The 113,753-nt window shown below is 44.3% G+C and carries 98 protein-coding genes and 8 pseudogenes (1 of these 106 cut by a window edge); 40 read left to right on the top strand and 66 right to left on the bottom strand.

Features of this window, described 5'->3' with window-relative positions; genetic code table 11:
• Positions 1-16 precede the first annotated feature (16 nt).
• Positions 17-223 carry a hypothetical protein gene (locus AB4249_RS11480; RefSeq protein ID WP_372103195.1) on the bottom strand — a complete coding sequence of 69 codons (207 nt, stop codon included), beginning with the start codon at positions 221-223 and terminating at the stop codon, positions 17-19.
• Positions 224-255: 32 nt separating this feature from the next.
• Positions 256-426, bottom strand: coding sequence for a hypothetical protein (locus tag AB4249_RS11475; protein WP_181136641.1), 171 nt, complete (start codon positions 424-426; stop codon positions 256-258).
• Positions 427-762: 336 nt separating this feature from the next.
• Here AB4249_RS11475 and AB4249_RS11470 point away from each other — a divergent pair, with 336 nt between their 5' ends.
• From AB4249_RS11470 to AB4249_RS11455, 4 genes are all read left to right on the top strand, one after another.
• Positions 763-1,719: an integron integrase gene (locus AB4249_RS11470; RefSeq protein WP_017067063.1), complete on the top strand. Its 957-nt coding sequence runs from the start codon at positions 763-765 to the stop codon at positions 1,717-1,719.
• Between the two features lie 108 nt (positions 1,720-1,827).
• Positions 1,828-2,727, top strand: a complete 900-nt coding sequence (locus AB4249_RS11465) for a homocysteine S-methyltransferase family protein (protein WP_372103192.1) — start codon at positions 1,828-1,830, stop codon at positions 2,725-2,727.
• A 113-nt stretch (positions 2,728-2,840) separates the two neighbouring features.
• Entirely contained in the window at positions 2,841-3,851 is a 1,011-nt protein-coding gene (locus AB4249_RS11460; RefSeq protein WP_372103190.1) for a Gfo/Idh/MocA family protein, read from the top strand.
• Positions 3,852-3,861: 10 nt separating this feature from the next.
• Positions 3,862-5,382, top strand: a complete 1,521-nt coding sequence (locus AB4249_RS11455; protein WP_372103187.1) for an SgrR family transcriptional regulator — start codon at positions 3,862-3,864, stop codon at positions 5,380-5,382.
• 96 nt (positions 5,383-5,478) lie between these two features.
• Here AB4249_RS11455 and AB4249_RS11450 read toward each other — a convergent pair whose 3' ends face one another.
• The 4 genes from AB4249_RS11450 to AB4249_RS11435 form a co-directional block, all read right to left on the bottom strand.
• Entirely contained in the window at positions 5,479-6,573 is a 1,095-nt protein-coding gene (locus AB4249_RS11450; RefSeq protein WP_372103184.1) for an HDOD domain-containing protein, read from the bottom strand.
• Between the two features lie 231 nt (positions 6,574-6,804).
• On the bottom strand, positions 6,805-7,860 hold the full coding sequence (locus tag AB4249_RS11445; protein WP_372103181.1) for an alcohol dehydrogenase family protein: 1,056 nt from the start codon (positions 7,858-7,860) through the stop codon (positions 6,805-6,807).
• The gene (locus AB4249_RS11440; RefSeq protein ID WP_065583851.1) at positions 7,857-8,375 is read right to left on the bottom strand and encodes a TetR/AcrR family transcriptional regulator; all 519 of its coding nucleotides are present in this window, start codon (positions 8,373-8,375) and stop codon (positions 7,857-7,859) included. The genes AB4249_RS11445 and AB4249_RS11440 overlap by 4 nt, the downstream gene beginning before the upstream one ends.
• Positions 8,376-8,530: 155 nt before the next feature.
• The gene (locus AB4249_RS11435) at positions 8,531-9,664 is read right to left on the bottom strand and encodes a multidrug effflux MFS transporter (protein ID WP_102428900.1); all 1,134 of its coding nucleotides are present in this window, start codon (positions 9,662-9,664) and stop codon (positions 8,531-8,533) included.
• A 97-nt stretch (positions 9,665-9,761) separates the two neighbouring features.
• Between AB4249_RS11435 and AB4249_RS11430 the strand changes: the two genes are divergently transcribed.
• On the top strand, positions 9,762-10,535 hold the full coding sequence (locus AB4249_RS11430) for a helix-turn-helix domain-containing protein (protein ID WP_017065211.1): 774 nt from the start codon (positions 9,762-9,764) through the stop codon (positions 10,533-10,535).
• A gap of 84 nt (positions 10,536-10,619) precedes the next feature.
• Here AB4249_RS11430 and AB4249_RS11425 read toward each other — a convergent pair.
• Positions 10,620-11,378: pseudogene (locus AB4249_RS11425) on the bottom strand (glutathione synthase); the annotation flags it as partial.
• Positions 11,379-11,559: 181 nt separating this feature from the next.
• On the bottom strand, positions 11,560-12,507 hold the full coding sequence (locus tag AB4249_RS11420) for a LysR substrate-binding domain-containing protein (protein ID WP_372103177.1): 948 nt from the start codon (positions 12,505-12,507) through the stop codon (positions 11,560-11,562).
• A gap of 120 nt (positions 12,508-12,627) precedes the next feature.
• Between AB4249_RS11420 and add the strand changes: the two genes are divergently transcribed.
• Together add and AB4249_RS11410 are read left to right on the top strand one after the other, a co-directional pair.
• Positions 12,628-13,626: an adenosine deaminase gene (add, locus tag AB4249_RS11415; protein WP_372103174.1), complete on the top strand. Its 999-nt coding sequence runs from the start codon at positions 12,628-12,630 to the stop codon at positions 13,624-13,626.
• Positions 13,627-13,796: 170 nt separating this feature from the next.
• Complete coding sequence (locus tag AB4249_RS11410) at positions 13,797-14,369, top strand: sugar O-acetyltransferase (RefSeq protein WP_372103171.1); 573 nt, start codon at positions 13,797-13,799, stop codon at positions 14,367-14,369.
• On the opposite strand, the gene AB4249_RS11405 is transcribed toward AB4249_RS11410, so the two are convergent.
• Together AB4249_RS11405 and AB4249_RS11400 are read right to left on the bottom strand one after the other, a co-directional pair.
• The gene (locus AB4249_RS11405) at positions 14,366-14,560 is read right to left on the bottom strand and encodes a hypothetical protein (protein ID WP_017072485.1); all 195 of its coding nucleotides are present in this window, start codon (positions 14,558-14,560) and stop codon (positions 14,366-14,368) included. The genes AB4249_RS11410 and AB4249_RS11405 overlap by 4 nt on opposite strands.
• Before the next feature lie 37 nt (positions 14,561-14,597).
• A pseudogene (locus AB4249_RS11400) lies at positions 14,598-15,220 on the bottom strand (HAD family hydrolase).
• Positions 15,221-15,497: 277 nt separating this feature from the next.
• Between AB4249_RS11400 and AB4249_RS11395 the strand changes: the two are divergent.
• Positions 15,498-16,205: a GntR family transcriptional regulator gene (locus AB4249_RS11395; protein ID WP_372103169.1), complete on the top strand. Its 708-nt coding sequence runs from the start codon at positions 15,498-15,500 to the stop codon at positions 16,203-16,205.
• Positions 16,206-16,426: 221 nt separating this feature from the next.
• Here AB4249_RS11395 and AB4249_RS11390 read toward each other — a convergent pair whose 3' ends face one another.
• Positions 16,427-17,626 (bottom strand): enolase C-terminal domain-like protein, encoded by a 1,200-nt coding sequence (locus tag AB4249_RS11390; RefSeq protein WP_004732372.1) that lies wholly within the window; start codon positions 17,624-17,626, stop codon positions 16,427-16,429.
• Positions 17,627-17,886: 260 nt separating this feature from the next.
• On the opposite strand from AB4249_RS11390, the gene AB4249_RS11385 reads away from it, so the two are divergent.
• The 3 genes from AB4249_RS11385 to AB4249_RS11375 all read left to right on the top strand — a co-directional run bounded on the left by AB4249_RS11385 (position 17,887) and on the right by AB4249_RS11375 (position 21,049).
• A complete protein-coding gene (locus AB4249_RS11385) occupies positions 17,887-19,320 on the top strand; it encodes a PTS transporter subunit EIIC (protein WP_017068132.1) in 1,434 nt (477 codons plus the stop codon).
• A 113-nt stretch (positions 19,321-19,433) separates the two neighbouring features.
• Positions 19,434-20,402, top strand: a complete 969-nt coding sequence (locus AB4249_RS11380; protein ID WP_372103166.1) for a sugar kinase — start codon at positions 19,434-19,436, stop codon at positions 20,400-20,402.
• A 17-nt stretch (positions 20,403-20,419) separates the two neighbouring features.
• The gene (locus AB4249_RS11375) at positions 20,420-21,049 is read left to right on the top strand and encodes a bifunctional 4-hydroxy-2-oxoglutarate aldolase/2-dehydro-3-deoxy-phosphogluconate aldolase (protein WP_372103164.1); all 630 of its coding nucleotides are present in this window, start codon (positions 20,420-20,422) and stop codon (positions 21,047-21,049) included.
• A gap of 97 nt (positions 21,050-21,146) precedes the next feature.
• Here AB4249_RS11375 and AB4249_RS11370 read toward each other — a convergent pair whose 3' ends face one another.
• The 6 genes from AB4249_RS11370 to AB4249_RS11345 all read right to left on the bottom strand — a co-directional run bounded on the left by AB4249_RS11370 (position 21,147) and on the right by AB4249_RS11345 (position 27,384).
• Positions 21,147-22,298 carry a M20 aminoacylase family protein gene (locus AB4249_RS11370; protein WP_017072481.1) on the bottom strand — a complete coding sequence of 384 codons (1,152 nt, stop codon included), beginning with the start codon at positions 22,296-22,298 and terminating at the stop codon, positions 21,147-21,149.
• Between the two features lie 24 nt (positions 22,299-22,322).
• Positions 22,323-23,288 carry a DMT family transporter gene (locus AB4249_RS11365; RefSeq protein ID WP_017068128.1) on the bottom strand — a complete coding sequence of 322 codons (966 nt, stop codon included), beginning with the start codon at positions 23,286-23,288 and terminating at the stop codon, positions 22,323-22,325.
• Positions 23,289-24,284, bottom strand: coding sequence for a DMT family transporter (locus tag AB4249_RS11360; RefSeq protein WP_017068127.1), 996 nt, complete (start codon positions 24,282-24,284; stop codon positions 23,289-23,291). It abuts the gene before it with no gap.
• A gap of 81 nt (positions 24,285-24,365) precedes the next feature.
• Positions 24,366-25,328 (bottom strand): DMT family transporter, encoded by a 963-nt coding sequence (locus tag AB4249_RS11355; protein ID WP_372103159.1) that lies wholly within the window; start codon positions 25,326-25,328, stop codon positions 24,366-24,368.
• A 26-nt stretch (positions 25,329-25,354) separates the two neighbouring features.
• Complete coding sequence (locus AB4249_RS11350) at positions 25,355-26,125, bottom strand: aspartate/glutamate racemase family protein (protein WP_017068125.1); 771 nt, start codon at positions 26,123-26,125, stop codon at positions 25,355-25,357.
• A gap of 95 nt (positions 26,126-26,220) precedes the next feature.
• On the bottom strand, positions 26,221-27,384 hold the full coding sequence (locus AB4249_RS11345; protein ID WP_017068124.1) for a Xaa-Pro peptidase family protein: 1,164 nt from the start codon (positions 27,382-27,384) through the stop codon (positions 26,221-26,223).
• 324 nt (positions 27,385-27,708) lie between these two features.
• Here AB4249_RS11345 and AB4249_RS11340 point away from each other — a divergent pair, with 324 nt between their 5' ends.
• From AB4249_RS11340 to dpaL, 3 genes are all read left to right on the top strand, one after another.
• Positions 27,709-28,386: a transcriptional regulator gene (locus AB4249_RS11340; RefSeq protein ID WP_017068123.1), complete on the top strand. Its 678-nt coding sequence runs from the start codon at positions 27,709-27,711 to the stop codon at positions 28,384-28,386.
• A gap of 22 nt (positions 28,387-28,408) precedes the next feature.
• Positions 28,409-28,792: a RidA family protein gene (locus AB4249_RS11335; protein ID WP_004732389.1), complete on the top strand. Its 384-nt coding sequence runs from the start codon at positions 28,409-28,411 to the stop codon at positions 28,790-28,792.
• Positions 28,793-28,918: 126 nt separating this feature from the next.
• Positions 28,919-30,097, top strand: a complete 1,179-nt coding sequence (dpaL, locus tag AB4249_RS11330; protein WP_004732392.1) for a diaminopropionate ammonia-lyase — start codon at positions 28,919-28,921, stop codon at positions 30,095-30,097.
• Between the two features lie 107 nt (positions 30,098-30,204).
• On the opposite strand, the gene AB4249_RS11325 is transcribed toward dpaL, so the two are convergent.
• Positions 30,205-30,756, bottom strand: a complete 552-nt coding sequence (locus AB4249_RS11325; protein ID WP_004732394.1) for a disulfide bond formation protein B — start codon at positions 30,754-30,756, stop codon at positions 30,205-30,207.
• Between the two features lie 9 nt (positions 30,757-30,765).
• On the bottom strand, positions 30,766-30,921 hold the full coding sequence (locus AB4249_RS11320; protein WP_004732395.1) for a DUF5993 family protein: 156 nt from the start codon (positions 30,919-30,921) through the stop codon (positions 30,766-30,768).
• Positions 30,922-31,218: 297 nt separating this feature from the next.
• Between AB4249_RS11320 and AB4249_RS11315 the strand changes: the two genes are divergently transcribed.
• The gene (locus tag AB4249_RS11315) at positions 31,219-33,462 is read left to right on the top strand and encodes a hypothetical protein (protein ID WP_372103156.1); all 2,244 of its coding nucleotides are present in this window, start codon (positions 31,219-31,221) and stop codon (positions 33,460-33,462) included.
• Here AB4249_RS11315 and AB4249_RS11310 read toward each other — a convergent pair.
• The 4 genes from AB4249_RS11310 to AB4249_RS11295 form a co-directional block, all read right to left on the bottom strand.
• A complete protein-coding gene (locus tag AB4249_RS11310) occupies positions 33,456-34,511 on the bottom strand; it encodes an AI-2E family transporter (protein ID WP_372103153.1) in 1,056 nt (351 codons plus the stop codon). The genes AB4249_RS11315 and AB4249_RS11310 overlap by 7 nt on opposite strands.
• Before the next feature lie 101 nt (positions 34,512-34,612).
• Positions 34,613-34,825 carry a hypothetical protein gene (locus AB4249_RS11305; RefSeq protein WP_016795981.1) on the bottom strand — a complete coding sequence of 71 codons (213 nt, stop codon included), beginning with the start codon at positions 34,823-34,825 and terminating at the stop codon, positions 34,613-34,615.
• Positions 34,812-35,300 carry a hypothetical protein gene (locus AB4249_RS11300; protein ID WP_017065203.1) on the bottom strand — a complete coding sequence of 163 codons (489 nt, stop codon included), beginning with the start codon at positions 35,298-35,300 and terminating at the stop codon, positions 34,812-34,814. The genes AB4249_RS11305 and AB4249_RS11300 overlap by 14 nt, the downstream gene beginning before the upstream one ends.
• Before the next feature lie 35 nt (positions 35,301-35,335).
• Positions 35,336-35,584, bottom strand: a complete 249-nt coding sequence (locus AB4249_RS11295; RefSeq protein WP_010431939.1) for a hypothetical protein — start codon at positions 35,582-35,584, stop codon at positions 35,336-35,338.
• A gap of 296 nt (positions 35,585-35,880) precedes the next feature.
• On the opposite strand from AB4249_RS11295, the gene AB4249_RS11290 reads away from it, so the two are divergent.
• Entirely contained in the window at positions 35,881-36,309 is a 429-nt protein-coding gene (locus AB4249_RS11290; RefSeq protein WP_372103150.1) for a DUF2383 domain-containing protein, read from the top strand.
• Positions 36,310-36,416: 107 nt separating this feature from the next.
• Positions 36,417-36,827 carry a hypothetical protein gene (locus AB4249_RS11285; RefSeq protein ID WP_010431943.1) on the top strand — a complete coding sequence of 137 codons (411 nt, stop codon included), beginning with the start codon at positions 36,417-36,419 and terminating at the stop codon, positions 36,825-36,827.
• A gap of 188 nt (positions 36,828-37,015) precedes the next feature.
• On the opposite strand, the gene AB4249_RS11280 is transcribed toward AB4249_RS11285, so the two are convergent.
• From AB4249_RS11280 to AB4249_RS11255, 6 genes are all read right to left on the bottom strand, one after another.
• Positions 37,016-37,933: a mechanosensitive ion channel family protein gene (locus AB4249_RS11280; protein ID WP_016797856.1), complete on the bottom strand. Its 918-nt coding sequence runs from the start codon at positions 37,931-37,933 to the stop codon at positions 37,016-37,018.
• A 41-nt stretch (positions 37,934-37,974) separates the two neighbouring features.
• On the bottom strand, positions 37,975-39,588 hold the full coding sequence (locus tag AB4249_RS11275) for a diacylglycerol kinase family protein (RefSeq protein ID WP_372103147.1): 1,614 nt from the start codon (positions 39,586-39,588) through the stop codon (positions 37,975-37,977).
• Between the two features lie 150 nt (positions 39,589-39,738).
• Positions 39,739-40,167 carry a hemerythrin domain-containing protein gene (locus tag AB4249_RS11270; RefSeq protein WP_010431952.1) on the bottom strand — a complete coding sequence of 143 codons (429 nt, stop codon included), beginning with the start codon at positions 40,165-40,167 and terminating at the stop codon, positions 39,739-39,741.
• Positions 40,168-40,237: 70 nt separating this feature from the next.
• Entirely contained in the window at positions 40,238-40,435 is a 198-nt protein-coding gene (locus tag AB4249_RS11265) for a hypothetical protein (RefSeq protein ID WP_010431955.1), read from the bottom strand.
• Positions 40,436-40,443: 8 nt separating this feature from the next.
• Positions 40,444-40,614, bottom strand: a complete 171-nt coding sequence (locus AB4249_RS11260) for a DUF1328 domain-containing protein (protein WP_010431958.1) — start codon at positions 40,612-40,614, stop codon at positions 40,444-40,446.
• Between the two features lie 42 nt (positions 40,615-40,656).
• Positions 40,657-41,202 carry a BON domain-containing protein gene (locus AB4249_RS11255; RefSeq protein WP_017065851.1) on the bottom strand — a complete coding sequence of 182 codons (546 nt, stop codon included), beginning with the start codon at positions 41,200-41,202 and terminating at the stop codon, positions 40,657-40,659.
• A gap of 335 nt (positions 41,203-41,537) precedes the next feature.
• Between AB4249_RS11255 and AB4249_RS11250 the strand changes: the two genes are divergently transcribed.
• Entirely contained in the window at positions 41,538-42,878 is a 1,341-nt protein-coding gene (locus AB4249_RS11250) for a sigma-54-dependent Fis family transcriptional regulator (protein ID WP_010431963.1), read from the top strand.
• A gap of 123 nt (positions 42,879-43,001) precedes the next feature.
• Here AB4249_RS11250 and AB4249_RS11245 read toward each other — a convergent pair whose 3' ends face one another.
• The 5 genes from AB4249_RS11245 to AB4249_RS11225 form a co-directional block, all read right to left on the bottom strand.
• Positions 43,002-44,426, bottom strand: coding sequence for an aspartate kinase (locus AB4249_RS11245; RefSeq protein ID WP_017065849.1), 1,425 nt, complete (start codon positions 44,424-44,426; stop codon positions 43,002-43,004).
• Between the two features lie 78 nt (positions 44,427-44,504).
• On the bottom strand, positions 44,505-44,891 hold the full coding sequence (locus AB4249_RS11240) for an ectoine synthase (protein ID WP_372103144.1): 387 nt from the start codon (positions 44,889-44,891) through the stop codon (positions 44,505-44,507).
• 13 nt (positions 44,892-44,904) lie between these two features.
• On the bottom strand, positions 44,905-46,170 hold the full coding sequence (gene ectB, locus AB4249_RS11235; protein WP_372103142.1) for a diaminobutyrate--2-oxoglutarate transaminase: 1,266 nt from the start codon (positions 46,168-46,170) through the stop codon (positions 44,905-44,907).
• A 35-nt stretch (positions 46,171-46,205) separates the two neighbouring features.
• Positions 46,206-46,739, bottom strand: coding sequence for a diaminobutyrate acetyltransferase (ectA, locus tag AB4249_RS11230; RefSeq protein WP_010431975.1), 534 nt, complete (start codon positions 46,737-46,739; stop codon positions 46,206-46,208).
• Between the two features lie 467 nt (positions 46,740-47,206).
• The gene (locus AB4249_RS11225) at positions 47,207-47,467 is read right to left on the bottom strand and encodes a DUF5062 family protein (protein WP_010431978.1); all 261 of its coding nucleotides are present in this window, start codon (positions 47,465-47,467) and stop codon (positions 47,207-47,209) included.
• Positions 47,468-47,922: 455 nt separating this feature from the next.
• Between AB4249_RS11225 and AB4249_RS11220 the strand changes: the two genes are divergently transcribed.
• The gene (locus tag AB4249_RS11220) at positions 47,923-48,138 is read left to right on the top strand and encodes a hypothetical protein (RefSeq protein ID WP_029235681.1); all 216 of its coding nucleotides are present in this window, start codon (positions 47,923-47,925) and stop codon (positions 48,136-48,138) included.
• A gap of 162 nt (positions 48,139-48,300) precedes the next feature.
• On the opposite strand, the gene AB4249_RS11215 is transcribed toward AB4249_RS11220, so the two are convergent.
• The gene (locus AB4249_RS11215; RefSeq protein ID WP_372103140.1) at positions 48,301-48,957 is read right to left on the bottom strand and encodes a Qnr family pentapeptide repeat protein; all 657 of its coding nucleotides are present in this window, start codon (positions 48,955-48,957) and stop codon (positions 48,301-48,303) included.
• A 319-nt stretch (positions 48,958-49,276) separates the two neighbouring features.
• Between AB4249_RS11215 and AB4249_RS11210 the strand changes: the two genes are divergently transcribed.
• Positions 49,277-49,867 carry a TetR/AcrR family transcriptional regulator gene (locus tag AB4249_RS11210; RefSeq protein ID WP_102458015.1) on the top strand — a complete coding sequence of 197 codons (591 nt, stop codon included), beginning with the start codon at positions 49,277-49,279 and terminating at the stop codon, positions 49,865-49,867.
• A gap of 98 nt (positions 49,868-49,965) precedes the next feature.
• Here the strand turns inward: AB4249_RS11210 and AB4249_RS11205 are convergent.
• The 13 genes and pseudogenes from AB4249_RS11205 to AB4249_RS11145 all read right to left on the bottom strand — a co-directional run bounded on the left by AB4249_RS11205 (position 49,966) and on the right by AB4249_RS11145 (position 64,772).
• Positions 49,966-51,213, bottom strand: a pseudogene (locus AB4249_RS11205) (anaerobic sulfatase maturase).
• A gap of 117 nt (positions 51,214-51,330) precedes the next feature.
• Positions 51,331-52,977 carry a sulfatase-like hydrolase/transferase gene (locus tag AB4249_RS11200; protein WP_372103137.1) on the bottom strand — a complete coding sequence of 549 codons (1,647 nt, stop codon included), beginning with the start codon at positions 52,975-52,977 and terminating at the stop codon, positions 51,331-51,333.
• A gap of 93 nt (positions 52,978-53,070) precedes the next feature.
• Positions 53,071-53,139, bottom strand: a pseudogene (locus AB4249_RS11195) (sel1 repeat family protein); the annotation flags it as partial.
• Positions 53,129-53,470 (bottom strand): annotated as a pseudogene (locus AB4249_RS11190) (hypothetical protein); the annotation flags it as partial. The pseudogenes AB4249_RS11190 and AB4249_RS11195, both read right to left, overlap by 11 nt.
• Before the next feature lie 72 nt (positions 53,471-53,542).
• Positions 53,543-54,870, bottom strand: a pseudogene (locus tag AB4249_RS11185) (aldehyde dehydrogenase family protein).
• 275 nt (positions 54,871-55,145) lie between these two features.
• A complete protein-coding gene (locus tag AB4249_RS11180; protein WP_017061075.1) occupies positions 55,146-55,628 on the bottom strand; it encodes a MarR family winged helix-turn-helix transcriptional regulator in 483 nt (160 codons plus the stop codon).
• 362 nt (positions 55,629-55,990) lie between these two features.
• On the bottom strand, positions 55,991-57,205 hold the full coding sequence (choV, locus tag AB4249_RS11175; protein ID WP_372103134.1) for a choline ABC transporter ATP-binding protein: 1,215 nt from the start codon (positions 57,203-57,205) through the stop codon (positions 55,991-55,993).
• Between the two features lie 2 nt (positions 57,206-57,207).
• Positions 57,208-58,050 carry a choline ABC transporter permease subunit gene (gene choW / locus AB4249_RS11170; protein ID WP_102333552.1) on the bottom strand — a complete coding sequence of 281 codons (843 nt, stop codon included), beginning with the start codon at positions 58,048-58,050 and terminating at the stop codon, positions 57,208-57,210.
• A 107-nt stretch (positions 58,051-58,157) separates the two neighbouring features.
• The gene (locus tag AB4249_RS11165) at positions 58,158-59,129 is read right to left on the bottom strand and encodes a choline ABC transporter substrate-binding protein (protein ID WP_017071877.1); all 972 of its coding nucleotides are present in this window, start codon (positions 59,127-59,129) and stop codon (positions 58,158-58,160) included.
• 146 nt (positions 59,130-59,275) lie between these two features.
• Entirely contained in the window at positions 59,276-61,003 is a 1,728-nt protein-coding gene (gene betA, locus AB4249_RS11160) for a choline dehydrogenase (protein ID WP_372103131.1), read from the bottom strand.
• Positions 61,004-61,075: 72 nt separating this feature from the next.
• On the bottom strand, positions 61,076-62,536 hold the full coding sequence (betB, locus tag AB4249_RS11155; RefSeq protein WP_137001589.1) for a betaine-aldehyde dehydrogenase: 1,461 nt from the start codon (positions 62,534-62,536) through the stop codon (positions 61,076-61,078).
• 105 nt (positions 62,537-62,641) lie between these two features.
• A complete protein-coding gene (gene betI, locus AB4249_RS11150) occupies positions 62,642-63,244 on the bottom strand; it encodes a transcriptional regulator BetI (RefSeq protein WP_048610022.1) in 603 nt (200 codons plus the stop codon).
• Positions 63,245-63,674: 430 nt separating this feature from the next.
• Positions 63,675-64,772, bottom strand: a complete 1,098-nt coding sequence (locus tag AB4249_RS11145) for an alpha/beta hydrolase (protein WP_372103127.1) — start codon at positions 64,770-64,772, stop codon at positions 63,675-63,677.
• A 288-nt stretch (positions 64,773-65,060) separates the two neighbouring features.
• On the opposite strand from AB4249_RS11145, the gene AB4249_RS11140 reads away from it, so the two are divergent.
• The 5 genes from AB4249_RS11140 to AB4249_RS11120 all read left to right on the top strand — a co-directional run bounded on the left by AB4249_RS11140 (position 65,061) and on the right by AB4249_RS11120 (position 72,174).
• Positions 65,061-65,765 carry a response regulator gene (locus AB4249_RS11140; RefSeq protein ID WP_017065179.1) on the top strand — a complete coding sequence of 235 codons (705 nt, stop codon included), beginning with the start codon at positions 65,061-65,063 and terminating at the stop codon, positions 65,763-65,765.
• Between the two features lie 36 nt (positions 65,766-65,801).
• A complete protein-coding gene (locus AB4249_RS11135) occupies positions 65,802-67,121 on the top strand; it encodes a cell wall metabolism sensor histidine kinase WalK (protein ID WP_102333556.1) in 1,320 nt (439 codons plus the stop codon).
• A gap of 135 nt (positions 67,122-67,256) precedes the next feature.
• Positions 67,257-67,532: a hypothetical protein gene (locus tag AB4249_RS11130; RefSeq protein WP_017065177.1), complete on the top strand. Its 276-nt coding sequence runs from the start codon at positions 67,257-67,259 to the stop codon at positions 67,530-67,532.
• 572 nt (positions 67,533-68,104) lie between these two features.
• Positions 68,105-70,474, top strand: a complete 2,370-nt coding sequence (locus AB4249_RS11125) for a M4 family metallopeptidase (protein WP_372103124.1) — start codon at positions 68,105-68,107, stop codon at positions 70,472-70,474.
• Between the two features lie 143 nt (positions 70,475-70,617).
• Positions 70,618-72,174 (top strand): M28 family metallopeptidase, encoded by a 1,557-nt coding sequence (locus AB4249_RS11120; RefSeq protein ID WP_372103120.1) that lies wholly within the window; start codon positions 70,618-70,620, stop codon positions 72,172-72,174.
• Positions 72,175-72,317: 143 nt separating this feature from the next.
• On the opposite strand, the gene lhgO is transcribed toward AB4249_RS11120, so the two are convergent.
• The 4 genes from lhgO to AB4249_RS11100 all read right to left on the bottom strand — a co-directional run bounded on the left by lhgO (position 72,318) and on the right by AB4249_RS11100 (position 78,624).
• A complete protein-coding gene (gene lhgO / locus AB4249_RS11115) occupies positions 72,318-73,532 on the bottom strand; it encodes an L-2-hydroxyglutarate oxidase (protein ID WP_372103117.1) in 1,215 nt (404 codons plus the stop codon).
• 25 nt (positions 73,533-73,557) lie between these two features.
• Complete coding sequence (locus tag AB4249_RS11110) at positions 73,558-75,735, bottom strand: TRAP transporter permease (protein ID WP_372103114.1); 2,178 nt, start codon at positions 75,733-75,735, stop codon at positions 73,558-73,560.
• Between the two features lie 213 nt (positions 75,736-75,948).
• Positions 75,949-76,962, bottom strand: a complete 1,014-nt coding sequence (locus AB4249_RS11105; RefSeq protein WP_016789976.1) for a TAXI family TRAP transporter solute-binding subunit — start codon at positions 76,960-76,962, stop codon at positions 75,949-75,951.
• 321 nt (positions 76,963-77,283) lie between these two features.
• Positions 77,284-78,624 carry a sigma-54-dependent transcriptional regulator gene (locus AB4249_RS11100; protein WP_372103111.1) on the bottom strand — a complete coding sequence of 447 codons (1,341 nt, stop codon included), beginning with the start codon at positions 78,622-78,624 and terminating at the stop codon, positions 77,284-77,286.
• 230 nt (positions 78,625-78,854) lie between these two features.
• Between AB4249_RS11100 and AB4249_RS11095 the strand changes: the two genes are divergently transcribed.
• The gene (locus tag AB4249_RS11095) at positions 78,855-80,918 is read left to right on the top strand and encodes an ATP-binding protein (protein WP_017065171.1); all 2,064 of its coding nucleotides are present in this window, start codon (positions 78,855-78,857) and stop codon (positions 80,916-80,918) included.
• A 120-nt stretch (positions 80,919-81,038) separates the two neighbouring features.
• On the opposite strand, the gene AB4249_RS11090 is transcribed toward AB4249_RS11095, so the two are convergent.
• The 6 genes from AB4249_RS11090 to AB4249_RS11065 form a co-directional block, all read right to left on the bottom strand.
• Positions 81,039-83,489 (bottom strand): family 20 glycosylhydrolase, encoded by a 2,451-nt coding sequence (locus AB4249_RS11090; protein WP_372103108.1) that lies wholly within the window; start codon positions 83,487-83,489, stop codon positions 81,039-81,041.
• Between the two features lie 127 nt (positions 83,490-83,616).
• Positions 83,617-84,246 carry a bifunctional 4-hydroxy-2-oxoglutarate aldolase/2-dehydro-3-deoxy-phosphogluconate aldolase gene (locus tag AB4249_RS11085; RefSeq protein ID WP_017070148.1) on the bottom strand — a complete coding sequence of 210 codons (630 nt, stop codon included), beginning with the start codon at positions 84,244-84,246 and terminating at the stop codon, positions 83,617-83,619.
• A 20-nt stretch (positions 84,247-84,266) separates the two neighbouring features.
• On the bottom strand, positions 84,267-85,214 hold the full coding sequence (locus AB4249_RS11080) for a sugar kinase (protein WP_372103105.1): 948 nt from the start codon (positions 85,212-85,214) through the stop codon (positions 84,267-84,269).
• A gap of 90 nt (positions 85,215-85,304) precedes the next feature.
• Positions 85,305-86,819 carry a sodium:solute symporter family protein gene (locus tag AB4249_RS11075; RefSeq protein WP_372103102.1) on the bottom strand — a complete coding sequence of 505 codons (1,515 nt, stop codon included), beginning with the start codon at positions 86,817-86,819 and terminating at the stop codon, positions 85,305-85,307.
• A gap of 206 nt (positions 86,820-87,025) precedes the next feature.
• Complete coding sequence (locus AB4249_RS11070) at positions 87,026-87,418, bottom strand: RidA family protein (protein WP_017065166.1); 393 nt, start codon at positions 87,416-87,418, stop codon at positions 87,026-87,028.
• Between the two features lie 103 nt (positions 87,419-87,521).
• Positions 87,522-88,955 carry an amidohydrolase family protein gene (locus tag AB4249_RS11065; protein WP_017065165.1) on the bottom strand — a complete coding sequence of 478 codons (1,434 nt, stop codon included), beginning with the start codon at positions 88,953-88,955 and terminating at the stop codon, positions 87,522-87,524.
• 176 nt (positions 88,956-89,131) lie between these two features.
• Between AB4249_RS11065 and AB4249_RS11060 the strand changes: the two genes are divergently transcribed.
• The gene (locus AB4249_RS11060) at positions 89,132-90,406 is read left to right on the top strand and encodes an amino acid deaminase (protein ID WP_017062020.1); all 1,275 of its coding nucleotides are present in this window, start codon (positions 89,132-89,134) and stop codon (positions 90,404-90,406) included.
• A gap of 173 nt (positions 90,407-90,579) precedes the next feature.
• Positions 90,580-91,443 carry a MurR/RpiR family transcriptional regulator gene (locus AB4249_RS11055; RefSeq protein ID WP_017062019.1) on the top strand — a complete coding sequence of 288 codons (864 nt, stop codon included), beginning with the start codon at positions 90,580-90,582 and terminating at the stop codon, positions 91,441-91,443.
• Here the strand turns inward: AB4249_RS11055 and AB4249_RS11050 are convergent.
• Positions 91,440-91,979, bottom strand: a complete 540-nt coding sequence (locus AB4249_RS11050; RefSeq protein ID WP_017065162.1) for a hydrolase — start codon at positions 91,977-91,979, stop codon at positions 91,440-91,442. The two genes, AB4249_RS11055 and AB4249_RS11050, sit on opposite strands and share 4 nt — an antisense overlap.
• 192 nt (positions 91,980-92,171) lie before the next feature.
• Here AB4249_RS11050 and AB4249_RS11045 point away from each other — a divergent pair, with 192 nt between their 5' ends.
• The 6 genes and pseudogenes from AB4249_RS11045 to AB4249_RS11020 all read left to right on the top strand — a co-directional run bounded on the left by AB4249_RS11045 (position 92,172) and on the right by AB4249_RS11020 (position 97,432).
• Entirely contained in the window at positions 92,172-92,756 is a 585-nt protein-coding gene (locus tag AB4249_RS11045) for a porin family protein (RefSeq protein WP_065584469.1), read from the top strand.
• 231 nt (positions 92,757-92,987) lie between these two features.
• On the top strand, positions 92,988-94,610 hold the full coding sequence (locus AB4249_RS11040; RefSeq protein ID WP_372103099.1) for a phosphoethanolamine transferase: 1,623 nt from the start codon (positions 92,988-92,990) through the stop codon (positions 94,608-94,610).
• Positions 94,611-94,936: 326 nt separating this feature from the next.
• A complete protein-coding gene (locus AB4249_RS11035) occupies positions 94,937-95,872 on the top strand; it encodes a CorA family divalent cation transporter (RefSeq protein WP_017062015.1) in 936 nt (311 codons plus the stop codon).
• Complete coding sequence (locus AB4249_RS11030) at positions 95,872-96,447, top strand: mechanosensitive ion channel family protein (protein WP_372103096.1); 576 nt, start codon at positions 95,872-95,874, stop codon at positions 96,445-96,447. Before AB4249_RS11035 ends, AB4249_RS11030 begins: the two co-directional genes overlap by 1 nt.
• An 18-nt stretch (positions 96,448-96,465) precedes the next feature.
• Positions 96,466-96,665: pseudogene (locus tag AB4249_RS11025) on the top strand (AraC family transcriptional regulator); the annotation flags it as partial.
• Positions 96,666-96,799: 134 nt separating this feature from the next.
• The gene (locus AB4249_RS11020; RefSeq protein WP_372103093.1) at positions 96,800-97,432 is read left to right on the top strand and encodes an esterase/lipase family protein; all 633 of its coding nucleotides are present in this window, start codon (positions 96,800-96,802) and stop codon (positions 97,430-97,432) included.
• Between the two features lie 133 nt (positions 97,433-97,565).
• On the opposite strand, the gene AB4249_RS11015 is transcribed toward AB4249_RS11020, so the two are convergent.
• Positions 97,566-98,540, bottom strand: a complete 975-nt coding sequence (locus AB4249_RS11015) for an arginine deiminase-related protein (RefSeq protein ID WP_017061193.1) — start codon at positions 98,538-98,540, stop codon at positions 97,566-97,568.
• A 586-nt stretch (positions 98,541-99,126) separates the two neighbouring features.
• Here AB4249_RS11015 and AB4249_RS11010 point away from each other — a divergent pair.
• Together AB4249_RS11010 and AB4249_RS11005 are read left to right on the top strand one after the other, a co-directional pair.
• Positions 99,127-100,977 (top strand): ABC transporter ATP-binding protein, encoded by a 1,851-nt coding sequence (locus tag AB4249_RS11010; protein ID WP_372103090.1) that lies wholly within the window; start codon positions 99,127-99,129, stop codon positions 100,975-100,977.
• A 286-nt stretch (positions 100,978-101,263) separates the two neighbouring features.
• The gene (locus tag AB4249_RS11005) at positions 101,264-101,968 is read left to right on the top strand and encodes a hypothetical protein (protein ID WP_017065155.1); all 705 of its coding nucleotides are present in this window, start codon (positions 101,264-101,266) and stop codon (positions 101,966-101,968) included.
• Between the two features lie 108 nt (positions 101,969-102,076).
• On the opposite strand, the gene AB4249_RS11000 is transcribed toward AB4249_RS11005, so the two are convergent.
• A complete protein-coding gene (locus tag AB4249_RS11000; RefSeq protein WP_004732526.1) occupies positions 102,077-102,565 on the bottom strand; it encodes an Lrp/AsnC family transcriptional regulator in 489 nt (162 codons plus the stop codon).
• A 278-nt stretch (positions 102,566-102,843) separates the two neighbouring features.
• Between AB4249_RS11000 and AB4249_RS10995 the strand changes: the two genes are divergently transcribed.
• The gene (locus tag AB4249_RS10995) at positions 102,844-103,014 is read left to right on the top strand and encodes a hypothetical protein (RefSeq protein WP_372103088.1); all 171 of its coding nucleotides are present in this window, start codon (positions 102,844-102,846) and stop codon (positions 103,012-103,014) included.
• A 638-nt stretch (positions 103,015-103,652) separates the two neighbouring features.
• On the opposite strand, the gene putP is transcribed toward AB4249_RS10995, so the two are convergent.
• The 4 genes from putP to AB4249_RS10975 form a co-directional block, all read right to left on the bottom strand.
• On the bottom strand, positions 103,653-105,143 hold the full coding sequence (gene putP / locus AB4249_RS10990) for a sodium/proline symporter PutP (RefSeq protein WP_102320958.1): 1,491 nt from the start codon (positions 105,141-105,143) through the stop codon (positions 103,653-103,655).
• A 183-nt stretch (positions 105,144-105,326) separates the two neighbouring features.
• Positions 105,327-106,031, bottom strand: coding sequence for a 1-pyrroline-5-carboxylate dehydrogenase (locus tag AB4249_RS10985; protein WP_017065152.1), 705 nt, complete (start codon positions 106,029-106,031; stop codon positions 105,327-105,329).
• A gap of 11 nt (positions 106,032-106,042) precedes the next feature.
• Positions 106,043-109,180, bottom strand: coding sequence for a bifunctional proline dehydrogenase/L-glutamate gamma-semialdehyde dehydrogenase PutA (gene putA, locus AB4249_RS10980; RefSeq protein WP_017065151.1), 3,138 nt, complete (start codon positions 109,178-109,180; stop codon positions 106,043-106,045).
• A gap of 181 nt (positions 109,181-109,361) precedes the next feature.
• Complete coding sequence (locus AB4249_RS10975) at positions 109,362-110,186, bottom strand: AraC family transcriptional regulator (RefSeq protein ID WP_017065150.1); 825 nt, start codon at positions 110,184-110,186, stop codon at positions 109,362-109,364.
• A gap of 252 nt (positions 110,187-110,438) precedes the next feature.
• Between AB4249_RS10975 and AB4249_RS10970 the strand changes: the two are divergent.
• Positions 110,439-110,615 (top strand): annotated as a pseudogene (locus AB4249_RS10970) (SUMF1/EgtB/PvdO family nonheme iron enzyme); the annotation flags it as partial.
• Between the two features lie 364 nt (positions 110,616-110,979).
• Positions 110,980-111,762 carry a PAS domain-containing protein gene (locus tag AB4249_RS10965; protein WP_372103085.1) on the top strand — a complete coding sequence of 261 codons (783 nt, stop codon included), beginning with the start codon at positions 110,980-110,982 and terminating at the stop codon, positions 111,760-111,762.
• A 102-nt stretch (positions 111,763-111,864) separates the two neighbouring features.
• On the opposite strand, the gene pdxH is transcribed toward AB4249_RS10965, so the two are convergent.
• Complete coding sequence (gene pdxH, locus AB4249_RS10960; RefSeq protein ID WP_372103083.1) at positions 111,865-112,500, bottom strand: pyridoxamine 5'-phosphate oxidase; 636 nt, start codon at positions 112,498-112,500, stop codon at positions 111,865-111,867.
• Positions 112,501-112,667: 167 nt separating this feature from the next.
• Between pdxH and AB4249_RS10955 the strand changes: the two genes are divergently transcribed.
• Positions 112,668-113,753, top strand: partial view of an ATP-binding protein gene (locus AB4249_RS10955; protein ID WP_372103080.1) — the 5' portion only. It continues 822 nt past the right edge of the window; 1,086 of the gene's 1,908 nt are visible here — the first part of the coding sequence; the start codon lies at positions 112,668-112,670; its stop codon lies beyond the right edge, outside the window.

Below are 113,753 nucleotides of genomic sequence, written 5' to 3'. Positions count from 1 at the left end.
ACGCCATAGTCGTTTGTTATGTGCGTACTTTAACGGTGACGTACTTAGAAAGTTTGATACCTTTGCTAATCTCAGTACCGTAGGACTCATTAATGCCTGCAGCTTTAGCTAAAGCTTTACACGATACATTTAGGTTTTTGATTTGTTCAGCATACTGGATGCCAAACAAGTGAATCATTGCTACGGATTCGTTTGCAGGAGCATTCCTGTACATTTTTTCCAATACCGCTCCCAAGTCATTTAATGTCATGGCTATCACTCATCTTTATACTTGTCGTAAGTCTTGCGCTCATTTTTCTCCGCAAGCTTTAAAGCATCTTGAAATTCAGATTCAGCATATTCGTCTTTGATGCGTCCTGATCTAGCTTCCTCTCTGCGCCTAGCTCTTGGTTTGAGTATTGCTTCAACTATCGATAATAACTTCATATAACCTCCTAGCACATAACATTTTAATATTGTGCAAACACGAATCCATCCGCTTAACATATCAAAAAGGTCACTCATAACCAACTGAATGCTATGCATTTAATATAAAAGTGGGTCTAAACAATAAGTGTGAAAACGTGCAAGCACATATTGCCGACTATGTAACGCTCGGCCTCATTATTAACCACCCATAAATCTGCAGTATAATCAATAATTTAAAATAAGCCTCTCGTTAAATTCGTGCTCAATCAGAGTTAAAAACCACTCTTTTTAAAGTCATTAATTATTCAACAAGCAATAAACTGTCTGTATGTACAGATTTTGTGAGGGGAATATATGGCGAGTCAATTCATGCAGGCAATTTGCGAACATATGACGATGCGAGGCTATAGTCGCAAGACAATCAAAGCCTACTGTTACTGGATAAAATACTTCATTCATTTTCATAAGCTTAAACACCCTGAACAGATGCATGCCGCTGAAGTTGTCTCCTTTCTTTCTCATTTAGCTAATCAACAAAAAGTAGCCATCAATACTCAAAAGGTAGCTCTCAATGCTCTAGCCTATTTATACAATCAATTTATTAAGCAACCTCTAGGAGACTTAGGGTTTAGCTATGCGACTCGGTCTCGAAAAATTCCTAGCGTACTCAATCATGCGGAAGCTATCTCGGTGATCAATGAAATAGATCCTAAATATCAACTGTTTTTTCGCTTGTTGTATGGTTCAGGTTTGAGAGTATCGGAATGCCTGAGGCTTCGAGTACAAGATATAGATCTAAAACAAGGGTCTCTCACTGTTCACAATGGGAAAGGAAATAAAGACCGAGTGACAATTTTAAGTTTTTCACTCACTGAAGCTATACAAGACAAAATTTCACAAGTTGCAGTTCTGCTCGCTAAAGATAACTTGAATGGGTTTGGGCCATCTTTGCCTCACCGATTAGGTAAAAAATACCCTAGTGCCTATCGACAACTTGCTTGGATGTACCTATTCCCATCAAAATCCGTCACTCAACACTCTGAGTCGGGGATCGTATGCCGACACCACCTACATGATTCGGTACTCCGAAAAACGCTGAAGAAGGCGACTAACTCTAATAAATTGCGCCACAAGCGAATTAGTTGTCATACTTTCAGGCACAGTTTTGCTACGCAACTTCTAAAGTCAGGCTCCGATATCAGAACGGTTCAAGAGCTACTGGGGCACAGTGATGTTAAGACAACTCAGATTTACACTCACGTTATTGGGCAACACTTTAGTGGCACGACTAGCCCGCTAGACGGCTTATAACGAAACTCCCTCATCGATAGTTGAACCTTGGCTTGATGGCTTCTGTCTGACAAGGTTGTCTGCTATGGTGGCGGCAGAACTTCAGCAATTGTTTAGATAGTATTGAATATGAAAACACTAACCATACTTGATGGCGGCATGGGCCGAGAACTCAAAGAAATTGGCGCGCCATTTTCTCAACCGCTTTGGAGTGCTCAAGCGCTGATTGAAGCACCCGAATTTGTTAGCCAAGCGCATCAAAACTTTGTCGATGCAGGTGCTGAAATCCTAATCACCAATAGCTACGCGTGTGTGCCTTTTCACTTGGGTGCAGAGCTGTTCGAACAACGAGGTTTTGAACTAGCCGCACTGTCTGGTGAGCTGGCTAAAGCAGTTGCTAACAATGCTTCTCACACCGTAAAAGTGGCGGGCGCGATTCCACCGCCATTTGGCAGCTACCGACCAGACTTATTTAAGGTAGAAGAGGCGGCGCCAATCATTCAAACGCTTTACGATGCCCAGGATCCAAACATCGATCTTTGGATAGCGGAAACCATCTGCAGCCTGCAAGAGTTCGAATCCATTCATGCGGTTCTTAAGCAGTCAGATAAGCCGTGTTACTACGCATTCAGTTTGGAAGATACCAAGGGCGATTCTGCCAATATTCGTTCTGGCGAGAGCGTAACAGACGCCATCAAACTTGCCTGCCAATCAAACACGACAGGCATTATGTTTAACTGTTCAGTGCCTGAAGTGATGGATCAAGCCATTATCGATGCCAAGAAAGTGATCGATGAGCTAGGCAGTGATTTAGAAGTTGGTGTCTATGCCAACAATTTTGCGCCTATCAGCAACGAACATGAAGCGAATGATATGTTTCAGGAGATGCGTGAGCTGGATGGCCAAGGTTACTTAACTTACGCTAAACGCTGGCACGCACTGGGCGCGAATATTATCGGTGGCTGTTGTGGCATCGGGCCAAAACACATTAAAGCCCTAACCGATTGGAAACACTCAATACAGAGCTAATCCTGAGCTTCAACTAGAATAAAATAAATAGAGAACAGGTTGAGAAATCTGTTCTCTATTTGTATGTGACGTCTCTGAGTACACTGAGACAAAACAACGATTTGGAGCAACAGATGAGCGACACGCAACGCAAAATAAAATGGGGCATCGCAGGGCTAGGCAATATCGCCAATCGATTCGCAACCGCAGTCACAGAGCACTCTCTGCATGGTGAGCTTGATGCGGTTGCCGCCAGAGATCACTCACGCGCAGCCACGTTCGCCAACAAGTTTGCTTGCGACAAGGCTTATGGTTCTTATGAAGAGATGGCGAATGACCCAAGTGTTGAAGCGGTTTACATCGCTACGGTTCACCCATACCACCAGCCACTCACTGAGTTGTTTCTAAAGAATAAAAAACATGTATTGGTCGAGAAGCCGGCTTTTACCAACCTTGCTGACTGGCTTGAGATGAAAGCTCTCGCGAAGCAAAATGGCGTGATGCTGTTAGAAGCAATGAAAACCGTGGTGTTTCCCGCATATCGTGAGCTCCAATCATTCTTGGTCGATAACAACATTCAGATAGATTCAATCGAAGCCAGCTTTGGTAACCATCATGACTATGAGCCCGATTTGTTTATCTTCAATCCGGATTTGTCAGGCGGAGCAACACTCGATGTTGGGGTCTATGGGCTTTGGTTCTTTTACGATCTGTGCCGAACGCTGGGTGTAAACCCTTCAAAACCTCAGGTAGAGATGTCGTGTCTTTATGAGGGAGCGAATGTTGATACCAATGCATGCTTTACATTCTCTAGTGATATAAGCGGTAAGATATCGGCATCAACAGTGCAAAACCTTCCCCGATCAGCACACTTGAGTGGACCTGAAACCAAAATCACCATTCACGAAAAATGGTGGAATCCGGCCTTTATTGAGATTGAACATCAAGGCAAAAAGTCGACCATTAACTACCGAGTGACAGGGAATGGATTCGAGTTTGAAATCGACCATTTTTCAGATTTGGTGCTTCAAGGCAAAACTGAATCGAATATCCTGAGCTCAGAGATAACCTCTCGAGTTCTCGATACGATGGAAAACGCACTGATTGATTCTGGCTATTCACATTTAACTCAACCTCGTCGTTAGGAAAAGCAAATTGGGCAACCTTAAGCGTAAGCTTGAACTGTATGAAAAGATATTTCAGGCTTTTGGGCCTGGAGTATCACACTGTCAGGTCAACCAACTGGCCACACTGCTGCACGTGAGTGAACGTCACGTTCAGACCTTACTCAAAGCGATGACAGCACAAGGCTGGATTGAGTGGCAAGCTAGCTCAGGCCGCAGCAAGAAGGCACAACTCACGTGTCTGGTTGAACCCATTGAGGCGTGTTACCAATACGCACAAACCCAAGCTGACGCAGGCAACATAGAACAGGTGTTTAGCACCTTGAGCTTCAACGGCCGCAATGCTGGCACTGAGTTGCAAGCCTTTCTAAGCAATACCAATCCGTCGACGCAGAATATCGCGTACATCCCGTTTCACCGAGAGCTCGAGGCTCTTCACCCTCAACGAGTACTTAGACGCACCGAACGCTTCCTAGTGATGCAAGTTTGCCAACGCCTTACCACCGTTCAGCACGGCAAACTCAGCGGCGATCTGGCTTATCATTGGCAGCCTAATCAAGATGCGACACAGTGGCACTTTCAAATTCGTAATGGTGTTCAGTTTCATAACGGAAGAACACTCGAACCTCAAGACATAGCGCGCAACCTTAACTCGCTCTGCCAAAGCAAAATATGGCGTCGTTGTTATCAGCATATTGATGAGGTCTCTATCGCGGCATGCAATGTGGTTGTCGTGAAACTGAATCAACCTGATTGGCATTTACCACGCCTACTTGCCAGAACTGAAGCCTCCGTATTTGATCCCTCATCACCGACTGATAGGCTGATTGGTTCTGGCGCGTTCTCATTAGACATTTTCTCGAGCAAGATGTTGAGATTGAGCCGCAATAACGCGTATTCACAAAGCACGCCGATTCTCAATCGAGTCGAGTTGTGGGTCTATCCAGAATGGGCACAGAGCAAAGCCTGCGCTCAAAATCAGGTGTGCGTGAAACTGCCCGAAAAGACGACCACAGTGCGTTGCGATAACCATGCTTCCCAACCGGATTTCGGCTCAACCTTCTTCAAGATTCAAAGCCCGATGTTGTCGAAAACCGTTCGTGAGTTCACCGTTGAAGACACCTCTGAATGCCAAACCCTTTTCGATCAGTTGTCAGTATCCGGCGACCACAAAACCAGCGTGGAATATGGGCACTACCTAACTCACTACCTAACTACCAAAGACGTCGCGCTGTGCAGTATTATTGATGAGAACGACACCTTCACTTCGTGGTTAAGCTTTTTCACTCGCTTCCCGTTTGAGGAATTAACTTTACCTTCTGAGATGCTAGAGACAATCGAACAAGGCTTAGCCTCAATAACAAACCAGCCCAACTTTGAGTTAGCAATGAATGCACTGTTGGTGCTTCGGCATTGGTTGCATGAATCTGGAGTTGTGGTTGAGCTCAAGCAAGAGGCGTTCAACTTAGAGGTTTCTGAAAAGATACACGGCGCACAAGTGAATGGTTTCGGTTGGTGCGAACTCGACAAGCTGTGGATTAGCCATTTGTAAGCGTATTTCGTAGCTGAATGTATTTCACAACCTAGCCCAACCAAGTTGCAACCAATCATTATGTTCAGTCACAGCGTAGGTCGAATAGGCTAAGGGTTAGCTCACTAGCGATAATTCAGACTCTTTATAGATACGGTTAGCCACTTTGTATGCAGCCGGAGACATCAGTGTCTCTTTGCATCTGCGCTTAAATTGCTCGACTTCAATCGTTTGTTCTTCCAGTAAATAGCACAGCTCACTCAAGTAGTTAGCTTCAAACACAGCTTGACCAAGTGGTGTGCATTCGTATCGGCTCGACTCTTGGTAGCCAATCGCGGTCAACACTGATTCTGGCAGTTCCCAGAACTTAGCAATGGTGTAAGTCAGGCGAATGGAGTAGCTGTTCATCAGGCGCTTCAATGCTAACGAGTTAGGTGGAACAGAAGGATCAACATGCTTGAAGGCTTCTACCATCATCTGGAAAATGATCATCTTGCCTAAGTTGCGAATTAACCCAACAAAATACGCCGCTGCTTGCTCTTCTTGAGATGAAGAGTCTTTCATCAACTCCTTAGAAAACGACGCGGTTTGAACACTGTGATTCCAAATTTTCTCACCGAAGTGACGCCAGTAAATATTGTTCCCCGGCGTGAAGTTCTTCATGTAAGAATTAACCACGCCTTCAATTAGCCCTTGTGAACCCATATTGAGGAAAGCAGTTTTTAAGTCAGTAACTTGTTTTTCACTGCGTTTGTAGAAGGCGCTGTTAGCCAGTTTAATCACATCGGCAGCCATACTCGGCTCGCGCTCAATCACTCTTAACAATGCATCGACATCAAACTCGTCGCTCTGTAATTCTGCCATTAACGTGGTTACAGAGGCTGGCATCACTGGCAGTTCATTAAGCAGGGCTTTTGGAGAGCGAATCAAACGTTCGATCTGACAAGCGACAAAATCACTAAATGGGTCTGACTCCGTGCGAAGGCGAGACTCTCCAAACAAATAATCAAGGAACTCACCATCGTGAAGGCTAAGCGTCTTATCGACGATTAATGATGATGGCTGAGTGGACGACGGCGGAACAAAGATTGAAGACTGAACAGAATCAGTAGCAACGATTTGTTGTTGCTCTTGTTGGGCAGGCTCTGCAGAGGGTTTGTTTTTTGAATAAACAAAAGGTGAGAATAGTGCCTGCAATACCCTTTTAAACATCAATACGGCTCCTAGATGATTATCAAACAGTTCGGGATATATAACGGCGGTGATTATCGCACAGGCAACTCATAAACCATACAGTGATAAATGAATCATTAACCTTTCAGCTGTATAGGATCTGTTACCCAACAATTTGCTCAGCTCCTCGGTATTCACCAGGAACAAAAAGAGCGAGCAAATAAAGCTTGCTCACTCTTCCATCAATCTAAACCGTGAAGCTGACTAAAACTAGCGTTCTGCCACTTCCAACACGATCTTACCAACATGCTTTTTCTTTAAGAACTCATCTTGCGCTTTATGGATATCGGCTAGCGGATAAGACTCTGCAACGATGGCGCCAATCTGCTGTTTCTCGATACGATTAACCAAGTTTTGGAATACTTGCGGTTCTAAAACCGTGCAACCAAAAAAGCTGAGGTCTTTGAGATACAAAGTTCGCACATCAAGCTCAACCATTGCACCACCAATCGCACCAGACACAGCATAACGGCCATGTGGTTTCAGCACTTCAAGAAACTCTGGCCACTTGTCACCAGCAACTAAATCGATCACCACATTCACGCTGCTTTCGCCTAGCGCGTTAACCAAATCTGAATCACGGGCAATCACTTCATCAGCGCCAAGTTCAAGTAACTGTTGGTTCTTGCTTGGGCTAGTGATGGCAATAACATACGCGCCGCGAGCTTTTGCTAGCTGAATAGCCGCAGAGCCCACACCGCCCGATGCACCTGAGATAAGCACGCGATCAGGTTCAGCCACATTGGCACGAGTTAGCATGTTCTCTGCTGTTGAGTAAGAACATGGGAAAGACGCTAGCTCAACATCCGACATGGTGCTGTTCACCGCGTAAGCGTGCTTAGCTGCTACTTTGGTGTATTCAGCGAAACCACCATCGCATTCAGATCCGAAATACCATGGCTGTGGCAGATCTCGTCCATAAACCTCGGTCAAACAAGGCTCAATCAGAACACGCTCACCAATACGGTCAACTGAGACTTCATTGCCGACTTCCACGATAAAACCACACACGTCAGCACCTTGGATACGAGGGAACTTTAGCGCTTCACCCGACCAACTGGCATCGTCTGAATCATCACTTTTTGCATACCAACCGATTCGCGTGTTGATGTCAGTATTATTAACGCCTGCAGCCATGACTTTGATCAGCACTTCATTAGGTTCGATTTGAGGAACCGCGATATCTCCGCGGTAGCCAAGCATTTCTGCCCCGCCGTGCCCCAACATCTCTACGCCTTTCATTGTTTTCGGTAGTTCGAATTTCATCGTGTTTCCTCGAGTAATTTTGTCACCATATTCTGTGCCGATGCCACTGCTTCTTCGCCTAAGACTGGCCACGCGCTTGATACGCCTTCATGAAGTAAAAACAGCGGTGTCGCGAGATCCTCTCGCAGGCTCTGCTTGCCTATTAGCAAACGAACTTGTTCTTTATGCTGTGTAACCGCTTGGCTGATAAGCTCATTATCGGGAAACGCGGCCATCGCATTCATCGACATACACCCATGTGGCGCATACTCTTCTAACCATTGTTGGAGCTTGTTGAAGATATGAGTAACCGATGCGAGCCCCTTTTCAGGCGACGTTTCCAACAAGAAATCTAAGTAGCGTTGGTGTCGATATTCCAAGGCACCAACGATCATCGCTTCTTTTGAAGGGAAATGTTTATACAAGGTTCTTAGGCTTACATCGCACGCCGTTTTCAGCTGTGCAACGCTCGGCTCAGCAAAACCTTGCTGGCTAAATGCCACCTCTAAGCTTGCTGCAATCTGTTCTCTCAACATAGTGCTCTCTCAATACCCGACAAAGGGTAGAATGATTGTTCTACCCACAGAGTAGAACGATCACTCTACCCCTGTCAATATCCAAATTTACAAACCAAGAAATGATAAATTCCGCGCCAAACAGGACACGGAATTTATCAATACAGATGAGAGACTTAGCGTTTAAGCTGGAGTCGACTGCGTATCGTCACCAGAACAGATAACGCGCCACAAAGTACCAACACTACACCTAGATCTTGGAGCATTCCCGCTAAAGCGAGCCCTGAGCCGATCAAGGTGTAATACATCAAACCAAACAGTGCGCCTGCACTTCCTGCTTGAGATTGGTAACGTACCAACGCTCGGCTCAATACATTGGGAATCGCAATGCCAAACGCCATAACCACCAACATCATTGGAAGCAAGAACCAGATCGTGTGTTGTGAAAAATACACACCCACCGCACCTAATGTTTGAAGCCCTGCTGCGATACCAATCAGAGACATTGAAGACACTTGTCTCTTCAACAATGTCTTGTTCACCAAGCTTCCCAACAGAGTCCCGAACCCAAGCACAATGCCGCTGTAGCCAAACTGCTCAACGCTAAATCCAAGTTGAATGAAGGCAAATGAACCCAATTGATAATAGGAAAACAGTGCAATATTGAACGACGCAACCAGCAACGCAGACATCCATATATTGCTATCTTTGATCATGTGAATACTGAGTGACTTTAACTGCAATGGCTGCTTAGATTGTTGCGTTTCAGGCAATGACCATAGGCTATGTGCCAACAACGCTAACACCATAATAAACAAGGCAATAAACACATATTGATGCCCGCCCGCTTGGCTTAGTTGACCGCCAAGAAGCAGCCCGATGATTGGACTAATCGACAGCCCCATCCCCATGTAACCAAACACCTTGGCCAGTTCCGCGCCGCTAAAGGCATCGCGCAACATGGTTTGTGTCACCACCGAGCCCACCGCAAGCCCGAAAGCACCCATGGCTCTGGCTATCATCAACCACGTAAAGCTGTCGGTTTGCATAGCAATAAGTGCTGAACAGGCGAATAACCCCATGCCCAGTAACATGGTTGGTCGACGCCCCCATTTGTCTGCCAATATGCCCCATACCACAACACCGAGCGCAAACGCTGAGAAGTAGATCGAGAGGGTTTGCGCCGCTTGTGCGTAACTCACATCAAAGGATTTCGATATTGAATCCAGAGTCGGGCTATAGATGGTTTCTGCGATTTGAGGGAACATCAGCAATAGCACCATTTGCCATAAAGAAGGTTTTGTTTTCATCATTTTTCCAAGACCAGTGAACTTGACGAGGAGTCTAGGGGAAACTAACCTTGGCTCGTTAACAACATTAAAACCAAAAACAACAAGATTAGGACAAATGGCATTAATCAGCGAAACGATTGAGTTTGATGCAGACAGCTTACCTGCGCCCGTAATAGGGATTGCGGCAGAGCTAGGTCAGCATGATTCAGGAATACATCACCACGTAAAAGGACAGTTGCTGTATGCTCCGCAGGGTTGCATCACCTTGACCTTAGAAAACGCCATTTGCATTTTGCCGCCGACTAAAGCCGTGTGGATCCCGCCTTATACCAAACATCGCGCGCAGATGACCAATGTGGTTGCTTATCGGTCGCTCTATTTTGATAGCAGTATTTACACCTGCCCAGAAGCGATTGAAATTGTGGAAGTGAATGAGCTTTTAAAAGCCCTGATCAATAAGATGGCTTTCTGGGATTGGGATGTTGCCCGCGAGCAAACCACCAATACCGCCAACCTATTCTGGGAAGAGTTTTACAGTGCTAACCAACACTCGTTTATCTTGCCACTACCGACAGATCGCCGCTTTAAAAGCTTTTGCAAACAAGTCCGAACCGCTTCCTTTCTTGCCCCAGCCCTCTCGACATTAGCGAACTCGGTTGGCGCAAGCACCAAAACGATTACTCGATTATTCAAAGCCGAAACAGGCATGACTTACCAAGAGTGGCGACAGCAATGGCGCTTGTTTAAAGCGATTGAACTGCTCTCAGAAAACCGACAAGTCGTTGATGTGGCTCATCTGCTAGAGTTCTCATCCAACAGTGCGTTTATCGCTTTTTTCAAACAGCAAACTGGACAAACCCCGTTGGCCTTTACCAAGTTAGGGGCGTGATTGTTGTTATCCAAACTCTGAAGTTTTACTGAGCTCAGATACAAAAAACCAGAACATGAGTTCTGGTTTTTAATGCCGATTCAACTAATCAATCAACATCAACGAATCGAGAATCCCTTTGCCACTGTGGATTCCACCTTCATTTTCGCTGGCAGGTTTACTGCGGATCAAGTAACCCGCGTAGCCGTCTAGCTCTGTTACTGGTTCACCTTTGAAGTAAACGGTGAACAAACCCACTTCGCTGACTAAGTCTGTCACGAGCGTTTGGTGAGTGTCACGCACTGCAATGGTCGGCACGTCACGTTCATGCGGGTACAAGCGCTGCATCAATGCCCACGCGTCGTACTCTTCTGGTTTAAGCAGGCTCAGTTGTTCGCTGATGTCGTCACCAAAGACACAATGGCCTCCGCCCTCGCCTTGGTTTTTTAGCACCCATTCTTGCTTGTTGGCTTGCGTGTTAAACCATCCAATCGACTCACTAGTTATTGGCTTCATATCGGCCAAGACACTCTTGACCAGTTCGGTTTCTTCTAGCGTTAAGCCCCAGCGGGCGTATTCTGTTGCTGGCATCATGGTCAGCAGCATTTGCATGGTTTTACTGGTCGCTAGTTGCTGGCTGATGGTCGCGTTCATTGCGACATGGTGTTGCTCCATAAACAAGCGAGTCTGACTTAGCGTGTGGCAACAAACTGATTCATTGAGCTCTGGAGCCCAGTAATCTGAATACTGGTAGCCAGCTCTTAGGTACACCACATCGACAGCGCCGACATCTTTCAATAGCAGGCGTTGATTATCGCCCGATGAAAGCTGACAGCTCAATTGTTCAAAGGTGCGACGAACCGTGCATAATTGCCCACTCACAAGCATCTTCAATGACTTGTTGCGGAATCGATGGCATTGGATTCATTTAGATATCTCATTCTTGGCGGGCATTTGGCACCCGTAATAAGACAATGCTCATTCGAAAAAGACGAAATAAATTTAAAAAACTTATTTCGCCGTTTTGATCATCGTAGCTCGCGGTTTACAGCTGAGGTTCTTGGGTCTTATTGACTATGAGGTCGCGAAGCCATTTGTGGCTTGGTTCAGAATCAAAGTAACGGTGCCAAAGCAAAAACAAACCACCGGGAACCAACTCAATAGGAATCGGCTTCATCACCAGTTCGCCACTCTCAATATAGTCACGAACCGAGTTGTACGGATAACACATCAGCAAATCGCTTTGTTTGCACAGCTTTACTGCGCTGGTGATGTCCGACACGTTGGCGGCTTTGTTAATTTGAAGCTGTTTGGCTTGCAAGATTTCCAGTAGCAACCAGTCGCCAACGCCACCGGTCACCAACTGAATATGACGGTATTTAAGGAAGGCTTGCAGATTCCACTCTTCTTGAAGTACTGGGTGATCATTTCGCATCAAGCACACAGAGTAATCTTGCAGCAACTCGACGTGGTTTAGCTCGGCAGGGATATTTTGAATGTGGGTGCTAGCCCTTTCATCGAGCTCAAAAATTCCAATCCCGAAATCGACCTCACGCTTTAGTAAGCGCTTAAAGGTTTCGCTGCTCCAAGTAGTGCTGTTTACCGTAATGTTCGGCGCATCTGCTAGCGCGTTAGGCATAAATTTAGGGTAAATCGCGGTATAAGCGGTTTCAACAAGATCGATATTAAAAGTGCGCTCGCTGTCTTTCGGCTCAAAAATGTCCGGCACGGTTAGCTGTTCAACTTGCAAAAGGATCTGATGAATCTTAGGCGCTAAAGAAGTAGCTTTCGGGGTTGGAAACAGACCTTTGGATTCTCGCTCAAATAGCGGATCATCAAACAAAGCTCTCAGCTTAGTGAGCTGTTTACTTACCGCAGACTGGCTCAAAAAGAGTCGCTCTGCTGTTTTACTCACACTTCGCTCTTCAATAAGAACGTGTAGGCAAAGCAGCAAATTCATGTCGCATTTAAGTAAGCTTTTAACATCTACCATGATATTCCCTAAATTCAGGTTAATGATGATTAATTGTCACTTTAAATCATATCATGGTCTTGGTAAATTTAGCGCATGTGAGTTAACACGCTCAAATAATAATAGAATTAAGGAATACTCATGGATTTTCTAGCACTACCAAAGATTGATTTACACTGCCACCTAGACGGAAGTGTTCGCCCAGATACGATTATTGACCTAGCAAAACAGTACAATATCGAACTACCTGAAGATCGCGACGCGGTTGTTCAATCTCTAACGGTGCCAGAAGATTGCAAAAACCTAGATGAGTATCTGGCTTGTTTCAGCCTGCCGCTACAAGTGATGCAGACTGAAGAAGCAATTGAGCGTATCTCTTTTGAGCTTTACGAAGACGCTGCACTAGAAAACGTTAAGTACCTAGAAGTTCGTTTTGCACCGATTCTTCACGTAAACAAGGGCTTGTCTCTTGATGCGATCATCGCAAGTGCGGTGAAAGGCATGAAACGTGCAGAAGAGAAGTACGACATCAAAGGCAACTACATCATGTCTGTACTGCGTATGTTCCCGAAAGATTCGATCAGAGATGTTATCGACGCTGGTAAACCATACCTTGGTAAAGGTGTAGTTGCGTTTGATATCGCAGGTGGTGAAAAGCCGGGCTTCTGTGTTGAGTTCCCTGAATACACGCAATACGCGATCGAGCAAGGTTACCGTGTGACGGTTCATGCTGGTGAGCAATGGCATGGTCAGAACGTTTACGATGCAGTAACACTGCTTGACGCTGAACGTATCGGCCACGGTGTTCACATCCAAGGTAACGAAGACGCATACAACATCGTTAAAGAGAAGCAAGTTGCGCTTGAAACTTGCCCAACAAGTAACGTTCAAACTAAGTGTATTCACAAATTCAGCGACCACCCAATTGCTGAATTCAAGAAAGACGGCATCGTTGTGACTATCAACACAGACAACCGTACTGTGTCGAACACAACCATGACTAACGAAGTGAAGCGTGTATGTGAAACGTTCGGTCTAACTAAAGAAGACTACGCAGAGATCTACAAATACTCTGTAGAGAGCGCTTTCGCTTCAGATGAAGTGAAGCAGCACCTAATGGGTTTCGTTGAGCAAATCTAATTTGTAGAGCTTGCCTTTGTTAAGTTACGCCTAAGTTAAGTTAAGTTTGGCTAAGTTAAGCAAGGCTCACATAGAGCACAAAACAGGAAGAGAAAGGCTTAGGCTTTTCTCTTTTTTTATGTCCAGTTATCCGTATTCTAGTACCCATGTTGACTAGTGAGGTGCAAGCGATGAAAACGAAAACAGAACTCGAAAAAATGCTGTCCGGCGAGATTTTTGATGGCGCAGACCATGAGATAGACCACATGCGCACTCACGCCAGCAAGGCGCTATCAGACTTGAATCAATGTTCAGACGATACTCAGCTACCAAGTCTTCAGGCTAATCTGTTTGGTAAAGTAGGAAGCAGCGTTGTCCGTCCCCCTTTTCATTGTGAGTTTGGCAAAACCATCGAAATTGGTGACGACACCTTTATCAACATGAACGTGGTGATGCTTGATGGCGCGAATATCAAAATTGGCAACAATGTATTGGTGGGGCCAAGTGCCCAATTTTACACAGCCTCTCACTCACTGGATCACCTCAGTCGTCGTAAGTGGGAGACTTTCTGTCTACCTATTACAGTCGAAGATGATGTTTGGATTGGCGGAAACTCGGTCATCAACCAAGGCGTTACGATTGGCGCACGCTCTGTTATCGCAGCGAACTCAGTGGTTAACAGTGATGTACCACCAGACTGCTTATACGGTGGCACGCCAGCCAAGCTGATTCGGCATTTGAATGCCGAACAAACTCGCGATTAAACAAGAAAGCGCGTATCCAAATCTAAAAAAGAGCGATGTTTCAATAGCATGGCTCTTAATCTAATTATCAGCGTTGTTTTATCGCACGCTTGTTCACCGCGAATTTGAAGCACGACAGCCGCAACTAAAACCAGCGCTGATATAGTCAAAAACAAGAATGCAACGATAGACTTAGGTGGGTATCTTTTCATTTTCTACACCCTCAAATTTAACTCACTCGCCAAGGTGTCAATCTAATAAATTAACGCCAAGCGCCTGCAAGCTGTTTTCACACTGAACGGCATCGGTAAACTGGATAGCAGCCATACCCACAGATCTCGCACCTTCAACGTTATAAGGCATATCATCAATGAAGACGGTTTCTGAAGCTTTAAGCCCATAATTAGATAACAGCACTTGGTAGATTTCAGGTTGTGGCTTAAGCAAACCAAGTTCAGCAGATACTGCCGCACCATCAAACAACGCCCAAAATTGATAAGTATTTTTTAAGTATTCAACAATCTCGACCACGTTGTCGGTAAGTGCATACACACCATACCCAGCACGCTTTACGCGCTCGATAAGGTCGACAGAACCATGCAATAAGATCTGCGTTTTCTTAACGTAATAAAACAGGCGGTCGCACTCTAATGAAGATAAATCGAGCTCTTGTTGGTAGCGAAGTTTGGCTTCATTTTCGGTTAAGAACCCTTTGTTCAAATCCGACCAAATCGCACTTTGGAAAATCGAAAGCGCTCGGGCTTCAGGGTCGGCAATGTTCCCAAACGTTAGTTGAGTAATTTCCAGCGGCGACCAACGCACAATCACATTACCCACATCAAATACGACATTTTGATTTGATTCGAACTCATACCCTACTCCTGAATTAGTCACTTAAAATAGCAACAACACAGACATTAAATGCCGCACGTTAAAGTTCATAATCTTGTTTTACAAAATGAGGACTAGAATCACAAGATGTAATCAAGTCAGCGCAAAAGGTGGTCACTAGTACCCCTAACTAACCCTATTTATCATCACCCACTTAACCTTCTATGTTACAATTATGAGTCATTCAGAGCGTACTGAATCCCTGATTTAGTTCACTATTCTTTAGTCACAGTGAATACACTTTAAAGTTATTGATCTATGAAAAAGTACGAGTTAGTTGTCCAAGATATTGTGAGCAAGATCTGTCAAAACAGTATCAATCATAAGCTTCCCGCGGAAAGAGAACTCTCTGAAATATATGGATTATCTCGTTTCACGATTCGTAAAGCACTAGCCAAGCTAGAGGCTATTGGCATGGTGAAATCTAAGGTGGGGTCTGGTTACTTCGTCAACGCTTCTCTCATTGGTACAGCACTGGTGTACAACTCCATTACTGAAAACAGTTTTGAAGAGATCTCTTATAAAAAGCTCCAGCTAAATAAAGCGCTACCCGATAACCACGAACAGCAGATTTTTTCTTTAGACGACAATGACTACATTTGGAAAATTAGACGTCTTCGATTGATTAACAATAAAGTAGTCCAGATTGAAGAAGCCAAGATCCCTGTCAGTGTCTTCCCAGAGATGAATGCCGAGATCATTGAAAGCTCAATCCAGAAACATGCGCTAGCGAAAGGCCTTCAGATCGATAGCTACTTAACGACCTACCAAGCGATCAATGTTTCTAAAGAAGATGCAGAGCTACTTGGCTGCAAAAAAAATGCAGCAGCGATGAATATCACCAACCGAGGTTTCTTGGCATCGGGTGAACTGTTCATCGTCAGCGATATTATCGATATCAATTACCAATGCACCTACCACACGCCTTTTAACAGTGAGAGCATGAGCTTCCGAGATAAGAAGTAATAATTTATTTAGGTTCCCACCATTTTAGTTAATTTAAATAACTAACCCAGTTAAGTATTTACAATCAAAAACCTATAAGTTAATAACTGTACTCAAATATTTATTAGTTATAATCTTGCTATATAAAAATAACTTATAGACCTTTGATCAATTTAATTGAGTAATTAATACTAGTCAAAAAAATGGCCGCTTTAAGCGGCCATTTTAATTAACTCGATAAGTTATGGAGTGTGAATCGCGCCATCAGGAAGGCGACTTTGAGTCCACTCGTGGGGGCGATACATAACAGGGAACTCGGCTGCAACCTCTCGGTCGATTTCAACACCAATACCTGCGATTTCAGAAGCGTATAAGTAGCCATTAATTGGCTCTGCAGCGTTCGGGAATACCTTGTGTGTATTCTCGTTGTACTCGACATGTTCTTGAATGGCAGCATTGTGTAAATGCACATTCAAATGCGTGTTTACCGCTGCGCCAATTGGCGTCATATCTGGCGGGCAATGCCATGCAATACGAACACCGAAGTTCTGACATAGATGGCCGAGTTTCAGAGCTGGGGTAATACCACCAATCTGTGAAACATGGCAACGAATGAAATCAATGCGGCGGTTAGCAATCAATGATTTCCACTCTTCAGGGTTATTAAATAACTCCCCTAAACCTAATGAAACTGAGCTCTGGCTGCGAATATTATCCAACCATTCCGTTTGATTTGGCGGCAGAATATCTTCAATGAAATACGGCTTATATTGCTCGACTTCCTTCGCAAATTGTATCGCTTGGTTCGGGAATAGGCGCTCATGAACATCATGAAGAATATGGAATTGGTTACCATATTTCTCTCTCAGCGACTTAAACATCGTTAGAGTATTGTCCATGTACTGATCTTGGTCGTAGTACGAACCTTCAGTCGGGTTTTGAGTGGTATGCAAATCCGTTGGAACGCCGCCATAGAAACCAAGCTGACAACGAATGTGCTTGTAGCCTTTGTCTAGGAAAGATTCCACCAGCTCATAAATCCCTTCCATCGTGTCGCTCGTCGCGTGTGTGTATACAGGAATAGCATCACGAGACTTACCACCAAATAACTGGTGTAACGGCATACCCGCCAATTTGGCTTTAATATCCCACAGTGCCATATCAACACCGGAAATTGCATTATTGATAACAGGGCCATTTCGCCAATAAGCGTTGACCATCATCATTTGCCATAAGTCTTCAATATTATTGGCGTTTTTACCAATAAGAATAGGTTTTAAATATTCATCGACCATTGTTTTTACAGCAAGCGGTCTTTGTTGGAATGTCGCACAACCAAACCCTGTCACGCCTTCATTCGTTTCAACTACCACGGTAATGAGGTTGTGTCTGTCTGGTTTAGTAATAATACAATGGATATCAGATATAATAGTTTCTTTCACAATTAAATAACCTAAACTTAAGTCAACTCCTATTATCTAACCGCTTTAAAAACCACATTTCAAGCGCTAATTTTGCGTAAAAATAATTGGTACGTTAAGTGATTTTTTTTGATAACCAAAACATACCAATTGGCCAAAAACGGTGAAAAAATAATTTTTCGGATTTTAAGTGTGATTGAGATCTCTTTCTACTGCGTTGGATTTAAATTGATTGTCGTTATGATTGCTCGAGTTAAATATATTCCAATAACAGGTGTAGTATGCAAATGGTAGAAAAAAGTGATGCCGTTATTAATAACTCGAAGTCATCATCGAAGAAGAAAAATTTCAAAGAAAATATACAGTTATTAATCACTGCACTTGGTGGTGAAGACAATATCGTGAGTATCACGCACTGTATGACAAGGCTGAGATTCAAATTAGCAGACGAGTCGCTGGTAGACGAAGAAGCAATCAAGCAGATCGCAGATGTGAAAGGTGTGGTACTTCAACAAGGCCAAACTCAAGTCATCATCGGTGTTGAGGTCGAGAAGTGGTTCAACGCGCTATCAAACACTCAACAAGCTGACGCTAATCCGGCTGATGAACTAGAGAAAGGCAAGCTGTTCCAAGGCGTGATGCGTATTGTCGCAGGCATCTTTGGTCCGGTTGTACCCGCAATCGCTGGCGCGGGTATGTTGATGGGCCTGTTGTCTGGTCTTATTGCAACCAATGTTATCTCTGAAACCTCAGACACAGTTTATTTCTTCCGCTCGATCTCTGTTGCTGTGTTCTTCTTCTTACCTATGCTGGTTTCTTTCTCTGCCGCTAAGGTATTCAAAGTAAACGAATACATTGCGCTTGCTGTCTCTTCAGCAATGCTAGCGCCTCTGCTTGTTGATAAAGCAACAATGCTAAAAGACGCAGGCGCTGCTCCGGAGCTGACCGTTCTTGGCGTGGTTCCTATTGAGCTGCTCAACTACGGCGGCGCGATTGTTCCTGCGATTCTAGCAATCTGGTTATTGTCTAAAGTGACTCCGTTAGTTGACCGCCTAGTTCCTTCTTCTGCGAAGCCTGTATTTACACCACTGCTTGCCTTTACGGTAACTTCGACCATCACGCTATCATTTGTTGGCCCTGCTGGTATCTGGCTAAGTAATGGCGCAGGTTGGGTGATGAGCTCACTACTGGAAATCTCTCCGACGTTAACAGGCTTTGTGTTTGGTCTAACTCGCCCGATCACCATCGTATTTGGTATCCACCACAGCATGACGCCAATCAGCCTGAACAACTTTGCACTGTATGGTAAGGATCTACTTATGCCAATCATGTGTTTGGGTAACATGGCAATTGCTGGCGCGACAATGGCTATCTGGCACAAGCAACGTAAAACGGTTTCTAAAGAGCAATCTTCAATTACGATGGGCTCAAGTGTTACCGCTATCTTAGGCATCACGGAACCGGCTCTATTTGGTGTACTCACGAAATACACCAAAGCGATGATGACCGCGAGCTTGGCTGCAGGCGTGTTCGGTGCTATCTCGGTAACAATCGATACGCACTTAACAAGCTACATTCTTTCTTCTGTATTCAGCTTGCCAGCTTACCTTGCAGGCGGTACGCAAAACTTCATTCAAGCACTGATGGGCGTGGTGGGTGTATTTGCACTGTCTTTCGTCCTAACGATGTTGTTCGTAAAACTAGACAACAAGTAATCGGCTAGTCTCACTCCCGTAAGATTAGAATCGAAAAAGCATGACCATATCTCATTATGGTCATGCTTTCCTCAATACGAACAAACCCAACCTTTCCTTTCTAAGGCTATATTATGACCCACATCGCAATCATCGGTGAGTGCATGATTGAACTGAATGGGGCTCCATTTGGCGACATGCATCAAAGCTATGGTGGAGACACATTAAACGCGGCAATCTACTTGAACCGCAGCGCTGCGGTTAGCAACCCCATGAACTGCAATAACACTGCGAATCCAGCGATGCGAACTAGCTATGTCTCGGCGCTTGGCTCTGACGCTATCAGCCAAGAGATGCTTAACCGATGGCAAGATGAAGGACTATCAACCGAATTCGTGCTTATTGACGAGCAGCGTTCACCCGGGCTCTATCTCATTCAACTCGACGATGTTGGTGAGCGCACCTTCCTATACTGGCGCAACGATTCGGCGGCTCGCTACATGGTACAGCACCCCGATTTCGATAAGATAGCCAACCAACTTCACGATGTTGATATGGTGTTTCTGAGTGGCATTTCCCTCGCGATACTGCCACTCAGCGATCAGCTAAAGTTGCTCACTATCATTGAAGGCCTGCGTGAACGTGGCGTTACCATCGCCTTTGATAGTAACTACCGACCAAAACTATGGGAATCAGAAAGCGCGACCAAAGAGTGCTATCGACTGGGTTATCAAACCACTGATATCGCCTTGGTTACCTTTGATGATGAACAGCAACTATGGGGCGACCAAACACCTCAAGACACCATCGACCGACTACACAGGCTTGGCGTGCAGACCATCATTGTAAAACTCGGTGCTGAAGGCTGTTTGGTCAGTGAAACTCCAGCCCAAACACCAAGCCTAATTGAAACCACGCCAGTAGAAACCGTAGTTGATAGCACTTCAGCAGGCGATTCATTCAATGGCGGATTCTTGTCTTGCTATCTATCTGGCGGCTCTGTTCAGCAAGCCTGCCGCAAAGGCAATGCACTGGCGAGACTGGTCATTCAACATCACGGCGCAATCATCCCAAAACCCATCACCGACACTCTTTCAAACTGATATTAAGAAGTAAACCCATGTCTACAATTAACGAACAGCTAAAAGCACTTAAAGTTATCCCTGTTATCGCCATTGATAACGCAGAGGATATTATCCCTCTAGGCAAAGTATTGGCTGAGAATGGGCTTCCCGCCGCTGAAATTACGTTCCGTTCAGACGCCGCTGTTAAAGCTATCCGACTGCTTCGCCAAGCACAGCCTGACATGCTGATCGGCGCGGGCACCATCTTGAACCATAAGCAAGCACTCGCAGCAAAAGAAGCGGGCGCAACGTTTGTGGTATCACCGGGCTTTAACCCGAACACAGTTAAAGCATGCCAAGAGATCGGCATCGATATCATTCCAGGTGTGAACAATCCAAGCACCGTTGAAGCGGCATTAGAGATGGGCCTAACAACCTTGAAGTTCTTCCCAGCAGAAGCATCTGGCGGCATCAGCATGGTGAAATCGCTCGTTGGCCCATACGGCGATATTCGACTAATGCCTACAGGCGGCATTACGCCATCAAACATCGATAACTACTTAGCAGTGCCTCAAGTATTAGCCTGCGGTGGTACATGGATGGTCGACAAGAAGCTGGTTGAAAACGGTAAGTGGGACGAGATCGCGCGCCTAACACGCGAGGTTGTTGAGCAGGTGAATCGTTAAGCTAAACAAACCAAGTCAGCCAAATCGTTCACCAATTTGAGAACGCATTGCATACAAATAGAGCGAGAGGTTAACCTCTCGCTCTATTTTCTTCAATTTACTGTGACAATTGTTGCTCTACAAGCGTCTTCCAAAACCCAACACCGTGTTCCAAAATATTATCGTTAAAATCATAGTGCGGGTTATGAAGAGCAGTGCCTCCACACTCACCAACACCATTTCCAACTAACACATAACACCCTTTTACTTCGCGTAACATGAACGAGAAATCCTCACTGATGGTGAAGCGTTCACAAGCTCCATTCACATTATCTTCACCGACAACCGCCTGTGCTGCTTTTACCGCATGAGCAGTCTCTTCCGGAGTATTAATCGTTGATAGAAAGCTGTTGTTGAAGTGGTATTGGTAATCAACATCTGCTGACATGCACTGGCCAGCGACGACACGCTCAATCGCTTTCTCAATCTTGTGCAATGCTTGATCGGTGAAGCTGCGAGTATCACCAGAAATAGTCACTTGCGAAGGAATCACATTGACAGTACCGTTAGTAACAAAGTTAGTCACCGAGATAACAGCCGTCTCATCAATGGCGCTCAAATGACGCGAAACGATGGTTTGCAGTGCAGTGACCACTTGAGCACCAACCACAATCGGATCGGTTCCCATGTGTGGCATCGCCGCGTGGCCGCCCGTCGCTTTGATCACAATTTCAAAACTGCTTTCACTTGCCATGAGCGAGCTTGGACGAGTCACAAATTTACCTTCAGGGATACCCGGTAAGTTATGCATAGCGTAAATTGCATCCATATTCCAACGAGTGAACAGGCCATCAGCGATCATCGCTTTCGCTCCTGTACCTCGCTCTTCATCTGGTTGAAAAATGAAGTATACAGTGCCATCGAAATGCTTCTTGGTTGCCAACTCTTGCGCCGCACCCAGTAGCATCGCGGTATGGCCATCATGTCCACAAGCGTGCATCGCTCCTTCATGCTTTGAAGCGTGACAAAAAGTGTTCTTTTCATGAATACGCAGGGCATCCATGTCCGCACGTAGACCAATCGAGCGATCGCTTGTGCCATTTTTCAGAATTCCAAGCACACCTGTCCCGCCAATACCGCGGTGAACTTCAATGCCGAACTCTTCGAGCTTGTTCGCTACGAATTCAGATGTGATGAACTCTTCAGTACCAAATTCTGGGTACTGATGTAAATGGCGGCGCCATTCTGTAACGTTGGCAATGTTAGTCATGGAAACTCCAATAAATACTTAAAATTAATTTGTTAAAACTGTTTTAGATGTCATCTCGCGGGACTTGTTAGATGCCGCAAACAGCGTCATTGCTACAATAATCAAGCCCACAGCCAGCGCCCTAAAAAGTGTGATGGGTTCTCCAAACACCAAAACAGCGATGAAAAATGCAGACATAGGAATGAGATTTAAAGCCATACTGCTGCCTTCAACACCAACACGCTCTATGCCGTATATGTATGCGATGTAGCCCAGTCCTGATACAAAGCCACCCAACACAATAATGCAGAGTAACGACCAAGAAGGGCGAATTACCAGTAACAGACTTGGTACATCAATGCCTGAAACCAGTAGATAAATGAAAAATCCAACCGCCGCAAAACCAAATTGATAATGCATGGTGCAAGTTGCACCGTATTTTTCTGCAAGCTGAGCTCGCAAATGAGTCACCGATGCAAAGCTCAGCACACTCAATAGACAAATCAGGTGCCCGATATTTACCCCTCTATCTTGAGAAGTAAACGGAGGAGCGAGCACTAACATGGTGACGCCAACCAAAGCAATTCCGCTAGAGACGATTTGCATGCGAGTAAATCGAGCGCCGTAAAAAAGCTGACCTATCGCTAAGATAGCGATGGGAACAAGTCCCTGAATGACGCCATTTTCTGACAGTGAAATATAGTCCAACGAGAGAAACGAAAGAAAGCTAAACAAACCTTGGCCAACAACACCGCACACCAACAACTTGAATAGTTCGCTCCGATTAGCCCAACTAAACGCCAACTTCGGTTTGCTTTGAGTTTTCTTGTGGAGCATTGCTGAGAAAATCAGGACTAAAGATAAGACAAAGAATGCCATCATGTAGCGTAACCACACCAACAATCGCGCATCAATGGTTTGTAATGGCAAGGTAGCTAATGCGCCCTCAGAACCCCATAACAACCCTACGCCAATCGCCGCCATCCAACCTTTAGTCACAGATTTCATCATTTAGCTCGCTTCCGGTGTTGCTTTTTTATTGCTAGGCAATCTTTCCGTAGTCTGCTCTTCTTGTTTCGTTTCGAACTTAGTGAATACGTAAAGTGCTACAACAATCAGTGACACGATAATGGTTTTTCCCAGAGCCATCTGTTCGCCTAGTGTTAGTACCGCCACCAAATAACCAACCAAAGGCATTAGGTTAAGAGCCATTGTCGCTTTCTCTACACCAATACGTTTGAAGGAATAAAGTTGAATCAAGTAGCTACCACCAGAGATACCTGTACCTAAGAAAATAAGCAGAGCAATCAACAATGGGCTAGAGAATATGATGTAGATCTGAGATAAGTCTAACCCCATGGTGATCACAACAATAATGCCCATGACAGCAACTGAAATATATTGGTACAGCATAGAAACGACTGAGCCATATTTATCCGCCAGGCTCGCTCGTAAGTGAGCAGTCCACGCTAGCGCCAGCATTGAACACGTCACGTAAACATAGCCTAGTAGTGGTGTACCACCTTCAATGGAGTTTGTTGGACCAACACTCATCGCATAGATACATACCGCAGAGGCAATAAAAGCACCCCACTGAATCTTGTTCATGCGGAAGTTCATAAACATCATGCCAAAGAAAACCGTCGCGAACGGCTGCATGCCTTGAATAACACCGTTTTCAGTCGCACCAATGTGAGACAGAGAAAGGAAGTTAAACAGTGAAAACACCCCTTGTCCAACGATGCCACAAAGCGCAATGCGACCAATATCTTTGGTATCGATCTTCAATGAAGAACCTAAGTCAGCGCTCAAGCTTTTGCTACGTGATGTAAAAAAGAAAATGATGGAAAGGCCAATTACCGCGGTAACGTAGCGGAAAAATACCAATGTCATCGGGTCAACCGCTATAGAAAGTGGCTTTGATACAACCCCAGTTACGCCCCAGATACAGGCAACAGCAATGGCAGCAGTCCATCCTAAAAATGTGTCTCTGTTTGTTGTGTTCATCTGTCTATCTTCCATAATTTTTGATAACGGCGGTGCAGAACAACGCCTGAATATTCATGATTTACATGTAGAAACTAGTGGTTAATTCGCTTCCGTCGCCGTTTTCAGCTGAGGCACTTTTTTCTTCGCCTTGCCAAACTTCATGAACATCATCATCGAACCAATAACTACGGCTATCGCTAGTAGTCGCATTGGCGTCACCGCTTCACCGAGAGCAAACACAGCCAGGACGAAAGAAGACAGAGGCATCAAGTTAAGTGCCATACCCGTTCCGTCTACGCCAACTCGTGCCATTGCATAGATGTAGATTAGGTAGCTGATACCTGAAATACCCACACCCAGAATTGCAATACAAGCCATACGAAGTGGAGAACTGAAAATACCGAGAGCTGAAGAGAAATCGGCGCCGACAACCAGTAGGTAAAGACCGAAGCCAATTGCCGCAAAAACAAACTGGTGATACATCGTCGCTACTGAACCATATTTCTCAGCAAGCTTGGCACGAGCGTAAGCCATCGTAGAGAAGCTCGCGGCACTACCCAGACAGATCAAGTGACCAATGTTAAACCCGCTGCCTTCAACAGAAGGGTCCATGACCAAAATAGCGACACCAACGAAGGCGCCAACAGCTGCCAAGATTTGTAGTGGTGTAAAACGCTCGCCGTGGCGAAGGAAACCGACACACAAAATGATGATTGGGATAAGGCCTTGGATCACGCCGTTTTCTGAAGCGGTAATGTAATCAAGAGATAGGAACGATAGAAAACTGAAAGCACCTTGACCAATAATGCCGCAACATGCCGCCCAGAAGATGTCGTGTCGGTTTGTCCAATTAAGTTTAAAATCGACTTTTTTCTGTGGTTTACCCATCGCATTGCTGACTTGGATAATCACAAACAGAGTAATGAAAGCGACGGTATAGCGAACCCATACCAAGACTTGTGCGTCCATTACTTCTAAAATAGGTGTCCCTACGATCCACGGAATACCCCAAAGCATGCCAATGAAAATGGCAGCTAACCAACCTTTAGTTGTATTACTCATCTTAAAATTCCTTTATTCATTGGTTGCTATTGATTTAGCAATTGTCCGTAACCTGGACATTGAGCTTTGTTGCCGACTAAGTGCATGCAGTGCCAGAACATCGCAGAGTTGCTGCACACGACTGGGATACCAAATCGATCTTCAATCTCTTGAATGTGGTCAAGAACACGAAGGTTGGTGCAAGACATAAACACCACATCGGCACCAGAGCCCGGCAACATTTTGCTCAACGCTTCCATCATCGATTCCTTTGAAACCGTCGTGATGTCAGTGTCTTTCTCAATGCCAAGTGAACCTAAAACAGGGACTTCAAAGCCAGCGGCAGTCAGTTGTTGATAAAGAGGGAAATTCACTTCTGTTGGGTAGGGGGAAAACACGGCAACTTTCTTTGCACCCAAGTGCTTAAATGCGGCTTGAGCAGCTGTCCATGGGTTGGTTGCGGGAATATCACCGCGATTTTGTGTAAGAAGGTTAGCGACTTTTTCTTCACCGATAATGATAGAAGCTGAAGTGCAACCAAACGCCATGACATCCATGGGTAAACCCGTCGCTATTAGATCGGATGCTTCACTGATACCAACCGCAATTTGGTCGAGCGCTTCTGGAGTCATTTCGCTGCTGTAATAAACACGGGAGCTAAACACTCCTGCTTGTGTGCCCAGTAATTTTGCCCAGTCCATCTCTAAAGAGTGGTCAGTACTTAGTTGCACTAAACCGATATGAACTCGACCAATCCTTGGAGCCTGAACGTGCTGTAATGGGATTTCAAATTGTCGAAACTGTTCTATTGTTTGCATGAGAAACTCGTATTTTTATAGTTTTTATGTGCTGACTCCAGAATCCAGAGTCAGCTTTTGTAGGGTGTTAAATTTGTACGGTGCTAAATTTTTAGCTAAATAATGATCAGTTCTGGTTCAGCTCGTTCGCTCAACCATTCAGCGCCGTCTTCAGTAATCACGATGTTCTCTTCGTGAACCATCGACTTACCCGGTGCGTAAACCATGCCCGGTTCTAGCGTCATCACCATGCCAGGCTTAAGTACTGTGTTGTCGGTAGCGGTGTTAGACGGACGCTCTGTCAGTTCCATACCTAATCCATGACCTAGACGACCAACGTCGTTACCCAATGCACCATTAGCTTCTAGTACTCCCCACATCGCGTTGTAGATGTCAGTCGTGGTTGCGCCCGGTTTCGCTGCCTCGAAGCCTTTCGTGGTCGCTTCGTAAGTAGCGCGGTATGCCGCTTTGGTTTGCTCACTCGCATGACCAAATGCCCAGTTACGGTCGAAATCAGAGAAGTAACCATCGCGTACAGCACCCGTATCGATGATCAACACATCTCCCGGTTCAATAATGCGATCGGTAGGACCCATGATGATGCTGTCATAACCATCAGGTCCTGAGCCTGCGATGATGTAAGGACATTCATCTGCACCTTCTAACAACATATCGATACGGAACTGTTTACAGATTTCACGCTCGGTCATGCCGGCTTTTGCATACCCAGGAATTTTGCTAAAGCCCACATTGGTAATACGACAGATTTCGCGAGTTTTTTCTATTTCAGCTTGTGATTTAATCTGACGAAGCTCATGCATCGCTAATGACACATCAACAAAATCTTTCTTAACCATGGTGGTTAATTTGAGGTAGTTATTTACTGGCATACGCAAGTGAGACTCAATCCCTAATGTCGCGCCAACTCTGCCGTGACGACAAGGTAAAGAGTTCAACGTGCTTGCAACCAAGCTAATGCCGTCATCTTCTGGCCTTGGTGAAGGCCAAGTAATGATGTTCTCAACCCATGTTCCTGCCATACCGCTAGCACCAATCTCAGGAACAATAGCAATAGGTTTACCTTCTGCTGGGATAACAACGAACCATGGTCTAGTTGGGCTGTGCCAAAACTGAGTGTGAAAACCAGTAAAATAGCGAACGTTTGGTTCCGTAGTAAAAATCATCGCGTCTAGCTTCATCTCATGCATAACTTTTTGAGCGCGTGATGTTCTGTTTTCAAACTCAGCTTGTTCAAAGCCTCGGTTTAGGTAGTTAGTCATTGGGGCCTCTAATTATTATTGTTGGGTCAGCAATTACGAACCGACCCTATAGTTCAATTTTGTTTACGTTACGATGAGCATCTTACTGACATTTCAGTTAAATAATGTGACCACAATCTCACAGTTAACTATAGTGACCCAAACGCATCTAAAACCAGAATTTTTGTTGATTTTGATCAATTTTAGGTACTTATTTGTAACTTTAGGCTTGTGCAAGGAGCGAGTGTATAGTTTTATAGTTACAGAAAGTTAATTGGCAACTTGAAATCCATCGAGTAACCAAAGATAATGAAAGGCAATTAAAGTTAACAACAGTGGTCTAAAATGAACGCATCAGCATATAAATCGTTTAACGTAGAATTCACCGACAATGACAGAGAGCATCTCGCACTGAACTTTCGCTTAGCCGAAACTATTGCCGACTTTATTGGTCCGCATTGTGAGGTAGTGATTCACTCATTCGAGAGCTTTGAAAAATCAGTGGTGAAGATCGTGAACGGTCATCACACAGGTCGAGAAGTAGGGTCACCTATCACCGATCTAGGGCTGAAAATGCTGAGTGTGTTTGAGAGCACTGGTGAGGTCACGCCAAAGAGTTACTTCACCACCAGCAAAGATGGGTCACTGCTTAAATCTACGACCTGTGTGCTAGCTGGAGAAAATGGCAAACCGATTGGACTATTCTGTATCAACATGAATTTGTCTCACCCGTTTCCTGAGATCATAAAAACTTTAATGCCGGACATTGCTCATGCCCCTGTGGGTGTGCATGAGAACTTTGGAGCTTCAACAACAGAAGTGATTGAGCAAGCACTTGAGCACGCTATTTTTGAAGTCGACAACGATGAGTCAGTCAACTTGAAAGGTCGAAACAAAGCCATTACCAAGCTATTGCTTGAGAATGGTATTTTCGAATTGAAAGAGGCGACAGCATTCGTATCTGAACGTCTTGGTATAACTCGCCACGCTATCTATAAATATATCCGCGAGTTTAGAGCTTAAAAATCCTATAAAGAGAAATGAAATGAAAACAAAAATCCATACAGATCTAGCACCTGCAGCAATCGGCCCATACTCTCAAGGCATGGCATTCAAAGACCTTATTTTCACTTCTGGTCAGCTGCCTCTTGATGCAAAAACAATGGCGTTTGTTGAAGGTGGCATTAAAGAGCAAGCTCGTATGTCACTAGAAAATTTGAAAGCTGTACTAGAGCAAAGCGGTGGTTCACTGGACACTGTTATTAAGACCACATGTTTCCTATCTGATATGGAAAACTTCGTTGCATTTAACGAGGTGTACACGGAAGTATTTGGTACAGAGAACGCGCCAGCACGCTCTTGTGTTGAAGCCGCTCGTTTGCCAAAAGACGCACTAGTCGAAGTTGAAGCGATCGCTTACATCAAGTAATCACGTATTGCTTTTAGTGACTGCGTATAGCAAAAAATAACTATGTAATGTTATTAACGACAAAGTAAGGTCATTGAACATCGCTTGATGGCCTTTAATTCCTCTGCCTGTATCTAAGTGTGCCCTATGTTAAAACTATCAAAAAATTCATTTTACACTGGACAAGTTTGCGAGCTATTCACTGCATCTCAAGCGCAACAAGCGCGTGAGTTTCACCGTCAGATCGAAGGTTACCAACCAACGCCACTTGTCTCTCTTCCTAATCTTGCTAATCACCTTGGTGTTAAAGCGATCCTAGTAAAAGACGAATCTAAGCGTTTTGGGTTGAATGCATTTAAAGTGCTAGGTGGCTCTTACGCTCTAGGTCGTCAACTGGCAAAACATCTTGGTATCGACATCTCTGAGATCAACCTTAAAACCGTTGCTTCAAAACTGGATAAGCCACTTGTATTTACGACAGCAACAGCGGGTAACCATGGCACTGGTGTCGCGTGGGCGGCTCGTGAAATGGGCCAAAAAGCTGTGGTTTATATGCCAAAAGGCTCGTCTCAAGCCAGTGTTAACCGCATTCAAGGTTTAGGTGCAGAATGCATCGTGACGGAAGTTAACTACGACGACACGGTACGCATGGCAAACCAAACCGCTCAAGATAACGGTTGGATGCTAGTACAAGACACAGCATGGGATGGCTATGAAGAGATCCCAACATGGATCTCTCAAGGTTACATGACCATGGCAGACGAAGCCGTCGAGCAAGTTCAAGAGCAAGAGTTTAGCGCTCCAACTCACGTATTCTTACAAGCTGGTGTAGGTGCAATGGCAGGCGGCATATTAGGCTACCTTGCAGACAAGCTAGGCGCAGATACATTTGAAACCATCATTGCAGAGCCAGCAGCCGCAGATTGTATTTTCCGCTCAGGCGAGAAAGGCGAAATGGTCAACGTAACCGGTGAGTTGAACTCAATCATGGCGGGCCTTGCGTGTGGAGAACCAAACCCAGTGACATGGCCAGTATTGCGTGATTGTAGTAACTACTTTATCTCGGTTGATGACAGTATTTCAGCAAACGGGATGCGTGTTCTAGGTAACCCACTACAAGGTGACAGCCAAATCATCAGCGGTGAGTCAGGTGCGATTACACTAGGTCTTCTTTACCAACTTTGTCGAGAGGGCGCAGACCAAGCAACGCGTGACACTCTAGGCTTAAATGAAGACGCAACCATCATGCTCTTCAGCACGGAAGGCGACACCAACCAAACACGTTACCGCGACATCGTTTGGAATGGATTGCACCACTCTAGCTAATTGCTGACGGTAATAAACTCCACAACACTAACGACAAAGCCACAGCGAACGCTGTGGCTTTTCTTTTGCCAGTTGCTCTTTAATCGCTCTCTCAAAGCACCATTTTTCTAACTCGCACCTTGATTGAGTAACCAATAGCTCACCGGGTTATCCGGACACTGATATGGCCCACACTCCACAAACGTAGCAATAGCATTCAAGGCCACCACCGCGATTGCCAGAAGACACACAATCCGCCCGAAATTACCCATCTTGTATGGTTCATGAGATTCGGTCTTATTGGTCAGCATCAAAATAACCGACACAGCAAGAATCGTCGCCACAAATAGTACAAATGCCCATGTGTAATAGTGCATTCCCAAAATAGGACTGCCGTAGCCTGGAGTTCCGGGAATTACGTGCAAAGAGACTTGTCTTAGCGATGTGGCCACACCATACAAAGCGCCAATCAGAATGACGCCATAGTGACGAGATTGAGGCCCATAAACCACATTCAGCATGAAGCCAAACGCCACCATCACAAAACCAATGCGCTGCAACAAACACAAAGGACAAGGAAGTTCATTTAACACGAACTGCAGAACAAAGCCGATCAATAAAACGGCTGTCATGCCTAACAGGCCAAGCGTATTCAAGAGAGTTAACTGATTTCGATTCATGTTAGCTCCTTACAATAAGATCGAGAGTGGATCAGTCGCATGATGATTGAACCAATACAAACCAAGGATCACTGAGCTAGCGAAAAAGCCATACGCAGCGGTCTTTGTACCAAAAAAAGCACATATCATCGCTACAAGTAATAACAAAAACAGTAAAGACATCATAAGGGGCATCCCCTCCTTATTTATCGAGTTCAGTCATATTGAACATCATAAAACACCCGCACCTACTTCCTTAGTCATTCACCTTAGGTGAACCAATGGATTACGGATTTAAAATCATCAACTTAATAGTTGTTAGTAACCTCCAAACTGTCAAGTTAGAAGCTACATGCTGATATCTATTCGAGCTAACCTCCCGATTTACACCGAACCCCAATACCGTGCTTTGCTACACTGACATAGCGTGAGATGCTTAATTTGGCTGATATTAAATCGCTCCCATTGTGACTAGGAAGCTTGATGAAAAAACACCGTACTCGACTACTATTGGCCCTTCCCTTCACATGCCTTGTGTCTTCAAACACCAGCTTGGCAAGCTATACCATTGTGCTACCAAGCCAACATGAGAATGGGTTCAATTTACATGGCTCCCCCTTATCAGCCAGAGAGGTGATCGATTGGGAGGTCAACAATAGTGACTTAGTGTTTGGGGCTTACGCCGATAAAAATGATAACGAAAGCGTCAGCGCGATTGGTTATATGTACAACCAAAAATTGGATCTGAATTCAGGAGAATTAGAAAACGAAATTAGAAACGCCGCAGAGCGAAATGGCATTGATTACGAAGATTTTTTCCTACACTTTTCAGAAGACACGATTCTGGCAGAGCCTGATACGAGTCACGGCGCCAATACCACTTTAAATCGCAAACCTATGATTATCGGCTATACCGCTGATGAAAAGCACGCGGGCTTTGCTCTTTATCAACCACCACCTTGGGATGCTGATGTGTTTGAATATTTCGACAAAGGTGGCGCTCTCTACGTTTATCACTCTGAAAAATTCAATCACTTAGCATTCGAATTTTCACACTTTGCACAGGGCGGAGAGTTTCAGATTGAGTATCCATCATCGATAAACATTGAGGGCAAAGTCACGGCATGGTCTAACGTCGTTGTAACGGAAGATAACACGAACAACATGACCCGAAACCAAGCCGTAAACTGGCGAGTCCCATCTAACTGGGTAAGAGCAAATACTCACGATGGAAGTGGTCAGAGTTATGGTGGGGGTCAGTATTTTGGTTCTACGTTTATTCGAGATGGCGGGCGTTTATACGTTGTTAGGGTGCGCTGGCAAGGGAACCCAAATGATATCCGCCCTCGCTTAAATCAAGTTCAATTGAAGGACTATTTCCCGAGAATCGTACTCAAAGATCTGCAGACTTCAAAGACAGATTCACAACCACCAAACGAAACCAAGCATTGGCGCAAGATCCGTGGTTTTGACCAATCAGCCGATCTCGACCAAGACAACTATTTATCACCTGTTGAATATAAAAATAGGAACAACAAATTGGCTACGGCTCGATTTCGTTGGGAGTCTCGCGTCATTCCTTTCGGCCGAATGTGGAACCAAAACTCATCATGGTCATTGGCCAACCTTGCTAACCCAGACCTACTGATGTTGATGCGAAACTACTATTCCAAACATTGGGGGCAACAGGGGCTCAATGGCGCCTACAACGACGATACCAACAAACTCCTTGGCAGCAATCAATTTGAGGTTCATTCAGGAGGAACCATTCAAGAGCTTGGTCTTGTCGTAGGGTCTAATGAAGCGGATAAGCAATACAAAACGCAATTCGCAGCCTTTCTCAAACGGTTATCAGCTAACGACGACACTCTTTCAATTGGCCTTAATATTGGAACGGCCAACCTTTATGGCCGAAACGGGCAATCACACTTAATTGACTCAGGAAACCTGTACTTTAGGGAGCACTACTTATTCCCCTCTACAGGCTTTAGTGGTTATGCCGGGTTGTCTAAGTTTTGGGATAACTCAGCGTTAGCTAACACTGATTCAAACGTTATATTCCAAGCCACTACTCGCTATGGGCGCGTTCAATACCTAGGTAACAGCCAAGATAACTGGCAACAAGATCAGTATTCAACCCTCGCTATTTATTACCTCAGTTACCAGCCACAACATAGTTATTTTAACCAATGGAATAGCAGTTATGTGTATGGCAGCGGCAATACTACCGAAGAGAATTTTTGGAAGAGTGGCGTGCCGAAAAACATGGCTTACCGACCGACACAACTGCTCAAGATCGACCTAGGCTTTCCAGCCAACCGGATTCCGAATAAATTAGAGCCCATTCCGTTGATGCTTTCGACCACACACTCAACACCCAGTGACTACACTATTGTCGGCGATTCAACCAAGCATCAAGTTGTGCATGCTGATCTGCCAAACGGCAAGGTTCAGCTGTTACCAACCTATACCTATTTTCTTTATCGATCGGAAACAAACATCGTAGAGAGAGGCCCACAAGAGATGGTGCTCGCGAGAGAGTTTGAGCATGGGCGCGTACTTTATCGAACCGATTTCTATGGTAAAAATCGTGACTTCTATTCGGCACCGAAACTCAGTATTCCATTAAACAAGCCAATGAGGCCCGTCGATACAAATGGCAACATTGGAGACTATGTGAAAGAAGTGACGCTGAGTGGTTATCAAGGCTTACTTCTGCTCTACTGACCTTTATGAGCATTCAACCTTGGATGTCTTAACTGTTCAAAAAATACATTCACACAGACAAGTAATGGGACCCCTACTAGCATTCCCATAGAGCCCCATAGCCAACCCCAAAATACAAGCCATACAAATAAAATCAGCGGATTGAGACTAAACCTTTTCCCCAGTAATGTAGGAGTAACCAATTGGCTTTCTATCAAATTAATCGCCAGGAAGATCGCAGCGACCGTCAATGCGTAGCTAAACGACTCAAACTGTATAAAAGAGACTAAAGCAAAGCACGTAACTGAAACCATCGGGCCAAGATAGGGGATAAAATTCATTAAGCCTGCAAAAGCGCCCCAAAGGAAAGGGTCTTGCAATCCCATCATATAAAAAGCAAAGCCAACAGTGAGTCCTAAGCAAACATTAATGATGGTGATGGCGCCTATGTAACGAGACAAATCCTTTTGAACAACTTTAACCAATTCAACAGCCCTACGCTTATCTGAAAAGCATTCAAAAAGAGATAAGCTTTGAGAATAAATTTTTCGACCGTAATTCATCATGAAATACGCCATAAGAAACGCAACCAACAACTGAGTAACAATGGTTGGTGTTGTCGTAAGCACTGATTCTATAATGGAAAAAGCCGTGTTATTGGTAAGCCCATCATTGGTAACAGTACTACTCATGGAGAACCCGGTGGCGTCAGTTAAGCGACTGTTTTGAGTAACCTCACTCACTTCATTAGATACATTCTCAACCAACATTGGTAATTTTGACCACCATTGCTGAGCGGGCTCACTCAACATATTCAAACTAATCACAACAAAGCCAATAAAACCAATAATTACAGCCATTACGTTAATGACTCGAGGGATACCGAAGCGAGTAAGGTAGTTAACTAGAGGGCTACATAGCAAAGAAATAAAAGCACCAAAGATGATTGGCAACAAAAATGGCTTGGCGATATGTAATGTAAAAATAGACATCATGAGAACAGCAAGGAGCATAAAACTAGTTTGCAACACACTTCGTTGTCTAAGAATACTGTATTTTTTTGATGTCATTTTATTCCTATGAATAGGAGGTTTTGTTTTTTGAGGCTTCGTCAATTTGAATCAGGCACTCGATACCGTCAGCCAACACTAACTTGAATTAAAAATGATGGTTACTTAAGTAAATTAAGTATTAGCGATAGCTGTTTATAACCAAAAACAGACGATTTAAAACGATGAGTTCGATTCAAAATTACAACACCAAGGCCTGTGATGCCAAGAGCATACAAGGGGTACTTGTGAACAAACTCTTTTCCTTTGTGACGAATAAGTCCCATACAAAGTGCAACTTGACGAGCTCTACTTCTCCCCTCAAGTCTTTTCATTTGAATCTGTCTTTGTCGATTCTTGAGTGCTGACATGTAACCCCTCCTTCAATTGCTCTTTCGTACATCCAAAACCTATAAATTGCTTTAAGTAACTAGAACGAAGTACCAAGCATATTAGAATCAAACCGAGTGTGAATATAAACGCGCCGTAACCCGCTAACAGATTCAAAGTGAAGTAGTAGATCACTACTCCAGCACCGACGGCGATACTAAAAAGAAACAGCGGTAACAACGCAACAAAGAGGAGCTGAAACACAAGACGCTTTTTAAATGCATCAACACTATTGCGAAACTCCAATAAGAAAAGCTCTAAGGTCGATTGAGACCATTGCTGGGTATGTGTCTGTAATATAGCTAAGTCTTTCCACAATCCATTTAACTCAGAAGCAGAACGTTTAAGATCATCCACCTTACGATCGCTCGATTTATCATTGGCAGAGTTTACTGGATCATTTTGACTATTTACCTGCATAACGGTGCTCTCTCAATTGCGATGTTGATATATGGCTATTTGATTAACTTCGAGACAGCCCAACCAGCGAGAAACGCACAGCCAACACTCAATAATGGACGCTCTTTAATGATGTTTTCCGCTTTCTCAGACGTGTTCTTCACACTTTCAGAGCTGGCCTCGAGAGTTTCATGGACCGCCTCTTTCACATTTTCGATAACTTCTACTGCGGCCTCTTCAGCTTTTTCATAAGTTTCTTCAATTTGTTGTTTGGCTTCTGAATTTTTAGCGTTTGACTTTGGCATAAGTTTTCTCCTTATTTGATTATCATAAGCCAGAGAATAATATTAATCTCTAGCTACTTTAATAATCAATGCTAGCATCGTGCCAACTTTCACAAGTACCAGAATAATTGAAGATAAGCTCCCATATCATTAATAAATGGCATTAATCAATGTAATAATTTCACTAGAAAACATCTATTAATGTATTTTTTACAAAAACAAAGTAAAACCTTAGACGAAACAAGCTGAATATAGGGTTATTAATTGGCATAAAAAATGCAATAAACCAAATACAGCTTAGAACCAAATGAGGATTCATGAGAAACCAAAGTATATTATCTATTGTTAACCTGATAAAAAGTGGAAATATTATTTACGAAAAAGCGATATCCAACATAAGAAGTGAAAAGATAGCAAAAAATCTTTTTGATATCTACACGGTAAAGAAATGTGCAGAGTTAAAGTTACAATCTTTAACTTACTACTCAAAAATACATCAAGAACAGATACCCGCTAGTTATACGATAAATGCCAGAGAGCGCTGTATTGAAGCGGAAGATACAAAAGGTAAAAACAATCAAGAGCTCTATTTAAAGCACCTAGAAGGTGTCGAGACAAAGATCATTTCCGACATTGAATCACTGCTAGAAACTAACCCTGATTTAGAAGGGAGAAGAAGATTAAAAGTGGTAAAAAATGAAATGGAATCATGTCGAGACCAAATACACAACATGCGTCAGAATTAGTTATTAGCGAATGATGGTTGGAAATCAGAATCAAAGAAAAGGCTTATTTTAATTATTATAAATCAACTGAAATTATAAATACTACTGAGATAAAAAGGAGTAATGATATGTTGTTTAAAAAGGACAATGATCCCCTTGAGGTAATTCACTATAAAGGCATAGAAAAAATACTATGTACATTGAAAGATCACTACTTCTCATGTGTTGACCTAATTGAACAGAAAGCACATGGGAACATTGCAAGAGCTGCAAATCGATTTATAAAAGTTGAACGTTCATTAATAAACGAAGTAAACACCAAGTTCTGCATTAACAATGAAGTTAATGACAATGACATATTGAGTCAGCCCCCTGCGTTAATTGTTAGTTATAACGATATGTACCAGAGTAATTTAAGCCTAATTTCTTACCTCAAAAACACTATTAGAAAGTTTAACAATCAACATATGTCTGCTTTTTTCTCCTATTGGGTTGCGGCGTTGCAAGTTGAAAATGATGAGATAGCAAAGCATTTGTAACAGATATAACCCATCTAAAATAGATACGATTAATTAACTTGAGAAGAGAATCAAAGCCTACAACACAATCATTAAACAGTGGGAATAATCTAGGTTTAATTCTGATCTAATTCTGACATCACTCAAAATAAAAAGCGTCGAGGCATATTGCCTTGACGCTTTTTTACGAGAGGGACCGCTATGTTATTCTAGGAAGCGTCATCGACAGCCCCAGTCATCATTCTAGACAGACTTTTACCACCTTTGGGATCAAAATCAAGTGTTCTAATCGGAAACGGTATTGTCATTCCAGCCTCTGATAATGACTCTTTAACCGCTATAATACCGTCGTGCTTTGCGTCCATATAACCAAAACCTCCTGGGTACTCAATCCAAAACCAAACCAATAAGTTAACGCTACTATCAGAAAAGCTTGAAGCGTAAACCGTCGTATCTTCTTTCCGACTAACATAAGACTTTTGGTTTATCGCTTTGGTTATCACCTCAGCGGCTCTTTTGGGACAGTCTGCGTAGGAAATCCCCACAGGGATCTCGACCCTTCTTCGTCCTTTTCGACTGTAGTTCGTCAAAATATTTCGGAAAACCATCTTATTGGGAATCATGACGTGTTGACCAGAGAACGTTTCAACCAGTGTATTTCGTAAGTTTATTTTGACTATGGTACCCATGACATCGTTGGAACCAACAACATCGCCAATTTTAAAAGGTTTACGAATACTCATTGTAATACCTGAAATGAGGTTCTCAGTCATATCTTGAAAAGCAAAACCGATAGCTAAACCTAGAATACCGGCACCGGCAAGCAACGATGTAACCGTACCTTGGAGCCCAACAAAATCTAACGCGACAAAAAATCCAATAGTAACAATGGTAACCTTAACAATAGAAGCCAGTAAGTTAATGACTTCTTGAGAGTCGACAACTCTATTGCTCAATCTTTTAAACAACTTGCCGCTTATGTTGGCAACAAAGATAAAAATAAGAAACGTAACAAAAGCAACAATCAGGTTAGGGATAAGTTTAATTGCTTCAACTAACCAATGCTCTAACTTACCCTCTATCAGATGCTGAAACTTCTCTAAGTTAAAAGAGAGATTCATTTCCATGGTGTCTCCTTCTTATTCAATATGCGGATTATTCAATACATTCATGGAATACAAACCGTTAAGGCTTGCTTATCAATACTTATCTCCAGTGAATCAGCCAAATACGTCTCTCCATCAATCACGTATGAAATAGGTCGGTCAGAATCAATTTTAACGAGCTGTGCCGAAGCATAAGTAAAGTAACTAGCTTGTTCTTTCGCTCCGAGACTCGATAACAACAGATCAGATAGAGCGATAGCTCGTTTACTAAGTGAATTTGTGTTTTCCAAATAGGTAATATGCAGCTTCCCATCATCCGGCCTAGGAGGCTGTCCCCCTTGAGCAAGCACAGTACTAAAAGGGGAAGAGTTCGCCACGACCAAACTTTGTAGTTTCATACTTTGTGATGGTTGGTCATCGATTGAAATTTGAAAGTGTTGATTATCGTCGGTGATTACTGCATTGAAGAACCCAGTCAAATACGCGAATTGCCCTTTTTCATTTTTTTGTTCTCGATGTGCGTAATCGATCATCTGTTCTTCAAACCCAATACCAAGAAGCAGTAATATTGGTTGTTGATTACAGAACGCCAGATCGATTCTTTTTGAGTTGCCAGATAAAATAGCCTCACACGCTTTTTCAACAGGCGATATTTTCGAGGTCAATCCATAAAGCATATGACATAGAGCGTTCGCGGTACCCAAAGGTATAATCCCGAGTTGTGTATCAGTCTTCCTAACTTGCCTTGCGACTTCACTAACCGTCCCATCGCCACCTGCAACGAGAATATGCGCAGTATTCCGGTCTTTGGCCTGCTTAGCTAATATTTCTGCTGATACTTCTTGGCTAGTAAGAAAAATATCTAAACTGTACTTTCTCGTAAGTTCACGAATAACCTGTTGTTCATTCGCCAACCATTTACCACCACCTGCAACAGGGTTGGCAATAAGGCAAGCTTTATGGCCAAGAGTGAGCAAACCTTTATCACTGATTGCTTGAAGTGTTTTCAGTTGTAGATGGTTCAATTGGGCTGTACTTCGCACGTCGTTAATACTTTTCAAGACCTGCTCTACAGTAAGTGACGGATTTTTTGCTAAAAGATAGGCAGCTACGACAAAGACAGAACGTCCTCGACCGAGAGCACAATGCACAACAACCGATCTAGATTGATTGATTTGGGTATCGATCCAATTTATAGCATGTTTAAGCTTATGCATTTTAGGGACTTTATGATCAAGAACCGGGGTGTTTAAATAGCGAAATTGATCACCGGTCATTGCACTTTCTAAACCAGAAAACTCAGCTGTAACATCTACAATACAATGGATGTTTTGAGATTCTAAGAACGATAAATCTGAAGGGAACAAACGACGAGATACATATAAACCTTTTCCAACCTTCTGTATTGGTTCAACTTTATCTCTTTTAATTGCCCATGCATTGTACAGTCGAACACCTAAGAAGAATGGAATGAAGATCCATCTAATCCACCACACTATTTTCCCATCGCTAGTCTTCCTAAATATTGACGGCATATCGAAGATGTAGGCAACACTAACGATGAACATCGACAAACTACACCAGGCAAAAACACCACGGATTATTAGCTGTGGTATAAGAGCAGAAGCAAAAAAACAAGCTATAGCAAGAAGCATATAATATTTAATAATAAACATGTTACGCCTTAATTTATCCGTGAATTTAAATATATTTATCCGTAAATTTATCTATCTCTAAATTAAATAAAAGAAGGGCTCAAGAATGAGCCCTTAGCTTGATAACAAAGCAGTTTTATACTTATTTAAAGAATTTGATTACTTCGTGATTCAAGCAACCTCTTTTTCATATTTACGAGCTAATGTTTCTTTTTGTTCAGTATCTAAGACTCGACCTGCGGTTTGAAAAAAACGCTGCTCTTCTTCTTCTAAATGATGTTCAACCTTATCTTTTAATGTTTTCATTAAAACAAGCCAAGCTGGTGAAGACATCTCTGTATCATCGAGTTGAGCGAGTATTTTGTCGATTCCATGATGTTCAGCGATTCCATGTCTAGTCATGTCAATGGATTGATCACTCTCGATCAAAGGTGCATAAAAATGGCGCTCTTCTGCAATCGCATGCTTGGTTAACTCATCCTTAAGGTTAACATAGAGTTCTTGCCTAGCTTGTGTGTCTCCCGAAGTTTGGAGTAACGCATCCATCAAAAGTCGTTGCTTTTCATGACTGTCTTTGAGCACATCAAATATATTTTTCATGTCTAATTCCTACTTCATTGGTTTATTTTTATGAGGATTTTGGCATCTCATTGCACTCTAGATGACAGTTCTAGCAATCTTCATCTTTCGCATCTAAATGCTCTTTAATATTTTCACAGCTATCTTCTATTGCGTTTTGAGTATCCTCTACAGCCTCATCTACATTTTCCCCGGCTTGTTCCATCGGACCTTCATCACTACATGCCGCAAGTGCAAATGTAATACCCACAATAGTTAAAAAACGGTAAGCGTTCGATTTGATGTTCATATAAACTCCTAATGTTTGTTTTTATTCAGCAACATAATTACCACTGAAACCAGTAGTGATATTGCAAATATATAAAATATGATCTTTGCTACTGTCGCAGCAGCCCCAGCGATACCACTAAATCCCAATAGGGCGGCAATAATTGCGACAATAAAAAATATTAGCGACCAGCGAATCATCGTTATTCCCCAATTTTTAATAAATTACCAATTGTAGAGAGGTTAAATAATATTTAATTTATCCACCACTCTCTCTACATTCGGGGTATTATTTGCTATAGATAAAGCTAAGTCGTGTTCACTGCTTGATGAAACTGAACCTTTCAAGATAACCACACTGTTTTCGGTTTCAACTTGAATATCGCTACCACTAACATTGGTATTCATTAATAAACGAGTGATTACCAGTGTCTTTATGTGAGCATCAGTCAAAGCTTGTACGGCTGCGGGTGTTTTTTCTTTGTCTTCATCAATCACTGTAAGTTCGTTTTTTACAGACTTAACGTCATCTAGGCTTAGCACTAACTCTTCTGCCAAATCTTTCTCTGTTTCATTTTTAACCGAGCCAGTTAAAGTAACCACTCGATTTTTAACGTAGGTGTTGATGTCAAATGAGTTTAAATTAGTATTCAGTAATAAAGTCGTTTCTGCTTTTCCATCAATCCACGCATCGAAAGTTTCTTTTTCCCACATGCTATTAGCAAAAACAGTTGATGAAGAAGTTGCAATCAAAGTAGCTAATAATATTTTACTTGCAGTATTTCTCATTAATTATCTCCTCTAGTTAACTGACACTTGTACAATTGCAACCAGCATGCCAACTTTTTAACTGACTGAAAATAAAGGATTTACACTTTAATTTTGAAAATTTACCATTGGTAAAATAATCGGAGGTGTATTAATTACACGAGTATTTTGTAAAAATTATCATCAATGGAGATCCTAGAATAATTAATATCAATACTGTTAATTAGCCACTTCTACTATCAGTAATATTGTAACTACATTTAAAAGGTGGCGTATAGTAAATGATAGATTCGTATTTGAAGGACATTATGTTATTATCAAGGTCGTTTTCTGTCGTACAAAAAGAGAGTTAAATCATGTCATTACCGACACTTTTTATAGAGTTAAAAGATGAATTATTGCGGTCTAAAATAAACTCTCTAGATGAATTATCAAGCTTTGAAATAATTCAAAGTACTATGGATGTTCATTGGATTGACAAGCTACAACAACTGCAACCAGATACTGCTATTGTTGAAGTCTCTCGATTTACTAACGATGATTTTAAGTCCTTATCGAGTGCAACAGGGTTGGACGAAATGGACTTGATTATTATCAGTACAGGTACGCCAAACAAAAATTTAGACATGATGATGAACCATGGCGCAATCTTCCATTATAGAAAGCCCGTCGACATGCAAATATTGGAAGATACCCTTGCAGACTTCAGTCAATACTTCCTCCAGAAGCAGGAAGAAGGGCGTAAAGTGTCCACCAGCGATTTAGACCAGTTCGGTATGTTAGTCGGTTCTTCTAAGCCCATGCATAAGCTGTATCGAACTTTAAGAAGAGTCGCGAAGACTGACACCAATGTTTTGATTGTCGGCGAAAGTGGGGCAGGTAAAGAATTAGTCGCACAAACGATTCACCTTGCCAGTGATCGTAAAAACCAACCTTTTATTGCGATCAACTGCGGTGCTATCAGCCCTGAGTTAGTTGATAGTGAATTATTTGGTCATGAAAAAGGCGCTTTTACAGGGGCGAATCGCACACACCAAGGGGTGTTTAGGCAAGCAGAAGGTGGCACATTGTTTCTCGACGAAATCACCGAAATGCCACTTGAACACCAGGTCAAATTACTACGAGTTTTAGAAACAGGTGAATATCGCCCTGTAGGCAGTAATGCAACGAGTATCGCTAATACTCGAGTCATTGCAGCGACAAACCGAGATCCACAAGTCGCTATTGAAGAACAGTTTTTGAGAGAGGATCTCTATTTCAGGTTGGCTCACTTCCCCATACATGTCCCTCCATTGCGTGAAAGAGGCGACGACATCGTCGGCTTAGCAAAACATTTTATTGCTCATCGCAACGCAAATGAAACCACTGCGAAGACCATTTTCACATCAGCGCTTCAAAAAATATCAGCCCATGCATGGCCAGGGAATGTCAGGGAATTAAAACACTGTATTGAAAGAGCTTTTATATTGGCAGATGAGACGATTAAAGATGAACACCTAATTTTTGATACTCCTCCTTTAGAAACAGGGACTACCGTTGAGGATATGGTTCCGGCGGGTGTTTCTCTTGAGAAGATTGAGAAAGCGGCGATTATCAATACGCTCGAAGAAAATGAAGGCAACAAAAAGGAAACAGCACAAGACTTGGGAATCAGCATCAAAACGCTTTATAACAAGCTCGATAAGTATCAAGAGTAGTAATACTCATATCTGATGTTGCTGTGTGATCAAAATAGATACAGGCGATCGTTAATTTGCAGTTGATGTTTTGCTTTTCCATGAAAATTTAACAGTGGAGGGTGAGCCCTCCACTGTTAAATTTTATGCTGCATTCACCGATGTCTCGGTTCTTTTATCTTGGTCAAAGAATTCTTCATGCAACGCGCAAATCGCTTGTTGATACTTGTCATCACTCACAACAAATTGCACATTTACGTTTCTCATAGACGAATGTAATGCAATAGGCGTAACACTATGGTTCATCAAAGCCAATACACCATTAGCGAGCGTTTTATTGGTATCAATTTGAGAACCGATCGCTGAGATTATAGCGACCATTCGACCTGAAATAGATGCCTGAGGGTAACGTTTCTCAGCCTTATAAGACACCTTGTTTAAACTCTCGGTGCTACCACCTAGATAATAGGTAATAGAATTGGCGTTCATCTCTTTACCAATAAGGTTCACTCTAGCATCTGCGATAATCTCCATTAACTCATAACTAACATTGTCCGCCTTACCGACCATTCCCTGGTCAAAAACATGTAACGCATATACCTTCTGTTTTCCGGCAATGATCTCAATGTGATTCGTGTCTGGTCGGTAATCAGAAGAAATCAGTGTTCCCTCATGTTCTGGCTCGAAGGTGTTTTTGATTTGCAGTTCTATGCCACTTTCTCGTAACCCAGCAGCCGCATTAGAGTGAATAGCTTCCATACCAAGGTTAGCCAGTTGATCGGCAACATCATAATTAGTTGCCCCAATCGGTTTAACCGAACCTACACCAACGACTTTTGGGTCAGCCGAACTAAAGTGATACTCCTTATGGATGATCGCCAATGATGCCTCAGTAATAGTAGCGATACGACTAAACGTCATCTCACTGTAACCACGATCATAAGTATGCATCAAACCTTCTTTGCAATACGCATAACCAGTTACTATGGGAAGCTCCTCAGTAACATCAATGTCAGAGAAAGCCTCTCTAATCGTATCGTCCAAACTTTGAGGGGTTTTGTTGTCCCAACCAGAAAGGTCAACAAAGGTCGAATTTATACCAATGTTTTTTAATTTAAGAGCCGTGTTGTATGCACTATGTGACTCTCCAATTGAAGAAAGAAACTCTCTAATCTGTGGTAAATAATGTCTCAGTGAAAACTGTCCGTATTGACACGTTTCAAGAATGTTAGTGATACAGTTTTTAGCTTCTGAAATACGAGACCGGATGAACTTATCAGCTCTCATACGATTCATTGGATCCGCAAAAATATGCTCATTGGTCAATAGCATGCGGCGTTCAATATAAGATAGAGCATCCTTCCACGAATCGTCACGCATCGCTATCAATTGATAGATACCAGGCTTACCTGTTTTTTTACATTCCAACAATGCATCCGTCATACCGCTGTATGCGGACACAACAAAGATTCGGTTATACGGATTTTGAGGGCGGAGAATAATATTGTCGAGCACAGCATCAAATGCTGTCATTGATGTACCGCCGATTTTTTCTACGGTAAATGTCATAAAAGACCTTTTGTTCTTGAAGAGATTAAAGACGAAATAATAGGGAGCGGGGTGAGATATCACCCCTGAAGATATGGGTTAATCAACGAGTGGATAAACGCCGTTTTCATCGTGTACTTCAGCGCCAGTAATTGGTGGGTTAAACACACAAGCCATTGTCATTTCTTTGTTTTTATATGCGCGTAAATAATGCTCATCATTCTTATCTAGGATGTACAACGTACCGGGTTTGATTGAGTAAGTTTTACCACCAACGACTTCAATCTCCCCTTCACCACTCATACAAAACACAGACTCCAAGTGGTTTTGGTAATGGATATGTGTTTCTGTCGCTTCGTAAATTGTTGTGATATGAAAAGAAAATCCCATATTGTCATCTTTCAATAACATGCGAGTGCTTTCCCAGTTATCCGATACAATACGTCTTTCACTATTACGACATTCATCAAGTGTTCTAACAATCATTTTACTCTCCCTATTACGATGCTTTCTTGAAATGCTTGGTTGCTACCACTTCAACTGAGTCTTCGAAAATAGTTAAACCTTGCATCAATTCCGATTCTGAAATGGTTAATGGACAAAAGAACTTCAAGATTTCATCGTTTGGACCTGCGGTCTCAATTACCATGCCCTTGTCAAAACACACTTTTGCAATCTCATCAGCTGTGTTCCCATCTTTACATTCAATGCCAATCATCATTCCGCGTCCCTTGCGTTGAACAAATAGCTCAGGGAAACGCTTGAGATTGCGTTGAATGACATCATCGACCATGCTTGAGCTACGTTGAATATGATTTTCAAAATCATCATTTGACCAATACATTTCTAACGCTTTCGCAGCAGTAATGAACGCATGGTTGTTACCACGGAAGGTGCCGTTGTGTTCTCCCGGCTCCCACTTGTCTAGTTCAGGTTTTAATAAAACCACAGCCATCGGTAAGCCATAACCACTTATCGACTTAGATAGCGTAACGATATCTGGTTTTATACCTGAAGGTTCAAAGCTAAAAAACGTTCCTGTTCGACCACAACCGGCTTGAATATCATCCACAATAAGTAGGATATCGTGGGCTTTACAGATTTTGCTTAACTTCTGTAGCCACTCATTTGAAGCGACATTTAACCCACCTTCACCCTGAACCGTTTCCAATAAAACGGCAGCAGGTTTATCCATACCAGCGGAATTATCGGTTAACATCTTTTCAAATAATTTTAAACCATCGATTCCAGCGTAACCTTCAAATGGCAAACGCGTAACGTTGTTGAGATTTGAGCCCGCACCTTGCCTGTGGTGTTGGTTGCCTGTAGCAGCCAATGCACCCGCCGTACAACCATGAAAACCATTGGTAAATGCAACAATACTGCTTCGACTTTTTACTTTTTTCGCCAACTTAATCGCTGCCTCAACCGCATTTGTTCCTGTCGGGCCGGTAAATTGAACTTTGTAATCTAATGCTCGAGGTTCCAAAATAAAGCGACTAAGAGCTTCTAGGAATTCAGCTTTGGCTTCTGAATGCATATCCAAGCCATGTGTAATTCCATCCATTTCAATATACTCAAGTAAAGCTTGCTTAAGTATTGGATTGTTATGACCGTAATTGAGAGATCCTGCTCCAGCAAGAAAATCGAGGTAACGATCACCTTGTTTTGTTTCAAGCCAGCAGCCTTTTGATTTAGCAAAAGTGACTGGAAAACTATTCGAGTATGAACGTACGTTAGATTCCTGCTTTTTAAAAATATCCATGATAAGGCCGTTATTTGATTCCTATAAGTTAATGATTATTTAAGGGGTATTCGATACAAATACTCAGTATCGTGCAGCCCTTTAAAATGAACATTTTCATCTAAGAAAGTGGTCACTTTTCCAGTGCTACTATTTTTTGCGTCTAGCTTTTTAAAGAGTGCCCAAGACGCTTGATTTGACTTAGTAATGGTTGTTTCAATAGCTTCTATACTCTTCAGCCACTCTCGACGAAGTAAGCTGTTCAACATCTTGTAAGCTAAAGAGTGACCTCTAAATCGAGGGGCAACTGCAACTTGCCAAATAAAGAGAACATTAGGCTCACTCGGTTTTTGATAACTCGAGATAAAGCCCGCAAGCTCACCTTTGTTCTCAACCAAAATACAAGTTTTACTAAAGTGAGTGGATTGCAAAAAATTGCAATATGACGAGTTGGTGTCTAGTGGCGGACATTCTGAAATCAGTCGATAAATGTCGTTGCCATCTGAAGCTTTGGGCTCGCGAAAACTCCATTCTTCACTCGTTTTTTCTATCACTTCTGGACACAACACCCAAGGCGCTGATGTAATCATACCGAGAAATTCCTTTGAACTCTAATTAAATTCCTTTTTATTATGAGCATTTACCCCCTACTAAGATCAACATCTTAACTTTAAAAAAACAAAAATTAGTGATCTGTATCACATTTAATAGCGGTCAGCATGAATTAAATAATACTTTGAGTTCTAATGTATTTGATCGGTGGAGATCTTAAGAAAATGTCTTTAACCGAATAAGCGTCAAAAGAAGGTTAGAGTCATTAGTAAATTATGTGCTCAGATTGCCAATCAAGCGGCATAAATCACCAACACTCTCAGTGTTGAACATTCTATCGAGTAGATAACAACGCTTCGAATGGCAGTGACTCGCTATCCACTATTAAAATATCGGCCTCAAAAACAAAAAAACCTAGCGAGAGCTCGCTAGGTTTCTTATCTAACATATCGATGAATAATGAACTCAGAGGAAACGAGTCCAGAAATATCAGCTTGGAAAAGGTTTACTTCAAGGGATCATTGTCAGGCAATGCTTTATGTATCCATAGCGCCAGACGCTTTTTAATGTTTGCCCCATCAAGCTTACTTTCTGGTAACGGCGTGATCTGATTTACTTCAACAAGAAACAAGTACACCGCTTTGACCTTTATTGGTTGAGATGAATGTGGCAAATCAAAACCTTGCAATTTAGCCATTTTAAAACCGACCTCAACTGCTTTTTTCACTAGTTTATCTTCATTAATGATCTTCGCGGTTTTCGACATATCATCTCCATCATCTTTATCGAACGAGTACTGAGTACTGAGTATATCAAACCGAACAACTCACAAGATTACCTCGCTCTCAATTTGAGGAGTCGCTTTGATAAATAACATAAAGCGAATAACAGGCTCTAGAATAACTCTAATTCGATTGATAGTTACGATATCAATGGCTATACGCAACCGATCTCTTAATAAAACACTCAATAAGTGAGATCTTAAGTCAAGAAACAAAAAGTTGAATAATATTTGACTTAGCATTCCAAAGAATACGGAATATTATGATGTTCATTTTGAAAGTTAAAATTCAATAAAAGATCAATAAACTGCTGTTATTTAACTGGTTTAATACTAATTCGACTTAGATCATATTTACAACCAATTGTAACCAATTGTTATTTACAAAATACTCACTAAGAAAATAGAATAAAACCACTAATTTTATACTGGTGTTGAAAATGCGTTACCTCTGGGCTTCATTCTGTCATAAAAATCCAATTCCGGGTCGAATTGTTCATATCCTTGTTATGTTGATAGCGCTAGCTTCTATCACCATTCCATTGATTTCAAAAGACGCCACAACCATCTTAACTTCACTGTGTGCTGCTCTAGTCTGTTTCGTCGTTTTTGTCTTCTTTGCGCTCGCCGACAAAATGCGCTCAGGCATGCATTAATCAACCAATCAGTTCTCTATCACCAAGCATTCTCTTTTTAAAAATTCATTATAAAATGCTGGTTACCAAATACGGAAAAGCCCAAAGTTATTAGCTTTGGGCTTTTCTTCTATAGCGAATTCTTACATATTCCAAATAGCCTGTAGTTAGAAATTACAGCTATCAATCAGGCATCACCACAATACCCATGCTTTCAAGCAGTTGTTCTTGTTGCCAAGCGACAATTTTAATCCCCGATGTGTCTACCTTGCGAGGATCTAACCCTTCTAGTTCTGCATTACACAAATTCGCCCCTTGCATACTGAATTGCCCCCATACATCTTCCGAGAACACACCTCGGCTGAGATCAGACTCTTTCAATGACGCGCCGCCAAGGTAAGTGCCTATCCAACGGTTCTCAAACAGTTCGCACTTCTCTAAACAAGCCTGTTCAAAATTAGCGTAAGACAGGTTGCAACCCGTGATGTATGCCGAGCAAAAATACATGCGATTGCTCACCTGATTGGCAAAGTTAGCGCGAGTAAAGTTCGCCCCTTTCAGGTCGCATTCACGTAGCTCAATCCCATAGCAATTCGCATTACTAAAATTCGCCATCGCCAACTGGCAATTCTGGAAGCTTGCATCTCGTAAGTCGGCAACATCAAAGTGGCATCCCTCAATATCGCCTTGTTCAATAAACTTACAGTTAATAAACGTTGCGTCACGTAAGTTCGAACGTCTGAAATCACAACGGATAAACGTACAGGCTGTAAATGTAAGCTCTGATAAGTCTTGCTGAGCAAAATTGTGGTGATGATAAGTGCTGTTATTGGTGTCCATTTAGCCCCCTAAAGAAATTAATCTAAGACTATCATTGCGATCTCAAGAAAACACCAAATTAAAAACCAACAAAAACAGCAACTTAAAACACCCCAATTTAGCCATTTTAAGGCACCAAACAAGCCCTATAAGGTTGTTATTTTCGTTTTATAGCATGCGCTTATCTTGAAAAAAGTTTTATCGCTTAGAAGTGTAAGCAAGAGAAAAATCAATTTGACGAAACGAGTCAATTATTGACCGCGTCCTAACGCGCTAGACTGGACGGTTGGTATGTTGCTCGTTACACTATTCCTCATTCTCAGCATAAAGAGTAAGAACAATGAAAGACATGCGACAAGCTATGCTCGATGCAGGATTTAGCCTTATTAATGAACACGGGTTTGCTGGTGTTGGCCTGATGAAGATCATCAACCAAGCGGAAGGCACGAAGGGTTCTTTTTACCACTACTTTAAATCCAAAGAGCACTTTGGTGAGATCCTTCTTACTAACTACTTTGATGAGCATCTCGCTAAGCTGGATGACTTTTTAAGTGATGAATCGCTTTCTCGTCGTGACCGCGTTAAAGCCTATTTCGAGTTTTGGTGTGCGTCGAAACTGACTGAAGACTTCAATATCCAATGTCTTGTCGTAAAACTGGCGGGAGAAGTATCTGGGTCTGCAAACCCGTTGCAATCGACCATGGCAGAAGGCGCAGAAAAGATAATCCTGCGTATGGCAAAGCTGTTTGAAGAAGGCAATGAGGCCGGTGATTTCACTATCGCAGAGCCCGAATCGCTATCTCGAACGCTTTATGGTTTATGGCTTGGCTCAACGCTCATGGCCGCCATGCAGCGTAACCGTTCGATTCTAAACAATGCCATGGAAGAGACTCTTCTCGCCATGAGCCCAGCCCAAGAATCGGCTGACTAGATACCCGTTACCAAATACCAAATACCAAGAGGCTCGCACAATTTAGCGAGCCTTCTATCTAACTTAAATCTTGATTGAATCCATTCACGCCTACTCCATTACCCCAGACGAGACGCAATATTATTGGCTTTGAATAAGTCCTTAATAACAGGGTCGATATGCTTGAAGAAGCTCAGCCAACCTTCACAGAGATAATTTAACCCCGCCTCACCATCTCGGCTTGTGATGATACGGTTTTTGGGGCATTCGCCATGACATGCAAATTTAAACTCACAGGCTTGGCATTGTTTCGGCAGAGACTTCTGTTTGGCGAACCCAAAACGCTGCTGCTTTGGCGAGAAGGCTAAAGTTGAAAGTGCTTGTTCCTGAATATTACCCAGCTGAAATTCAGGAAAGACATAATGGTCACATGAATACACATCGCCATTGGGCTCAACCGCTAACCCTTTTCCGCAAATCTCACTCAATGTACACATAGTGCTTTCTTTCCCCATCTACACACCAAAGAAGTTTTCAAAATAAGGCACGAGCACCTGACCAAAATCATGTTGGTACCATTCATCAAAAATCGTAGAGAGAAACTCTCCCCATTGTGCTGATTCAACACTCCACGGCTCTAGATCGCCTGAAACAGGAATGATCGCCTTCTGGTTGGTGAGCCATTTGTTGTTAGTATGAGCAGCACGCTTATCGACCACAGGAATAAACTGCAATTGCTTCGAACCCACTTCATCACGCAGAAAGCGATAGACCTCTAATGGATATTTTCCTGTCACATCATTCACGCAGCTTAGGGTCGCGAACTCGACGTTATGCAGCTTCAAGTAGCGAATGCCACGCATTGTTTGAGAAAAAGTGCCTTTGCCTGCACGGTTGGTCCGGTAGTGATTGTGTAAGTGCTCTGGGCCGTCAATGCTCACACCAATGATAAAGTCATTCTTTTTGAAGAACTCACACCACGTATCATTCAGTAACGTGCCGTTGGTTTGAAGGTCATTGCTAATCTTGCTGTAGCTAGGACAATATTTTTTCTGCAGCTCGACGACTTTTTGAAAGTACTCAATCCCCAACAAGGTAGGCTCTCCACCGTGCCAAGAAAAGATAATTTCAGGCGTATTCTGCCCTTCTATGTACTGCTTGATATAACGATCTAACAGAACTTCATCCATCGTATATTGAGAGCCTTTTGGGTATTCAAGCAGCTGCTGTTTTTCTAAGTAATAACAGTAGGTGCAACTGATATTACACACCGCCCCAATCGGTTTTGCTAGCGCTTGAAGCTTGCTGTGTGCTTTGCCATTGAACTGCGGAACTGAACTCAAATTTGATAGCGATAATGTCGTCATGAAAAGTGCCTCGATGTAAAGTTATTGTATTAGCCAAAACAATTCGTAATTCCTTTACACGGTGTTCATCGGCCAACCAAGCTTAATGGCATTAGGTTGGCCGAGTGTTTTTTTCCTCTATTTCACGTTTTCAAACGGGTTCCACGTTTCGTCAACTGGGACGATATTTTGCGCTTTTTCGTATTCTTGATATTCAGCGACCATTTCAAGGAACAGATCTGGCATTTCATTTATCAAGTCATGTTGCTCTGCAGGATCTTTCTTGGTGTTGTATAGGTGCCACTCACTGTCACCGCCCATTCCCGTAGAAATTCGGATGATCTTGTAATCACCTTTAAGCAAAATCCCGCTACCAAACAATTCAAATGGAATCGCATTGTTGGCACTGTGCACGTCTGCCGTTTCCCCTTTGAAGTAAGGCAACAAGCTCACACCACTCATCGGCGCCACTTCTCGACCTTGATATTCGGTTCCTGGATGATCGACCTCTGCAATCTCAAGAATCGTGGCTGCAATGTCCTTCACTTGGGATAAGTCGTCTGTCTGAGTTCCCGGTTGCAACGCATCTTCACCGGCTAAAAGCGCTTTGGCTGGCTTAACGATAAATGGCACACGGAGACCGCCCTCTGCTGTGTAAGCTTTGTACCAAGATACGCCACCGGTTGAAGCGCTTGCCCACTCAGGGCCAAGTGACACACTGGAGTTCGCCTTACCCAAATTTTCAGTCGAATTATCGAAATGATGAGCAGTCCACGTTCGGATCAAATCACTGATATTTTCACCGGTAATATCCGCCGCTTCTGGGCCGTTATCCGCTAGATACATGATGTAGGTATTATCGTATTCCCCGATTTCTTTCAGATAATCGACTATCTGACCGACTTGTTGGTCCTGCATCTCCATCATGCCCATTGCGACAGCCATTTTCTTGCCGTACCACTTTTGTTCTTTCTCAGAGAGCGAGTCCCAACCATGTTCAACGTAGTAATCGACTTTATCTTGATAGGCAGACTCAGGCGCTTGCAGTGGCAGGTGAATACCGGTGAATGGGACGTAAGCGAAGAAAGGCTTGCCGTCGTCTTTTTTGCTGTCGATCATCTTGATGATCTCGTTGGTGTAAACTTGGTCTGAGTATTCGCCTTTGTATTTATCCTCAACCACTTCACCGTTGCGGTAAGTTGGCTCAACTTCAACACCGGGAATATCGCCTTTTTGCAGCGCATCCGCTGTCGCAGCGTTTTTGGCTCGGAACATCATATCTCGGTTAAAGTGATTCGAACCGCCCGCTAAAATACCATAACTCTCACCAAAACCTCGATCATCAGGTAGGAAGCCATCCTCGTGCCCCAAATGCCATTTACCAGAGAGGTAAGTGTTATAGCCGCTCTCTTCAAGCAACGTGGCGACCGTAACACCTTTCTTAGTGAGGTAACCTTCATAACCCTGCTTACCAATAGCGCCCGGATAGACGGCATAATCAAAGGTGCCTAGCCCAACCTCGTGACTGTTTGCTCCGGTTAGCATCATAGAGCGCGTTACCGATGAGGTTGGTGACGCGTGAAAGTTAGTAAACTTAACCCCCTCTTCAGCCAGCGCCATTAGGTTTGGGGTATCCGCTTCTGAGCCATAAGGCTGTGTATCAGCAAAGCCCACATCATCGCCAACAATAACAACAATATTCGGTTTTTCTGATTCAGCCGCAAGAGCAGCACTGCTTGCCGCAGCCATTGCAGTGAAGACTAACGATTTCTTGAATGTCTGCATAAGACGTTCTCCAATTTCTGTGATTAACTTGTTTCAGTAATTAACTTTTCTGCGAGTAACTTTTTCTGTGAGTAACCTGAGTTAAGATTTGAATTAATGCGCGGCTTGCGACATCCAATGTAATAAGTCGAGCGCAGGGTCATACTCTTGAGCTCCAGCCATAGAACCACTCATAATCGTTGATACACACGTTATATAAGAAGATGCCCACAAACATCGACTTCTCAAATGCGCTGTAAATCATGGTTGAGGTACGCAGCGATTTGTACTTCGCCGAGAACATCAACAACACACCAATACAGCCAACCATCACACCCCAGTGTTGATAAGTACCGAGCAAGTACTCTTTGTTTTCCATCATGGTATCGTTGTATGAGAACAGCGTCTGCATACTCCAATCAGGTGCGAGGAAAGTGGAAAAAGCCGTCGCCGTTAAGAAACCGGTAACCATCAAATACGATTTGATCATACGTTCAAAAAAACGTTCCAACATAAAAGTAACCTCTTAAAATAATTTCGTGAAAATAACTTTTTGGAAAATAGACAGTGTCATACCAACAATGATTTACTGGCCAAGCATGCCCATCACTGCTGTTTTTAATTCGTTGTCTTCTTTTGAAAACAGATGCTTAACTCGATGATCTAAACCCGTTTCCAAGACTGTTTTGGCGTGGGAGAAAGTAAGGAAACCTTCTTTGCCGTGATAGTTGCCCTGACCTGATTCACCAATGCCACCAAACGGCGCGTCATCAACCGCTAAATGAAAAACACAGTCATTGATACACATGCCACCGGAGTGAACTTGGTGCTTAACCTGAGCCTGTAAGCTCAAATCAAAGCTCATTAGGTAGAGTGCTAACGGCCTTGGTTTGCTATTGATGACTTGAAACGCCTCTTCGACATTGCGATACGTAATCAAGGGTAATAATGGGCCGAAAATCTCTTCGTTCATCATCTTGGATGACAGGCTTGGTTCAACGATCAAATGTGTCACCAAGCGATGAGTATCTAGGTACATCGCTTCGTCATGGCAAGCCACGATTCGTGTCCCTGCTTGCTGTTCTTCATTCAACAAGCCGACAATACGATCGCATTGACGAGGATTGATTAGGGACGTCAAACTCTCGGAATAGACCCCTTCATCGAACAGCAATTGGTACTGTTTTTTATACTCTTGAATGAAAGATTCAACTTTCCCTTCGGGTAGCAATACATAGTCAGGAGCCACACACACCTGCCCGTTATTGAGGCTCTTACCATAAATGATTCGCTCAACCGCGATATCAATTGGCGACCCACTTGGGTTGACCCCGTAAACAGAAGATGATCAAACGGCAACGCCGAAAATGCGGCTGCGATTTCTACCTCACCTTCAACCAAGCACACCTCATCGGATTGAAAGACTTCCGCCAATAGCGCTCTTAATACTTGGTTCGTCGCTGGGGTAAATTCACTCATCTTGATCATGGCGCGATTGCCCGCTGCCAACGCCGAAATAAGCGGGCCGACGGATAACATGATCGGGAAGTTCCACGGAGCAATAATCCCGACAACACCTTTGGGTTGATAAACCACTTCAACACGAGAGGTTGAAAGCAAAGGGCCGGAATGACGAATCGAAGAAGTCGACCAATGAGGTAAACACTCAATGCTGTGATCAATATTTCCGATACAAGGTAATATGTCGGCCATCAAAGTGTCTTGTCGACTGCGGTGACCATAGTCCTCACTCACGGCTACACACAAACGATCTGTGTAATCGATTAGCGCAGATTTAAGTGCGAGCAGATGCTCAATTCTCTCCGATATCGCTGGCATCGGTTTCTGTGCAAAAGCTCCCTGCATGCTGTTCAACGTCATGGTCATTTGTGTTGGCGTCAATTCGTGTTTCATACATCACCTTGTGGTTAAGATGAGCACACAATAATACACAACAGACCGGTCGGTCTAGTGTTTTATTGTCAGAGAATCGTCAATGGAGTTTTGATGACAATCCAATGAGGCGGCTACAAACGGGGCAAAAAGTCAGGGGAATTTAAAATAAGAAGGCGTAACTAACACGCAGGGCAAATAGAGATTTTAAATGGCAGGATCAAAAATGGCCGCTTAGTGCGACCATTTGACAATTATTTAAGTTGTTGTTCTAAATAAACAATTTATAAATAAGGTTAGCTCTTGGCTACGTTTGCAATGCCTTCAAGTTGAAGTACTGGAGCGGCGTCGATGTCTTCTGCGTTCATCATTGATGATACTCGCTGCATTGAAGAAAGCAGTAAGCTTTGCTCCCACGGCTCTAGGTTTTGGAATTTTTTAACGAAGTTATCTTGCAGCGGTGGTGGCGCATTGTTTAGCAACTCTTGACCTTTTTCAGTCAGGTTTGCGTGTACTTTGCGGCGATCTGACGAGCTGCGAACACGTTGTACATAGCCGTTCAGTTCCAAGCGATCGATGATCGTGGTTGTGGTGGCTTGGCTTACATTGGTGTGATTAGACAATTCTTTGATCGTCACATTACCCATTTCTTGGATTGCTCTCATTAAGATTAATTGAGGGCCAGTCAAACCATACTCTTTACTCAGCTTTTTCGAGTGTAAATCGATAGCGCGAATAATTTGGCGAATAGCGACCAGGATTTCGTCATGTTTGTCCAAGATGCAGACCTTTGTACTAATATACTGTGAATGGTTTTACAGCGTCGAAGCGATGAAATGTCTCGAGTGATTACGTCACGCGCGCTCGAATTACACTGTAAATTGATAAATTACTTCATTGATTTTTCCGCATTGTACTGATGTTCATACTATTCTCAATCTTTTCTATACCACTAAACTTGCGTGGTACGGCACTTTTGCTTAATGAAGGGGGAATGAAAGCTTCAATGAAGACAAAAATAATGAACCAGAGAATATAAACTCAAAGAATAATATATTTTAATAATCATAGAGGTAGAGAGATTTAACCCTCTCCACCTAATAAAAAACCAGCCCTAATCGCCAAGCTGGAAAATGAAATTTTACGCAGCGGTATTCATCTGAAAGTTACCAGTAAGCGCATTATAAAATTCACTGTTATCCAAAATACCGACCAGTTTATTGTCTTCCACCAGCAAAATCGGGTGATTACTTAGCTGTTTCAGTTTAATCGCATCGCGCATGCCAATCTCTGGACTTGCCACTACAACACTCGACGCGCTGATTGCCGTTAAATCGTCGGATTCGCTCCACTCAACAAGCGCCAAAGTAGATTCACCTTTCACTGATAAAGCACCTTCACTCTGTTCAATCCAGAGATCTTTAGAATCGCAGATCTTCCAGCTTTCATTCTCTTGCGTCAGTGAATCAAGAGGCTGCATTAAAGAGCGACCTTTTAGCACATTCAATGGATTAGTGTGAGCAACGAAGTCTTTTACGTATTCGGTTTTTGGCGTCAGTACGATCTCTTCAGGCTTACCGTGTTGAATCAGTTTGCCTGACTCCATGATCGCAATGTTATTACCAATCTTCAGTGCTTCATCTAGGTCATGACTCACGAACAAAATCGTTTTGTTAAGCTTGTTTTGCAATAAAATTAGCTCATCTTGCAACTGCGCACGAATCAGCGGATCAAGCGCTGAAAACGGTTCATCCATAAGAAGAATGTCGGTATCCATCGCAAAGGCACGCGCTAGACCAACACGTTGCTGCATACCGCCAGAAAGCTCATGCGGATACTTGGTTTCCCACTCTGCCAAACCCACCATTTCAAGTTGTTCACGCGCTTTAGCACGACGAACATCTTTGGCTACGCCTTGCATTTCTAGACCAAACGCCACGTTATCTAACACGTTTAACCAAGGCATTAGGGCAAATTTTTGGAACACCATAGAAACGCGGTGAGTACGAAGATGACGCAAGGTCGCTTCGTCGCACTGTTCACCTAAATCAACCTGCTTGTCTCCATCTTTGATCGCCAATGAGCCACGGCTGATCTCATTCAGGCCGTTAACTGCGCGAAGCAAAGATGATTTACCAGAACCAGACAACCCCATCAGCACACAAATCTCGCCTTCTTCAACGGTCAGCGACACATTATCTACGCCAACCACTTGGCCAGTCTCATCAATGATCTCTTGGCGAGTTTTACCTTGGTCGAGTAGCTCAAGCGCTTGTTTCGATTTATTACCAAACACAACATCGAGATTCTTAATGGTAATCGCGTCCATTGTCTTTTTTCCCTGAGAGTTAGACATGATTAAGCTTCCTTCTGGTTTGGTGTTTTGCACAAGCGATCAAGAATGATAGCGACTAATACAATCGCCAACCCGGCTTCAAAACCTTGTGAGATGTTCACTGTGTTCAATGCACGAACAACAGGTTTACCAAGTCCGTCAGCTCCGACAAGGGCGGCGATAACCACCATCGAAAGCGACAACATAATACATTGAGTTACACCCGCCATGATGCTTGGTAGAGCCGCCGGTAATTCGACCTTCATCAGCAATTTCATGCGGCTTGCACCAAACGCTTTACCCGCTTCAATCAACTCTTCAGGCACTTTGGTTACACCTAAGTAGGTCAAACGAATTGGCGCGGCAATGGCAAATATGATGGTCGAGATTAAGCCAGGAACGATGCCCAAGCCGAATAAAACCAAAGTCGGAATCAGATACACAAACGTTGGAACCGTCTGCATTAAATCAAGAATGGGTCTAAGCACCGTATACAACCAAGGGCGATGCGCGGCCATAATGCCAACTGGTACGCCAATTAATACGGAAATCGTTGTCGCTGCAAACACGAGGACAAAGGTTTCCAGCATTTCTTGCCAGTAGCCAAGGTTTAAAATAGTCAGCAAAGCTGCAACCACGAAAATCACAAGCGAGGGTTTACGGTGTAAATACCATGCAATCGCCGCGGTCATCACGATTGGTAAAGCCGGTGGCATCCACTTAAATACATCGACTAAAAACATAATGACGGTTTCTAGAAAAATCGAAATAGCGTCAAAGAGTCCTGCTGCATTGATTGTTAGCCAATCAACACCCGCTTCCATCCATTGACCAACAGGGATTTTGTTTTCCGTAATAAAATTCACAATATTGCCTTTTATTATGGGTGGGCTACTTCAAACCAATAGACAATTGGCAAGCCCACCTTTTTTATTTATAGAGCTTTGATAAATAGAACGATAGGTAGGTAAAACTAAGCTTTAACTTGTTTTAGGTATTCAGTAACCGCTTGAGTCGCTGATTCACCTTTATGCGTTTTTACGTTGTCTAACCAAGCTTCAACTTGTTGAGGGTTATTGTTCAACCATTGTTGAGCCGCTTTTTCTGGCTTCACTTTTTGGTTAAGAATCTCTTCCATCAACTGGTTTTCCATCTCTAGTGTGAACTCTAGGTTTTGCAGAAGTTGACCGACGTTTGCACATTCAGACAGGTAGTTTGAACGAACATTGGTGTAAACATTCGCGCCGCCGTAGTTAGGGCCGAAGAAGTCGTCACCACCTGATAGGTATTCCATCTCAACATTGCTGTTCATTGGGTGCGGCGCCCAACCTAGATAAACGATCCACTGGCTACGACGAGCAGCGCGAGATACTTGCGACACCATGCCCGCTTCGCTTGATTCCACTAGGCTGAAATCTTTCAAGCCAAACGCGTCTGAATCAATCATTGATTGTATTAGGCGGTTACCGTCGTTACCCGGTTCGATGCCGTAGATGCGGTCTTTAAATTTGTCGGCATGTTTTGCTAGGTCTGCGAAGCTTTTTACGCCAGAGTCATACACGTATTTTGGCACAGCTAGCGTGTATTTTGCGCCTTCAAGGTTGGCACGCACGGTCTCAACCGTGCCCGCTTCACGGTACTTAGCAATATCGCCTTCCATGGTTGGCATCCAGTTACCTAGGAATACATCAATATCGCCGTTCGCCATTGAAGAGTAAGTCACCGGTACTGAAAGTAGGTCGGTTTTGGTTTTGTAACCAAGGCCTTTTAATAGTTCAGAAGTAACGGCGGTTGTTGCGGTAATGTCAGTCCAGCCTACATCAGCGAAGCGAACGTTTTCACATTGCTGTGGTTCAATAGAAGCGTTAGCACCAAATGCAAATGAACTGATGGCTAGTGCTGTTAACGTTTTCGTGGTCATGTTCTGAATATTTAGAGTCGTCATAATGGTTCCTTTTTATCTTTCCTTTTTCTGCTCGATATCAACACCGATAGAGAGCAGTTCTTCTGACTTTTGACTAATTTTTGTTGTTACTTTTTGCTTTTTCTATTTTTGAACTACTTTCTATTTTTTAAACTAATAACAGAGGCTTACGCTTCTCTTACTGGTTTATTTATTCTTTGCTTCTCTTGCCACTCAGGTGCAATCCACACTGGAACGTCCTGCGCTTTGAGCATTGGCTTACCCAAAATCAAATCGGAAGCACGCTCGGCAACCATAATGGTCGGGGCGTTCAAATTACCGTTTGGAATGATTGGGAAAACCGATGAGTCGACAACACGTAAATTATCGACACCGCGAACGCGACACTCTTCATCAAGCACTGCCATTGGATCATCATCTGAACCCATTTTGCAGCCACAAGAAGGGTGATATGCACTTTCAACGTTCTGCTTAACCCATTCATCAATTGCTTCATCGGAAGTAATATTTAGACCCGGCTGAATCTCTTTTCCTCGATACACATCCATCGCAGGTTGAGACAAAATCTCACGCGTCAGACGAATACAATCGCGCCAATCTTGGCGATCTTGTTCAGTCGAGATGTAGTTGAAAATGATCTCTGGCTTGGCATGCGGATCAGCAGAAGTGATCGCAACCGTACCGCGACTCTCTGGCTTGTTAGGCCCAACGTGTACTTGGAAACCGTGACCATCAAAGGCCGCTTGTCCGTCGTAACGCATCGCTGCTGGCAGGAAGTGATATTGAATGTTTGGCCACTTCAATCCTTTGCGAGAACGAATGAACGCGCACGATTCAAAGTGGTTAGTGGCACCAAGGCCTTTACGAGTCAAAATCCATTCTGCACCAATCATGCCTTTGCTGACTAAACCAAGCTTGCTGTTGAGCGTGATGGGTTCGTTGCAGTGATATTGGAAGTACACTTCTAGGTGATCTTGAAGGTTTTCACCTACGCCATTCAGCTCGTGTTTAAGCTCAACGCCTGCCTTTTCAAGCACGGCTTTCGGGCCGATACCAGAAAGCTGCAGCAGTTGAACAGAACCGATAGAACCCGCAGAAGAGATCACTTCTTTGTTCGCCACAGCCACCTGGGTATTGCCTGACTTTTCAAACTCGACACCGACGGCTTCCAAGCCCGATTGACCTTTTGATGACTGGTCTTTTACGTCGAGTGCTTCAAGTAAGAAACGACGCGCCACAATGCCTTTCTTTAAGGTTAGGTTTGAACGCTTCAATGCTCGACGTAGATAAGCGTTAGAGGTTGAGGCTCTAACACCCTTGTCTACCGTCATATGCATAGTGCCGAAGCCTTCTTGCTGGTAGCCGTTGTAGTCGTTGGTTTCTGGGTAACCGGCGTCTTTACCTGCATCGATAAACGCTTGGTAAAGCGGGTTGAGTTCCATATCGTTACCGTTACAAGTGCCGACAGGGCCATTGTCGCCACGGTATTCATCACCGCCTTTATTCCATGATTCAGCGCGGCGGAAATAAGGCAAGCATGCTTGGTAGTTCCAACCCGCTGCGCCCTCTTCTTCCCATTGGTCAAAATCACACGCGTGGCCACGTACATAAACCATGCCGTTGATCGATGAACTGCCGCCTAACACCTTGCCACGTGGGCAGTGCAGTTCGCGTCCATCAAGGCCCGGTTCTTTCTCTGTTTCAAATTGCCAAGCGTACTTTTCAGTATTCATTGGGTAAGAAAGCGCGGTTGGCATTTGGATAAAAATACTCTTGTCCGTACCACCAGCTTCCAGTAATAAAACGCTATGTTCACCGCTTTCCGTTAGCCTATCCGCTAACACACAGCCGGCCGAACCCGCGCCGACGATAATATAATCGTAGCGTTGTTCCATGTTTTGATTTCCCTGAGATAAGTCAGTGGGGCTAGCTCTGTTAAGCTAACCCATAAAATTGAGTGTTACGCGTTAGGCATAAGGGCTGGCGTAGTCGCCAAGTTCAATAAGAATGCTCTTAGTCTGCGTATAGTGAAGTAGGGTTTCTGGTCCATTTTCACGGCCAATACCTGAAAGCTTGTAACCACCAACAGGCATTTCTGCAGGAGAGTCCCCCCACGTATTAACCCAACAAATACCCGCCTGCATTTGGTGAATAACACGGTGCGCACGAGAAAGGTTTTGCGTGAACACACCAGCCGCAAGGCCGTATTTGGTGTCGTTTGCACGGCGAATCACATCGTCTTCGTCCGAAAACTTCAACACTGACATCACAGGGCCGAAGATCTCTTGTTGAACGTGAGGCATGTTGTCTTCGCAATCCACAAACACGGTTGGGATAACAAAATTACCGTTTTCGAGGCCGTTGTCTGTCACTTGATAGCCGCCCGTCAGCAGGGTTGCGCCCGACTGTTTAGCTAGCTCAATGGCTTCAAGGACTTTTGAAAGGTGTTCTTTAGAAATCAACGCGCCGATCTGAGTCTCCATGTCCATTGGGTTACCAATGATGAGCTTTTCAGTGCGTGTTTTAAGTTGGTCGATGAAATCGTTGTAGATATTTTCATGAACGTAAACGCGAGTACCGTTAGTACACACTTCGCCTTGGGTGTAGAAGTTAGCCACCATCGAAGCTGAAACTGCATCATCCAATTTCGCATCATCAAACACGATCATCGGTGACTTGCCGCCAAGTTCCATGGTGACTGATTTCAGCGTCTTAGCGCTGTCTGCCATTACCGCTTTACCGGTACCGGTTTCGCCCGTGAACGATACTTTCGCGATATCTGGGTGCGCCGTTAGCATCTGACCAACACGGTAATCGCCCTGAACCACGTTGAACACGCCATCAGGAAGACCAGCTTCGGTAAATATCTCAGCAAGCTTGAGCGCCGTTAGCGGCGTTTCTTCTGAAGGCTTGAAAATCATCGCGTTACCCGCAGCTAATGCCGGAGCCGATTTCCACATCGCGATTTGGATAGGGTAGTTCCACGCACCAATGCCCGCACAGATGCCTAGCGGTTCGCGGCGTGTGTAGAAAAATTGAGATTCACTCAGCGGCTGTTGGTCGCCTTGTAGCGTTGGAGCCAAGCCAGCAAAGTATTCAATAACATCAGCGCCAGACGCCACGTCCACTTCAATTGCTTCTTGCAGCGGCTTGCCCGTATCAACAACCTCAAGGTTTGCAAGGTCATCATTTCGAGCTCTAAGTATTTCCACTGCCTTCAACAGAATGCGGCTGCGTTCCACAGCGGTCATTGCAGACCATACCGCAAACCCGCGTTTCGCAGATTCAATAGCACTGTCGACATCTGCTGAAGATGCTTGGCCTAAGGTCGCGATAGGTTCACCGTTGGCAGGGTTAATGCTATCAAAGGTTTCACCAGAGGTTGCTTTAACCGCTGCGCCATCGATGTATAACGAGTTCATTTCCATTTGAGATTCTGACTTAATTATTGTTATTAGACTCTACTGGTCTAGTTTGAATTTTGGGTGTAAGTATTGGTCGTTCTAGTGCTGTTCTAGTTCTAACACTGCGTTCTATTTGGTACTGCACGAGTAGAACGTCAGTTGTTTATCTAGATAATCATTGATGATGGCACGCGCCTTTTGAGCATCGATACCATCTGGGTTTAGTGTGCCTCTCAGCCACAAACCATCAATCAGAGACGCAATCCCGTGAGCAACGAGATCCGCTTGTTCATGATTCAAAATACCTTTCAACTCAAGACGTAAGTGTGAAATCAAACGTTTTTCATTCACACGTTGCAGTCTTTTCAGCTGCTCGTCATGCATTGAATATGACCAAAATGCCAACCACGCCTTCGCGACCTTATTTTCTGCTTGGTAACCTTCGAAGTTACCATCGATGATCGCGTTGATTCTCTGTTGGTGAGCATCAACAGGAAGCGCTTTTAGTGAAGTCGTGATGGTATTAGATAGTTGGCGAAGGATTTCACGCATGGTCTCTTCGAGCAGCCCATGCTTTCCACCAAAATAGTGATTAATAATGCCAGTGGAGACTCCCGCTTCTTTGCTGATCAACGCAATACTCGCGGCATGCAAACCCACTCGATCAATCACCGTCATGGTGGCTTGAACAAGCTGTGGTTTACGTATATCAGGCATCCCAACCTTCGGCATTTCTCAGTCCTTTTATTTTATATTGAACGTTCAGTTAAATATAAAATGACAGAAATTTAGTTAGGGTTCAAATGATTATTTAAAGCAAGCTCGTAACAATACAGCATTCAAAACAACAAAAATCATTATAAAACAATAAATTAAATATCATTTAGAGCACTAATGAAAACAATTAAAGATTTGAGGTGTGATAGTTATTGGTCAAATGTTTTTGCTTAGAAAGTTCAAGAATCAATCAGTGAGAGTCCTTGTAGAAACTTTTTGGGGAGGGAGTGGAAAGGAAGTATCAAGGAATTTTCATACTGAAATTTAAGACAAGGAAATCCACAATCAACACAGGTAACGAATCAAAAAATGAACAAAAAAGGTTGGCGACAACAGCGTCATCACCAACCTTCTCAGTCGTTTCTAATGTTATTGCAAGCCTAAGCTACTCAATGCGTGTGATGAAACCGTATTTATCTGACTCAGCCCTAGTCACCCAGTGTTCGCCAGAAGCCGGAGCAGAATCCAACGTGAAGATATAGAAGTCGATTCCTTTGTCTCCCATTACCTTTTTAAAGTAGGTCGCTTGCTTGCGATGGCTTTCGTTCGTGTATGGGAAGTCTTTGGCTGTTTTATCATCCTCAGCCCAACTGTGCACACCAACCTGCTTATTAAGCTCAATGGCTTTAGTGGTATCTGCTCGTTGCAAAACTCGTGGGTTACCCGCAGCGAAAAGATCCGTGCCGCCAGAGAACACCGACCCCGTAGGCGTTACGATCGTCGTCATGTTGTTACTGTGGATCATGCGACCGGTGTACATATTGATATCATCGTCGGCACTTCCACCAATATGGTTGGTAAACTTCAACGTCATCTCACTGCCTTGATACAATTTCACGATATCAAAAAGCTGAGAATAGGTTGATGCGCCTAGAGTGGAAGTAATGCGATCAACAGCGCCAGTCTCGTTGAGCACATCACGGTAAAAAGCGTTGAAAGCAAACGAGGTGGTTATCGTTACCTTGTTCCCACTTTTAGTGTTACTCAGAATGGTAGACCCAAGGCTAGTCACGTATTGAACCAGTTCATTGTGATACTCAAGCTCGACGGGCTTATGAGTATTCGTCGTCGTGTTAATTAACGTGGTGTCATTGCCGATTGAGCGTTGAGCCGCACCACAATCAAACACGTCCAAACCCTTGCTCTCTGTGTAGATACCGCAGCTATCAAATCCTGCATCAGGGAGGTACAGATCCACACTTTGACCTAAACTATCCGCAAGCCTAACCACTTTTTGCTTATCACTAATATCTTCCGCAAACAGAACGATTTCATACTGCACACCGTTGTAATCAAGTTTTATGGATTCTTGGACCTCTTGTCGCTCTTTATACAACTCACCCAGTTTCGCTGATGAAAATACGTAATCAGCTTGAGGTTTTACTTGCGCTTTGTTGGCAGCTTTACCTGAGTTAGAGCTTGAGTTACAACCCGCTAGCAGAATCAAAGGTAACGCCAGTAATGCATTTCTATAGTCGTTCATACAGTTATTCCCAAAATGTTTGATGAGAAAATTCTATTGTTTAGCGCTGAATTTATCTGTCGTGGAAATGTATGAGAATGTCGAGCCTATTTGAACGATGTTTTTTATTTTCCTATAAATGCCAATTCATCATTGAACTAACTTATAAAGTGTTTAATCATTCGCTTTAGGTATTTGGCGAAGCATCTGAACTTATATGCAATAGCGTATAATCGTAATGGTTCATCACGACGAAGACTCGCTCACCTAATCTCAATAAGTGAAACGCACGACAAGGCTGATAATGGAATGACAAAACCTAAAATGATCATCGTGGAAGACGATTTGAAACTTCAGAAAATGTTGCAGGACTACTTCGTCGCGCAAGATTTTGATGTCACGGTGTTGGACGATGGCAGTGATGCCGCACACACCATCCTCACGGAGCAACCTGACATCGTACTGCTGGATTTGATGCTTCCTGTAACTGATGGACTTACAATCTGCCGACAGACGCGTACGCACTATAAAGGTAAAATCTTGATGCTCACTGCTAGCGATGACGACTTTGACCACGTCGCTGGTTTAGAGACAGGGGCTGATGACTATGTCACCAAGCCAATCAAACCAAGAGTTCTGCTGGCCAGAGTTCGTTCGCTATTACGCCGCCAAGACACCAATACCGCTTCAGTCGATGACTCAGACACCCTTCAGTTCGATCAACTCGTTCTGAAAAACACTTATAAGAAGTGTGAACTTTATGGTGCGGTTTTATCACTCACTGACAGCGAGTTTGACCTACTTTGGTTATTGGCAAGCAACCCAGACACGCCGTTATCTCGTGACTACTTGACGCAAACATTGCGCGGGATTGAGTACGACGGAATAGACCGGACGATTGACAACAAGGTTGTACGTCTAAGGAAGATTTTGGGCGACGACCACACACCAGCAGAGAAAATTCAGACCATTCGCGGGAAGGGTTACTTATTTGTTTCGACCGCCTGGCGTTAACCTCGCTCAATACGAGCGTAATAAAAGAGAGCGATTATGCGACGTATCTTTTTGGAGTCCTTAATAGGGCTGTTAGTTTGCTTTATGGCCGGCCTTGTCGCCTACGAGATTAGCGTCTATCAGCTCAATACCGACTACGAATACGTACTGGAAGATTACGAAGCGGCTGCCCACCAGCAATTGATCGAGAACATCGCTAAAAATCAAGGCCTTGAAGCGGCTCATCAAGCGATAAACCAGTTTGTAGAAACCACACGAAATAAATTGGTTACATTCAGCCCAGACGATGAAATACCCAGCCCCGTTTCAGAGTTCTTCAGCACGAATCCGAATACCTTTGTTTTTCACGATGATGAACGGGACCTATGGTTTCGCTTAGCAAGCAGTGACAATACCTATCACTACCTCCCCAACAGTGAAGCGTTCGTTAGGCAAAAAATAGAGTTGGAGGATGACCTCATTTGGTTGTTCTTTTTAGCGAGCTTTATCTTATATGGGTTATGTCATCTATTTATTATCTTCCGCCGAGTTAAAAAGCTTGAGGCTGCCACTCTGCGTTTTGCGGAGGGCGATCTCTCGACACGAGCCGAGACTTCAAGTGGTATTGCGATTGGTTCACTGAACAAATCCTTCAACCTAATGGCCGACCGAATTCATCGCTTGGTAGAAAGTAATCGCTCACTCACTAATGCTGTCGCTCATGAACTGCGCACGCCAATATTCCGTATTCAGTGGCAAGCTGAAATGTTGAAAGACACCCAGCTAAACGCAGAGCAAGAAAGCACGATTGAGAGTATTGTCGAAGACACGGAAGAGATGGAAAAGATGGTCGATGAACTATTGTATTACGCCAAACTCGATAGCACTGACCTAGAAAACTTAAAAAAGCCATTAGAGATTCGAGACTTTCTCGACCACGCAATGGCGCGTTGGAACAAAGACACTCAGCTCAACATCGACCTATCGCTACCAGAGCAACCTAGCTCAATAATGGCGGATGAAACGCTATTTAACCGAGCACTAGATAACCTAGTGCGTAACGCAATGAAATTCGCACGCTCACAAGTGTCGATTGCAGCGACCGTGCATCAAGATCAGCTACAGATTGCGGTACACGATGACGGTGATGGTGTGGCTCAAGAACATCAAGCTCGCCTGTTCGAACCCTTTTACGTTGGCGACAAAGCGCGTAACAAAGCCAAGAGCGGCCATGGTTTAGGGCTGTCTATCGTCGAGAAGATCTGTGCTCAACACGGCGCTACCGTGGAGGTAGGTCAGAGCCAAGCCTTAAAGGGTGCGGTATTCACCATTACCATTCAGCTGTGTAATGATTCAGCTGACAAACCCATACAGTAACTACAAAACACCTCTGGAATAATGTTCAACATCGGTCGGGAGATGCTGTCTCCCATGAACTTATTGAATCTTGATAATCACGACACTGCTTTTGTGGCTTGCCATCTCGGTTCCAATCATTCTTAAGGTATTTTTATGAAAAAGTTATTAGTTGTTTTAGGCATTGTTTCTCTAGCGGGTTGTTCTGGTATCAGCCACAACGAAGAAGTGTACACAGCGCACGCAGAGAGCTTCAACATTGTCGGTTTCCAAGTGCCAGGTAACACTCAAGACCGCGCAATGGAATTAGTACCTGAAGGTGCAACGGTTGATACGATTCGCTCAACAAACTCTGATACGAGCTCTGTTCTGGGTATCATCAACCGTATTATCGGTATCGACTACGTACAAGTTGGCGGTAAAAAGCAGTAATTCGCTTTAGTGACGTTAGCCACGTACCATAATTAAGTGTCGCAGTTGCCTACCTATATTCAGTAGCCTGCACAAACTAAGTTAATCTAAGCCAGTGACCCGTCGCTGGCTTTTTTCATCCAGCAGATTTTGTGCTCTGTGCCAAACAAGTGCCCGATTCCCCTTCCCTCTTTTAACTAACAATTCGAAAAATAAGCCGAAAAGTCTTCGATTTCTTATCAAAATTGCCCCTAAATTCGCTAAATGGCCTTCTGTTTAAAGTGACACTTTCAAATCGTTGATCCTTCTATCAACCCAGAATCCGTTAATTGAGGCACAGATCAATTTACTCGAAAATCTTAATTTCCAAGAGAAATAAACACTTAATAAAAGTGTCATGATTTTATAAATAAACATATAGGTGCGTTCAAAAATAAACAGAAATGATAACTATCTGTAAATACGAGAAATATAAGTTTCATGAATAAAAGAGATCATTGCCATGCTACTAATTAATCAGATCGAATGATGTAAATTCGCTGTGATTAATTTGTTACGTTTTCTTGAATTTTACATGGAAAGAGAAAACAACAATGAAAATAAGAAAACGTTTAGTTGCCGTTGCTATAGCCAGTGCTATGTCTTTGTCAGTGCATGCAAGTGAATCCGTTCAAATCGATCAACCGATCAACTTTACTAGCTTCTCTGGGTTAAACGCTCAGTTAGGAGTCAGTAACGCCTCTAGCTTCAAGATGGTGAAAGAAGTAAACCTGAAAAAGCGTGGTATCTATAAAGTTAAGATCCAGCAGAACATCTGGGGAACACCGGTATGGGGACATTACCTAAATGCCACCCAAAGTGTCCAAGGTGGCGCACTTAAGTCCGTTCAAGGTCGCTACCTTAAAACAACGACCCTAGAGCGATCTTTTGTTAAGCCATCAATCAACAGCGCTCAAGCGGTTGAACTCGCAAGTAAAGATCTAAAGACTCAAGGCTTAACCAGCAAATCTCTAGACAACGTTCAACATCAGCTATTTATCTATCAAGGCTCTGTGAAGCAAGGCATCGGACAGCAAAGCGTAGATAAAACACGACTAGTGTACGTTGTCTCTTACCTAGTAGAAGGCAGCGAACAGCCGACTCGACCATTCACCATGCTAGACGCGCACACCGGCGAAGTTATCGACCGTTGGGAAGGTATTGCTCACGCACAGATCGGTACAGGCCCCGGTGGCAACGAAAAAACAGGCATGTACGAATACGGCACCGACTACCACTACCTTGATGTTCAAGAAGTGGGCACAGAGTGTGTAATGGAGTCTGAAAATGTCGTTACCGTTGACCTTAATGGCGCGACCGACGGCGACACCACTTACAGCTATGAATGTCCTCGTAACGAATATAAAGCCGTGAACGGCGCATTCTCACCACTCAACGATGCCCATTACTTTGGCAACATCGTGTTCGATATGTATAAAAACTGGTTCGACACAGCGCCACTCTCCTTCAAGCTCATGATGCGTGTTCACTACGGTGAAAACTACGAGAATGCATTTTGGGACGGCAGAGCCATGACCTTTGGTGATGGGGAGAGCTTCTTTTACCCGCTTGTTAGCCTAGATGTATCAGCCCATGAAGTGAGCCACGGTTTCACTGAGCAAAACTCAGGTTTGATCTACGCAAACCAATCGGGCGGTATGAACGAAGCCTTCTCTGACATGGCCGGTGAAGCCGCAGAATACTATATGAAAGGCACCAACGACTGGATGGTCGGACGCAATATCTTTAAAGGCGAAGGTGCGCTGCGTTACATGGACGATCCATCACGCGATGGCTCTTCAATCAACAACGCATCCGAGTACTACGATGGCTTAAACGTGCACTACAGCTCTGGCGTGTTCAACAAGGCGTTCTACCATCTTGCAACCACACAAGGTTGGGACACCAAAAAAGCGTTCGAACTGTTCGTGCTAGCCAACCAGATCTATTGGTCTGAAAACAGTGACTTTTGGCAGGGCGCCTGTGGCGTGAAAAACTCAGCAACCGACCTTAGCTACAGTGCCGATGATGTTGTTTCTGCGTTTAACTTAGTGGGTGTATCACCGTGTGGCGAACCACCACTTCCACCAGAACCGGAATATCAACGCCTTGAAAACGGTGTTGAAGCCGCAGTTGCTGGTGAAACAGGCTCAAAAACTTACTTCGATATCGAAGTACCAGAAGGCCAAGACAAGCTAACGATTGATCTTGCTGTGTCTACTGGTGATCCGGATATGTATGTCGGTCTAGATTATGCGCCAAGCTCTCAAGAGAATATCTGTAAGAGTGAAAGCGTAACCGATGAAGTATGTGTAATTGAAAACCCAACAGCTGGTCGCTACACGGTGAACATTCTGGGTTACTCAGATTACGCAGGTGCAAATCTGAAAGCATCGTACGGATCAGGCAATGCTAACGTACCGCCAGTTTCTTCTTTCGAACACACGGTCGTAGGCAAAGAAGTAGAGCTGCGCAGCACAAGTTCGGACAGCGATGGTCAGATCGTTTCTTACCAATGGAACCTAGGCGATGGCAACACACAAACAGGTGAAGTGACTCGCTATACCTACGCTGAAGCTGGCGACTACGTGGTTACTCTAACCGTGACAGACGATGCAGGCGTTGCAACATCAACAAGCAAGTCGATTACGATTGAAGGGGACTCAGCGGAAGGCTTCCCATTAAAACTGAAGTTTGGTAACAAAAAGCCGAATGGCAAAGCTCGCGTTAAGCTGGCATGGGATTACGACACCAATGACTACTTCGTGATTAAGCGTAATGGCAAGAATGTTGGTGCTACAGACTTTAACTCATACGTCGACAAGTTCCGTCACAACGGCACAGTAGATGTTGAGTACCAAGTGTGTACCTCAAGCGATATCTGTTCAGAAACCAAGCACTACCGTTTCATTAAAACACAGTAATCAATAGCAAATTCAGGGCTCCGAAAGGGGCCCTTTTCGCGGTTAACTGTTCAGCAAATGAAACATCTACACAAATACATCCACGTATTACACAAAAATCACCCCCATCAACATAACAATACTCACCATAAAAAGGACGACAAATGGCTATTCAAAAAAGCATGCTAGCTTTGGCTGTACTCGGAGGTTCTTTAGCCTTAATCAACAGTACTTCGGCTTACGCATCACTAGGCATCACACCACCAGCGAACGAAGAAGTTTGGATCACCACCGATGCTGACGCACAGCATATAATGACTCAGCATGGCGCAACGGTTTATCCAAGCGTGACTGGAAACAAGCATTCCATCGTCGCGAAAATCAACCAGAAAGAGCTGGCGAAACTATCCAGCCACATGCACGAAGAAACTCACCGTTGTGGTGGCTACATGGTGCACGAAGACAAAGCAAGTGCTCTCAAAGCGGCGGCTATGCCATTGACAATGAGCAGCTTCGAAAAGCCAGTTATCAGCCATCAAGATACGGTGAACGACCTACTCGCTCAGGTCGAGCCGAACAACATGGTCACGACCATCGAAAATCTAACCAACTTCACCAACCGTTTTTATACTACTTCTACTGGTGTCGCGGCTTCAGATTGGCTTTTAGAACGTTGGGAGACGGAAATTAAAGATGTGCCTTATGCGTCTGCACGCCAGATCACGCATGCCGAATATCCGCAAAAATCCGTTGAAGTGACACTGCTTGGCGCTAAATATCCTGAAGAGATCGTCGTTGTTGGTGGGCACCTTGATTCAACGTTTGGTTCTTGGACAAGCGAAGGCACCATCTCACCAGGAGCCGATGATGATGCGTCTGGCATTGCAACGGTAACAGAGTCGCTTCGCCTGATGATCGCCAGTGGTATTCAGCCAGACAAGACCATTAAATTTTATGGTTATGCAGCCGAAGAAGTGGGATTGAGAGGCTCACAAGATGTCGCCAACGCTTTAAGAGATGAGCAAGCCAACGTTGTATCGGTATTGCAATTAGACATGACCAACTACAACGGTTCAGCGCACGATATCACCTTCATCACAGACTACACCGACAACAACCTTACCGCCTACTTAAGCGAGCTGATCGACACTTACGCGAGCGACATCAGTTACGGTTTCGATGATTGTGGCTATGCCTGTTCTGACCACGCCTCTTGGCACAATGTTGGCTACCCAGCTGCCATGCCATTCGAAAGCATGTTCAATGATTACAACCCAAGTATTCACACTGAGCACGACACGCTTGAGAACTCCGATCCTACGGCGACACACGCGACCAAGTTCGCCAAACTAGCCATTGCTTACCTTGTCGAAACCAGCCTTGATTCACCCGTTGCAGGCCCTAAAGAGCTGCAAAATGGCGTGCCTGTTAAAGGACTTACTGCAGGATATGGTGAAGAGCAGTTCTTCACATTTACGACTCAAAGTGCAGGTCAGTTAACGGTAACATTAACCGGCCCTCGAAGTGGCGATGCCGACTTATATGTGAAACACAACGGCACCGTATCGAAAGCGAACTACGACTGCCGCCCATACCAGAACAGCAGCAACGAACAGTGTGTATTGAACAAGCCAGCGGGTGAATTCAGCATCATGGTGCGCGGTTACCGTAACTTTAGTGATGTCACCATCGTCGCTAACTTCGTTCCTGATTGGCTTTAAGGTTGGTTAATTGACTAACAATTAAACCTAGCAAACACGGCTAAAACTAAAAATCCGCAAGCCCACGATCATAAATAGATTGGAGCTTGCGGATTTTTTATTGTCTTCGGAGAGCATCTCAACTTAATAACCTTTAGTTATCATCAAGCCGTCTTTTTCATTACCTTGCCACAGATGTACTCGCCAATCGGCATTGCAGAGGTCGCAGCCGGTGATGGCGCGTTACATACATGTAAGCTTCTTGGGCTTTCGGCAAACAGGAAATCATGGACCAAGGTGCCATCCTTCAGTACCGCTTGAGCACGAATCCCAGCAGGATAAGGCTTAAAATCATCAACCGTAATACTCGGGCAGTATTTGTTCACTAGCTTTAGATATCCCGGTTTCCACCACGAGTTCTTAAACTCGACCAAACCCGTTTTCAAGTGATTCGCAGTCACTTTCCAAAAACCCACAAAGCTCAGCATCTGCCAAGTGTCCTTGAAGCTAAAGTTAAGCTTGCCATAACCTTCTCGCTTCCAGCCTTGAACTGCATTTGGCCCTACTGTTACGGAGCCATCAATCATGCGTGTTAAATGCACGCCCAAGAAAGGCAGTTCTGGGTCAGGGATCGGATAGATAAGATGATTCACCACTTGGTTGTGCTTAGCGTCTAACTGATAATACTCACCGCGATAAGGCACGATTTGGAAGTCGGTTTCGATGTCTAACATCTTGGTCATTCTATCGGCCATCAAGCCAGAACACGTGATCAAGAATCGACTGTTCAGTTGAAGAGTCTGACCATCTACTTTGCACGTTAACTGCACTTCATCTTCTTGCTCATCGGCCATGATCACTTCCGTACCAAGGCTAAGCTTACCACCCGCCTCAACAAACTCTTGAGCCATCACTTCGGTGACTTTTTTGTAGTCGACGATACTGGTGGTTTTGACATAAATCGCACTCAAACCCGTGATATTTGGCTCGGCAAGTTTGAGCTGAGCTTGGTCCAACAAATCGACATCAATGTCATTATCATGACAACGTTGATAGAGCGCGTTCATGCGCTCCACTTCCTGCTCATTGGTCGCGACCAACAGCTTGCCACAGTTTTCGACAGGGATATCGTGTTGGCTGCAAAAGGCGATGGTGCGCTCTACGCCGCGTTTACAAAAATCCGCCTTTAAACTGCCCGGAGCGTAGTAAACACCAGCATGAATCACCCCGCTATTATGGCCAGTTTGGTGCTGCGCGAAACCACGTTCCTTCTCGACTAAAAGGATACTTTTATCAGGGTGAGCTTGCTGTAATTGCCAAGCCGTCGACACGCCAACAATGCCGCCACCAACGATAATATAGTCGTATATTGAGTTCATAATATTCCTACATTCAATCCTTTAATTATAGGGAAGACGCGACAGTGTTAGATCCGGTTTGAGGTAACTTTTTTTCCTCACTTTCTGATTCCTTTTTCACTTGATTTGCATCGTATTTACGACCGCTGTAGATGAAGATACCAACAAAAATGGCAACACATACCAAACGGATCACGACTGAAACATCAGGCCATACTAGAGCTATACCTACCGCAACCAACGCTACTCGAGTAATAATATTAACTTCGCTCTCTAGATAGCCTTCAATCGCCGCGATAAACGCGTAAGTACCAATAACAGCAAAGCCACCCGTGACTAACACGGAGATCACATCCCAACTTACCAAGTTAGTGTAGGCAATCAACAATGGTACTAAATACAAGCCTTTGGCTATCTTCCATGCCATTAATCCCGTTCTCATCGGGGGTGTTTTAGCAATGGTTGCAGCCGCAAATGCAGTTAAACAAACAGGCGGAGTCACGTTGCTGTCTTGCGATAGCCAGAAAATGATCAAGTGGGCAGAAAGCAGTGCAAGGCTGATCGCTTCTAAGCCAAGGCTCTGTTCAAGCAGAGTTTCCACAAAATCAGCAGGGACTAACGCAATCATCTCTTTGGCTGTTTCAAGTGCCATTGGCGCGTTCAGCAAATCAAGCTTATCTGGCGCAGCCAACATGAAGATAGCTTTCGCCTGTTCCGGTAACTGTCCCGAAACCAACAGGTCGAGCAACTGACTTTCAGCAATCAGTTTATACAAAGCTGGTGCAGACAGAGTACCCAACACGATATAAGCCGCGGTTACTGGTAACCCCATGCCCAGAATCAAAGACGCCAGTGCAATTAAGGCGATCATCACCAACAAATCGCCGTTCGCCCAGCTATTGATCATCAACGAGAAGGTGTTACCAATACCAGTCGTGCTGATCACGTTGATCACCAGACCAATGCCCACTAGCAACACAGCCGTGGTCGCCATGTTTTTTGCGCCTTGAGAAAGCGCTTCGATGATCGCCTTTGGACCCATTTTGTGATTTTTAGAGAACCATGAAGCCACCACGACAGACAGAATCGAGATGCCCGCAGCGTAAGTCGGCGTAAAGCCCTTCACCAACAGAGTCACTAACACCGCTAATGGGATCAGGTTGTGCCAACCCGACAGCAATACTTTCAATAGAGGTTCACAGCCAGAAGTCACCTTTTGCACACCACTGCGTTTTGCTTCGATGCGCACGAAGAATGCCACAGACAAAAAGTAGATAAGCGCAGGAACGAAGGAAACCGCAATAATATCGACATAAGGAATTTGCGTGTAAGAGGCCATGATGAACGCGCCCGCACCCATCACAGGTGGCATCAGCTGCCCGCCAGTAGATGCAGCCGCTTCAACACCTGCCGCGAAGCGCGAAGGGAAACCTGCCTTTTGCATCAAGGGAATACTGATCACGCCCGTCGATACTGTGTTTGCTACGCTCGACCCGGAGACAGAGCCCATCAAGCCGGAGCCAATAACGGCAATGAAACCAGGGCCACCAATCACTTTGCCCGCCGCGGCACGGGATACATCAATAATGTAGTCGCCGACACCAGATCGAACTAAAAATGCGCCAAATAAGATGAACATGAACACGAAGGTCCAACTGATTCTTGAGATCGAACCAAACATCCCTTCTGATGAATAAAAGCTTCGATAAAGTAACGTCTCAAGGCTTAAACCCGGAAAATGAAAAATACCGCTGGTCCATTGTCCCCAAAGCACTACATAACTTAAACACACTAAGATAAGCACTGGAATGAACCAGCCCATAGTGCGTCTAATCAGCTCAATGACGATGGCAATCGCCAAGATAGAGAAAAACCAATCACTGGCGATAAATTTTACGCCTCGGTCATACAACGCATCTTCTGCAAAGGGGATGTAGATAAGACAAGCCAGAGCCGCCAAGGCAATTCCGATATCGACCGCCAGAGCTATCTTGCTCTTTTTCAGTGAGATATGAGCGGGATACCAAAGCGCGCAAATGATTGCGAAACCAGCGAAATGCGTCGCCGAAATCCAAAGCTCTGGCAAGGTAGATAAGGTATTAAACCAAATATGTAGGAGGGAGAGTATCACTCCCATTGTCGTTATTGCTTTGCCTACCCAAGGGAAATCTGTTCGGGTAGGCAATTCGAATTTTTTCAGTTCCTGCTGCAGCGAATCGCTCATAGAAAACTCCTGCTCTCCACAGCCAAACGCGCAGAGAAAATCCATAAAGTAAGGTGGTGCGTTTTCACTTCAAATAATCGAACGAGCCGGAGACGGTCAAATCAAACAAAGTAGCCGAAACAGATGAAAACGCACCAAGCAATTAATTAACGCGAATATTCAGTTCACGCCAAATAGCGAGTTAAAGATAAATGGCTAATCGAAGACAAAGGGTTAGTCGACGATCAACTCAGAAGGGATTTCTATACCCACTTCTTTATAGTAACGAGCAGCACCTGGGTGAAGCGGAACAGGAAGGCCTGCGATCCCTTTCTCAAGTGCCATTGCTTTGGTTGCTTTGTGGATACCTTGTAGGAAAGGTAGGTTTTCATAGATAGCTTTGGTCAGTTGATACACATCTTCTTCAGAAATGTCTTCACGAACCGCTAGGAAGTTAGGTTGGGCAATCGTAGTAATTGGTTTATCGACACCTGGATAAGTGTTTGCTGGGATCTCATACTTGGTCCAAATATTGTAATCACCATTCGCTTGTTTGATTTGTGCATCGGTAAACGACAAGATTTGAATATCTTCACCCAAGGCAGCAAAGGCTTGTGTTACCGCACCAACAGGCACACCAGCAGGCGTATTCATGCCATCAATTGTGCCATTTTGTAATGCGCTCGCACTGCCACCATAACCCATAAAGGCGAGTTTAAATTGTTCTGGGTCCACGGATAAGCCTTGCATGATTTGACGACCTGAGTTTTCAGTCCCAGAGTTCTTCTTACCGATAGAGAATTTCTTACCGTTTAGGTTCTCTAGATCGCTTACCGTACCTGTTTTTGCTAGATCTGAACGCACAATAAAGTGTTCTACGTTTTGCCATAACATGGAAACTGAACGCAGTTGAGTTTGTCTGCCAGATTTCTCATATGGCCCTAAACCCTGCCAAGCCCAAGCACCATACAAACCTTGTAGAATAGCGAACTGAGCTTCGTTCTCGTTCAACAACTTTACGTTCTCACCCGAGCCCGCAGAGCTGATAGCCGCTAAAGAAAAGTGCTGCTTAGGCGCAAGCTTAACTTTACTCAATGTCGCTAAGGCCACACCTACCGGATAGTAAGTACCACCCGTTGAGGCCGTCGCTAAAATATAGCTGCGATCTTCTTCAGCTGACGCATGACTGATAAGGCCAAGAGAAGCCATTGCTATCGCTAAAGTTTTAACTAGCTTGTTGTATTTCATTGTTACTCTCCATGTAGGGTTATTCACGTTATATTTTTGTTAACAACAATCACTAGATAGCAAGCACAATGCCAGTTTTTAACCATTTGTTTTAATTTACTTTTATTTTAAAACCTATTTAAAATAAGCCGTTTTTTGCTTATTCCCCTGTTATTAAGTAAGCCATTTTTTGCTTATCGGCTACCGGAATTAACACCTGTAGATCGGGAAGCAAGTCACACCATGTTGCAGTTGTGTGATCAATGTATGTAAATTGATAAATATGCAATGAGCCATTTATTGCTCATTAAAAATCAACAAGCACTGCGATGAAGCCGCTCTCTAAGGGTCAACATAGTCACTTCGATTTAACCCATAACGCACCATCTTTTGGTTCAATGTTCGACGAGGTAAATCCAAATCTTGCATAACATCATTGATGCGTCCCTGATAACGAACTAGCGCATCATGAATCACTTTCCGTTCAAAGCTCTGCACTTGAACCGCCAACGGGATGCCTGCCGTTGTGGACTCTGTGACAGAATTGGGACGACACGCCAAAATATCACCAACGGTCAGGCTTTCATCCAGCGCAAAACGAATCGCAACATTACGCAGTTCACGCACATTGCCCGGCCACCCATACGAGAGCAGTGCATAGCGATCAGCCTCACTGGCTATACGTGTTTCGGAATTGGCTTCTTGGGTGAAGTGTTCAAACAAAAGTAAGGCATCTTCTTCACGCTCACTGAGTGGAGGCAAATGCAGCTGGGCAACATTCAAACGATAGAATAGATCTTGGCGAAAGTCGGGGTGATTCAGTAGATCGCTTTTCGAGGCAGAGACCACTCGTAGATCAACATGTTGTTGCTGATTCCCCCCCACGCGTTCGACGACATTATCTTGCAAGGTGCGCAGCACTTTTACCTGCATCGACAGCGGCATACTCTCTATTTCATCAAGGAACACTGTGCCTTTGTCGGCAAATTCCAGCTTACCAATGCGTCGTTTGGCCGCACCAGTAAACGCTCCGGCTTCGTGTCCAAACAGCTCGCTTTCAAAGAGATTTTCTGGGATTGCGCCACAGTTGAGCGGAACAAACGGATGGGTTTTACGTTGGCTGAATTCATGTAAGCAAGAGGCGACCAGCTCTTTACCACAACCCGTTTCACCATAGATGATCACGTTGGTGTCTATGGAAGCGACTTTCTGGATTTGCTCGCGCAGTTCACACATCACTTTACTGCGACCGATCAGCACCTGTTCAATGCCCTTAAGGTTATCCAGATAGTTCTGACGACTGTTTCTGTCTTGGCCACTTTGATGTTTATCTACCGCTTCCGATACCGTTTGAGACAGACGCTCTGGGTCGAATGGCTTCTCAATGAAGTCATAGGCACCTTGCTGTAAGGCTTTCACCGCCATATCGACATCACCATGCCCAGTAATCAAAATAACAGGCACATCTGGCACAAGACCTTTGAAACGCCCTAGCAGATCAACACCATCAATATCAGGTAAACGAACATCGGTGATAATGGTTTGAAAATCACCCTGCTCTACGGCGTTTAACGCATCTTGTCCTACTTCAAATGCGGTGACATCGAAGCCCGCCAGCTGCAACCATTGGCTGGTTGCTTGACGCACAATCGCGTCATCTTCAATTAAAGCAATACGCTGCATAGTTTGGTTCCGCCACTCTACATCTGATTAATATCGTCCACGGTATGTAAAAAAACCTCAGACGAAAAGGAGCTAGCTCCCACTTTGAATAACACTCCTTTAACAGTTTAATAATGTTTGTTAGCTTCGATTTGTCTCACTCTCCATTCGCTTAAAAAGCAAACATAAAACCTTGTCAAACCACTAGCTCAAAGAGGCAAGCCACTAATTTTAAAGGGATTTGATCAGAAATGATGAATAACAATCGATATTGGTTATTCCTATGTACCTGTTTATTGATTGGTTTGGTGCAGGTCACCACCAAGAATGGCATCAGCCAGTGGAAGCTTGAACAAGCCCAACGCTATGCCGAACAGCGCTTCCTTGGCTACATTGCCGAAGCAAGGCGAACCCTTAAGCGTTTCTATTATCTGCCCTACCTAGTAACCAATGATGAAACCAGTGTGCGCTTCATTGATGGTGAAGCCCGCCTAGAAAAACGCATTAAGAAGCAGCTGATTCAATTGGATAAAGCCGCCAACACCAAGGGCTGGTATCTGCTTTCTGGCGAAGGGGACTTGTTGGTATCGAGTGTTGAAAGAAGCAAACTGAGCAATAAGAACGCCAGTACAATTGTTTCGAAGATCCACCAACAAGGTGGTGCGATTTCAGTGGTGACAAAAAACAAAGGCGTGACACCCGATTACTTCATAGCGGCACCCGTATATCGAGCCTCTGATGTGGTTGGCATTGTCGCGGTGCAAATCGATTTGTCATTGTTAACCGATCAATGGTTTGCCGATGGTGAGGCGATACTGTTTCAGAACCCTCGCGATCAGTTCTTTCTCTCCAGTGACAACAGGTTGAGTGCCGATTGGTTCAATGACACCTTCAATTCTCAGCCCACAGCGACAAAACGTGAGCTGTATGACCAAACCCATATTCGCGTGTGGCGATTGCAAGATAAAGATTACCTAATTCAGTCCATCAAGTTAGACGATCTGAATTGGCGTTTAACCTACCTAACGCCATTAACCAGCCTCAACCAGACCACGAACTGGATCAGCTGGAGTGTGGCGGTTGGCTGTCTTTTCATTCTGTTACTGTTGGTTATTCTTTACCAAAGACGCCAGAAAAAGCTCAGCAATCTGAGAATCCAAAAGCTTATCGAAGAGTCTGAGAAACGACTGTCTGGGATGATCAATAAAACCCATGTTGGGTTAATACTGATCGATAAACACGGACGCATTCACGATATCAACCTGATGGCGAAGAACTACTTTTCACTATCTGATTCAATGATCAATAACATCAAGGCGTGGCAGTTATTTGAGGCAGGTAACCCGAATTCAACCACCTTGCAACTGCTCAAAAACTTAGAGCAGCATCAAGAGCTGGCCGAGATAACTAGCGTCGAAACCATGGCAAGACGCAGCGATGGCAGCTACTTCCCTGTTTTATTCTCTATTAGCGCCTTTCCTTGGCATGCGACGACTTACTACCTGTGTACCGTAATCGATATCAGCAAACGTAAGAAAGCCGAAATTGCGGTGCAAAACGCCAATAAAACGCTACAACTGCGGGTCGAAGAGCGAACTCAAGATCTAAAAGATGCGCAGCAAGAACTTGTCGAATCTAGCAAACTGGCTGCACTAGGGCGGATGTCGAGTGCGATTACTCATGAACTCAATCAGCCGCTTACTGGCCTAAAAACCCTACTTTCGAGTAACCAGTTGCTGATGGAAAGAGGCGAGACTAAGATGCTGAAAGCGAACATGGATCTGGTGATGAGCCTAATCGACCGAATGGCTAACATGACTAGCCAGCTGAAGTCATTCGCCTTTCAAAGGCTTGAGAAACCTTATCCTGTTTCCCTAACAGACGCACTGCAAGAAACCTTGCGAATTCATCAAGCCGAACTGGAAAACGTCGATATTCGCGTGCGTGTCGCTTCCAATATTTCGATGGTAATGGGAGAAGAGGCGCGACTTCGTCAAGTGCTTGGTAACCTGCTTAGAAACGCTGTCGATGCCACGCAGAATCAGAAACCAGCAACCATTGTGATCAGCGCTCATACCGAGCAACAACGCGTGATCATCAAGGTTCAAGATAACGGTTGTGGTGTGTCTGAAGATCAACTCGAAACCATTTTCGAACCATTTCATACCAACAAAAAGATGGGCGAAGGCTTGGGGCTCGGGTTGGCTATCACAGCGAACAACGTGCGCGATATGCAAGGCACATTAATAGCGAAGAACAATTCAGACCAAGGCATGACATTTACGTTAACACTAAACAATAGCGATAGTGAGTAGTTACTTACACAGACCTTGAACTCCACATTCTATTGAAGCGCTAGAACTAAAAAACCGCCCACAGAGGGCGATTTTGATTCACTTATTGGCGTGTGACTTATTCACTAATCCGTTAACGACTTACTCAGCTAACTGCTTCAACAACAGTTCTGTTGGGCGCACAATCGCGATGATCGATTCATCGTAGATTTTCGCTGAATCAGACAGTATCGCTTGGTAGGCATTCACGTCAGCTTCTCTTACCTTCTCGCCAGCTTGCGCTTTAGCAATCAAAGTTAATGCTAAATCTGCAACTTCAACGGTTTTCTCTGCAACCACCACAGTCTCTACCGAAGACACGTTACCAGCGAAGACAGTTTCCGCCGCTAGTGCAGCTGATTTTGCTTGCTGATAATGCTCTGCAAGTTGCTCTAGCGCCTGCTGATTGCCTGTCGCCACTTCATTGACCAAGTCTTGCATCTCATACACCGCGTAGCTTTCTACTGGCAAAGCATCCACGAAGCGATTTAGGCGCTCGTATTGGCTGTACAAGGTGCCCTTAGGTTCAGTGGAGTTCCACTTTTCCCAGTTGCGAGCATAGTATTGAGCCGGCTCGGTGTATTTCGCTAGCACGCGCAGGTCGTGAATATCTTGGCCTTTGGCAATGCGCTTCAACAGCATATCAGCATCTGCGTGATGACGTAGCCCTACCGATACTTCCGACCATGTATCCATTGCTTTCATGCGCTTATACATACTGCGTTCGTCTGTCAGTTCTGCATCCGACCAGAAACGTTCTGCAATTGCATAACTGCGAGGCCATAGGTAGTTTTCGACCGTGAGGCTGTCTTTGTTTTCTAGCCACATGGTGATCTCGCCGCCTAAAATCAGCTCTTTTTCTTTGTCGGTTAGCTCCGCGGGGTAGCCTCCGTTTGGCTCAGGGATCACGCTGCCTTCTACATCGCTGCTCGCAATCACTTCGCCTGTGGTTGGCCAGCGCACGTTACCAATTAACTGATAGCTGCCTTCCGCAAACCCATTTGGATTCAAGTTCAGGTTGAATTCGGTATACGACATGAAGTTATCGAAGTGGCCGACAAAGGTTTTACCCGGCACATAATCAAGGATGTAGATCTCTTCACGAGACTTACCGTTGTAATCACTGAACGCGCGGAAAGTACCGTCTTGCGCTTCAATGATAGTCAGTGTTCCCTTACGTGGGCTGCCTTTAGAGCGAGGCTTTTGCCATTGGTAAGTCACAAACTTCTCACCACTGTGCAGCTTATCGTCAACCGTGATGCCACTTGGCATTGGATCATTGCGATAGTGGTAACTGGTTGGCTGAGGTTGGTCTAGGTAGTAACCCGTAGACAGAATACCTGGGTAGCCCTCTTTCGCCGCACGACCGATACTGTCGTGTCCTTGCCAGCTTTGAATCACGATAGAAGTTGGCAGATCTTTATGCCAAATCTCATCCCAACCCGTCATCTTCTTGCCACGCTCTTCCAGCATCTTTTCAACTTTTACGTTGAGGTAAGACTGTAAGCCGCGCTCGCCATCGATATTGTTCTCTTCGATGAACTCTTGGTGCTTTTCGCTGTTTTTCCATTGCGCATAGTTCGGCTCATCGCCACCGATGTGGAAATACTCGTCTGGGAACAGCTCGGTCACTTCATCAAATACGTCGCCCAGCATTTCATAGAGCTCTGGATTCAATGGGTCCATTAATGGTTCAAACACGCCCCAACCACGCTCTTGCTCATAGCTTTGACCTTCACCACCCGACATCAGGCGCGGGTAAGCATAAGCAACCGCAGAAGAGTGACCCGGAAGAGACACCTCTGGAATCACACGAATACCAAGATTACGAGCGTATTCCACTAAGTAACGGACTTGGTCTTTGGTGTAGTAGTTACCATCAGCGGTTTCAGACCACAAACGTGGCCAAGATTCCGTTTGAATGCGGATACCTTGATCGTCCCAGAAGTGCCAATGGAAAACGTTCATCTTCGCCGATGCCATCGCATCTAACTGACGAATCAGCACATCGAATTCGATAAAGTGACGAGAGGTATCGTAAGAGACACCACGCCAGCGGAAGCGAGGCTCATCGACAATCGTGACAGCAGGAATGTGGTAGCCAGTCGCTGTGGTTTCAACGAGCTGTAAAAGGGTTTCGATGCCGTGAATAGCGCCATATGGGCTTGGTGCGCTCAGCGTGATTTGCTCACCCTGAGTCGTAATTTTGTAAGACTCTACAGAGTCGATGTTCTGTACTTCAGACTTTGGCGCCGCGTCGATATCAATGATCAGGTTCGCTTCGTCTGCGCTATCAACCTGCCAGTTTAGAATCGGCACGCCAGTTTGGCGCTCTAGGCGATCGATAAAGCGTTTCGCGGTGTATTCAACGCGATCAGAGTTAAAGCCTTTGATGTAAACCTTGAAGTTACCGTCGACCTTAACTTGCCCAGCTTGCAGCTCGACTGTTTGTGGATACGGCATTAAATTTAGATCGGTATTCGGAGCCATTGCTAACGCCATTGGGGACACTACTGAACTTGAAATCAATAGAGACAATATAGTTTTTTTCATTATTAGTTTTCCTATATAACGGGCGTTCTGTTTTGTTTATCGGAGGCAATTCACAAAACAGAACCATCAACCACTGCTGTTGTTTATCTTTATTTAAAACACTTATCTTTATTCCAAACGCTTCTCGTTAGTTCACAAGAGCGACCGCTTCTCGGACTAACTCCGCGATCTCGTCCCACTGTTCGTTCTCGATCATCTTCGGAGATACCATCCAAGTACCGCCACAGCACACCACGCGATCCACAGCTAGATAGTCATTAACGTTGTGTTTGCCGATACCACCAGTAGGCATTAGCGACACATCAACGTAAGGTGCGAGTAAAGATTTCACCATGTTGATGCCGCCAGACGCTTCTGCAGGGAAGAACTTCAAGAAGTTAAGACCAAGCTCTAGCGCTTGCTCTACTTGGCTTGGGTTGTTTACGCCCGGAACGATTGGCATGCCGATCTCTTGGCAGCGTTTTACGGTGTTTGGATTCAGGCCCGGTGCTACGATGAATTCGCTGCCCGCCTCTTTCGCAAGGTCGATCTGCGCTGGCGTTAATACTGTACCAGCACCGATACACATCTCTGGGTAGGCATCACGCATCGCACGAATCGAATCCGCTGCCGCTTCGGTACGGAACGTCACTTCTGCGACTGGCAGGCCGTTTTCTACTAACACTTTTGCTAGTGGAATCGCATGTTCCACCTTGTTGATTTGAATAACAGGGATAACTTTGAACTGCTTAAGTGTGTTGATCATTTCTTGAGACATAATAAATTCGCTTTGTTTTTCTATTTTTTAATTAAGTGATTCATAGCGCTTACCGGGATGATCGCGCCTGAGTATTGAATAACGGTAGAAGCCAGTTGGTGACCCAGTTCAGCTGCATCATTGGTGCTCTCACCTGTAAGACGCGCCGCCAGATAACCCGCAGCGAAGGAGTCACCTGCTGCGCAGGTGTCGACCACGTTAGAAACACGAGTCGCGGATACATAACTCTCAACAACATCGCCTTGTTCAACTTGAACAATCTTGCATGGCTCACAGCCACGTCTGATGACGATCTCTTGGCAGCCTAAGCGAAGGCAGCGTTGTTGAACGCTCTCGCCATTGCCCCAAACCAGCAGGTCGTCGTCTTCGGTAATCAGTGCAATGTCGACCAATGGTAGTAACTTGGCGTACCAATGCTGAGCTTGTTCAGTCGTCCAAAGTTGCGGGCGATAGTTGTTATCAAAAATCAGCTTGCCGCCTTGATTTGAGAACACGCTAATAGCTTTGAATAAGCGCTCACGATAGGCGTCATCTAAAATCGCGATACTGATACCGCTGATGTAAACCGCATCGACTTGTTTCTCGGTCAGGGCGATTTCAAGCTTATTCAGATCACTAGCTTGAAAGTAAGATTTGACTGCCGCGTCGTTGCGCCAGTAATGAAAGTGTCGCTCGCCTGTCTCGTCGGTTTCAACCATGTAGAGTCCAGGAAGCTTGTTCGCAATGCGTTCGACGAAATTGGTTTGAATGCCTTCTAGTTGCCAGCTATCAATCATATTTTGAGACAGCTCATCACTGCCAAGCCCTGTCGCATAGTGCACAGAGAGGTTTTGATGTTGAGTTAAGCGAGAAAGGTAAAGTGCGGTATTAAGTGTATCACCGCCAAACTTTTTGGTTAATGGAGAGCCGCTGATTTCGACCATACATTCGCCAAAGAAAGCAATATTGAAATGAGAAGATGCAGGCATAGCCGATCCTAAAATAGAGAGATATATGTGGGAGAAGGCCCTGCCACTAAGCAGGGCCTGAATTAAGCAAACCAGTTGTGGAGACTAGGTTTAGCTTGTTTGATTTGCAGGACGTTGAGGTGCCGCTTCTTTTTCAAGTACGCCAGTCTCAGACATTTCCATCTCCATCAGAGCACGCTCGTCATCAAGAATCGCTTTTGCCATTTCAGGTGTTACTTGGTTAGCCGGAGTCACTAGGCTCACAACCACACCTGCCGTTAGAGCAAACAGACATGATGGGATAACTGGGTTGCCCCAGAAGGCTGTGTAGTCAGCGTTTAACATTACTACGAATGAAGCTACAGAAGCACCCGCTAGTGTTGCAAGCGCACCTTGCCAGTTGTAGCGTTTCCAGAATTTACCCAACATACCGCACACAAACATGCCCGACATAACCGTTGAAATCATCTTAGTGATGTAGCCAATGATGTCGTTTGACGTCAGTGCGAACAGTAGTGCGAAGCCAATCACCACAACCAAAGCTAGACGAGAGTAGTTCAACATTGATTCTTTGTTTGGTACGCGGCCTGTGAACATCACGTACACGTCACGCAGTAGGATAGATACACCGGCAATCGCATCTGAGCTTGCACTCGACATGGTTGCTGATAGACCTGCGATAAGAACAATCATGCCTACGCCAACTGGAAGAACCGTTGCAGCTACGTATGGGAACGAGTAGTTCGGGTTATCCAATGATGGGTCGATTGCGTGCGCAGCCATACCAATGATTGCTGGAATAATAGAGAAGAAAAGGTACAACACACCAGAAGCGACAAATGAGCGACGGATAGTTGAAACATCTTTACCAGAGTAGATACGCTGACGGAATGAAGGTGTTGCAAGTACGCCCACACCGATAACCACAGCCAGAGAAACAGCAGGCAGAATGCCCAGTTTATCGATTGCTAAAAAGCTTGTAGCAGCAGGGTCCATCGCAGCGTAAAGGTTATCCATGCCACCAATGTGATCAACAGACATTACCGCCATTAGGATGAAGCCAGCAAAAAGGATGATTGCTTGAATCGTATCGGTCCATACAACTGCTGTGTAACCACCGATAACAACGTAGATAGTGAAAGCTGCAGCAATAATAATTTTCGCAAGGTTAAGGTCGATGTCTGCAATCCACGCTAGGTACATGCCGCCACCTAGAATGTGCGCACCTAACCAACCGATTGACGCGATAAAGATAAGTAGGCCAACCACGTTTTTTACGATTCGGTTAGCGCCAACGTAATAAGCCAGCTCTTCACTCATGGTCATGAAGTTCAGTTTACGAACCGGAGCAAACCAAAGTGCAAGCAATAGGATGCCCACAGCACCGCCAATTCCGTACAGAGCACCTGCCCAGCCATTTGCGTAGCCGAAGCCAACCGCGCCCATACTTGAACCCGTGCCGACCATAGTCGCAACCGTTGTACCAAGTACTAAGAATAATGGCAGGCCACGGCCGCCTAATAAGAAATCTTCGCCAGATTTTTGATTACGCGAGACAAACCAGCCTAACCAAATTAGAAAACATACGTACACGCCGAAGCCTGTAAGAAAAAGTGTGCTGTTCATTTGACACCTCTCAGTGAAATATTGAGTTCATTCTTGAACTTTATTTATGATTCATTCATTTTTATATTTCATATAATTACTTTATTGATTTTATCTATTTTAATTAAAGTAATTTTTATAAATGTAGGGTGAGAGTATTAAAGGATAATAACAGGGATGACTAACCCCTAATACTCTCTAAGTAGGTAATTGTGATTAGGTTATTACTAAACGCGATCCGCGCGGTAGCAAGTCACATCTACTTCAACCTTCACGTCTACCACTAGGTCACAGACCATGCAGATACGAGCCGGTGGGTTAGCACCGAAGAACTCTTTGAATACCTTATTAAAAGATTGGAAGTAACGAGAATCCGTTAGCACAACCTTTACGTGCATTACGTCTTCTAGGCCGTAGCCCGCTTCAGTCATGATATCGACACAGTTTTGGATCGCTAGGCGAGACTGGTCAACAATGCCACCCTCTACCACTTCACCATCTGTCATCGGTGTCTGGCCAGAAACGTATAGGAAACCACCCGCTTCAGTTGCGCGTGCAAATGGTAAATGTTGTCCGCCTGTACCTGTACCGCCTTCAACACCGTAACGTTTAATAGTCATTTTTTAACTCCACTTCTTTATAGATAATATTGGTTCTGTTCCAATATATTTAAATTAATTCGTCGTTTTCTTATTACTGTATATTTAATAAAATAATTAAATTCTAATTACGGTAAATAAAAACGCCTGAACGATTATTTTTTACTTTTCCTTTTTGGTAAGTTAACTCACCATTTACAAATACACTTTCGATTCCCTCAGCAACTGAAATAGGGTTTTCAAATGTTGCTGTGTCTTTAATATTCTTTGGATCAAATAAAACTAAGTCGGCAAATGCGTCTTGGCGAATCTCACCTCTTCCCGCGAGGTTGTAGCGCTTCGCAGACATTCCGGTCATTTTGTGAATCGCTTCTGGCAGCGCAAACAGTTTTTCATCTCGGCAGTAGTGGCCTAAGACTTTCGGGAAAGTGCCCCACAATCTTGGATGTGGATGCGGGTCATTTGGTAAACCATCAGAACCAACCATGGTCAGCTTGTATTTCAATACGCGCTTTACGTCGTTCTCATCCATGCAGTGGTAAACCGCACCGGCTGGTTGAAGCGCTTTTGCTGCGTCCATCAGTGGTAGGTTCATCTCATCAGCAATCTGCTTAAGCGTTTTGCCTGCATGTTCAGGCTTTGCTTTAGACCAAGTGATGAAGATGTCGAAATCGTCTGTCACCTGTTTCAGATCTAATGTCGAAGAGCTCGCTGAGTATGGATAGCAGTCGCAAGACACATCTTGGTGCTCTGAAACCTTGTCCATCAAATCAAGCACTTCAACAGTTCTGCCCCAGTTGCCTGCACCTGCACATTTAAGGTGAGAGATAACAACGGGTACTTTCGCGTATTGCCCGGTCTCAAACGCTTCTTCCATCGCGCTTAAGATCTCTTCGAATTCAGTACGCATATGCGTGGTATAGATACCGCCATGACTAGACAGCACTTTCGCTAACTGCATCACCTCATTCGCGTTGGCTTGCTTCGCACTTGCGTAAGCCAAACCTGAACTCAAACCCAGTGCACCCTGCTCCATCGCTAAATCAAGGTTGCTTTGCATTGCCGCGATTTCTTCTTCGCTTGCGGTGCGTTGCAGGTCGTCCATCACTTGGTTACGCAGTGTAGTGTGGCCAACTAATGCTGCTACGTTCACCGCTGGTTGCGCTTGCTCTACCGCTTGTGCATACGCCGCAAAAGTTGGGTATTTAAAATCAGCCTGCGCACCTAAAAGATTCATTGGGTCAGGTGGATCGCCAGCCAAAACCGTTGGCGATGCGCTGATGCCACAGTTGCCAACAATCACGGTTGTCACACCTTGGCTGATCTTAGGTAGGCAGTCTGGGTAACGAATTACGTTGGTATCGTCATGTGTATGTACATCGATAAATCCAGGAGCCAATGCTAAGCCTGCTCCCTCAACCAACTGGCCACAATCTTCGTGATCGATTTGACCAATTTCGGCGATTTTTCCATCAAGGATTGCTACATCGGCACAAAACGATTGTTCGCCGGTGCCGTCAAACACCTCTACATTTTTGATTATCGTATCGAACAACATTTTTCACTCTCTCAATCCACTGTGTTGATGGAGCTATATTAGAAATCCAGCCGATTATTTTCAGTGACAAAACACACATAATATTTTAATTTGTGTGATAGTTTCTATCACAAAACACATTATAGATATATTTAAACATTAAATAACAACCACTTAAATCATGTTAGGAATCAGCAATGAAACATAACCCTGCACAAAAAGATGTTATAAAGTATCAAAAAGATAGTTTCATCTTGACTGAAAAAGGCCAAAAAGGGAGAGCAGTATCACAATCTGAGAACGGTGTTTATCGACTGGTTGATGAAGACATTTCGCTTCCGGTAGCAATTATCAAACAATCAGCGTTGACCAATAACCTGAATTGGATGCAATCATTCGCCGATCATCATCAGGTTAAATTGTCGCCACATGGCAAAACATCGATGACGCCTGATTTCTTCCGTCAACAGCTAGAAAATGGCGCTTGGGGAATTACCGTTGCGACACCTGCACAAGCAGAAATTGCAGCAATGGCAGGCGCAAAAAGAATCATCATGGCTAACCAATTGGTAGGTAAAACCAACATGGCGATCATCGAACAGCTTATTAGTGAGTTCGACGTTGATTTCTATTGCTGTGTGGATTCATCGGTAAACGTGCAGCAACTCAACCAATACTTCGCCAACAAAAAGCAGACGCTAAAAGCTCTAATCGAGTTTGGTGTTCCGGGTGGCCGTTGTGGTTGTCGTTCACCTCAAGAAGTTTTAGAACTGGCTCAAACCATTCAAGATACGCCTGCACTTTCGCTAGCGGGTATTGAGGTGTATGAGGGCGTGATTCATGGCGACAATGCCGAGCAAGACATTCGTACCTTCTTAAACCAAGCGCTGACCTCGGTCGAAAGCCTCGCATCAGACGGTTTAATTACCGGTCAACCTATCATCACTGGTGCAGGTTCGGCTTGGTATGACGTGGTTGCAGAATGTTTAGCGAACCTAACCGATTACTTGGCGATCATCCGCCCGGGCTGTTACGCGATTCACGACACAGGTATCTACCTAGACGCTCAAAGCAAGGTGTTGCAGCGTGCCCAAGTAAACCAAGGTTACGCGTGCGAATTGGGTGGAGATCTCGAATCGGCACTTGAGGTATGGGCGTATGTAATCTCTCGCCCAGAACCGACCAAACTAGTTGTTGGGCTAGGCAAGCGTGATGTGGCCTTTGATGCGGGGTTACCTATTGCCGAACGCGGCTATCGCAATGGCGAAGCTATCTCTGTGAAAGGGCTGACTGCGACCGCCGTGATGGATCAGCATACCTTTGTTGAAACGGACGGCTCTTCTGAAATTGAAGTGGGCGACATGATTGCATTCTCAACCTCACACCCGTGTTTAACCTTCGATAAGTGGCGCTACATTGCCATCAGCGATGACGACCATCAGGTAACAAACTGGGTGGAAACCTGCTTCTAGTTCGATTTTTCAATAAGCTAGAATCAGCGAAGCAATAAGATATACTAACGGGGCTAAGGCTTAGTTTTTAATGGATTAGTGCTCATAAAAAGCTAAAGAGCTTGCTTCTTACGAGCTAGATTCTTAATAACTAGGTAATAACGATTAGCCCCATCAACAAAGGATCAGGATTCTTGAGTTTAGAAGTAGATATCATTTCACAGATAACGGAGCGTTTTCCCGCTCTTCGTGATGCAGAGAAAAAAGTCGCTAAGCTGATCATGGACGACATTGATTTTGCTGCCAATGCCAGCATCACAGAGCTTGCTGAAAGCGCTCAAGTGAGTGAAGCCACCATTACACGTTTTGCTAAAGCGATCGGTTGCAGCAACGTACGTGATATGAAGATTAAGTTGGCTCAGACGCTAACCGTTGGCCAGCGCTTTATCCTCGAACCGGTTGACCAAACGGGTTATCAAGGTATCTACGAATCGATCAAGCAAAGCCTAGACATCAACCGCACCTTGTTCAAAGAGCAAGACGTTGAAACCGCAGTCAGCTGGCTGCATAACGCCAGACAGATCATTGCTATTGGTATGGGTGGTGGTTCAACCATTGCTTCTCAAGAGCTGCAACATCGACTGTTTCGTTTAGGCTACCCAGTGGTGTCGTACAACGATGGCTTGATGTCACGTATGGTTGCTGCCACGGCAGATGCTAATGACGTAATGGTGATGATCTCTGCGACTGGCTTTACACCAGTGATCACAGAAACGGCAGAGCTGGCTAAGCAGTACGGACTTAAGATCATTGCGATTACCCCACAAGATACACCGCTAGCAAAAATTGCCGATATCTTGTTACCCATCAAGCATATGGAAACCGACTTCATCTACAAGCCGTCGGCTTCTCGCTACGCTATGTTGGCGTTAGTGGATGTGCTTTCTATGGGAATCGCAGTCAATCACAAGAACCGCTCGCGCGACAAACTGCGTCGCTTGAAAGTTGCGCTCGATTCTTACCGAGGCGGTGGCGATAGACAGCCTCTCGGTGATTAACGAATCAAGGATAGAATGAGCTTAAATTCACGCGCGCGGCAGTCTTTCACAAGCTCGTATAAGCTCATTTCTAATCCTGTGATTTGGATACCAGCATCCATTAGTCGACGGATTGCCAGATCTTTGTTGAGTGCCGTTCGTGAGCTAACACAGTCGCCAACTACCTGAACCTTGTACCCAAGTTCCAACAACCCCATTGCGGTTTGATAAACACAAATATGAGCCTCAATACCACACACTAACCAAGTCTCTACATCCTTGGCTTGAACCGCCTCAACAAACTTGGGCTCATCACACGCGTTGAAAGTGAATTTAGGTATCGGCTTTGCATCATTCAGCAAGTCATTAAGTTCGTCGACTGTAGCACCTAGCTTCTCTGGGTTCTGCTCCAAACGAATAATTGACAGCCCCAAAACCTGCGCTCCTTGAGCTAACTTCCCGCAATTAGCAATCAGCGTATCGCTCTCATCAACAAGGCGTGCGAGCTTGCCTTGTACGTCCACAACCACCAAACCTGTGTTTTGTTTCGTTAGCATGTTTATTCCTTGTTTTAAACAGCCTGACTCACTAAGCAACCTGATGTGTATTTTTTCTACTATGTAACGATTCAGCTTACAAAGCCATACAGTAATACATACAAGACTACGGAATAATACTCACCAACGGTCGAAAGGTCGCAAAATAAAAATTATTGATACTGGCATGACATTTAAGAGTGAGTAACAAAGATGAACAAGATAACGAAATCAGCATTAGCACTGGGTTTAATCAGCGCAGTTTCTCTTCCAGCTTTAGCAGCAGGTACTGACGGCGGTGCGTACATTGGTGGCGGACTTAGTGTCTACCAAGATTCTGACACAGACGGTCACGGTAGCTTAGATTCAGATGGCATGGGCTACAACCTATACGGCGGCTACCAATTCAACCGTATCGTAGGTGTTGAACTTGGCTACACAGATTACGCAAACTACAAAAATAGCGCTGAAAAGCTGTCTCCGACGTCTGTTTCTTTGTCAGCAAATCTTGGTTACACATTCGACAACACAATCCGCCCATTCGTATTGGCTGGTTTAAGCTCTGTTGACCTAAACGCAAATAAGAGTGCTGGTTACGCTGATGACAGCGGTACGGGTTTCCACTTTGGTGTAGGTGTTGAATACACGCCAATCGAACACCTAACGCTACGCTTAATCTCGCAAGCGGATGCAGTAAGCGTAGACGACACGGTCCAATTTAAGAACTCTCAGATATCAGCTGGTGACCACACGCTTGCCTTCAAAAGCATTAGCTTCGGTGGTTCATACAACTTCTAATGTGATTGAACCACATAGAATAAGCTGAACATACTAATTCACTTTGCTGTTCCACCTTGTCATGAAGGTCACTCAGTAAAGTAAATTTTTTGTATCTACACACCTTAGCGTCATTTCACTTTAGCCAGTTTATCGCTCACCATCACTGATTGAGCTTTATGCGTTGATATTAGAGCTTTCTTGGTAGCGAGACTAAAATAAAGGGATAAGTGACACAGGAAGACAAGACCTATGAATCTACCACGCTTAAACATGTCGATAAACAAACTCCCTTTCGTTTTGGCAGTGTATTACCTGCTTGTCATTAACTTGCCTATCTCACGCGAGCTGTTCAATATTCTTAGTGCCTCACAAGCCGAAAGCATTGGGTTTATCATCTCGATCCCATTTTTCTTTCTCGCCGCATTCAACTTTATCTTTCAAGTATTCAACTGGCCGATATTCGCCAAAGCTTTTTTTATCTTGTTACTACTTACTTCCTCTTTAGTCAGCTACAGCATGTTCAACTACGGCATTTTTGTAGACTATGGAATGATAGAAAACGTCTTCGAAACCAACAGCGGAGAGGCTGCTAGCTACCTAAGCAGCTATTCTATTTTATGGTTTGTTCTGATGGGAGGAGTCCCGTCACTGCTGCTTTTATTTACGGATCTTGAAAGAGAATCTTGGAAAGATTTTGCTATTGGGAAGGCGATTGGATTGCTCTCTTCGTTGATCGTCATTGCCATCATTGCCGGGTTGTTTTACAAAGATTATGTGTCGATTGGTCGTAATAACTCTCATCTTAAAAAGATGATCATTCCGACCGAATACGTAGCTTCAACAGTCAAATACATCAATAACACCTACATCAAACAGCCCATCCCCTATCAAGAATTGGGATTAGATGCTCAACTCAAGCCACAAGCAAAAGCGGCAACCAAACCGACCTTATTGGTGTTTGTTCTTGGTGAAACAGCACGTGTATATAACTACCAATATTATGGCTATGAGAAAGAAACCAATGCTCATACCAAACCCTATAATCCGATCTTTTTCTCTGATGTTCAGTCATGCGGAACAGCCACTGCGGTTTCTGTGCCGTGTATGTTTTCTAACATGAACCGAAGCAACTACGATCGCGACAAAGCCTACAACCAAGATAACGTAGTCGACATTATGAACCACGCGGGCATTCACTCTATCTGGCGAGAGCACGATGGTGGAGACAAGGCGGTCGCACATCGAATCAAAGAGATGACTCTCGTCGCCAAAGACAGCGACCCGCTGTGTAATAAAGATGTGTGCTATGACACAGCCATGCTAGAGAACTTCGAACAAGATACTCAAGTTCTTAAACAAGATAGCATCATTTTCTATCATATCTCCGGATCTCACGGCCCAACTTACTTTGAGCGATACCCAGAAGATCATAAGAAGTTTGTGCCAGACTGCCCACGTTCTGATATCGAAAACTGCACCAAAGAGCAAGTGGTCAACACCTACGACAACACCATCTTGTACACAGATTTCTTTCTATCACAGGCTATTCAGAAGCTAGAGAAACTCACCGATAAGTACAATGTTGCGCTGATGTACATTTCCGATCACGGAGAATCATTGGGAGAAAATGGCGTCTACTTACACGGCATGCCTTATTCATTGGCACCGAAAGAGCAAACCCATGTGCCTATGATAATGTGGATGTCTGATGGTTTCGCCGAGCAGAAAGGGATAAACCAGACCTGCTTAAGAAAGGCAGGCAAAGAACAGAGCTTCTCCCAAGATAACCTGTTCGACTCTTTACTCGGCCTAATGGATGTACAAACCAAAGAATACCGAGAAAACCAAGACATTTTTGCTGCGTGTCGGTAGTGCTTTTACTTATGTAAACCATCGGAAAACTCGAGTTGCCTGAACAAGCTCTCCTCAACTTCCCCTAAAAAGAAAAGACCTCGGTCTTTTCTTTTTTTCGTCGCTAACATGGAGCCAGAGTGCTAATTTATAACGACGAAACAATGAGCTACATTTAATAGAGACAATAATGGAAGAGTCCGTCGTACTCCAAAGACCAACATGTCTTATTAGACTTCATCTCACTCACATCGCTCATTGAACTTACCACGATTAAGCTCAGTTCAATACCGCGCCTGAATGGCGCATAATATCAATGTTTACGTCATATCATTAAGGACAAATGAATGGACGCTTTCATAATTTCAAGCTGGCAATTTTCTGAGGGGGTGGCACATGAACACACCACCAGCCCAGCCTCATTCGAGCAATCAACTTGGTATCACTGCCAAAGAGATGCTGACGGTTTGAGAGAATGGCTCCACAGTAATACGGTTCCAAATGCCATCATCGATTCATTACTCACCGATGACACCCGCCCTCGGTTCGAACAATTTGGCCACGACTGTTTTTTGATGATTCTGCGAGGCATTAATCTAAACGAAGGTGCTAACCCTGACGACATGCTTAGCCTACGCATCTTATGGTACAAAGGCACTTTAATATCGACACGTAAAGTTCCTTCAAAAGCGGTCAGTAATCTGATATCTGATCTCAAACAAAACCAAGGCCCTACATCATTACCTGATGTGTTGTTGGGCATGATCCGTGGAATCAACCACAGTATTTCAACCTTCCTAGCACCCGTCGAACTATTAATTGACGAGTTAGAATCTACATCCAATATCGACATAAGATCCATTAACGCTCTACATTCAAGGCTACTCAGACTAAGGCGTTATTTGAAGCCACAGAAATACGTTTTTGAAGATTTAATGAGTGACCTACCTGCGCCATTGAGTAAGCACAACAGTCATATAAAGAACAGCCTTGATACCATCCTGAGAATTAACGAGTCTGTTGAGTTTTACATCGAACAAATTAATGTATTTTTAGCGAGCCTAAGTCAGCAACAAGCTGAAAAAATGAATAGAAATACGTACCTATTTTCTATCATTGCAGGTATTTTCCTCCCTGCTGGGTTTTTCACCGGTTTACTGGGTGTCAATATCGCTGGGATACCCGGAACAGATAACCCGATAGCATTTCCACTATTTTGCGTTGGGCTGCTCGTGGTCATAGCGGCAGAGGTCGTTATTTTGAAAAAATTGAGGTTTATTTAATGGTTGAGTTTTTGCAATCCAATATGTGGCTTAGACAAGTAGTTTTAGGTTTACTTCTTATCACTGTGTATTGGGTGATCAAACGCTTAGGTAAGAACTGGATAGAAACATTAGCGGAAAATAAACGTGTCGAATTGAAGCGAAAGCAGTTCGTGATTAAGTGTTTCAATATTGTTCTGTTTCTACTCTTCATCGCTGTGTTTACGATTGTTCTTAACTTGGGTTTTGGTGATATTTCTCTGTTCTTGTCTTCGATATTTGCGGTGCTGGGTGTCGCTTTATTCGCGCAATGGTCGATTCTAAGTAACCTCACAGCCAGCGTACTAATATTTTTCGTCTTCCCTTATCGCATTGGCGACAGAGTAAGAGTCGCGGAGAAAGACGAAGACATCAGCGGTGTGATCATCGATATCACCATGTTCCATGTTATTCTTCGACACAGTTCGGGCAACATCATCACCTACCCTAATAACCTGATCCTACAAAAAGGCGTGATAAAGGTATTAGTTGAGCCTGAGTTAAAGAGTGAAACTGTCGATACAAAACTCATCAAAGCTGAAAATTCAGAATCATAAGATCTACTGGTGCCTTAGATATCGGCAAGTCAAACAGATAGACACAGCGAACTGATTCGTAAGATATTAAAAGAGCTTAGTTCGACATGGATTGCAAAACTTGGCGATAAAGGACATTAGAGAGAAGCTTCAATAAGGTAAAAAGTCTAACACCCAATACTTACGCCAAACAAGGCGGATTAACCATAGATGTGTATGGTGGAGTGAGATCTGACTAACCCACCTTTTCTCTATGACGAACGCACTGTTTATAACGTACACCTCTGTCTTTTGTGCCCCATTCGTAGCAAGTTTTATTGAGTTTAGATTTGCGACTAAATATACTGGGGACATCATCAGACGGAGGACAAAAATGAATAATAAAAACAAACATATAGTTTTAATTCATGGTCTATATATGCCTGCGTTGATCATGCAGTATCTGGATAGAAACTTCAAAAAACGCGGCTTTACAACGCACAAGTTTGCCTACAACTCGCTGCGTTTCCCTTCTGCAGCCAAACGCCTCAATCGCTTCGTGAATGCTCGCTTTAATGAATACGATGAGGTCTATTTCTTTGGTCACTCACTCGGTGGCTTACTCATTCGTCACTACTTTAAGTTTTATCAGCCCAATTTTGCCGACACCTGCATTATTACCGCAGGGACGCCGCACAATGGGGCAACTATCGCCAAAACACTGTCGAATCATGGGCTTGGTTTTATATTTGGTTCGAGCAAAATGATCTTAAGCGATGGCCTGGGTGACTACGATATTGATGTGCCGATTGGCGTGATTACAGGTACCTACAACGCCGGAGTCGGACGTATTGTTCTGGGAAGAAACCCGGGCGATGGCACAGTCACACTCGAAGACGCCAACCTGAGAGGAGCAACGGATACTTACGCCCTCAAACTCAACCACACGGCGCTCGTCTACTCCAAAGAAGTCGTAACACTGTCGGCTCAGTTCATCGAACACAGAGCTTTTAAGGACGCTTCATAGCTTATTTCCATTAGCTTTTGCGCGTTGACTCCTGTATCGAGCTCTGTTCTCTTATATGTGAAAGACAAAAACAAAAATACCACTCTGCGATAAGAGTGGTATTCAAAGATTCATTACTGAAAGTGAGTGCTTGTTACAGACGATTTACTCGCGTTGGTAAAAACACCTCACCCAACATGCATCGCACCGAACCACCGCCAATGTCTTCAATCGTTTTCACGTTAAATGGCAGCAGTTTTCCATGCGTCGAAAGCTGAGCTAACTGGGCTGGAGAAAACGCATCGTAAGCCGATTGAGACATCGCGATCACCTTGTCGCCATTCACGGTTTCAAGCTGCAGGATGTTGCCACAGAAACGGTTCATCTGATCAATTGAGATAGAGATAACCTGCTTATCTTTAGCAAGCGACTTCACCACAAAGCGGCGTTCAAACTCAGGAATCACTTCATCACAGATCACGCAGAAGTTATCGCCAATCGCCATCATCACATTGGTATGGTAAATCGGTTGGCCAGACGGTAATGCCGTTTGGAACGAGACCACGCGAGAATAACCAATGCGCTTCGCATAATCTTCTAACACTTCGCGGTCACAACGCTGAGAAAGCGCAGCGTAGATGGTCTTGTTGATATGGTCGATAACCATCACGCCCGTGCTCTCTAGATAAGAACCTTGCGCGATGTAAGACTCTAGAGACTCGCTATGGTTAACAATGCGACCCGACGCTTCTAACGCTTCAATAAGAGCATTTGGCTTAACTTCATTCTGACGGTTTTCACACGCCATAGGGAACGTGAATAAGCTTCCATCACTACAGGTACTGAACCAGTTGTTTGGGAAAACAGCATCCGGAGTTTCAACGCCCAATTCTGGGTAATCAAACTCTACAACTTGCACACCTTCTTTACGCAACGAAGCGACCATAGCTTTAAATTCGGCCATCGTTTCTACTTTCACCTCAGCTTCGGTCAGATTAACTCTGTGCTGAAATTCGTTATCACGTGCTGTTTCTTCGTTAAATTTAAACTCTTTTGGTGGCACCATAACAACGCAATTGGCGTTTTGAACATTAGTGATATGAAGTGATTTTTTGTGTAGGTTTAACATTTCAACCGTCCCTATCTTTTATTTACTTCAGAATTGTAAACAACTTGTTACGACAAGATTCACTGAAAAGAATATTTATTTGAATATTTATCCCAAACAATTACTGCAGATCTTAGATTAATCGGTAATTTTTACTGCAAGATAACAGCACATCAGAAAGAACCAACTGTATGCATATTCGTTAAGTCACTTTATGGATAAATATTCTGATTCCATTTTCTCGCCCATCACGAGTTTTGATTACAATTCAATCCATTTAACGTTAGGATTATCACCGTTGCATAACAATCAATTACGTTTGAAATAAGCTTAACTTTTCCTGTCTAATTCAATCTAAAATAAGCGTCATGAAAGACACTCTTTGGACCTTTCCTGTATCGCTTAGACAAAGTTTTAGTGTTTTAAAGCCAAGTGCCTAAATAGGCGCTAGAACAAAATCCATCGAATGACTTAATACTGATAAGAACCCATGGGCGCTTATATAATTTCAAACTAAGACAGTTAAATTTCGAATCAAGACCATAAAAACAAAGCTGCACCAACGATGCAGTCGCTTATAGATGCACTAGTTTATAAAGGGAAATCTATGTACAAGAAATTTGAAGGCTTTACTGAAGCCTTTCCAAAGGGAGAGCCGATACAACCTCCTACTGGCATACTGGCATTCTGCCGCCATTACACTCGAGGTTTCGAAAAACCATTGATTTTGCTCGGGTTGATGAGCATGACCATCGCGATCATCGAAGTCGCGCTGTTCGGTTACATGGGGCAATTGGTCGACTGGCTATCAACAAGCAACCCAGACACTTTCTTAGCAGACAACGAATCGACATTGATGGGGCTCGGTATTCTGCTGTTGGTTGTGATGCCAATCTTGATCAGTGTTTACTCGCTATTGCTTCACCAAACTTTGCTGGGCAACTACCCAATGTCGATTCGTTGGTTAGCACACCGCTACCTTTTGAAGCAAAGCCTGTCCTTCTATCAAGATGACTTCGCCGGACGTGTCGCGACCAAAGTGATGCAAACCTCGCTTGCAGTGCGCGAAACTGTGACCAAGATGGTCGATGTGTTTGTCTACGTGACGGTTTACTTCACGGCGATGCTGTTCATGCTTGCTGAATCAGATTGGCGCTTGATGGCTCCGATGCTGATTTGGCTATTCGTTTACATCGGTATTCAACTGCACTTCGTGCCAAAGCTAAAAGACGTGTCTTCAGAGCAAGCGGATGCTCGTTCACTGATGACAGGTCGTATTGTTGATAGCTACACCAACATCGCGACGGTGAAATTGTTCTCACACAGTAAAAGAGAAACCGAATACGCCGAAGAAGGCATGGAAGGCTTCCTAGATACTGTGCACCGCCAAATGCGCTTGGTAACCGGCTTCAACATCTGCGTGGAATTCGCTAACTATCTATTGGTGTTCAGCATTGCGGGTATCTCTATCTACCTATGGCTAGATAGCGCAATCACCGTGGGTGCAATCGCGATTGCGGTCAGCTTGGCTCTGCGTATTAACGGCATGTCGAAATGGATCATGTGGGAAATTGGTGGTCTGTTTGAGAACCTTGGTACCGTGATTGACGGCATTAAAACTCTGTCTAAGCCTATTGCTATTGAAGACAAGAAAGACGCGAAGCCTCTGGAGGTTCCACAAGGCGGTATCAACTTCGACAATGTAAGCTTTAACTACGGTGAGAATAAGGGGGTGATCAACAACCTAAACCTCAACATCAAACCGGGTGAAAAAGTGGGTTTGGTTGGCCGTTCAGGTGCAGGTAAATCGACCCTAGTTAACTTACTACTGCGTTTCCACGATGTAGAAAGTGGTCGCATCCTGATTGATGACCAAGAGATCTCGAGCGTTACTCAAGATTCTCTGCGTAGCAACATAGGTATGGTGACCCAAGATACCTCACTGCTGCACCGTTCGATCAAAGACAACATTCTTTACGGTCGACCAGAGGCATCAGACGAAGAAGTATACGCGGCAACTAAACAAGCACACGCGCATGAGTTTATCGAAACGCTAACCGACCCGTTTGGCAACATTGGTTACGATGCTCAAGTAGGTGAACGTGGCGTTAAGCTTTCTGGTGGTCAGCGTCAACGTGTCGCTATCTCACGTGTTCTTTTGAAAAATGCACCACTATTGGTTCTCGATGAAGCAACTTCTGCACTCGATTCTGAGATAGAAGCGGCCATCCAAGAGAGCTTAATTGAGCTAATGGAAGGCAAAACGGTTATTGCGATTGCACACCGCCTGTCGACCATTGCAGCGATGGATCGCCTGATCGTACTTGATGCCGGCAATATCGTAGAAGAAGGCACGCACCAAGAGCTGATTAACCAGAATGGTATTTATGCGCAGCTATGGAATCACCAAACCGGTGGCTTCATTGCCGATGACCTTGAGCAAGCTACAAACGCTTAATTTTTGTGCTATTTTAAAAGTGCGATGTGATTCACAGCAATTTGTTTATTAGCGGTAAATTACACATGGCAGAATGTTATGTCGTAATTATATAATGACATTAACACCAAAGACGCCTCGCTTGCGCGTTCTGGAATAAGGCTAGACTTCGGGGGGAGGCTAGCCTTTTTTATGCCTGCTATTTGGCGCTCTTTGCTACCTGTCCAATAAACTTCATCGATCCTTTTGTTTTTTTCTTGGCGTTTTTTTCTTAAAATGCGCGCAATATTCTTTCTAGAGATCAACCATGAACAAAAGTGTCTTAACTAACGTTATTGCGTTAGCACTGCTTGCTGGCGGCTATGCGACAGCAAACCAATACTTGCTTTACGCAGGCCTATTCGCCTTTTCTGGTGCCATCACCAACTGGCTTGCGATTCACATGTTGTTCGAGAAAGTACCCGGCCTATACGGTTCAGGCGTTATTCCAGCACGCTTTGAAGAGTTCAAGGCAGCCATCAAGCAACTGATGATGGAGCAATTCTTTACAGAAAGTAACATCGACCGCTTCCTAAGCAGCGAGATGACAGGAAAGTCGCTCAATCTAGAGCCTGTGATTCAGAAGATCGACTTTAACCCTGCATTCGACTCACTGGTGCATGTTATCGAGAACTCTCAGTTTGGCGGTATGTTGGCAATGTTTGGTGGCACAGAAGCACTAGAGCCAATGAAAGCGCCGTTTGTTGAGAAGATGCAAGAATCTGTGATTGAAATCAGCAAGAGTGATTCTGTAAAAAATGCCATCAAAGACGAGCTAGAATCGCCTGCGATGATGGATGAAATCAAAGAAAACATTGAGGCGATCATCGATCAGCGCTTGAATGAACTAACACCTAAGCTGGTTAAAGAGATGGTTCAGACCATGATCAAGAAACACCTTGGCTGGCTTGTGGTTTGGGGCGGTGTATTCGGTGGTGTGATTGGCTTAATCTCTGCGGCCATTACGCTTTAAGGCGAACAAGTTTATCGGATTGCTCTTTATCTGACGCTCAACAAAAAATGGAAGCTTATTGCTTCCATTTTTTATATCTAAATCACGTTGGTAAGCGAAATTAGGCCACTATTTTAGAGTTGCCAACAACTCAGGGTTCACGCCGAAGCCCTTTTTATGCTCTTCAATCACCACTTCACTACGTGTCTGAATCACACCAGGCAAGGTGCCCAGCTTGGTGGCCATAAACGCTTGGTACGCCTTCATGTCTTTCACTCGAACCTTGATCATGGTGTCAAAGTCACCCGACAATGAGTAGCACTCTTCCACCTCAGGCATCATTTCCACGGCTTGGGCAAATTTGTCGAAGATCGAAAAGCTAGTCTGATCGAGACGGATATGGATAAAGACTTGAACATCGAGTCCCAGCTTTTCTGAACAAAGCTCAGCATGATAGCCCGTGATGTAGCCCTCTTTCTCCAATCGCTTGAGTCTATCAGAGCAAGGTGACGTCGTAAGGTTGACCTGTTTTGCCAGTTCAACAACAGGTAAACGCCCTTTCATATGCAGAATTCTTAGTATCTCTTTATCGATACGATCGAGCTGATGCTGAGACATAACATTCCTTAAACATTCTAAATTCCGCTCAGTATATTCCATACCAAGTGCAATCGAAGAAAACCTCGCTCACACATTTAAAAACTAAATGCACGGATGACATTCACGCCAGATATAAACACATACAAATAGATAAGAACCCTTATAAATCAAACTCTGGTTATTAACAAATTATTATAGAAATGACCCGATTAACAAATAAGTTGAGCCGGAAACGAAAGAAAGGATATAGGCCAAAGTGAATAATATAATTATCAAAGAGAAAGGATGACTCTATTATGAAAACGCAAGAACTCGCATATAAACCTTACGGTATTGGTTCATGGACACACGTAACGGTATCAACAGATGTTGCTCAGGCACTAGCAAATGAATACTCAAACTATGGATGGGAAGTGAAGATTGATGGCAATGCCATTGAAGCTGAGCTTGCACTCAAGGCTGCTTAGAAACACAAAAACCTCCTAGCACGGAGGTTTTTTGAATCAAGTTAGTAAGCACTTACTATGAGTTAGGCTAGGCCAACTTGGGGAACAGCACTTCCAGTTTCGCAACGACAATTGCACGTGCGGCAGAAGTGCTGAGTTTCCATATCGTAGTACAGGTTTCCACTAAATAGTTTTGACGTCCATTGCATCATACGGCCAGAAGCTGTCTCGGGCTCTGATTCACAACGTTTCATTATAGACTTATGTAGTGTTGTTTTTTTACATCCTTTGCAATAGAGATCAGGCATACCTTTGTCCTATAGGTCTTTAGTGGTTACTGACAATTGACACATCATGTCCAATTCGGTTCCACAATTCACCGAGCTAATGACAAAAGTGAGCGCCAAGTTCAAAAAATAGCCATTTTTCTATTTTATTTTTTGACATCAAACGCCACCAACAAGACAGACCTTTCATTTCTCGCTCAAGATCCTTCGCTTTCGATTTACATTGTAAACCCCCATTTCAATATCAGAAAACCTCGAATAAACTTAATTTGAAATAAGACAAAGGTCGTACTCACATAAAAAAATAGAGCCACCGAAGTGACTCTATTGTTCATGTCTTTTGCTAATTCATTGGTATTTTTACAATGTAAATTAGTCTAGCTCAACAAGGTTCTTCTCGAACTCAGCGTGTTGCTTCTTAACTTCGTCTTCTGGCTCGCCAGTGATTAGGCTCACGATAACGATAGAGATAGTTGATAGGATGATTCCCGGTACGATTTCGTAAACATCGAACCAACCGCCCGTGAACTGTTTCCAAAGTACAATCGTAACACCACCAACCACGATACCCGCTAGAGCGCCGTTACGGTTCATACGAGACCAGTATAGGCTCAACACGATAGCTGGACCAAATGCAGCACCGAAACCAGCCCATGCATAAGATACAAGGCCAAGAACTGAACTGTCTGGCGTCATCGCTAGCACAAGTGCAATTAGAGAGATTAGGATTACCGCGAAGCGGCCTACACGAACGATCTCTTCAGACGTCGCATCTTTCTTAAGTACTTGCTTGTATAGATCTTCTGCCATCGCAGATGAAGAAACAAGAAGTTGTGAATCCGCAGTACTCATGATTGCCGCTAGGATTGCAGCAAGTAAGATACCTGCGATTACTGGGTGGAACATCGCGTTCACAAGAAGCATGAAGATCTTCTCGCCATCGTCTAGCTTAGGCGCGCCAGAGTTAGTCACGTAGATTAGACCAACAAGACCTACTAGCATTGCACCAACCATAGACAGAGCAGACCATACCACCGCGATACGACGCGCTGTTGTTAGGTCTTTGTTGCTACGTGTTGCTTTGAAACGAGCAAGGATGTGTGGCTGACCGAAGTAACCTAGACCCCATGCCGCTAGCGAGATGATCGCGATAGCAGAAAGTGGCTCACCTTTCACATCATTCCATAGCGTGAGAAGCTCTGGGTTGATGTTGTGAAGATCAGTCGATAGCTGACCAAGACCACCGTTCATCGCTGCGATTGGTACAATCAATAGCGCAGCAGACATCAGCAGACCTTGAACCAAATCCGTCCAAGATACCGCAAGGAAACCACCAAATAGCGTGTAAGAAACCACACATACTGTACCGATGATTACCGCTGTTGTGTAATCTAGGCCGAATACTGTTTCAAACAATTTACCACCTGCTACCAAGCCAGAACTTGTGTAGAAAAGGAAGAATAAAAGGATAAAGAAAGCAGAAATTGTTTGGATCAGCTTAGAATTATCATTGAAACGACGAGATAGGAACTCAGGTAGCGTCAGTGACTCTGTTGTAATGCTGTAAGTACGCAGACGCTTAGCACTGATTAACCAGTTCGCCCAAGTACCAACTAGCAGGCCACCAGCAAGCCAGAATGCTTCAAAACCAGCAGCATAAGCGTAACCCGGTAGACCAAGTAGTAGCCAACCACTCATGTCTGATGCACCAGCAGAAAGTGCAGCAGGCCATGGGCCTAGCGAACGACCACCTAGGAAGTAGTCTGTCGAGCTAGAAGTACGTTTGTAAGCAATAACACCGATTGCCAGCATCATAATTAGATACGCAATGAACGTCGTCGTTATTGCAAAACTGTTTTCTATCATTTGATAGTCCTCATTTGTAAAAAGCCTTCCATACCTAATTCAATGCAAGACACTCACCGTAAAGGCAAGCGAGTGCATTGAGTTAGGTATTGAGGCTCCAAGGCACTATGAGTTAAATCCAAAGATGGTGAAACCAACAATGGAGAAAACAAAAGTGCTTAGAGCCAATGTTACTGAAGGTTAGTGAGCTTCGCTTCCAAGTTCGAGCAAGGTCGCGTTACCGCCCACGGCTGTTATATTTATAGTTCGCGTACGCTCGGTAATGAAACGCAGCGATAAGTGTGGATCGTGAGCAACATGCATTGCTGTCAGATCCGTTTCAGCTACTAAACTGACGATGGCACCGTCACGCTTAGCAAGTTGTAAATTGATAGCTTGAGCCGTTTGTGAGTTACCTACGTAACCTGCGCTACGTACATCGCAAGACAGCAGCTGTTGAGCCGCGTCGTACGAAGCAACCTGCACCAAGTTCGTCGGTAAATTCGCTTGTTTCGCTGCATCAGCGATCAAGGTGTTGAATTGCACGTCATCACTGCACAATTGCACGCTGTTACCCGCTAATAGTGCTGCGGTAATCATCGCGGTTGCTGTTTGCAGTGCTGGCTCTTTGTCTTGGCAATCATCAACAATCACCAAAGCCACACCACGTCCTGCAGCATACAGCTCGTTTGTTTCACCAGTCGGGCCAGCCATTAGGTGCTGCTCAGAAAGCAGCGCAGAGGCTTGCTCTAGGTGATAAGTTGCCACTGCCGCCAAAGACGTAGATTGGCTTTCGATCTCTGATTTGAATGCAAGTACCTGAGCACTCTTATGATCAAAGTCGGTAAGATTCCATTGTTCCCACGCTAACAAAGCATCAGAAAAACCTGTCACTTGATGAACCATGATACTGCTCCTTATGCCTTGTCTTGTGATTGAGAAAAATGAACATCAGTAAAGCGGTATAGGTAGTGAGGACCACCCGCTTTAGGGCCAGTACCCGACAAACCTTGACCGCCGAATGGTTGAACACCAACAACAGCGCCCACTTGGTCACGGTTGATGTAGCAGTTACCCACACGAATGTGTTTCTCGATCCAACGGTAAGTTGTTTCGTTACGGCTGTGGATACCCATAGTTAGACCAAAACCGGTTTGGTTAATTTGGTCTACTACTTGTGTCAACTCACTCGCTTTGAAGCGAACGATATGCAGTACAGGACCAAACTGCTCTTCTTTCAAACAGCTGATGTCATCGATTTCAAATGCACTTGGTGGAACAAAGTCACCATGTTCACAATCCGCTCCTAGAGAAAGTTGAGCCACTTTCTTCTGGGTCTTAGTCATATTTTCTAGGTGCGTCATCAACTTCTGCTTCGCGTTTTGGTCGATAACTGGGCCCACATCCGTTTTATGAAGATGTGGAATACCAACGCTTAGCTCATCCATCGCACCGTGAATTAGTCCAATCACGCGATCTGCAATGTCTTCTTGAATGTAAAGCACACGTAGCGCAGAACAACGTTGACCTGCAGAAGCGAATGCCGAACGAATAACATCACGGACTACCTGTTCAGGCAGTGCGGTACTGTCGACGATCATCGCATTCTGACCACCGGTTTCCGCGATAAACGGAACAGGCTTAGCGTTACGACTCGCCAATGACACGTTGATACGTTGTGCTGTTGGTGTTGACCCCGTAAAGGCAACGCCCGCAATCGCATCATGACTGGTTAGCGCACTGCCGATCTCAGCGCCACGACCCGGTAGTAACTGAATCGTGCCAGCAGGGAAACCCGCTTCATTCATCAACTCCACTGCGCGAGCTGCAATTAAGCTTGTTTGCTCTGCAGGTTTCGCCACAACCGTATTACCCGCCACTAGTGCAGCTGTAATTTGGCCAAGGAAGATCGCCAATGGGAAGTTCCAAGGGCTGATACAAACGAATACACCACGACCTTGTCGCGAAGCGATTCGAGTTAGACCATCAAAGCCTTTTAGCTCAAAACCTTGTAGGTTGTTCGCTTGTTTTGCGTAGTAACGACAGAAGTCGACCGCTTCACGCACTTCATCAATGCTGTCGTGAATTGTCTTACCCGCTTCTTGATGACAAATTGCCACCAGCTCAGCCAGGTTTTCTTCCATCAGATCCGCCAACTTCTCAAGCGCAGCGGCTTTGGTTTCAACCGATGTCGCATTCCAATCAGCAAATGCGGCGTCTGCACCAGTGATCGCTGCGGAAACATGATCAAGGTTTGCAAAAGCCACCTGACCCACGCTAATACGACGATCGTAAGGTGCTGTTACTTGTTCAACATTCTGATCAGCCTTGATCATGCTTTCGGCAAGAGATTCGCCGTTGATCACAGGTCCAGCAGTCCATTGATTGTTCAAAAAGCCTTTTACTTGCTCTTCAAACTGATGCGCTTCGCTCTCGATATCAATGTTCACACCGTATGAGTTCTTACGCTCAGGGAATACCGCTGGCGGCAGAGGAATCTTAGTGTTGTTCAACGTATCGAATGCCAAAAGCATGTCGACTGGATGCTGTGTTAGCTCTGCTACAGGGCAACGAGCATCAACCAAACGGTGTACAAACGAGCTGTTTGCACCATTCTCTAACAGACGACGTACTAGGTATGGCAGTAGATCTTTATGGCTACCAACTGGCGCGTAAATACGTACCGACTGTTGGTAAGCTTCCATTGCATGGTTGTAAAGTGAATCACCCATGCCGTGTAAGCGTTGGAATTCAAAGTCTTTATGGTCTGTCATCACTGCAATAGCGGAAACCGTATGAGCATTGTGGCTAGCAAACTGCGGGAAGATATTGCCACGAACACTTGGGCTCAATAGATAACGCGCACACGCTAGGTAGGCTACATCAGTCGCTTCTTTGCGAGTGTAAACAGGGTAGTTATCGAAACCAGCTTGTTGTGACCATTTGATCTCACTATCCCAGTAAGCACCTTTAACTAGGCGAAGTGGGATTAAGTCACCCTGCTCTTTTGCTAGGCGGTTTAGCCAAACTAGAACCGGTAACGCACGCTTTGAATACGCTTGAATAACCAGACCAAACTTGCCCCAGCCTTTCACTAGCTCGCTGCGATACAGTTTTTCGAATAACTTAAGCGAAAGCTCTAGGCGATCCGCTTCTTCTGCATCAATCGTGATCGCAACATCAAGCTCAATCGCACGGCGCAGTAACTGCTCTAGCGTGTCGCATAGCTCAGTCAGTACGCGGTCTTCATTCGCCACTTCATAACGTGGGTGAAGCGCAGAAAGCTTGATAGAAACAGACGGTGCTGGGCTAGATTTTGAAGAGACGTATGTGTCTCGACCTACGGCTTCAATCGCCATTAGGTAATCTTTGAAGTATTTGTTTGCGTCAGCAGTGGTCAGTGCCGCTTCACCTAGCATGTCGTATGAGTAGGTAAAACCTTTGTCACGCATAGACTTACCGTTCTTCTGCGCTTCAGCAATGCTGCGACCAAGAACGAATTGGTGACCCATCACCTTCATCGCTTGGTGCATCGCTTTACGAATCACCGGCTCAGAAAGCTTGTTCACTAAACGGTTAACCGCTTGACCTGCACTCTGCTCTTTAGATGAAAGTCCAACCACCTTGCCTGTTAGCATTAGGCCCCAAGTTGATGCGTTAACAAAAACCGAGTCAGAATTCTTCAGGTGAGATTTCCAATCCGCAACGCTAAGTTTGTCGCGAATCAACGCATCAGCGGTTGCCGAATCAGGAATACGCATCAAGGCTTCCGCCAGACACATTAGCAAGATGCCCTCTTGAGTATCTAAGCTGTATTCAAGCAACAAGGCGTCGATCATCTGAATAGATGTTTTATCCGCACGGATAGACTCAATCAACGACGTCGTTTTGTCTGTAATTTGCTGCTTTTCAGACTCAGAAGGGGTAGCTAGCGGCAGAAGTTGCTCTAGCCATTGGGTTTCATCCACCATATATAATGGTGAGATAAGCGTCCAAAGATCAGCAAGCGACTGCTCATTGAATTCTGGCTTTAACACATCAGTAGCTGTAAACATGCGTTTTCCTTAATCTCACACCCGAAAAGAGTTCGGGATCTCTACAATGGCTGCAGTGTATTTAGAGTATATAAGGATTACTTGTCAAAAACTCCGAGTTTTTTGCTAAAAACTCGCTTTATTAACAAAACAAACACAAGGTCACATATGAAACTTTAAAATAATATGCCGTTTTGTTTCACTATTTAACAGAAATTTTCTTTTTGTATTGGGATGGTGACATGCCTTGAAGGCGTGAAAAGGTGTGAGTAAAGGAAGATTGACCGGAGAAACCAGCCAGTTCAGCGACCTGACCAAGGCTTAGATTACCTTGTTCAATTAAACGACGAGAACGGTCGATGCGCTTGCCAAGAACGTACTGGTGAGGGGTAATGCCCATTTGCTCTTTGAATAACATATGGAACTGGCTTTCACCCAAGAACACACTACCCGCAAGCTGCGCGACGGAGATCTTGTTTGCTAAATGCTGTTCTATGTAGCGATCCAACGCTTCAAGATCAAAGCGTGAATCTTTGATTGAGGTTTCAAATGCCGAGATGTGCCTTTGCATCAATGCAATCACCGTATCATTGCACGCACGGCTTAATAACAGATCATCAGGACTGGCCTGCATCTCTTGCACCAACATATGGATAAGCTTTTGAATTTGCGCATCTAATTGGAAGTAGACGTTCGATGATTCTAACTGGTTAATCTTCTCTAGCATCAGAGGGTCATCATCGGTTGGCATAGGCATGTTGAGCACGAGAATATCCGACTGACCAACCACTCCGCCGAAAGCATGATCAGAGCTCGCTGTCACCACACAACCTTGTCCTGGGCCAACAAGATTCCCCTTACCACTCACTTCAAATTCCGCCTGACCTTTTAAACCAATCACCACCTGAGAATAATGGTGATCGTGGCAATCCATATGCGATGGCAAAGTGATGATCTCAGCAGGACGAGGGCCAGTAAGGCCTAGCGGAGAAAGGTCTAGGTTAGGAAAGGGTAAAGGTTTAGACATGACAGAAAAATACTCGGGTCAACATAGTAAGAATAATACTCTTAAATGCGCATAAGATGAATTTGTAAATGCTCATGAGAGTTATTTGCTCGCGAGAATGAAAAGATCATTATCGCGATCATCTTGATCATGCCTCCGGAAGGATGATCAAGAGTGTACAAACTACGGGCATTGTAAAACCAATCGTTCCGGCGAGTTTAGGGACTTCACAAGCAATCACACGAACACGAACACGAACACGAAAAACATTTTACAGGCTTCTACGACATGGTGGGTAATGTATGGGAATGGACAACCGTTCAGAAAGGCCTAGCAAAAGGTGGCGCGTGGAGCTTCTCTCCTGAAGAAGCAAAAGTGTTTAACGAACTGTACGTACCGCCTTCAACGGCAGCGAACTATCTAGGATTCCGAGTAGTACGAGAGCTGTAGGCTCCCAGTCATAGGCTCAGAACCCCAAATATTTACTCTAGGTTCTCAATTATCACATTGAGCAACATTTATAGGGGAATTCCCCCCTTATGCATAAGCACTCCTAGGAGTAGATTCGTCGATAGAGTAGTAAGTCACTCTGGGTATCAAATTGATGCCTCAGTTTAATTTACCTGACCCTCGTAAATTAGACTGAAAATCTTCTACATGTCGACAAGGCATATCTTGTCTTTAGCCAGCCCCTCTTCAGGCTGGCTTTTTTTTGCCTGATTATCACCCTTTATGCCCATCGATTCTCCGTGATTGACACAGTTAATCAACAGTCCGTTTAACTGTCAGTCACCCCTTATTTTTCGTACTCTAATTGCCATTGCAGCGCTATAAGAAACTGATATCATTGCCATACCTCAGCTTACGAGATAAAGCCTTGCCAGATCCACTCAACTCCATACATCGTTCTTTATTCGAACAACTTCCAGGCTGCTGGGGCTGCAAAGATACTGACTCGGTCTTCGTGTATGCCAACCTTGCTTACAACCAATTGATTGGCTTAAAACCCAATGAGACTTGTACTGGCTTGACCGACTTCGACATGCCCAGTCAAACCACTGAGTGCGCACAAGATTTCAGGGCTCAAGACAAACATGTAATGGATACACGCAGTACCCTTAAGATTCTCGATATTCACCCCTATCCAGACGGACGCTGGCACGCCCATATCTTTACCAAAACCCCTTGGCTTGATGATGACGACAACGTCCAAGGCACCATCTTCTATGGCCAAGAGCTTACCGATACCGCGATCTTAGAGGTTGGTCATTGGGTTTGTCAGGCCACAGGAACAAAAGGCAATCAGGCATCGCTTGCGGGGTCAGAGCCGCGTGTGTCTAAACTGCAAAAGCGGCTGACTTCGAGAGAATCAGAGGTGCTGTTCTTACTGCTTTTCGGCAAGAAACCACAGTACATCGCGTCGACGTTAAACATTTCAATCAAAACGGTCGAAGGTCATGTCGCCAGATTGAAACAGAAGTTTGATGCACGCAGTAAAAGCCAATTGATTGAGTATGCGTTGGATTCAGGATTGGGCTCAGTCATCCCAGAAACTCTGCTCAAAAAACAGATCTCCGTTGTTCTGCACAGTAACTGATTGACTGTTCATCTGAAAATGCAGACAAAAAAATGCCGTTGATTTGATAAGTCTAATCAACGGCATTTTTAGATCTGTTAGGCAGCTAAGCGATCAAAAAGCCTAAGGCGCTAGGCGATCAATATCCCAACTGTTGTCTTGGCGAGAGAACAAGAAACGGTCGTGCAAGCGGTGTTCACCACCTTGCCAAAACTCAATGCTATCTGCACGTACACGGAAACCACCCCAGAAAGAAGGCACGGGAATCTCGCCTTTGGCAAACTTCTGTTTAAGCTCTAGATACTTACCTTCTAAAATCCCACGCGCTGAGATGCGGCTACTCTGCTTACTTGCAATCGCGGCCAATTGGCTCTCTTTTGGACGTGACGAGAAGTACTTCATATTTTCCATAGCCGTTAGCTTTTCAGCCGTGCCCGTAATATGAACTTGTCGCTCAAGTGGATGCCAAGGAAAGTGCAAACTGATTTTGCTGTTGTGCTCAAGCTGGTGCGCTTTACGGCTACCTAGGTTAGTGTAAAAAACGAACCCGTCTTTATCAACATTCTTCAGCAGAACAATGCGTTGGAATGGCTGACCATTTTCATCAACCGTAGCAACTGTCATGGCAGTAGGGTCCGTCAACTTCGCTTCAATGGCTTGCTCTAGCCATAGGTTGAATTGCTCAATCGGGTCTGCGGCCAAGTCTTTACGTCTCAATCCACCCTTAGCGTATTCGCGACGAATATCTGTCAGTTCCATTTGGTTGCTCCTTTTAATTTTTTTGTGATTTTGCGCCGTAATCCTTTGAAACACAAGTCTAAGCCATGGTTTTGTCTCACAGAAGGTGCTCTGTGTTAACAAGATCTCGGTACTCTCTCCATCATATTGATAATCTTTATACAAACCGATGACAAGCTGAGATCCGAGTGACCAAAATACTGCCTAACCTAATGACGCCCTTTGTTTTATTCTCATTGTTATTGGGAGCTGCAGGGCTGACCGCAACCCACTTTATGGCAGTACAATTCCAAGAAAAAATCGTCACTCAGCAACTCGATGAAGCGGCGAATAAAGCCAATCTACAAATCGATTCTGAGCTGGATAAATTCAAACAGATCCCAGATTTGCTCAGCCATGACCCGCGCTTGCTCTCTTATTTTGACTCATCGATTTCCGCCGCGCAGCTCAATCAATTGCTGTTTGAATGGTCGAATCAAAGCCAGGCCGACACCATCTATATTCACGACCCGAGCGGTACTGTGGTCGCTTCCAGTAATTACCAAAAGCCTCGTACCTTTGTCGGTGAGAACTTCTCGTTTCGTCCCTACTTTGCTTCTGCCATTCAAGGTAACAACACACAATATGTCGCGCTAGGCGCTCGCTCGAACGTACGAGGTTATTTTCTGTCTTCACCTCTGTATATCGACAAGGAAATTGTTGGCGTTATCACCGTAAAAGTGAGCTTAGAAAATCTCGAAAACATCCTAACCAGCGACGATTTTGAGATCGTAGTACTCGACTCTAACCAAGTGGTCTTTCTATCAAGCCAAGCTCCATGGCTTTACCATTCATTGTTGCCACTAACTCAGCAACAACAAACGGATATCGCACTTCAACGCCAATACGGTCAAAGCGAAATTTCGATCATCGAAGCCTTTCGGTCTTCAAGCTCTCAGTCAGAAGCGAGCAATACCAATCAATCTAGCAACCTTCAATCCAATGAAATCCGAAAAGAGCTCACCGCCAACCAGTTATTCAAGTTTGGTGCTTTTAATCTTTACCCTGCAACGGTCAGCAACAACCAGTACCAAGTTGTCGCACTAAAAGAGACCAGAGCTGAACTTATTAAAATCTTTCAGATCGATGTCATCTTCGTGGTGATTTACAGCTTGGTGATGCTCATCGCTTGGTCGTGGCGCCAGACTTATCTCGCGAAAGTGGCGTTGACCCGACTCAACCAAAACCTAGAGCAAACCGTTGATAAACGTACCCACTACTTGAAGCAATCCAAT

It is taken from the genome of Vibrio sp. 10N.261.55.F4, assembly GCF_041470465.1.
GTDB classification, from domain to species: domain Bacteria; phylum Pseudomonadota; class Gammaproteobacteria; order Enterobacterales; family Vibrionaceae; genus Vibrio; species Vibrio crassostreae_C.
This window is presented reverse-complemented; position numbering and strand designations above follow the sequence as displayed.

What these genes read in the sequence shown, in the direction of transcription:
- AB4249_RS11475 (WP_181136641.1), bottom strand. Translation starts at nt 426, where the DNA reads ATGAAGTTATTATCGATAGTTGAAGCAATACTCAAACCAAGAGCTAGG.
- AB4249_RS11470 (WP_017067063.1), top strand. Translation starts at nt 763, where the DNA reads ATGGCGAGTCAATTCATGCAGGCAATTTGCGAACATATGACGATGCGA.
- AB4249_RS11465 (WP_372103192.1), top strand. Translation starts at nt 1,828, where the DNA reads ATGAAAACACTAACCATACTTGATGGCGGCATGGGCCGAGAACTCAAA.
- AB4249_RS11460 (WP_372103190.1), top strand. Translation starts at nt 2,841, where the DNA reads ATGAGCGACACGCAACGCAAAATAAAATGGGGCATCGCAGGGCTAGGC.
- AB4249_RS11450 (WP_372103184.1), bottom strand. Translation starts at nt 6,573, where the DNA reads ATGTTTAAAAGGGTATTGCAGGCACTATTCTCACCTTTTGTTTATTCA.
- AB4249_RS11445 (WP_372103181.1), bottom strand. Translation starts at nt 7,860, where the DNA reads ATGAAATTCGAACTACCGAAAACAATGAAAGGCGTAGAGATGTTGGGG.
- AB4249_RS11440 (WP_065583851.1), bottom strand. Translation starts at nt 8,375, where the DNA reads ATGTTGAGAGAACAGATTGCAGCAAGCTTAGAGGTGGCATTTAGCCAG.
- AB4249_RS11435 (WP_102428900.1), bottom strand. Translation starts at nt 9,664, where the DNA reads ATGAAAACAAAACCTTCTTTATGGCAAATGGTGCTATTGCTGATGTTC.
- AB4249_RS11430 (WP_017065211.1), top strand. Translation starts at nt 9,762, where the DNA reads ATGGCATTAATCAGCGAAACGATTGAGTTTGATGCAGACAGCTTACCT.
- AB4249_RS11420 (WP_372103177.1), bottom strand. Translation starts at nt 12,507, where the DNA reads ATGGTAGATGTTAAAAGCTTACTTAAATGCGACATGAATTTGCTGCTT.
- add (WP_372103174.1), top strand. Translation starts at nt 12,628, where the DNA reads ATGGATTTTCTAGCACTACCAAAGATTGATTTACACTGCCACCTAGAC.
- AB4249_RS11410 (WP_372103171.1), top strand. Translation starts at nt 13,797, where the DNA reads ATGAAAACGAAAACAGAACTCGAAAAAATGCTGTCCGGCGAGATTTTT.
- AB4249_RS11405 (WP_017072485.1), bottom strand. Translation starts at nt 14,560, where the DNA reads ATGAAAAGATACCCACCTAAGTCTATCGTTGCATTCTTGTTTTTGACT.
- AB4249_RS11395 (WP_372103169.1), top strand. Translation starts at nt 15,498, where the DNA reads ATGAAAAAGTACGAGTTAGTTGTCCAAGATATTGTGAGCAAGATCTGT.
- AB4249_RS11385 (WP_017068132.1), top strand. Translation starts at nt 17,887, where the DNA reads ATGCAAATGGTAGAAAAAAGTGATGCCGTTATTAATAACTCGAAGTCA.
- AB4249_RS11380 (WP_372103166.1), top strand. Translation starts at nt 19,434, where the DNA reads ATGACCCACATCGCAATCATCGGTGAGTGCATGATTGAACTGAATGGG.
- AB4249_RS11375 (WP_372103164.1), top strand. Translation starts at nt 20,420, where the DNA reads ATGTCTACAATTAACGAACAGCTAAAAGCACTTAAAGTTATCCCTGTT.
- AB4249_RS11370 (WP_017072481.1), bottom strand. Translation starts at nt 22,298, where the DNA reads ATGACTAACATTGCCAACGTTACAGAATGGCGCCGCCATTTACATCAG.
- AB4249_RS11365 (WP_017068128.1), bottom strand. Translation starts at nt 23,288, where the DNA reads ATGATGAAATCTGTGACTAAAGGTTGGATGGCGGCGATTGGCGTAGGG.
- AB4249_RS11360 (WP_017068127.1), bottom strand. Translation starts at nt 24,284, where the DNA reads ATGAACACAACAAACAGAGACACATTTTTAGGATGGACTGCTGCCATT.
- AB4249_RS11355 (WP_372103159.1), bottom strand. Translation starts at nt 25,328, where the DNA reads ATGAGTAATACAACTAAAGGTTGGTTAGCTGCCATTTTCATTGGCATG.
- AB4249_RS11350 (WP_017068125.1), bottom strand. Translation starts at nt 26,125, where the DNA reads ATGCAAACAATAGAACAGTTTCGACAATTTGAAATCCCATTACAGCAC.
- AB4249_RS11345 (WP_017068124.1), bottom strand. Translation starts at nt 27,384, where the DNA reads ATGACTAACTACCTAAACCGAGGCTTTGAACAAGCTGAGTTTGAAAAC.
- AB4249_RS11340 (WP_017068123.1), top strand. Translation starts at nt 27,709, where the DNA reads ATGAACGCATCAGCATATAAATCGTTTAACGTAGAATTCACCGACAAT.
- AB4249_RS11335 (WP_004732389.1), top strand. Translation starts at nt 28,409, where the DNA reads ATGAAAACAAAAATCCATACAGATCTAGCACCTGCAGCAATCGGCCCA.
- dpaL (WP_004732392.1), top strand. Translation starts at nt 28,919, where the DNA reads ATGTTAAAACTATCAAAAAATTCATTTTACACTGGACAAGTTTGCGAG.
- AB4249_RS11325 (WP_004732394.1), bottom strand. Translation starts at nt 30,756, where the DNA reads ATGAATCGAAATCAGTTAACTCTCTTGAATACGCTTGGCCTGTTAGGC.
- AB4249_RS11320 (WP_004732395.1), bottom strand. Translation starts at nt 30,921, where the DNA reads ATGATGTCTTTACTGTTTTTGTTATTACTTGTAGCGATGATATGTGCT.
- AB4249_RS11315 (WP_372103156.1), top strand. Translation starts at nt 31,219, where the DNA reads ATGAAAAAACACCGTACTCGACTACTATTGGCCCTTCCCTTCACATGC.
- AB4249_RS11310 (WP_372103153.1), bottom strand. Translation starts at nt 34,511, where the DNA reads ATGACATCAAAAAAATACAGTATTCTTAGACAACGAAGTGTGTTGCAA.
- AB4249_RS11305 (WP_016795981.1), bottom strand. Translation starts at nt 34,825, where the DNA reads ATGAAAAGACTTGAGGGGAGAAGTAGAGCTCGTCAAGTTGCACTTTGT.
- AB4249_RS11300 (WP_017065203.1), bottom strand. Translation starts at nt 35,300, where the DNA reads ATGCAGGTAAATAGTCAAAATGATCCAGTAAACTCTGCCAATGATAAA.
- AB4249_RS11295 (WP_010431939.1), bottom strand. Translation starts at nt 35,584, where the DNA reads ATGCCAAAGTCAAACGCTAAAAATTCAGAAGCCAAACAACAAATTGAA.
- AB4249_RS11290 (WP_372103150.1), top strand. Translation starts at nt 35,881, where the DNA reads ATGAGAAACCAAAGTATATTATCTATTGTTAACCTGATAAAAAGTGGA.
- AB4249_RS11285 (WP_010431943.1), top strand. Translation starts at nt 36,417, where the DNA reads ATGTTGTTTAAAAAGGACAATGATCCCCTTGAGGTAATTCACTATAAA.
- AB4249_RS11280 (WP_016797856.1), bottom strand. Translation starts at nt 37,933, where the DNA reads ATGGAAATGAATCTCTCTTTTAACTTAGAGAAGTTTCAGCATCTGATA.
- AB4249_RS11275 (WP_372103147.1), bottom strand. Translation starts at nt 39,588, where the DNA reads ATGTTTATTATTAAATATTATATGCTTCTTGCTATAGCTTGTTTTTTT.
- AB4249_RS11270 (WP_010431952.1), bottom strand. Translation starts at nt 40,167, where the DNA reads ATGAAAAATATATTTGATGTGCTCAAAGACAGTCATGAAAAGCAACGA.
- AB4249_RS11265 (WP_010431955.1), bottom strand. Translation starts at nt 40,435, where the DNA reads ATGAACATCAAATCGAACGCTTACCGTTTTTTAACTATTGTGGGTATT.
- AB4249_RS11260 (WP_010431958.1), bottom strand. Translation starts at nt 40,614, where the DNA reads ATGATTCGCTGGTCGCTAATATTTTTTATTGTCGCAATTATTGCCGCC.
- AB4249_RS11255 (WP_017065851.1), bottom strand. Translation starts at nt 41,202, where the DNA reads ATGAGAAATACTGCAAGTAAAATATTATTAGCTACTTTGATTGCAACT.
- AB4249_RS11250 (WP_010431963.1), top strand. Translation starts at nt 41,538, where the DNA reads ATGTCATTACCGACACTTTTTATAGAGTTAAAAGATGAATTATTGCGG.
- AB4249_RS11245 (WP_017065849.1), bottom strand. Translation starts at nt 44,426, where the DNA reads ATGACATTTACCGTAGAAAAAATCGGCGGTACATCAATGACAGCATTT.
- AB4249_RS11240 (WP_372103144.1), bottom strand. Translation starts at nt 44,891, where the DNA reads ATGATTGTTAGAACACTTGATGAATGTCGTAATAGTGAAAGACGTATT.
- ectB (WP_372103142.1), bottom strand. Translation starts at nt 46,170, where the DNA reads ATGGATATTTTTAAAAAGCAGGAATCTAACGTACGTTCATACTCGAAT.
- ectA (WP_010431975.1), bottom strand. Translation starts at nt 46,739, where the DNA reads ATGATTACATCAGCGCCTTGGGTGTTGTGTCCAGAAGTGATAGAAAAA.
- AB4249_RS11225 (WP_010431978.1), bottom strand. Translation starts at nt 47,467, where the DNA reads ATGTCGAAAACCGCGAAGATCATTAATGAAGATAAACTAGTGAAAAAA.
- AB4249_RS11220 (WP_029235681.1), top strand. Translation starts at nt 47,923, where the DNA reads ATGCGTTACCTCTGGGCTTCATTCTGTCATAAAAATCCAATTCCGGGT.
- AB4249_RS11215 (WP_372103140.1), bottom strand. Translation starts at nt 48,957, where the DNA reads ATGGACACCAATAACAGCACTTATCATCACCACAATTTTGCTCAGCAA.
- AB4249_RS11210 (WP_102458015.1), top strand. Translation starts at nt 49,277, where the DNA reads ATGAAAGACATGCGACAAGCTATGCTCGATGCAGGATTTAGCCTTATT.
- AB4249_RS11200 (WP_372103137.1), bottom strand. Translation starts at nt 52,977, where the DNA reads ATGCAGACATTCAAGAAATCGTTAGTCTTCACTGCAATGGCTGCGGCA.
- choV (WP_372103134.1), bottom strand. Translation starts at nt 57,205, where the DNA reads ATGTCTAACTCTCAGGGAAAAAAGACAATGGACGCGATTACCATTAAG.
- AB4249_RS11165 (WP_017071877.1), bottom strand. Translation starts at nt 59,129, where the DNA reads ATGACGACTCTAAATATTCAGAACATGACCACGAAAACGTTAACAGCA.
- betA (WP_372103131.1), bottom strand. Translation starts at nt 61,003, where the DNA reads ATGGAACAACGCTACGATTATATTATCGTCGGCGCGGGTTCGGCCGGC.
- betB (WP_137001589.1), bottom strand. Translation starts at nt 62,536, where the DNA reads ATGGAAATGAACTCGTTATACATCGATGGCGCAGCGGTTAAAGCAACC.
- betI (WP_048610022.1), bottom strand. Translation starts at nt 63,244, where the DNA reads ATGCCGAAGGTTGGGATGCCTGATATACGTAAACCACAGCTTGTTCAA.
- AB4249_RS11145 (WP_372103127.1), bottom strand. Translation starts at nt 64,772, where the DNA reads ATGAACGACTATAGAAATGCATTACTGGCGTTACCTTTGATTCTGCTA.
- AB4249_RS11140 (WP_017065179.1), top strand. Translation starts at nt 65,061, where the DNA reads ATGACAAAACCTAAAATGATCATCGTGGAAGACGATTTGAAACTTCAG.
- AB4249_RS11135 (WP_102333556.1), top strand. Translation starts at nt 65,802, where the DNA reads ATGCGACGTATCTTTTTGGAGTCCTTAATAGGGCTGTTAGTTTGCTTT.
- AB4249_RS11130 (WP_017065177.1), top strand. Translation starts at nt 67,257, where the DNA reads ATGAAAAAGTTATTAGTTGTTTTAGGCATTGTTTCTCTAGCGGGTTGT.
- AB4249_RS11125 (WP_372103124.1), top strand. Translation starts at nt 68,105, where the DNA reads ATGAAAATAAGAAAACGTTTAGTTGCCGTTGCTATAGCCAGTGCTATG.
- AB4249_RS11120 (WP_372103120.1), top strand. Translation starts at nt 70,618, where the DNA reads ATGGCTATTCAAAAAAGCATGCTAGCTTTGGCTGTACTCGGAGGTTCT.
- lhgO (WP_372103117.1), bottom strand. Translation starts at nt 73,532, where the DNA reads ATGAACTCAATATACGACTATATTATCGTTGGTGGCGGCATTGTTGGC.
- AB4249_RS11110 (WP_372103114.1), bottom strand. Translation starts at nt 75,735, where the DNA reads ATGAGCGATTCGCTGCAGCAGGAACTGAAAAAATTCGAATTGCCTACC.
- AB4249_RS11105 (WP_016789976.1), bottom strand. Translation starts at nt 76,962, where the DNA reads ATGAAATACAACAAGCTAGTTAAAACTTTAGCGATAGCAATGGCTTCT.
- AB4249_RS11100 (WP_372103111.1), bottom strand. Translation starts at nt 78,624, where the DNA reads ATGCAGCGTATTGCTTTAATTGAAGATGACGCGATTGTGCGTCAAGCA.
- AB4249_RS11095 (WP_017065171.1), top strand. Translation starts at nt 78,855, where the DNA reads ATGATGAATAACAATCGATATTGGTTATTCCTATGTACCTGTTTATTG.
- AB4249_RS11090 (WP_372103108.1), bottom strand. Translation starts at nt 83,489, where the DNA reads ATGAAAAAAACTATATTGTCTCTATTGATTTCAAGTTCAGTAGTGTCC.
- AB4249_RS11085 (WP_017070148.1), bottom strand. Translation starts at nt 84,246, where the DNA reads ATGTCTCAAGAAATGATCAACACACTTAAGCAGTTCAAAGTTATCCCT.
- AB4249_RS11080 (WP_372103105.1), bottom strand. Translation starts at nt 85,214, where the DNA reads ATGCCTGCATCTTCTCATTTCAATATTGCTTTCTTTGGCGAATGTATG.
- AB4249_RS11075 (WP_372103102.1), bottom strand. Translation starts at nt 86,819, where the DNA reads ATGAACAGCACACTTTTTCTTACAGGCTTCGGCGTGTACGTATGTTTT.
- AB4249_RS11070 (WP_017065166.1), bottom strand. Translation starts at nt 87,418, where the DNA reads ATGACTATTAAACGTTACGGTGTTGAAGGCGGTACAGGTACAGGCGGA.
- AB4249_RS11065 (WP_017065165.1), bottom strand. Translation starts at nt 88,955, where the DNA reads ATGTTGTTCGATACGATAATCAAAAATGTAGAGGTGTTTGACGGCACC.
- AB4249_RS11060 (WP_017062020.1), top strand. Translation starts at nt 89,132, where the DNA reads ATGAAACATAACCCTGCACAAAAAGATGTTATAAAGTATCAAAAAGAT.
- AB4249_RS11050 (WP_017065162.1), bottom strand. Translation starts at nt 91,979, where the DNA reads ATGCTAACGAAACAAAACACAGGTTTGGTGGTTGTGGACGTACAAGGC.
- AB4249_RS11045 (WP_065584469.1), top strand. Translation starts at nt 92,172, where the DNA reads ATGAACAAGATAACGAAATCAGCATTAGCACTGGGTTTAATCAGCGCA.
- AB4249_RS11040 (WP_372103099.1), top strand. Translation starts at nt 92,988, where the DNA reads ATGAATCTACCACGCTTAAACATGTCGATAAACAAACTCCCTTTCGTT.
- AB4249_RS11035 (WP_017062015.1), top strand. Translation starts at nt 94,937, where the DNA reads ATGGACGCTTTCATAATTTCAAGCTGGCAATTTTCTGAGGGGGTGGCA.
- AB4249_RS11030 (WP_372103096.1), top strand. Translation starts at nt 95,872, where the DNA reads ATGGTTGAGTTTTTGCAATCCAATATGTGGCTTAGACAAGTAGTTTTA.
- AB4249_RS11020 (WP_372103093.1), top strand. Translation starts at nt 96,800, where the DNA reads ATGAATAATAAAAACAAACATATAGTTTTAATTCATGGTCTATATATG.
- AB4249_RS11015 (WP_017061193.1), bottom strand. Translation starts at nt 98,540, where the DNA reads ATGTTAAACCTACACAAAAAATCACTTCATATCACTAATGTTCAAAAC.
- AB4249_RS11010 (WP_372103090.1), top strand. Translation starts at nt 99,127, where the DNA reads ATGTACAAGAAATTTGAAGGCTTTACTGAAGCCTTTCCAAAGGGAGAG.
- AB4249_RS11005 (WP_017065155.1), top strand. Translation starts at nt 101,264, where the DNA reads ATGAACAAAAGTGTCTTAACTAACGTTATTGCGTTAGCACTGCTTGCT.
- AB4249_RS11000 (WP_004732526.1), bottom strand. Translation starts at nt 102,565, where the DNA reads ATGTCTCAGCATCAGCTCGATCGTATCGATAAAGAGATACTAAGAATT.
- AB4249_RS10995 (WP_372103088.1), top strand. Translation starts at nt 102,844, where the DNA reads ATGAAAACGCAAGAACTCGCATATAAACCTTACGGTATTGGTTCATGG.
- AB4249_RS10985 (WP_017065152.1), bottom strand. Translation starts at nt 106,031, where the DNA reads ATGGTTCATCAAGTGACAGGTTTTTCTGATGCTTTGTTAGCGTGGGAA.
- putA (WP_017065151.1), bottom strand. Translation starts at nt 109,180, where the DNA reads ATGTTTACAGCTACTGATGTGTTAAAGCCAGAATTCAATGAGCAGTCG.
- AB4249_RS10975 (WP_017065150.1), bottom strand. Translation starts at nt 110,186, where the DNA reads ATGTCTAAACCTTTACCCTTTCCTAACCTAGACCTTTCTCCGCTAGGC.
- pdxH (WP_372103083.1), bottom strand. Translation starts at nt 112,500, where the DNA reads ATGGAACTGACAGATATTCGTCGCGAATACGCTAAGGGTGGATTGAGA.